Below are 115,343 nucleotides of genomic sequence, written 5' to 3'. Positions count from 1 at the left end.
GTTGTATATATTGAATACGGTGCTAGTCATCTTGTCTATAGTAACATAAGTGCGCCCGCCAAATTGATCAACAGAGATAATATTCGCGGTAGAATGAACATCCGCCATCAAACCCGAGAATATATCCCAACTAGATTTACGCATATCAAGATACTCATTTATCTCATGAATAATTCTGTTGAAATTTTCGGGTAGCTCTACGTCATCTTCAATAACGGTTAGTCTGTCTACTTCATGCGACATTGCATTGCGTGATAAGGCATTGAAACTGCTTCCACAGCCAATCCAGCCCAAACTATGGCGTATGCCATCAAACAACTCACACCCATCTGGTAACGATTGGGCTATAGTCCTGCGCCGCTCTATCGTTTCGGGCAACGAAAGGGCAAAAAAATCACTTTTACGAGCCACGTATATCGGCTGTTCGAGAATAATATTGGCTGGAACGATTCCCATCGCCACCAGAAAGCGGTCCATCATAAAATTGAAACGGTCGGAGCTAACCGAAACAGCTTTTTCGATAGTCTTGCTCATACTTTCCAGATCGTTAAGCATCTCCAAAGCACAGGTCATCATATTATCGATAGACCCCTCATCGAAGAATTTAACAGCACCTTTGAGTTCAGGATATTCATCCTGATCGGCTGTTCCTTCGGAGAGCACAGGGACGCCCAAAGAAATGCACTCACATATCCGCGGCATTTCTAGCAATGCGCCTTCATAGTAGTGGATATTTATAACAGCCTTGGATTCCTTGATAATGTCGTAAAGTTCACTTCCAAATAAATTGCCACATATTTTAACAGTATATTTTTCTTGAAGCTTCCCAAGAAACCTACGTCGTCTTTCGCTGCTTGAATAATCGCCATAAAATACAAAATCATATTTTTTGGGCTTGGCCTTGCATTCAACAGCTTCATCCCGCGAAGCGCCGATAGGCAGATAATGTATGCTAGGATATTTCAGGCCATTCCGCGAGAGAAAATCGATATTGGTCAGAGAATACTCTAAAACACCCAATGAACTTGTGAGCGTCTTTATATATTCTTGCGTAAACCACCGTGAATTCACCGATTGCTCAAGCTGAAATATGACTCGTCTGTTTGCTGGGGGAAGATGTTTGAACATTTGGGCGCAGAGAACTACGTAAAAATCATGATCAAAGCTCTTAACAGAGCCCATTGTGATTTCACTCTCGATTCCGTGGAATGCCAAACGCTTGGATATTGTGCGAGCAATGAAATGCGTATGCGGAGTACAAAGAATTCCCCATACAATACCATTTCCATTTGCGAGCCGTCGACGCAATTTCACATGAGTGTGTTCTCGTCCGTACCATTTCAGGCGGTTCATCAATCCTGAGAAGTCTCCACGAGCCAGATAGCGCAGTGCATTAGTCAACTGTCTGAAGAGGCTAGCGAATTTTGGCATATTTGTACAACATCCTGAAATTGAAACGAAACTCAGACAATGGAGATGCCAGTGTTAACAACTAGCTTCTTAAGCCGCTTTAAATAGGGGCAAAGGATACAGTCTCCAGAGGACAAAACTAATTCTCCGCCTTTAACGGAAATACTCAAAGAGGTAGTGCGTCTTTAACTTACCTACTTTTCGTTTTGATGTTTATAAGCTCAGCCGCGATCTTGTCATTCACCGAAGTAAGTTTGAAGAACATCTTCGGTTGGGCCATCCATTTTAACTCTTCCGTGTTCAAGCCATATTATTCTGTTACAGTTCTTTTTCATCAAGTCTTTTGAATGGCTTGCCAGAATGAGTATTTTTGTCGAATCAACTAGCTCGCGCATACGTGTATTCGCACGCTCCTTAAAATCTTCGTCGCCGGTTGAGAGCCATTCATCCATAATCAGGATTTCAGGCCGAACAGCCGTTGAAGTCGCAAATGCCAACCTTAATTGCATTCCCGAAGAGTAGGTGCGGAACGGAACATCCAAGAATTCGCCAAGACCTGAAAAATCAGCAATTTGTTCAAATTTTTCATCAATTTCCTCAGGTGGCATACCCATCATCGCTGAGCGCAGACGAATATTTTCTTTTCCTGTCGCATCTGGGTCTATGCCAAGATTAATATTGATCAACGAAACGCAATTGCCATTGATGATTGAACTACCATGTGTCGGCGTGTAAATCCCCGACAAAACACGAAGTAGCGTGGTTTTCCCGGATCCATTGTGGCCGATCAATCCCACTCGATCCCCGTCCTTGAAAGTCAGGGAAATATTGTCAAGACCACGAACAATCACCAGACGGTCACTACGTCTTTCAATCTTCCCGCCCGTTGCAATGCTAAGGACTCTATTTTTAAGCGAACGACTTGTCGAGTTATAGATTGGAAACTCGACGCTAACATTCTGAAGGTGAATTAAACTCATTTTCTACAACCAATACGCTACGCGCCAACGATATCGCCCAAAAAACACGATTGCGACAATCCAACCAATTATCGCGCATGCAAAACCAAAGGTCCAGTCAAGCAAAGATGGAGGTGATCCGAAGAGAGGAGCTCTTACAAGCTCGATAAAATGATAAAACGGGTTTAATTCGATAAATGCGCGTGACACGTGATCAGGAAGAATCTTCACCATCCACATAATCGGTGTAGCATAGAACAGTACCTGTAGAATATTTGTTACGACCTGTGTCATATCGCGGAACCGGGCGCAAAGAATAGCCAATATGAGCATCATCCAGGATAAGTTCAGACATAAGAGAAGGAATCCAGGAATTGCCCAAAGTGCATTAAAATTAATCATCTTGCCGAGTATCAGAAGAAGAATAGGAAAAATAACAATATTATGTGCAAATATTATTACGTTCCTCCATATAGCACGCATTATGTGCGTAAATAGGGGCATACGAACTTGCAGAATTATCCCATCCGAAGAAGTGAACGTCGTGCATCCTTCGCTTAAACAGGTTGAGATAAAGCCCCACGTAATAACACCAGCACAAAGATACGGCAGAAACTCGCGCATCTCACTTTGAAAAAGCGTTCCAAATATCAGTCCAAGCGCGCCAATAAATACGGCCATGTTTAACGTTAGCCAGAAAGCCCCTACACGGGATCTGCGATATCGTTGGGCGACATCTTGCCATCCGAATATCAACGCCAATCGATATTTCGATAGAGCTTCTGAGATATCACGAAGAGCAACCCTTGCACCTTTTGTTGGCTCGGCGATTACAACTTCGTGGGTTGCGTTTGCTGCAGAAATGTCGGTACTCATGATCTTATCTGGGCCGATCTTCTATTTGTCACGACTGCCACTTTCTCAAATATTTTTTACCAATGTGTTATAGCGTAATTGAAGAAATAGTGCTCCTAAGTCAACTGCGTGGTTATCATTGAATAAGGCCCTTTTGGGGCCTTGCGCTGCATTCGTGTCTGTCAACAGTAAGAATGCTCGATAAAAGGCATTGAAACATGCTTTCAATTCGGTAATTGGCTACTCATTCGCACGCTCAGTTCAGACCTCGATGACAAGTTTCCACCGACAGCCGTTTCTGTCCTGCTCCCACTTATAACCAAAGGGATTGCAAACAATGCGAGTTCTCCCAATCCGGATGTCAAAAGCGTGGTGAGTGTGACCACAGATCCATAGTTCGGGTGCCATAGCAGAATGCAAAAGATGGCCGAATACGTCGTCACTGCTAGCAAATAGATAGTGTGCTTTCATTCCCGCATAGGCTGGAGGGGTGCACTCCGGATGCGTCATGTGATGTGTTACAACGACCGTGCTGCCATCAAATGGCTCCGAGAGCTTTCGTCGTATATAATCCGCATTGGAGTGATGAAGATTCAACACGTATTCAGGCTTAAAACGCTTGCCATTTTGCATATAGATCGCCCGGAAGTCATGTAGGACACCCCCGCGCTTCATGTGTACGCTGAGGTAAATCTGATCGTGTGGCAAGATTCATTTCAAAATCGACCCACAAGGTAGCCCCGATAATCCGAGTGTAGCCAATTACTATCTGATCTTCATCAAGGCAATAAAAGCGGTTCAGCCAGTCGAGCGATAAGGTTTCAACTGCCTTGATGATCTGCCGGTCCGTTTCCATGGAACGAAGGCGGTCACTCAGCAGCCACCGATCTATGTCCTGATAATACTCATGGTTTCCAGGAACGTATACGATAGGCTTCTCATATCGCCGGATGAGAAACTCTAACGTTTCGGCCAATTCCGGGGTACTGTTGAGATCACCGGCAATTAAAATGAGATCGCAGTCCGGCGCTTGCTCTCGGCTCGGATACGGCACATCCTGCAGTTCATTGTCAGTATCAGACCAGATCCATAACTTCATACGCCTCCACAACCTATTTAAAATTCTTCGACACCTATTGTGGCTGCAGCGCTCGTTACCCGCTGAAACTTAGCATCTGCGCCACAGAAGCTCACAACAGCTACGCAACGCTGAGCCTATCAAAAGGTTCAGCTTAACAGGGCTGGATGCACTTAAAGAGAGCAGATAAGCTATTGAGATATTTTCATTAGAGCTGAATTGCTTACCATCATCGCTGATCACACCGCCCATCCCTACTTTTTAGTAATGTTCATGCTTTTTTACCTAGACGATAAAAGCGACTGAAGGTGCGTGCGTAATTCCTGTCGAGATCAAGAAGCCAGAGCTCGGATGTGAGCCCACTGGGCACGAGATTCCCCAGACGGGGATGTTCAAACAACGCACCCTCAAGACAAGTTGACGGGCGGCCGCTTACCTTCCAATTTGTTATAATCGGCGCGCTGTTCAACTCCAGTTCACTGGGGTAATCACCCTGCAATATGCGCTCCAAATCGCCAACAAGCGACTTCAGCATGGCGATTTCGAGCTCAAGTTCTGTACTGTTCATTTTTCCATTTTTAATCGTGACCGTCATGGACTGCTCCATTGATTTTTTACAAGTGGGGTTAATCGTGCGCAGCAACGCGCCCGAGGATCTGTTCAATTGCTTTATTGCATCTGCTTGCTGCGCTACTCGCAGCGCAGCCTTTTAGGCGTCGAGCGCATACTGGCTCCAATACGATTCGGTAGCGCTCTAAGCACATGCCGCCGCTCTGATCACTACATCAGAGAAGGTTAAAGCGTATCAAAACGGGGTGGTTTTCCGCGATCCATTTCATCGAGCGCAAGGCGTGTGATAATTGACATGATTTGTCTGCACTGTTCTTGTTCGTCAATTGCAAGACTTTTGCCAAACCACAGCCCAAGCATTTGTCTCTGCCGAAGCTGGATTTCCAGTGCTTGTTTTGCACTGCCCGGAATTTCTGTTAGCTGATCCAGATCGTTCAGAGACCAGATCCTCTCTGGAACTTTGGTCTCACCGAGCATCGGGTCGATCATTACAAACTCAATGTTCTCTACTTCAACCCCGAAATATTGCCCAGCTAATGGTGGTAAAGTGCCAGCAAGGACGCCTCTTTCTATCCGCCACTCGTTCATGGCACGGCGATTAAGCCCAAGACCATATGCAAGATAAATATAACGCAATCTCTTGAGTTGATGATCATAAAGCAAAAGATCAAATGCAAAGCCGCCTCCCAGATAATTTGGAGTTAATGAATGTCGTCGCCCATCATCGGGTCTTTGATCTGATAATAAGGCAGCCGCTAGCTGATCAGCTATTGCTCGCGAAATCGGTATGCCAGGGGCAGACGAAAAGAATGCCTTTTGGGGATATGCCGCTGAAGGAGATAAAGTTTCTTCAATCAAACTGATGAGTTTTTCACCTTCACTCCAAATGAGCTGCCGCGCTATCCGATCAAGAAGCTCCGGCTTCTGAAGTTCAATGTCGTCGAGCTTTCCAAGGTCAAAGGAAAATCTCGACAGTTCGGATGTTGCGTCGAGTTCACGGCCGAAATGCCGGCGCGGGATCCGATTTTGCATTAAAACAATATGACCAATCGTATTTTTTAACGGTATAGTTTCTCCACTCGGCGCGTGGTGGTCACGTGCAGATTTGTTTGAGTAAGGATTTTAGACGCGCACCATTTTTCTCGCAGCCTCCCAACAGTACGTCGGAGCGAGGTCATTTAGCGGACGGTAGAAAACCGCAGCGTTATGCGCAAAAGCACACGGCGTTATTTGCAGTCAAAAGAATTAATGTGTTCGCGCTTAGTAAGTCTCAAACGCGTTGGTAGCAGAAATTATTTCCGCGGTTTATGCCAATTGGCACCACGAAATCCGGCGAACGGATCTTTTAATTGCGGATGAATATCGATAAGATCGATCATAGGCTTGGCTCCTAAAACAGTAGGCTAAGTCAGTCTCCATCAGCTGTTAGAGCAGCTGATGGAGACGCCTGATTGATCAGGCAAGGTCACTATTGCAGGATCTTTTTTCTCCGGCAAGAATCCAAGAGCAAAAAAGTCGTCGACATCCCATTTTATCTAAGTCCCGGATCTTACCGGCTTTTTTCCATGCCGTGTGTACTGGGATTTTGCCATTAAATTCATGCTTTTCACGCATATTAGCATTTAGCAGAGATCTGAGCTTAAAGTTATTCACAGGCCTTGGCTCTCAAGCAGTTCAATTGGAATACGCGACAAAAATGCATGATACCAATCATCAACGATGTGCTAATTAAGCAATACACGTTGGGGGACGTTATGATCGGTGATTGGTTTTCAGACAGCGCTTGGCTTTTTTCCGTGGCGTTCGTTTCGTTCGCGCTCGGAAGCTATCTCCTATGGCGGCTGCCGAGGTAGCCTACATTAGATTCAACCGGTTCGGATAAGACATAGACTTTCTATGGCAACTGCAAACAGCGTTTCATGAAGTAATGGAGGGACAACAAAACAAACCCGCAAACTGTGTTTCTAAAATTTGTCATCGAAGCCAAAGGCAATTGTTCCAGAGATCGATAAAAACGAAGCGTCGCTAACTTGCTTCTATTTCCCGTTATCAGTGAGATCATCCCCTTGCAGCATATGTGTCTTGCGGCGAAAACCCCAAGTCGATGCGGCGTACTTGGCAATGAGGTCGTCCAGTACATCAAGAGAAGCATCCTCATCGAAGCCTTGGCCTTTTAAACCCTTGAGTATCAAGCCAGTGAGCTGCTCAAGAAAGTGATGATTTTCATCTTTTGACGCACGAACGATCATAAAATGAAGAACCACGCGGGTAATATCATCACGTGGGGGTCTTCGTTCGGCTTTCAATCTATCGCGATATGCCCTCTGGCGCTCACGCTGTTTGCGCAAACGGTCTGCTTTGCTCCCTGCTCAATGACCTCATTAGTTCTCCAAAGTCAGCGTCCTTAATTAAACTATGAGCTCAGAAACCGTCAGCGAAAAATGATTTTCTCCGCCAAGCTCTCCCTCGCAAACCACGTTTGCTTCGGAATCGGAAAACTCAGATTTGGTAACGTTTGCGTAAAAATCTGTAACGCAAAAACTGAAATCGGAATCCGATTACTGCAAATTGTCATGAATTTAGGTGACTTGTGTGCAACCCAAAGTGAAGTGACTGCACGTCATGTAGATTTTGGGGCAATCTAAAACACGCTTTCGGTAACTCATTGCGAATTAGTTTGCTCGCAAGTTTGATCAGCACTAACGCCGTTTACCGCGAGCCGTCAGGTTTCGAAAGCGGCTGAACCCGAAGCCTATTAAAGTTCTCGAAGGTGAGTACTCACAATGACAAACCGCAGCGGCAAGTGCTTTCTCGCCGCTTTTCAATACGGAGCCCAATCACGGTCGCTTCGAAGCCCTTTGCTTTCTTATCTTAAACCATGGAGCAGGTTCAGAAGCCTCAACGAAAGGCAAAAGGCGAATTGGTTGACGTTCGAGATGATCTGTAATTATCGGGTAAGCATCAATTGCCTTTTGCATAAGACCCAACCTGGCGATTTGCGTATAACGCATTTCGCCTTCCGTGCGTCCAAGATGGCCCGTAATATCCTCGATAGTTGAAATCTCCACGCCTTGTTGTTTCAACGTGTTGCTAAAGCCATGACGGAACGCATGGATGGTGCGCGCCCATAGTTGTGCTGCAACTTCCCTCTCCGCTTTCATCAACGGAACGAAGGTTTTATAGAACCGGTCACCCGGATTGGCTTTCGATGAGGGAGACATCAATTCAGGAAATAAACTTGAGTGATTCAATTCTTTGAGACGATACACATAGTCGATGAAGCCAAGGCGCAAAAGCTCCTCAGGGACAGGTACGGATCGTGCTGACCGCAGATTTTTTACACCCCGAATAGAGTTGGCTCGGATTTTTATAGCCCAGATGCCATCTTCCTTCACGATGTCTGCAACAGCCCAACCCGCTGCTTCAGCTCTGCGTAATCCCAGATATGTGATTAACATCGGAGCGAAGTAGAGTGATGAGTGATAAACTTCGTCACCCTTTATCCGCATCAGATTAGGAAGCGGGCCTGCACATCCAGTAAAAACAGGAAGTTGAAAGATAGGCGCGATCTGTTCCGGCTCCGGTTTATCTGTCAGAGCGCGAACAGTTGCAGAAGATCGCTTCTTCGGTTTGATACCTTTGAATGTGAAAGCGCGTAATGAATAGCCGGATGCGACTATGTGGTTTAGGAACTGCTCAAGGTTGCCCAGATGACGTCGGATAGTTCCGCTCGATAGGCCAACCTTTGGCGCAGGCTGGTGGTTACGTTCCGCGAGTGTGACCGCCCGTTGTGTTGCCTCGCTAATTGCAGCGTTGTCATCGCGACGTAGCGGTTACTGCTTCCCCATCGGGTTAATATGTTGTTGAAATACTGGCGTAAGGCAGCGAGGTGTGTCTGATCGATGCCGCTGCTGGTTAGAACGTGGTGTTCTGTTAGAATACCACTGAAAATACAAACAATCGTCCTGACGTCTTTTGCTGTGTCTTCATTCCAATTCTCCCTATTATTGGCGATAAGCAGCTCACATTGTTTCATGAACTGCCTCACGGGGAGATCGATGCCGGGCAGCGCAGAGATTGCTGGAGCAATCACAGGCACTGGTTCGGTGAGTGGCACCTGCTGTGAGTGTGAGTGTGAGATAGGATGTGGCTTCTCAGGGACGTCAGCAACGGTCACTGATGGCAGCGCCTCGACAACGTTCGGCTCAACTTGTTCAGTAGGAAACTCGATTAGGTATCGCTCTTGCGTATTCAGGAGCACATCAGCGCGGGCTTTGAAAGCCTCGGCTTTAGCCTTTTCCAAGTTCAATATGGAATACGCCAATCCGTGCTCCTCCATGAGAGCCCGGATTTCTGTGCTGAAGCGCGAACTTTCAGCGTCAACGCGTTCCTGATGATAGGTTGTGACAATCCCCTGACGGAGACTGTTAGGCACATTTAATTGTTCGAGATAGCGAGCACCCTTACAACTCTTACTTTCGAACAGAACATGTCGAGTGCCGAATTTTTCAATTAACCTGTATGCCCAGCCCACTTCCAGATCAACGCTCATATTATCAATGTGATGAAAGCCCGCCTCCGTGCGTTGTCCCGCGAACTGAAGGTTTTCCATATGAGCGTTCATCCGTGTAATTTCGGACTGGAACAATTTTTCAAGAGCTTCTTTCGAAATTAATGCACTTCGTGGGCTTTCTGTGATTTCAAATTGCATCAAATCGAGCTTGCGGACCATATAGCTTTCCTGCCGATGAGTTGATTGTTTGAGACTGAAAGCAAGTTGACGCGAACCAATATTGCGTACCAATTGTGTGGGGAGACGCGGACGCTAATAGAAAATATTTCCGTGCCGCCGAAGATATTGAAACTGATGTCTGACTGGCATGTCATATCCATCATCTGGAGCGGACACGGAACCGATTTTTAGAGAATCGGCATGTGTCATAGCTCTGTGCCACAGTTAAGTGCACATCCGGCGAATATAAGAAAACTGAAGAATTCCACCTAAGCGGAAAGATAAGCAGAATCAATAAGCCTTTGATTTTGATCGCTATTCATGGCTGGGGCGCCTGGATTCGAACCAGGGGATGCCGGTACCAAAAACCGGTGCCTTACCGCTTGGCTACGCCCCAACAAGTCAGATCGATATCATCGATTGGGCGGGCTTATAGCCGCTCCCTGCACTAAGTGCAATCGCCTATTGCCGAAATCTGGCAAGCTTTACAAGGGCTGGGGATAAAGAATTTCCACAATGAGCGACGGACAGCTCAAATCAACCAAGCGCAAGGGATTTGCCTTCCCCTGCAAAGCTGGTACTCCGGGGATAGAGTCATTTTTTATTGGTTGTCGCAATGATTTTGCTGCTGGTTTCCTTTCTTGCAAGCGCCATTCTTTGTGGCGTTGGTCTTTACGTTCTCTCTGCGCTCCTGCCAGCAGGTTTTCTTGCTGCAAAGTTCAATGCACGCTCAAACCATAGCGTAGCCGCCCGGCAACTCGGCGGCCTCGCTCTCATACCCGCAATACTCATTTCGCTCTTAATGTTCGGCACAGATCTCGGACTGACCCTTGATCTGGTCCTCAGTCTCTGCATTGCCTGCTTGTTGCTCTGGGTTATTGGCGGACTGGATGATCGTTTTGAACTTTCCGTCACCACACGCTTTGGCTCGCAATTCGTGGCCTCGTGTATTGTGGCCTATGGGTTCGGACCCGATTTCCGCCTATTGCCCGAGCTCCTACCCCACTGGATTGAAATCGCACTGATTGTGATCACGCTTGTGGCCGCCATCAATGTCACAAATTTCATGGACGGTCTCGATTGCATGACTGTTGCAGGCATCGGCGTGCCAATGGCTGGGATTGCGCTGCTTGCAGCGTTTCAGCTTGCAGGCGTTGAAAGTGGCACAATTGCCGCCATCATAGCAGGCGGACTTCTCGGCTTTGCTTTTTACAACCGTCCGCCCGCAAGTGTTTTTCTCGGTGACTCCGGCAGCTTCCCGCTGGGTCTTCTTGCAGGAACCACTCTTCTGCTTCTGGCGCGAGAGACCCATATCGTCGTGGCGCTCATCCTGCCACTCTATTACGTGCTTGATGCCGGAACGACGATCATCCTGCGCGGACTGGCAGGCGAAAATATCCTGAAAGCGCATTCAAAACACGCCTATCAAGTCGCCAAACGGGCCGGCTGGAGCGTGATGAAGGTGGTTAACCACGTCGCACTGCTCAATATCGTTCTGATAGCCTGTGCCGCAGCGATCATGATTTTTGACCATAGAATTTCGCAGATCATCTTTCTGCTTATCGCTGTGGTCGCGGTTTTGTTGCTGCTTCTCGACTTTCGTGGGCGCTTCAGGAAGTTATAACGTCAAAGAGGACCTTACGGACTGCATTGACATCTTCAGTTTCCATTGAAGTCCGAAGGGTATCGAGGCTTTTAGGAACATCCACAGCAACCTTCTGACCCTTTGGTGCACGCATGATTTTTGGGTGGCGTGTGGGCTGCGCCTGAGAAGGATCGTAGAAGAGTTCTTCGAACATCTTCTCACCTTCGCGAATTCCCGTTACCTCGATCGCAATATCACCATCGGGGTGCTCTGCGGTGCGGACTGTCAGCCCCGCAAGCAGAACCATGTTTTCGGCCAAATCCCTAACCTTGACCGGGTCACCCATTTCGAGAAGCACCGTATCGCCAGATTTGGCAATCGCGCCTGACTGGACGATCAGTTCGGCTGCTTCCTTGATCGACATGAAGTAACGCGTCATGTCTTCATGAGTGAGGGTAATCGGCCCACCATTGGCGATCTGCTCGCGGAAAAGCGGAACCACTGAACCGTTAGAGCCCAGAACATTGCCGAAGCGAACGGAATAGAACGACTTATGTTGGCCCGCCTTTTCAGCGAGTGTGCCGTAGTAATAGACGACAAGTTCAGCCCAGCGCTTTGTCGCGCCCATCACATTCGTTGGCCTGACGGCCTTGTCAGATGAAATCAGCACCATCCGTTCGACATCGGTCGCAAGAGCTGCCGCTGCAACGTTCAGAGTTCCAAACACGTTGTTGCTGATACCGACCAGCGGATTTTGCTCAACAAGCGGTACATGCTTATAGGCCGCACAATGATAGACCGTATCAACGGCATGCGCGCGAATAGCTTTTTCGACGCAATGCTGGCTCGCCACACTGCCAAGAACCGGAATGACGACACAAGGCGCAATCTGGCGTAGCTGCCGCTCGATCTGATAAAGTGCAAATTCGCTGGATTCAAAAAGTACGATGCAGCTGGGATTCCACTGCGCAATCGTTCGGCAAAGCTGGCTGCCGATCGACCCACCAGCGCCCGTAACCATGATACGCCGTCCTTCAACGACTTCGCGAAGGAGATTGGCGTCTGGCGGCACAGGCGAACGCCCCAGCAAGTCATCAATTTCGACATTGCGCAAGGCACTGACGAGGTATTTGCCAGCAGTCAAATCCGCGATTGGAGGCAGAATGCGTGTACTGACCGGCAGACGGCCAAGTAAACGTGCCAACTCCTGCCTCTGCTTTTGATCCAGCTCCGGCTCGGAAATAACCACCTGCCGAATTCCGAAATTTTCGATCAGGTGCGGAATCTGAGGCACATCGTAGACGCGGAGTCCGATAATATCCATTCCGCTGAGCTTGCCTGTCGGGTCCACGAAACCGATCACATGCGTATCGCTATGGCTTCTCAGCGCGGTCGCCAGCTGACGGCCCGGTTCACCCACACCAATAATCAATGCAGTACTTGAATAGACCTTGCTGGTTTCCGCACTGCGCAGCAGCCATTTTGCGCCAAAACGGCTCGCAGAAATGAGAACCGTGCTCAAAAGCCAATAAAGAAGGGGAACAGACCGAGGCAAACCAGCCCCGCCATAGGATTCCATCAGAAAGACCAGCGCCACCCAGAAAAGTGCTGCAATGGCCGTTGCCTGAAAAATCGGCCATATGGCCCGCTCGGCGAGATAACGAATAATCGCCCGATAAAGCCCAAAACGAACAAAAACCGGAATCGCAAGAGCAGGCGCAATAGCGATCAGGAAAATCTGCGTCTGCGTCGGGACAAAAACAAACCCAAGACGCATCACAAAGGCGAGATAGGCACTGAGCAATAACAATAGACAATCGCTGAGCAGAAGTATGATCTGCTTACCGATACGTGGCAATAAAGCCAGTCTCTGCCAGGGATATCTGAAACTCATATGAATATATCCTGCCCCCTCATGGCGAGAAAACGAATAATTGCCGATGAGGATTCGGCCAAACTCAACTCTTTTTAGTCAGCGATATCAGTCATCTAAGTTAGATGACCAACAACGAAATCAGTCCAATAGTGGCACCGTTAGCACGAGTCACACCACTGAGCCATATCAATTGAGATTGCAGGCGCTCACAAAGCCATGCTCACTCCCCCTAATTCTATGTTGTTATTAGAGTTTTCTCTTATTTGCCATCTAATCTTCTCATCAACCGCCTCCAACTTTAGGTCAATCAAAATTGGTAGCACGAACTTTAATTCCATAAAGATATAAACATTCCTTTATATGATATTGACAAGGAGCGTAGCTTCCGTCAGATTGAAGCTTGTTATGGTTCTTCCGTCAGCCTTTCCGACGGAAGCTAAGAGGGAAACCGGTGCGCTGGCGTATGCCCCGGAAAAGTCGACAGGCTTTTCAGACGGGATTGTACGCGAGGATATAAAAATCGAGCAAAACCGGTGCTGCCCCCGCAACTGTAAGCGGCGAGCTGAAATCCATCATGCCACTGGAATGAAAGTTCCGGGAAGGCGGATCGAAGTGCTGACCCGTGAGCCAGGAGACCTGCCATGACAAAATAACGTCCACGGGCGGGGTGTCCCGGAGTGTCGCAGGGCTGGCTGTATTGCAACAGCCTTTTCGCGCACGTCTGTAAACCCGCGCCCCAATCTATATCGGGGTATATATAGCCATGTCACAAACCACCATCGCCACCGCCACGCTTGGCGTTCCGCGCATTGGCCGTCATCGCGAACTGAAGTTTGCACTCGAAGCGTTCTGGTCAGGCAAGTCGTCTGAAGCCGAGCTGCTTACCATTGCCAGCGCCCTGCGTGCTGCCAATTGGGCAGAACAGCGCGATCACGGCATTACGAAAATCCCATCCAACGACTTTTCCCTTTACGATCATGTGCTCGACACGGCTGTGATGGTTGGCGCGATCCCTGTCCGCTATAACTGGTCAGGTGGCGACGTATCGCTCCAGACCTATTTTGCCATGGCCCGCGGTAGTGAAGGCAAATCGAACAGTGATTGCGGTTGCGGCAACCGTGAACCTGGGCATGAACCTGGGCATGAACATGCACATGGTGTGACCGCGCTTGAAATGACCAAGTGGTTCGACACCAATTATCACTATATGGTGCCAGAACTCACTGATGATCAGGAGTTCAGGCTTGCCGCCCGCAAACCGGTCGAACATTTCCTTGAAGCCAAAGCTTTGGGTATCCACACACGTCCGGTTATTCTTGGCCCGGTTACATTTCTGAAGCTGGCGAAATCCACCGCTGAAGGCTTCAATCCTGTAGCCCTGTTGCCAAAGCTGCTGCCTGTTTATGAAGAGCTGCTGCGTGAACTGGCAAATGCTGGCGCCGACTGGGTGCAGATTGACGAGCCCGCGCTGGTTCTCGATCTCATCCCCAATGAACAGGCCGCTTTTGAACTCGCTTACCAGCGTCTTGTGGCTGCATCCGACGCGAAAATCCTGCTTGCTAGCTATTTCGGTGAACTGGGCAGCAATCTCGACACCGCATTGGCTTTGCCTGTCGCCGGTCTTCACGTCGATATGGTGCGTGGCGCAAATCAGCTCAGTGAGGTTGCAGCAAAAGCACGCCCCGATCAGCATCTGTCGCTCGGTGTGATTGATGGCCGCAATATCTGGCGCGCCGATCTCAATGCAATCATCGACCGCATTCAGCCTATCGTTGAACAGCGCGGGCTGGAACGCATTGAAATTGCACCATCCTGCTCGCTCCTGCATGTGCCTATCGATCTCGAACTGGAAACCGGTCTTGATGCAGAACTTAAAACCTGGCTTGCTTTTGCCGCGCAGAAGATCAGTGAGATTGCCATCCTTGGCCGTGCGCTTTCATCTGGCAAAAGCACTGTTCTTGCAGAGCTGAAAGCCGCAAGTGAGGCAATCGCAGCCCGTCGCACATCGCCAAAGGTACACAATCCGGCCGTTGAAGAGCGCGTAGCCGCAATCACCGAGGCTCAAAAGAAGCGCAATAGCGTGTTCACCGAACGGCGCACAATTCAAAGCGACAAGCTCGGCCTGCCCGCTTTCCCCACCACGACAATTGGCTCTTTCCCACAGACCCCTGAAGTGCGCAAAGCACGCGCAGCGGTCAACAAGGGTGAGATCAGCAACGCGCAGTACGAAAGCTTCATTCAGCGCGAAACTGAAGCCGCCATTCGCTGGCAGGAAGAAATCGGCCTCGATGTGCTGGTGCATGGCGAGTTTGAGCGCAACGACATGGTGCAGTATTTCGGCGAGCAGCTTTCGGGCTTTGCTTTCACAAAATACGCCTGGGTGCAGAGCTACGGATCGCGCTATGTCCGCCCTCCGATCATTTTCGGTGACGTTTCCCGTCCTGAGCCGATGACGGTTGCCTGGTGGAAATACGCACAATCGCTGACGGAAAAGCCAATGAAAGGCATGTTGACCGGACCGGTCACAATCCTCAACTGGTCGTTCGTTCGCGATGATATTCCACGTGCTGCAACTTGCCGTCAGATCGCACTCGCCATCCGCGACGAAGTGAGCGATCTGGAAGGTGCTGGTGCAACCATGATCCAGATCGACGAGGCCGCCTTGCGTGAGGGCTTGCCGCTCCGTCGCGCTGACTGGTCGACCTATCTCGATTGGGCTGTCGAAAGCTTCCGTCTCTGTTCAAGCGGCGTGGCCGACCAGACGCAGATACACACCCATATGTGCTATTCGGAGTTCAATGACATCATTGATGCCATTGCTCATATGGATGCCGACGTGATTTCGATTGAAACCTCACGCTCACGCATGGAGCTGCTCGATGCGTTCAAGTCGTTCAAATATCCGAACGACATCGGGCCGGGCGTTTATGACATCCACTCACCACGCGTGCCGGAAGTCAGTGAAATGACAGACCTGCTGGAGCTTGCCCGCAAGCAGCTTTCCGATGGACAGCTTTGGGTCAATCCCGATTGCGGCCTGAAAACCCGCAAATGGGACGAAGTCCGCCCTGCTCTTGTCAACATGGTCGCAGCGGCTAAAGCGCTACGCGCCGAACTGGCCTAAGCATGAAAGCCCATGCCGGATTACCGGCATGGGCCAGAGCAGTTCCAATTGGGAACCGCTCTATCTTTTCATAACGCATCATCCGACGCAAAAGGCTCACGCACTTTTGCTGGAAATGCTAGCCTCCATTCACTAGCGCCAGAACAAGCTGCTGGACATTGCCGCCGGAACCCATTTCGACACGGTCGAAATCACGGCCTTGCTGGCGCTGGATATTGACCAGTGCCGTAATGCGGTTGATCAGCTCCCTGCGCATTTTCTGACACTTCGGGTCATTGGGGATCGAAAGGCCGACCGTCGTGCGAACGATTTCGCGCGTCATGTCCTTGGCTGTATCTCCATGCACAAGCTCATGTTTGTAGATACCATCATAAAACCTGTCCCAGTTTTCCTTAACTGGAGAGGGTAGCTTCTGTGACGGCTTTGGCAGCGTATAAGTGATTTTCAGCTTTGGCTTGGCAGAAACAATTGTGCAACCATTGTTGGAAGTATCGAACTTGCGATCCCAGGTCAGCACGTAGGTCGTATGGGCAATGACACGCGCCACGCCAATCCTCGGACCTTTCTGCCCGATCGATTGATAAAGCTCAGGACCCGTCCGGCCTGTAACTGCATAGGGCTTTATTTCCTCAACGGCTTTCCAGTCATCTTCTGCACGAGCCTGACCAGACAACAAAACTCCAAAGACAACCGACAAGACAAGTATGCGCACGACGACTCCAACCCAAAAACAGTATTGTGCGAACGCTACAATATGATTGCGACGGACAGAAGCCTTTTCACCGCACTGCATATTTCGCGTCGCACATCAGAATAAAATTTCCTGATCATCATCTTCATGAGAAAGTTTGACTATATCTTCATATTTTCGTAGATACGAAGACATGAACACGACTAACCCAATCGACCACGGCGTAAAAACCCACCTCGCGGCCGACGAGGCAAGTGAATTCCTCAAGGCAATCGCCAACAATCACCGGCTCATGATCCTCTGCCGGCTGCATGGTGGTGAGAAGTCGGTGGGGCAACTTGCCGAACTGATCGGCTTGCGTGCCTCCACTGTCTCGCAGCATCTGGCATTGTTGCGGCGCGACGGCATCATTGCCGGGCGACGCGACGGGCAGACGATCTGGTATCGTGTTGAAAGCGATATAGCACGGCAGGTGATGGCGGTGATTTGCACACATTTTCAGGTGCCGGTCGACTAAACCGGCATCCGGCACAATTATCACAGCAACTTTGAAGAAGTGCAGACATGACCGACCAGACTATCGCCAGACGCAATATTTTCGTTCTGACTGCGGCACAGGCTCTGGGTGCAGCAAGCCCGCCGATTATCATTTCGCTGGGCGGATTGGTCGGGCAGCAGCTTTCTTCTGATCCAGCGCTGGTCACACTTCCTGTCAGCCTTTTCAACCTCGGCCTGGCGCTTGGAACTCTGCCTGCGGCTTTGATCATGCGATCCTTCGGACGCCGCAACGGCTATCTGCTGGGTGCATGTTTTGGCATGTCAGCCGGTCTGGTGGCGACTTTCGGCATCTTCACCGCCTCCTTTGTCATCTTCTGTATCGGTACGTTCATAGCGGGCTTTTATGCTGCTTACGTGCAAAGCTATCGCTTTGCTGCAACCGACGCTGCAACCGGACCACTCAGAGCACGCGCTATTTCCTGGGTTATGGTCGGTGGCCTGATCGCAGCCATCATCGGACCGCAGCTCGTCATCTGGACACGTGATGCTCTGCCCGATACACCCTATGCGGGCAGCTTCCTGAGCCAGGCGGTTCTCGCCCTGATGGCAATCCCCGTCTTGATGCTCTTGCGCTCGCCCAAAGCCGCAAGATCTGCCAATGCCGGAAGCAATGGACGCCCCCTCAAGGAGATATTGCTAAACCCGCGTTACATGCTGGCGGTAGCTTCTGGTGTTGTCTCCTACGGCCTGATGACATTCGTGATGACCGCAGCACCAATTGCTATGGTTGGCCATGGCCACTCGGTTAATCACGCAGCATTGGGCATTCAGTGGCACGTGTTGGCAATGTTTGGTCCAAGCTTCTTCACCGGCATGCTCATCACCCGTTTCGGGAAAGAGCGTGTGACCGCCGTCGGCCTCCTGATCATTGCGCTTTCAGCGATCGTTGCTCTGTCCGGCCTTGATCTTACCCATTTCTGGATGTCGCTCATCCTGCTTGGTATCGGCTGGAACTTCGGCTTCATTGGCGCAACAGCTATGGTCGCCGAATGCCATACGCCCGAAGAACGCGGCAAGGCGCAGGGTGCCAATGACTTTCTAGTCTTCGGCACGGTTGCCTGTGCATCCTTCTTTGCCGGTTCACTGCTGCATTCATCCGGCTGGGAAACCATCAACTGGCTGATCTTCCCAGCCGTTGCCCTCATCCTTGTACCGCTGGTCTGGCAGTCAGCCCGAAAGCAGAAAGCTCAAAGTGTAGCTTAACAAGAAAGGAAAGCCCGCCCCGATTGCTCGGAGCGGGCTTTTTCTTTTTCAACAAGCATCTTGCACCAAAGTTCATTGCGTAAAGCTCGCTGGACCTTGGTTAAGCCCGCGTAGCACCTGAACTTTATCAAGGCGCGATGCGGTGGCATCTTAGAGCATGTCTCCCAAAAGTGGGACCCGGTTTTGGGATAAAGACATGCTCAAAAACAAATACTTAAAGCGTTTCCTCTGGTTAAGAGAAAATTGAAAACGCTCCAGCGCCTTGGTATTATTGTTCGATCGTACGGTTCCAGCGGTTGTTCAGCTGCTGACGACCTTCATTAACGGCGTCCCAATCAAGCGTCTTTGCGGTTTCCATGTAACCACGGAAAGCATCGAGCTTGGCCTGCGCTTCAGGCGATCCGGCCTTGGCCTTCTGGTTCGAGGGGATCACGTTGCCATGATCAAGCGCCTTGCTCTGAGCATCAGCCGAAAGCAGATAATGCGCCAGCTTCTGGCTCAGTTCTGGTTCGCTGTTGCCAGCCAGCACGCATTCGGTCACAGCGAGAACGACCGAGCCTTCTTTCGGCTGCGCATATTCAACCGGAATGCCCTTATCTTTCAGGTTGTTGACTCCGGTTGGGGTCAGCGGGAAAATCGCTGCTTCACCGGTCTGAACCATTTCTGAAATCTTTGCCGATGACGGGATGAATTCCAGAACATTCTTGCCGATCAGGTCCGGGAACTTCTCGAAGCCCGGCTCGAGGTTCTTGTCGTCGCCACCCTGAATGCGGTTAAACATCAGGAATGCATGAAGACCGAAGGTCGAAGCGGAAGCTGACTGGAACACAACGGCCTTGTTGTATTTCTCGTCGGCGAAATCCATCCATGAGGTTGGGGCGGCCCACCCCTTTTCATCGAACAGCTTCTTGTTATAGGCGATGCCGGTCATGCCCATATCGACGCCGATTGCCATATCATCCTTGAGGCGTGCTGCTGGCTGAATATCGGCCAGAACCGGATCATCAGAGATTTTCTGGCACAGGCCTGCATTGATTGCGCGGACCATCACACCATCATCGAGCAGCATGACGTGCATCTGCGGATTGTCTTTCTGCGCGGTCGCCTTGGCGAGAATATCGGCAGAAGTACCCGGCACGACAACGACCTTCACATCATTGGCTTTCTCAAATTCCGGCAGCACGTTTTCGGTATAAGCGCGCTCCATATTGCCACCATTCATGCCAATATAAAGCGTCTTTGTCTGAGCGGACGCACCTGAAACGAAAGCCGCCGACAGGCCAAGCGCCAGTGCGGACATTGCAGTCATGTGTTGCTTTTTCATGCTAGTTCCCTTTGTGATTTGAGGTTGGATGGTTAAATCGATTGATCGAGAAAGCCTCGATCGGTGTTTCTGTCTCGCCCTTGACGGCCAGATCGCACAGCACAGCGCCGACGGCAGGCCCGGTCTGAAAACCGGCACCGTTAAAGCCGAAGCCATGAAAGAGATTTTTGACGCGGCCACTTGGCCCGATCACCGGATTATCGTCCGGCATCTCCGCTTCCGTCCCGGACCAGAAGCGGATGACCTGCGCATGCTGGAGATGCGGAAAAAGCTCGATGGCACGCAGCATCACGGATGACGCGGCATTGACTGAAGGACGTGAAAAATCCGGGTTTTCAAGTGGCGTTGCACGTCCCCCGCCCATCACATAATTGCCACGCGTGACCTGACGACCATAGAAACCGCCGCCTTCTTCGCCGAGGCTCATCGGCAGGCGTAAAGGCATTGGCTCTGTCACCACCATCGAGGGATAAATCCGCTTCAATGGAACCGGTTCGCCAAAGGAGGCTGCAAAGCGATCAGACCAGGCACCCGCGCAATTGAAGACCATGCTTGCGCGAATTTCGATGCCGTCACCCGCCAGCGCCACGAAACCATTACCTGTTGTCTGCACTTCGTGGACAGGCGTATTTTCCAGTACCGTTGCACCCAGAGCCTTTGCAGCGCGCGCAAAGGCAGGCGAAACAAGACGCGGATTTGCGTGACCATCTTCCGCACAAAGCGACGCGCCAGCCACATCACCCGTCAGCCATGGAAAGCGCTCTTTCACGGCGTTACCGCCGATCAGTTCCAGCTCAAGTCCTAGCGGCCTGACCCGTTGTGCGTAGGCTTCAAGAGACGCAAAGCTCTCTGGTGTGCGTGCAAGTTTCAGATGACCGCTGCGAACATACTCGCCGTCAATGCCAATAAGTTCCGGCAGGCGCGCCCAGAGATCAAACGAACGTTGCGACAAAGCGATTTGCTCAGGTTCGCGACCCTGCCTGCGCACGCCACCATAATTGACGCCGCTTGCCTGCGCACCACAGAAGCCTTTGTCGAGAAGGATGACCGACAACCCGGCCTTGCGCATGAAAAGTGCCGCTGAGCCGCCAACAATTCCACCGCCGATAATCAGTGCATCGGCCTGAAGGCGCTTTGTCATGAACGCACCTCCTGACGTGGTTTTGTACCAAAGCCAAGCGGGATCGGCTTGACCGGCGCCTGCGCACGAATACGGCCAGCTTCTGACGGAGACTTATTCTGCATTGCAGCCAGAAGTTCGGCCGCCGCAGCCGAGCACATACGGCCCTGACAACGGCCCATACCCACACGGCTCAACGCTTTCAGTCGATTGATCTCGCTTGTCTTACCATCGCGGATGATTGCGCACGCTTCGCTGAGCTTTATCTCCTCGCAACGGCAAAGCGTTACATCCTGCCCAACCGTTTCAAACCAGTCGTGCGGAAATGGAAATGCCTTCTCAAGGATCAAACGCTGGCGATAGATTGCATCAAGCTCACCGTGAAGACGGCGTTCGAACGTGGTGTCGGTCACGCCACCAATATCCCGGATCATGGCAATCGCCGCCAGCTGTCCACGAATTTCCGCCGCATCTGCGCCTGCAATACCTGCACCATCGCCCGCAACATAAACACCGGCCTGACTGGTCCGCCCAAGTGTATCCGCGACAGGAAGCCAGGAACGGTCACGATCTTCAAAGCCAAATTCACAACCCGCAAGGTCAGCAAGCTGGGTCTCAGGACGCAATGCAAAGCCATAGGCCAGCGCATCGCATTCAATTTCCCGGCTGCGGCCAGCCTTTTGATAACGAATGCCCTCGACGTGTCCCTCACCCAACACCTGTTCAGGTCGCACATTGTAATGGACCGGCACGCCACCAAGCATCAGGCGCAAGCCATAATAAGCACCAAGCACCACAATGCGCGGCGCGTGTAGGGCGAGATGTGCAAGGTGAAACTTCGAACTAAAGGGTGCTGTATCCAGAACTGCCGCAACCTTCGCACCCGCATGATGGTATTGCCATGCAACGAGATAAAGCAGCGGCCCCGACCCCATGAAAACGACACGTTCGCCGATTGTGCAGCCCTGTGCTTTCAGCGCCGTTTGCGAGGCACCAAGCGTATAGACACCCGGCTTGGTCCAGCCTGAAAACGGCAAGACACGATCTGTAGCCCCCGTCGCAAGCAACAAATGGCTGAAGGGGAGTTGCGTATGCGCCCCGGCCGACATCAGATCAAGGCTGCTGCCATTGTCGCGTGAAATGTTCCAGACCAGCGTTTCCGGACGGTAATCAACTGCGTCGCGCAAATGATCGAACGCCTTATGCAGCGCCTCAGCCTTATGCGCTTCCGAACCATAACGCGCCTTGTAGCTACGACCATCATCGAAAGGCGGACGACGATAAATCTGCCCACCAGCGCGCATGCCCTCATCAAGCACAATCGGACGATGACCAGCTTTCACCAGCATTTCTGCGGCACGAATACCCGCTGGGCCAGCCCCAACAATGACAGGCGCGAGAGCCGCACTCATGTCACCGGCTCCGTCACAAATTCCATGCCTTCTTCAAGCAGCGTTGTGCAGGCGCGCAGGCGTTTGCCTTCCACCGTCATGACATGACAATCCTGACACGCACCAATGAGGCAGAAGCCCGCACGCGGCTCGCCGGTAAATTCTGTATGACGCACTTTTCCCTGCACCGAGAGAATAGCCGTCAGCACCGTGTCTCCCCGGCGGCCCTCAAAGGGGACGCCATCGAGTTGAAAGCCAACCGGCTGTTCATTGAGACGATACCGCCTGCGGAACTGAGCCGTTAAAGGCGAAACTGAAACCGCCATGATATGAGCGCCCCTATCAGCCCTTGCCCACGAGTACGCGGTCGAGACCAAACAGGCGGTCGATAATCACCATGGTTACAGTCGCAACGAGGATCATCAGCGCCGAAACCGCAGCCATCATCGGATCGATGGATTCGCTTGCATACATATACATGCGCACCGGCAGCGTGACGGTTGATGGCGAAGTAACGAAGATCGACATGGTGAGTTCGTCGAACGAGTTGATGAAGGCAAGCAACCAGCCTCCAGACAATCCCGGCAGCAAAAGTGGCAGCGTAACGCGGCGGAACACTGTCCATTCACCAGCACCCAAGGTGCGTGCAGCATTTTCCGCATTGCGGTCCATACCGCTCAGCGATGCCAGGATCAGACGCAGCGCATAAGGTGTGACGACAATCACGTGAGTTGCAACCAGCCAGGCAAACGAGCCGGTCAGGCCCATCAGCGAGAACAGGCGCAGAAACGCGACGCCCAGCACCAGATGCGGGATGATCAGTGGCGAGAGAAACAATGCATTGAGCGCGTCACGACCCCGAAACTTGTACTGAGCGATTGCAAGACCGGAAGGAACAGCAAGCAGCGTTGAAATCGTCGCCGAGAAAATTGCAAGTTTCAGCGAGTTTGAGAACGAGGTCATGAAATCATTATGCGCGAAGACCGCCTTGAACCAGCGCAGCGACAAGCCGTTCCATGGCATGGACAGCGTGTTTTCCGGTGTGAACGCCACGAGGCAGACCACAACCATCGGCGCCAGCATGAAGATGACGACCAGCGTGTGAAAGAAGAGTGCGAAAGGACCGTTCTTTGTCATGGCGGTTACCCCAGCTTCTTTCTCGCTTGCCCTTCAAGCATGCGATTATAAGCAATCATGATGATAAGATTGGCGAGGAGAACGATGATCGCGATGGCAGCACCGAGCGGCCAGTTGAGCTCAATCAGGAACTCATCATAGACAACCGTTGCCGCCATTTTGAGACGGCGACCACCCAACAGGCCAGGGATTGCGAACGAGCTTGCAGACAGTGCAAAGACGATCAGGCTACCCGACAAAATGCCGAGAACGGCTTGCGGGAACACCACACGGCGCAGTGCCGCGAAACGTGATGCGCCCAGCGTAAGGGCTGCAGCCTCAACCGTTGGATCAAGCTTTTGCAGCACCGTCCATACCGGGATCACCATGAAAGGCAGCATGATATGCACAAGACCAATCACGATCGCCGTTTCCGTGTAAAGGATCTGTGCTGCCGGCAGGCCCAGCAATTCTAGCGTGCTGTTGACGAGGCCGTTGCGGCCCAAAAGCATACTCCAGCCGAATGTGCGCACGACGACCGAAACCAGCAGTGGGCCGATGATAACCAGCAGGAAGATCGAGCGCCACGGCGCGCGCATGTTTGAAAGAATATAGGCTTCCGGCACACCAATAATAATGGCAATGACCGTGGTAATCAGCGCAAGCCGCAATGTGCGCCAGAAGATGTTCAGGTAATAAGGGTCCTGAAGCACCTGCGTATAATTGGCGATGGTGTAAATGTCCTGAACGCCCTTGTCGTAGCTATAGCTATTGAAAGACAGCATGACCGTCAGCGCCAGCGGCAAAAGCACCAGCGCAAAGAACAAAAGGGTGGAAGGTCCGGTCAGGAATAACGGCAAATAATTCCGCCGCTCTTTTGTTTCACCGGGCGTTGTCTGCGAAACGGCACTCATGATCAGTTCGCTCCTGCATTCAGGATGCGGCAATCTTCATGGTTCCAGGCAAGGCCAACCGTTGTGCCTTCCGCAGGAGGTGGATTGCCCAGATTTGGCAAAGCCACGGAAAGCTGGCCCGCCCTGGTCGATACACCGAGCAGCCACTGGCTGCCCATGAAGTATCGCGTCGTCACCTCGCCACTGATCTGGCCTTCGCCTTCACCAACGAGATGGACCTTTTCCGGGCGAATAAACACCGAAACTTCGCCCGAAACGCTCTGATCGGCTGACGGAAAGCGAATGTCGGTTTCGGCAACCGAGACAGTTTCACCATTGGCCAGCGCCTTCAGGAAGTTCGACTTGCCAACAAAGTTGGAAATAAAGTGGTTATGCGGATGCTCATAGAGTTTGTACGGCGCATCAACCTGCGTGATCACGCCTTTTTCCATGACAACAATGCGGTCGCTGATCGACAGCGCTTCGGCCTGATCATGTGTCACCATGATGGTTGTAATGCCGACCGTGCGCTGAATGCGGCGCAGTTCAAACTGCATTTCCTCACGCAGCTGCGCATCAAGGTTGGACAGAGGTTCAACGAGCAACAACACCGGCGGGTTGATGACCAGCGCACGGGCAATTGCCACGCGCTGACGCTGACCGCCCGACATTTCGCGTGGATAGCGTTCGGCCAGTGCGCTCAGGCGAACCAGTTCCAGCACATCGCGTACACGTTTTTCGCGTTCCGACTTTGGCACTTTTCGCATTTCCAGACCGAAGCTGACATTCTGTGCAACCGTCATATGTGGAAACAGCGCGTAGCTCTGAAACACCACACCCAGTTCGCGCTTGGCAGGGGCCAGTCGCGTGATGTCGCGCGCGTCGAGTGTAATCGCTCCCGATGACGGCGGTACAAGACCGGCAATCATCTGCAATGTTGTGGTTTTGCCGCAGCCTGACGGGCCGAGAAGTGAAATGAACTCTCCCTTTTCAATCTCCAGATTGAAGTTATCAACGGCTGCGAACTTGCCGTAGTAACGGGAAATATTGGAAAGGGTCAAAAAGCTCATTGCGTCTCCCTCTCGGCAAGACTTCCGCCAGTCAAAGTGGGGGACCGGAAGCGCCGCGATGTTGGTTCACGTCGCCTCTTCATAGGACTGGCTGAGGGGAGCGGCTTGATCGCGCATTTGCGCGCTTATCAGACTTGGTTTCTGAACGCGTGACCTCCGACCGCTTGTGCAGTCGCAGCGTTCCCCAGGTCTGAAGCAAATACCGCCGATCCGCTCGGCATCCATTCAATGCCTTGCCTGACCTTCCCATTGGCGACGATTTCAAATGGCAGAAAATTTTGAGCGATTACAAATTATAATTTTCAATTTCGGAATAAATTATATATTTCTTTCATAATACAGAATTTGGAAGCAATTTTATGGATGATATATCAGAGAATACGAAATCTGGTGCCTCGCTTAACTCAAGTCTGGTGAAGGCAATCCATATTTTGAAAGGTCTGGCAGCAAGCACGGAAGACGGTGTCCGCCTCATTGATCTGGCGCGCGATCTCGAATTGAGCCAGCCTTCGGCCCATCGTTTGTTGAAGACGCTGATTGCCGAGGACCTTGTCGAGCAGCTTCCCGACAAGAAAGCCTATCGCCTGTCGCTGGACTTCTTCGCCATGGCAGCACAGGCCCGTCAGCGTGATGGCATTCTGAGCCTCGCGCGCCCGTCGCTCTTACGGCTTTCAACGACGTTCAACGATACGGTCTTCTTGCTGGTGCGCAGCAATTTCGATGCGGTCTGTCTTGATCGTGTGGAAGGTCCGTTTCCGATCCGCTCCTTTACCGGCGACATTGGCGGTAAAGTTCCGCTCGGCATCGGTCAGGGCAGCCTTGCCATCCTCGCTTTCCTGCCAGAAGAAGAGCGCGAGGCGATCATACGTTTCAACATGCCGCGTATTCTCGACAAGGCTACTGTCGATGAGGTGGACCTGCGCATCATGATCGAGGACGTGCGCCGCACCGGTGCCGCTACCTATAATTTCAACATGATCGACGGTATGTCCGGTCTGGGCGTTCCTGTACTGAATCGCAGCGGTGAAGCTGTCGCAGCACTCAGTATCGGCACACTGGCCTCACGATTAACAGAAAAACGTCAGCACACGATTACCGAACTTCTGCGCAAGGAAGCGGCCATTATTACCGAGAAACTCAACCCTTTTGATCCCACTCTGCGCCATCCGAGCCAGGCACTCGTGAAATAATCGAAAGCTTTAACAGGATTCGACGCAATAGCCTTACCTTGTCCACAGCAGCCCCCGAAATTGGAGATTGACTCCCACATGCCGTCATCGTTTGATCGGGCAAGGTGTGGGGGTCTGTAATAAAGGCAAAAAGCCAAAGACAGAAATTCCATCTCTAGACATGTAAAATAATGGAGTTCTGTTGTGTTTAAATCCACCAGACGGGGAATGTTGCATCTTGCTTTTGCTCTCGCTGCATCGACGGCGATGGGCACTGTTGCCACCACGGCAGCGCAAGCGCAGGACAAGATCCTGCTCATCATCAATGGCGCGCTCGGCGATAAATCCTTCTTCGATTCCGCTGCCAATGGCATGAAGATGATCAAGGACAAATATGGCGACGACGTCGAAACCAAGATTTTGGAAATCGGCGATGATCCAACCAAATGGGAACCGGTTTTCCTTGATGCGTCCGAACAGGACTGGGACCTGATCATTGGCGGCACCTATCAGATGTCGGAAACCGTCGGTTCGGTCGCACAGCAATATCCGGACAAGAAATACGTCCTCTATGATGCAAGCGTGCCTTATGAAGAAGGCGGCTACGACAACGTCTATTCGATCCAGTACAAGCAGAACGAAGGTTCTTATCTGGGCGGAATGCTGGCGGCAGAGCTTCTGAAGCAGGGCAAGCTTGGCGATGTCGGCAAGAATCTCGGCTTCCTCGGCGGCATGGACATTCCGGTTATCAACGACTTCCTCGTCGGCTATGTCGCGGGTGCTCAGGCAATCTCGCCGGACGTGAAAATCGCCATTTCCTATGCAGGCTCCTTCATGGATGCGGCAAAGGGCAAGGAACTTGGCCTTGCACAATATCGCTCCGATGTGGCGCTTGGTTTCGTCGTCGCCTCGCAAACCGGCCTTGGCCAGCTTTCGGCAGCGAAAGAAACCGGCAAATATGTGCTCGGTGTCGATTCCGATCAGGAAGCCATCTTCAAGGATAGCGATCCAGCGATGGCCAAGCAGGTCGTCAGCTCCGTTCTCAAAAACGTCGACGTCAGCCTTTTGCAGGCTTTTGAGCGCTTCAAGGAAGGTAATCTTCCTTTCGGCAAAGCTGAAGCGCTTGGTCTGAAAGAAGGTGCTGTTGGCATCGTGCAGGACGGCAATATGGCTTCCATGGCCACGCAGGAAATGAAGGACGCCATTAAAAAAGCTTCCGATGAGATTTCCGAAGGCAAGATCACGGTTCCAACCGCGTTTGGTATGAGCACCGAGGATCTTAACGCGATCCGCAATAAGGTTCGTCCCTGATCGTGAAAAAACAAGCTGAAAACAATGAAGGCGGCGATGCAATCGTCGCCTTCCGCAATGTGAGCAAGGTCTATCCGAACGGCACGCAGGCATTACGAGACGTATCGTTCTCGATCCGCGCCGGTTCCATCCATGCCATTTGCGGCGAGAACGGCGCTGGCAAATCCACGCTCATGAAAATCCTCTTCGGCATCGAGAATGCCACGGCAGGCGAGATCATCATTGATGGTCAGCGCATTGCCTCATGGTCGCCGGAACATGCCGCCGCGAAAGGCATCGGCATGGTGCACCAGCATTTCTCGCTCGTGCCGACGCTGACAGTCACTGAAAATATCATTCTTGGTAATGAGCCCGTAAAGGGTGGATTTATCGACCGTGTAAGTGCTCGTAAAATGGTCGAAGAGCTGATGCAGCATTATGATCTGCACGCCGACCCGGATGCGGTCACCGGTACACTATCCGTTGCTTCGCAACAGAAAATCGAGATTCTCAAAGCCCTTTCGCGCCGCACCCGTCTCCTGATCCTTGACGAACCGACTGCTGTTCTTTCGCCGCCGGAAATCGAAGAGCTGATGCGCAGGCTGAAAGCGCTGCGCGACGAAGGCATCACTATTCTCTTCATTTCGCACAAACTCAACGAAGTGCGTGAGCTTGCTGAAAACGTCACCGTTTTGCGCGCTGGCATGGTCACCGGCACTGAAAAGCTTTCAGACGTGCCTGATGATGCCATCATGCAGATGGTCATGGGGCACGCGGTCGATATTCCCGAACGTGCTCACAAGCAAGGACCGACGGAAACAGTCCTTGAAATGCAAGGCGTTACCATTGAGGCGCTTGATCCCGCTGACCGCATTCGCGACGTGAGCCTGACAATCGGTGCCGGTGAAATTGTTGGCGTTGCCGGTGTCGATGGCAGCGGCCAGCGCGGACTCGTTTCGGTTCTCTCAGGTCTTATGGAAGCAAGTAACGGGACCATTCGCTTGAATGGTGCAGACATGCTCTCCGCCAAAACCGCAAGCTGGCGTAAGAAGGGTCTGGCCTATCTGCCAGCCGATCGCTTTTCACAAGGCGGCGCCCCCGGTCTTTCTTTGGCAGAAAATGCCATTGCTGGCACGGATGGTAATCGCGAAACTGATTTTGGTCCCTTCTTGCGCTGGAACGCGATCAAAGCGCGTGTCAGCGGCATGATCAGACAATATTCGGTACGCGCAGGTGCGATCACCGAAAGGCTCGATTCGCTATCGGGCGGCAATGCTCAAAAGCTCATCGCCGCACGGGAACTTGCCACAAATCCGAAATTTCTGATCGCCGACCAGCCGACACGCGGCATCGATGTTTCAGCAGCAGCCTTCCTGCATCGTCGTATGGATGAGGTCGCGCAAGGCGGCTGTGCCGTTCTCCTCGTTAGCGCCGATCTCGACGAATTGCTGCGGCTCAGCGACCGTATCGTCGTGTTCTTCAATGGTCGCATCGTCGCCGTTCTCAAGAATGGACCAGACATCACTCCAGCGGTTCTCGGCCCGTATATGCTTGGCACGAGGAATGTTGCCTGATGCGTAGATTTATATCCTATCTGATCCCGTTTTTTCTGACCGTGCTTGTGATCGGCATCATCATGGCAGCTCTGCTGGTGCCGCTGGCACTGATGCAGGATAATCCGGCAGGCGTTCTCAAAACCTTCTTCCTCGGACCGTTTGGCAGTATCCGCCATATGGGCAATATGGTTGAAGCTGCAACGCCGATCATGCTCACTGGTCTTGCCATCACCATTCTGTTCCGCTCGGGCCTGTTCAATCTGGGCGCTGAAAGCGGCTTTTATCTCGGTGGACTGGGTGCTGTTGCGGGGGCAGTTCTGTTGCCTTCGCTCGGCTGGTTCTCGCTACCCGTCGCCATTCTGTGCGGTGCAGTTGCAGGCAGCTTTGCCTGTACCATTCCGGCAGCGCTGCGCCTGCGTTTTGGCGCGTCAGAAATGGTGACATCACTGGTTCTGAACTATGCCTTCCTGTTTTTGGGCCTGTTCGTGCTCAACTATGTCATTCGCGATCCGGCTGCGGGCGGTATGATGTCGATGCGCATTCCGGCGGATGCCAAACTTGAGCGCCTTCTGGCGGGCACCCGCCTTAACAGCGGCTCGATCATTGCGATCCTTGCCTGCATCGCGGGCGGTATCTGGCTATACTGGACCCGCTCGGGCCTCAATATCCGTATTGCAGGTTCCAGCCCCGGCCTTGCCAACCATCTTGGCTTACCGCTCAAAGGCATTGTGATGCGTGCACAGATCATTGGCGGTCTGGTGGCAGGCATGGCGGGCGCGCTCGAAGTTCTGGGCCTGCATAACCGCTTCGCTTGGCTCGATCTTCCGGGCTATGGCTGGACTGGTCTGGTCGTTGCAATTCTCGCTCGCGAAAACCCGTTCCTGATCGTTCCGGCCGCGTTATTCTTAGGCTTTGTTCAGGTGGGGGGCGATCTTCTGGCGCGGAACATGAACATTCCGACCGAAGTCGTAGGCCTTGTCACCGCTGCCATCATGGTGGGGGCGACAGCCAGCGTGATTCACAATCATCCAACTGTGCTGCGTTTGATCCGAAACTTACGCAATCGGGAAGGAGAACAGTCATGAGCGCGGTTCTTGCACAAATTCTCGATCCTTCCTTCATTGCAACAATCCTGCGTGTGGCAACACCGCTTCTGCTGGCTGCCCTCGGCGTGATGATCTCCGACCGTGCAGGTGTGCTGAATATCGGCATGGAAGGCATGATGCTGACCGCAGCACTCATTGCGGTTCTCGCAAGTGCCGCAACCGGAAGCCCGGCTATCGGCCTGCTCGCCGCCCTTATTGTCGGCGCCTTCCTCGGTTGGCTGATGTCCTTGTCCGTCAACCGTCTCGGTACTGATCTTATCATGACCGGTATCGCGCTCAATATTGCAGCAGCTTCCGGTACGACACTGGGGCTTTTCCTTGCCACCGGTGACAAGGGCATGTCGGGCGCGTTAAAGAGCGGTGCACTGCCAAGTCTCGCCATACCTTACGTCGGCAATGTCCACATACTGAGCTTTGCAGCATTGCTGGCCGTTCCGGCTGTCAGCCTCCTGATGATGCGCACCCGCTTCGGTCTTCATGTGCGTGCGACAGGTGTCGATCCTAAATCCGCACGCGCGGCGGGCATTCATGTCAAACGCGTGCAAATGCAGGCACTGGTTCTTTCAGGCATATTTGGCGGTGCGGCTGGTGCCTATCTGTCGCTCGGCTATGTCACATGGTTCGGCCAGAACATGACCGCCGGTCGCGGCTTCATTGCTATTGCAGCGGAGGTTATGGGACAGGGAACTGCCTGGGGAACGCTGGCAGCAAGCCTTGTACTTGCCGCAGCAGAATCGCTCGCCATTACGTTACAAAGCCTTGGACTACCGTTCGAGCTGATGCAGATGATCCCTTATCTCGTCCCGGTCGTGGTGCTGACAGTGCATGCCGCCAGAAGACAGCGGCGTGCCAAACAATTGAAGAAATCCTGAAAATGCATAAGAATGAGAAAACCATGAAAGCCTGGGAGCTTACACGCGATCTGTTGCGCGACACCAAACCTGTCGTGCGCACAGCAGAAGAACAGACATGGGACGCAAGCGCTGTCATGAAGGCGCAGGACGATCTCATGGCAATGTTCTGGAAAAGCAATGTGCCGGGATCAGCAGCACCCGAATGTCTGATGGCTGGCGCGTTGCAATCGCTCGAAAACAAGGGCTACGTGCTGGCGCCATATGCCGAGCTTCTGCGTGATGGGCTTGCAGCTCTTGGAAAAGGCGACTTTGAAACGCTTTATCGCATCGATATGCGCCTGCGGGTGCTGATGCGTGCGGCAAAACCAGACCCGAACCACCCGTCGCAAAAGACCGTGCGTTATGCATCGTGGGAAGCATTTGACGCGACGGTCGATTGGCCGGAAGACGTCGCTTATAATCTTGGCTCCGATGATTTTCATGAGCGCACTGCAGCCGCCTGGATGGCGCAGCTGGTGGGGGCAGCCGCTGGCACGGCCCTCGAAGGCTATACAGCCGAAAACATCGCTGAAGTCTTCGGGCCGATACGCGATTATGTGCGCGAGCCCAACACCTATAATGACGACATAACCTTCGAGATCGCCTTTCTGGAAGCCTTTGGCGACAAGGGCTTTGCCGTCACAAGCGCCGATATTGCCGAACGCTGGACCTCGCTGATCCCGCTTGGCTGGTCGGCAGAAGCGATCGCACTTTCCAACATGCGTCGTGGGCTTACGGCACCTGAAACCGGCACATCCGACAATCCGTTTGATGAATGGATCGGCGCACAGATGCGCGGCACCATTTGCGGCATGGTTGTGCCGGGTCGCGCTCGCGAATCCGCACGGCTTGCATGGATGGATGCGGAAATCTCCCACGCCGGAAATGGTATTTTGGGCGAAGTGTTTAATGCTGTCATGGCAGCGCGTGCCTTTGCAGTCAGCGACACTCTCGAATTGCTCGTCACCACTGCGGCACTTTTCTCGACCGACACCGAATATGGTGCGGTTCTCGCTTTCGCGCTTGATGCCTGCCGTGTGGCTGGCAACTGGCAGGACGCATGGGCAAAATGCGATGCGGAATATGCCGAGTATAACTGGATTCACGTCACGCCAAATGCTGCGGCGCAGGTGGTGGCACTGTGGTTTGGCGAAGGCGATTTCGACCGTACGCTCGAAATCGTCTGTGGCATCGGCCACGATGTTGACTGCAATGCAGCTCAGATTCTGAGCATGATAGCCATCCAGCATGGCCCCGACATTATTGCGGAACGCTGGTCGAAGCCGCTTCTGGCCGACGACATCGTCACCTATATGCGCCGCCCGGCGAAAATCTCATTCAAAGCGCTCGTCGACCAGACGGTTGATGCAGCGCGTAATGCCCTATAAATCCCCTATCAGGAAACCTATCATGGCCCGTAAAATCATTATCGATACCGATCCCGGTCAGGACGATGCAGTCGGAATTCTTCTGGCACTCGCAAGCCCTGAACTCGATATTCTCGGCATCACAGCGGTTGCTGGCAACGGCCCGCTGGCCCGCACTGAGGTCAATACCCGCACCATCTGCGAAGTCGCGAAAAAGCCGGAAACGAAAGTCTTCGCCGGTTCGATCCGCCCGCTGGTACGTCCACTGGTTACGGCTGAAAATGTGCACGGCAAGACCGGCCTTGATGGTTATGACCTGCCGCAGCCAACCATGCCGCTTCAGGCACAGCATGGTGTCGATTTCATCATCGAGACACTGATGAAGGAAGAACCAGGCACTGTTACGCTTTGCCCGCTTGGCCCCCTTACAAACATTGCATCCGCACTGATCCGCGAGCCGAAGATCGCCGAACGCGTCAAGGAAATCGTGTTGATGGGCGGCGGCTATTTCGAAGGTGGCAACATCACACCATCGGCGGAATTCAACATCTATGTCGATCCCCATGCGGCATCGGTTGTCTTCAAGTCTGGTATCCAGATCACCATGATGCCGCTTGATGTGACGCACAAAGTCCTGACCACCGAAAAGCGTATTGCTGCCATTCGCGGCATCGGCACCCATGTCGGCGAAGTGGTGGCGGCATGGCTCGAATTCTTCGAGCGCTATGACGAAGCGAAATACGGCACCGATGGCGGCCCTCTGCATGATCCAAACGTCATTGCCTATTTGCTGAAGCCAGAGCTTTACTCAGGCCGTCATTGCAATGTTGAAATCGAGATCAACTCGGAACTGACTATTGGCGAAACTGTCGTAGATTGGTGGGAAGTGACCGATCGTCCTAAGAATGCACTCTTCATCAAGGATGTCGATGCAGATGGCTTCTTCGCACTTTTGACCGAGCGTTTGGCAACTCTGTAAAGCATGTCTCCCAAAAGTGGGATCCGGTTCTGGGAAAAAGACCTGCGAAATAATAAGCAAAAAGCCGCGCTGGCAGAACCAGCGCGGCTTTTCCAATATTGTTGAGCTTAGCTTTTTCCGAGAAGTTCCGCGACTTCTTTTGCCGTTGGAGCAGCGGAACCGGCACCAGCGCGCGTTACAGCAATCGCTCCTGCAGCGGATGCAAAACGCACGCAATCATGCAGCGACTGCCCTTGCGAATATGCAACGGCGAAACCGCCATTGAAACTGTCACCAGCTGCAACCGTATCGACCACCGTCACCTTGAACGGCTCAAAATGCTTGACCTCATCGGCAGTCACCAGCAATGAGCCGCGCCCACCGAGCTTGACGATCACGATCTTCGGTCCGCGTTCGAGAAGCTTGCGCGCAGCGGCTTCAGCCGATGCGATATCCGTCGGCTCAATACCTGTAATTTCTGCGGCTTCCGTTTCATTGGGTGAAATGATTTCACTCAATGAAATGAGATCCGCCATACGGCCTGCATCGCCCACCGGCGCCGGATCAAGACAAACAACCCCACCGGCGGCTTTCACGGCCTTCGCAACAGCCAAATTGGCTTCATGCGGGACTTCGCGCTGCAACAGTGTAATCTTCGCCCTGGCGATATCTTCGGCATAAGCATCGATATCTGAGAGCGACCAATGCGCATTGGCACCGGCACAAACAGCAATCGTATTCTGTCCGGCTTCTTCAACCTGAATGATCGCCATGCCGGTGTCGGCACCTTCAATCACCCGAACGCTGTCAGTGTTAAGGCCAAACTGCTGCATCTCTTTGACAGCCAGTTCGCCGAAAGCATCATTGCCAACGGCACCAACAAAGCGAACTTCGCCGCCGAGCTTTGCCACGGCCACGGCCTGATTGGCACCTTTGCCACCAAGACCGATGCCATAGCCCGACGCATTGACGGTTTGGCCGGGGCGCGGCAGTGCGGCCATTCTGGCGCTGACATCCACGTTCACACTGCCGAAAATGAAAATTTTCAATGGAGTTCTCCACGATTGCAATTGCCGCCGAACATAGCGTCGGTTTTGGCAAACTTCCATGCCATGTCGCAAGCCATACACAAATACGAAAAGGCGCAAGTCATGCACAAATACCAAAGGCTGCACGCTCTAATCGGGCTTGCCATCAATAGTTCACCCCAGCATAAATGATATGCGGGAGATATGTGAGATTGTGGCTGCCTTTAAAACGCATGCCGAAAGATTTGAAAACACATAGGGAGATGCTGGCATGGTATCAGACAAGCTGCAGAACATGCTTTCACGTGTTCATAAGGCACTTGAACAAGATATCAGGCCACTCGATGGGCAAACACCATCCTTTATTCTCTTCTTTTCTTTCACAGACACCAAATCCCGCGCGCAGACACTGACCGTCACAGCTTCGACTTTTAAAGATTGCTGGAACGCAGGACTGGAAAAGCTGCGGCAGGCAATTGCCAAGTCGAAGGTAGATATCAGGTGGCTACGGATCGATTGGGTGGAAAGCACCGAACAGATCGACAAGCAAGAACTGATCAAACGTCTCCGGCAAGTCAAACGCAATTACTTCCGTTACGGCATTTCACTCGACGCCCGGTTTCAAACCGCTTTCCTTGAAACAGAGCTGAATGGAAATGCCATGCTCTATGGCGGCCCTTCAATCCCGAACGCTGTTCTCAATGAGGCGAACTTCAACCGTTATGCGAAGCGCGCTCGCGGGTTTGAGAAAACCTCGGTGTCGGATGTGGAAGAATTTCATATTTTCTCGACGCAGGCGCTGTTTACAACCAGCGACGACGATACCCTCCATCAGATTGCGGGCGCTGGCCCCAATGCAGGCCGCCGAACCATCGAGATGATGGATTTAGCTGATATCGACGGGTTGATTGAACGGGGCAGTCGCTTCCTTGCGAGCCAGGTGGATGAGGCCGGGCGCTTTATCTATGGCTGGCATCCCTGCTTCGACAATGAGATCAAGACTTACAACACTCTGCGCCATACGAGCACGCTCTATGCGATGCTCGAATCCTGGGAAGTCACTCAAGACACAACGTTGAAAGCCGCCATTGAACGCGGTCTATCTCATCTCACCGAAACGCTCATCAAGACAGCCACCAAAGGCAACGCAGAGCTGGCTTTTCTTACGGAAGAGAACGGAGAAATCAAACTGGGCGGTAATGCCGTCTGTCTGCTGGCTCTGGTCAAATATAGCGAACTGACCGGTTCGGATCGATATCTGCCTTTGCTGGAAAAGCTTGCACTCGGCATTTTGCATATGCAGGATCAGGAGACAGGCAAATTCAGCCACGTCCTCAATTATCCATCGCTAAGCGTCAAAGAACCCTTCCGCATCATCTATTATGATGGCGAGGCTGCTTTTGGACTGATGCGGCTTTATTTACTAACCCACGATTCACGAACCCAAGACGCCCGATGGCTGGAAGCAGTCGAAAAAGCATTCAACCATTTCATCGAAGCAGACCACTGGAAAGCGCATGATCACTGGCTTTCCTATGCCGTGAATGAACTGACCCGCTATCGGCCGGAACAGAAATATTACGAATTCGGTATCAAAAATTTTGCGGACTATCTGGATTTTGTCAGCAACCGCATCACCACCTTCCCGACATTGCTTGAGCTGATGATGGCAGCACAGCAGATGATCAAGCGGATCGAGGCCGATCCAAAGCTCGAACCGCTTATGGCTGATGTCGATCTCAAGAAGTTCTATTTCGCGCTGGAACGGCGCGCGCATCATCTGCTCAATGGCCATTTCTGGCCCGAACTTGCAATGTTTTATGCCAATCCCGCAAAGATCGAAGGCAGTTTCTTCATTCGCCACCATGCTTTTCGTGTGCGCATTGATGATGTCGAGCACTATCTTTCAGGCTTTGTCGCCTATCGCAAATATCGTCTTGGGATGCTGTCTGCGGAAAGCCAAAAAGCTTTCCGCCAAACCGAATTACAAACTGCCAGATCGTGAACAGATTAATCCGCAACGCCGGAACTGGTCGGATCAGCGAGTGGAAAACTCTTGTCCGTCAGGCAGGTCTTAAGCCAGTCATAGTCGCTGCTATCGTTGACTTCACCATCGAGCTTCAGTGCCGGCCTGGAACTGTAAAGAGCTGACTGCGCTTCTGGCTTCACGTTCCAGCTCTGTGCGTCGTCACTTGAAGTCGGGCACATATTATCGTCGCCATTGAATGAACAGCTGGCAATCAGCTTTGGTTTTCCATCGACGATATCGGCAATAAAGCGCTTGGTGTAACCGGTATTGGTCGCCCAATATTCCTCTACGCTGCACACACGATCACCATTCTGATAATGGCGCGTTGGAAAGCAGTTGTAGGTCTGATCAGGCGGCAGCATTTCACATAATGTCTCATAGCCCGCGTAGTCGCCGCCACTGAACTGCTTGAGAAAAGCCTGCTGTTTGCGTGCCACTTCGATGAGGTTGGTTCTGCCCTTTTCCTCAAGTTGCGCTGTGCGTTCGGCAATCATATCATTGGCAACTTGCGCAGCACTTTTATCATCCGGTGCATTATCGGGCTCCCCAATAATGCCTTCGAGCGCCTTGTCGCGCGCTGCAATCCAACGCTTCTGGCTCGTTACCAGCATAGTGCGGATTTCCTCATCGGGAGCAGCCTTCAGCGTTGCCGCATAGGTTTTATTCAGCCTGCTATCGGCTTTCTGAAGCGATTTGCTGGAGCAGATCAGCTTTTCGCTTGGTGTTTGTGCCTTGCTGCAATCAATTGCCAATGCCGGTGCGGACAAAGCACACAGAGCAGCCAGAACGGAAAGGCGCAGAGCGGATAATTTCAAATTCATGTCAAATACCTGAAAGTTACTGATCAACTGACTTCATATCGCAGGTCGTTTCTGCATTGGAACACAGGCCTCGAAACCAGGCACGCCCGGCCAACTGTTCACCGCTGGCAAGTTCGACCAGCTCTTCACCCGCCATTCGCTTGCGTAGCACTGTATAATCCAGCAGCACCCAATTTTCGTGGCAGGCGAGAATGTTATTGATCCGGCCCATTTCGGTCAGCCAGTCGCTGCCAATATCAAGCAGCCGCTCGCTTTCAGCGTCAGGCTTTAAAAAGCCACGCGCCGACTGAATGCCAACTCTGGCTTCGTCTGATTTTATCCAGCCTTCGCCCTTATAGACCTCGCGCGGAACATAGTCGTCGCTCTCTTCATTATAGGCGTCACTTGCATTGGTTATTTTCAACCAACCGTCTTTGGCTTCGAGCACGTCAAAGCTGACGCTGTAGGCATATTCAGCTTCTCCGGCAGCGGAAACTGCCGGTATTTGCCCCACGAGTTGGGCCCCGGCAGACGGCGCTTCACGCACCTCAATCGCGGATTTACTGCTGTTGGTCCACGCATTGAAATTGCAGGCCGTAGCCCCAGACGGAACCTCGGCCTGATTGCTGGCTCCATTGGCAAATGTCGTTGCAAAAAGAGTAAGTGAAAGCGCAGATGCTAAAACTGTCTTCATCATATAATTTACCTCCAGCCTATCAGGAAAACGGGTCCGCATATTCAACCACTTCCTGTCCCATCAGAACGCAGTCGCCGCCGATTTCCGCATAATAAAGGCGAAGGCGATATTCACCCTTATAGACATAGCCCAGCCCTTCGATAACATCGAATTTCCCCTTGCCACGCAAGGCCTTGATAGTGCCAGTCTTCTTGAAAGTAGGAGCATCGATTTCCGTACGGTCGTCATTGTCGCTTTGCAGGAGCAAAAGCTGCTTCGCCTTTTGAACAGCGTCGGCAACGCAGCTGTCGGCGGCTTGCGCCGTTGCGGTCGAGAATACGGGCAACGAAAGGGCAAAGACTATCAGAAGAGGACGAATGCGCATCAATATCTCCAGTTTATCGATAGTCGTGTTTTGAAGTCACTCTGATAAAAGAGGCTCATTCTATGAACACTTTCACACTTGCAGCACGGCCACCTGCGTCAACAACCGTCAATGTCGAATAGCCGGTCCCATCTGGCAGCCAGGTTGCCGTACGGCGACGATTGGGTTCGGATATCGGTTTGCCATTGGCAAGCCAGTGGAAGGGTGCACGCCCACCCTGTAATTTTAACACCAGCGGCGATGCATTATCGGTCAGCGCTTTAAGTTCCACATGCGCGCCATCGGGCGGGAACACTATGCGTGGTGCGGGTTCCGTTGCAGCTTTGAGAACTGGCAAAGGATCGCTCGCCGATGAAAAGCGTATCTGCGTGACAGGAAGATCAGCACGGGTCGTGCGAAACGCACCAGCGGGTGCACGCGGCAGTGGCACCGAGGCAACCCCGGAACGCACAAAGGCTTCAAACAGGATAGGTGCCGCCGAAACATAACCGGCGAGACCCGGCACAGAGCCGCCATCGGCGCGACCGACCCAGACACCGAGCACATAGCGGCCGTCATAACCAACCGACCATGCATCGCGATAACCGTAGGACGTGCCGGTTTTATATGCGAGGCCGAGACGCTTCGCCCCTTGCGGCGGCACGACACCGGCGAGAATATCGCCGATCTGCCACGAAGCCTGCTCACTCAGAATGGGGCCAGACGGCTGTACTGGCTCGGAACCTTCCGTGCCGTCACGCAGTGCTGCACCGCGACCGCCATTGGCAAGCCCGGTATAAAGCTGCACCAGATCGCGCAGGCTGATGCCAGCGCCGCCAAGTCCGATGGCAAGGCCCGGCGCTTCGCCTTTCGGCAATTGCAGATTGACCGCTGCCTGACGGATGCGCGTGGTCAGCCGCGCAGGGCCAACAGCATCCAGCAGGCTGATGGTCGGGACATTCAGCGACATTTGCAGCGCCTGACGGATGCTGACATCGCCCTGATAACTCATGTCGAAATTGCGCGGACGATACCCGGCGAAGTCCTGCGGGCGGTCCTCGATAATGGTTTCCTGTGCAATCAGTCCCTGCTCGAAAGCCAGCCCATAGATAAAGGGTTTAAGCGTCGAGCCGGGCGAGCGCACGGCGCGGGTCATGTCAATCCAGCCCTGACGCTTGCCATCGAAATAATCAGCCGATCCCACCTCGCCCAGAATATTACCGTTGCGGCTGTCGGCCAGCACCATGGCAACAGATACTTTTGTCCCAAGCTTTGCGGCTGCATCGCGTGCAACCGCTTCGAGCCCCGCCTGCACCGACTTTTTAAGCGTTAAGTGGTGACGTGCTTCGGTTGGTGCCTGCTTCAAAGCAAGGTCGGCAAAGTGGGCCGCGAGCGCTGGCAGCGGATGGCGCGTACCGGATATGCGTTCACGCGATGCACGTTCGGCTTCCTCGTCCGTGAACACATCAGATGAAACCATGCGTTTGAGCACACGATCACGCGCCGCAACAGCGTTTTTCATCTCGCGATCAGGACGGCGACGTTCTGGCAATTGCGGCAAAGCCACCAGAAGAGCTGCCTCCGATGTGGTCAGGCGCAGCGGTTCCTTGCCAAAATAAGCAAGGGAGGCCGAACGTACCCCTTCAAGATTGCCGCCATAGGGGGCGAGTGTCAGATAGCGTTCGAGAATTTCCGGCTTGCTCAGTCGCCGTTCGATCTGGATCGCACGCGCCAGCTGCCGGAATTTGGAACCGAAGCTGCGGCTTTCACGCGGTTCGATAAGACGGGCAAGCTGCATGGAAAGCGTCGAGCCGCCGGACACAATGCGCCCACTGCCTGCAAGCTGTGTTGCAGCGCGCAACAGCGCCCGGAAATCGATGCCGCCATGATCGTAGAACCGCTTGTCCTCATAGGCGATCAGCATTTTCACGAATTTCGGATCGACGTCCTCGATCCGCGTATTGAGCCGCCAATAGCCGTCCGGCGTTGCATAGGCGCGCAGCAAAGCACCATCGCGATCCATGACTTCGGTGGAAATCGTCAGCCGTTCAGGCAATGGCGGAGGATAGGCGCGGTCGAGCCAATTAACCGCCACCACACCAAGCCCCACCACACCAAGCAATGCGGTACAGAGACATACGGCACCGCCAATGGCTATTTTCCAGCGCCTTTTCATTTGCTTAGCCACGTTTCTACCTGTCTAGCCATGAACTTGTCCGAAAGCCGGTTCCCAATTTTCGGGATCATGGCTTAGAGCATAATCCGACCGGAGTGAAACGAGGATCGATAAGATTATGCTTAAAATAAAAGGGTTTAGAGCGCCGATCTGATTCAATCAGATCGAAACGCGCTCTAAGGCGCGGCCACCTCCATCATACCCGTTGCCGTGCGCGCTGCGAATTGCGGACGATACATATCCTCGACCGTTGCCGCTGGATGGGTAAAGAGCCCCGGCGTCACCGCACGAACGACATAAGCCAGTGTGATCTGCTTTTTCTCGCCTGCGGAGCGGTCGAAAGCTGCGACAAAGCGATCGTTGCGGAACTCAAGATGAGCTGCCTGGGTGCTTTCGAGCCACGAGAAATTGCCAAGATCAGCGCTGGAGACGAGACCCGGATTGTCGATCTCGAACCCAGCTGGCAGAAGATCGGTCACAAGCAGACGTGACTGCCATTCCTTCAGATCATCAATTTTCAGAACAACCACATAGCGCTCATTCTGACTGACGCCGGTAACATTGGCCGGTTCACCATCAAGCGTATAATAAGTACGTTCGATGTTGAAACCATCGCCACCTGCCGGCAACGACTGCGCAGGGGGAGCAACCGCCGTCACAACCGCATCGACCGAGCCACTTCCCTTATTGGTAACGACAAGAGGCTGAGCTTCAAGCGCTCCACCATTCAAGCGCTCAGAGAAAGCGCCGTCATGCTGTGTTCCGTTGATATCAAGGCTGATCGTGCCATTGTCATCCTGAAGCCCACGCGCTGCAAGCAGCATCCAAGCCTGATCCTGTGTGCTGAGATAACGCGCGTTTTCGCGCTGGAACGCGACCAGCGTCACCAGTGCTGGCAGCACTTTTGGAGTGGGCTTGGTTTCGGCTGCAAGTGCCAGCATGGCTGCACCATCACGCAGCGGCGAACCATAATCGGAGCGATTATAATTATAGCCTGAAGTGCTGGTTGCAAGCTCGAGCGACGCATTGAACACGCGCTCTGAACGTTGCTGATCGCCATAAAGCGCCAGTGCGGCGGCAAGCTGTGCAGTTGCCATCGGGCTTGCGAAGTTCTCAAGCTGGGTATCAGCGAAATAGCGAAGATCGCCGACTGAAGCCTTCTTATTGCGCGCAAGCACGTAGATTGCATAAGCTATATCGTTGCCACGTTCCTTGACGTCGGTGGTGTAACCCAGTGCATTTTGCAGATTGGCCAATGCAGAAAGCATCGCCTGCTGCGGCACGTCATAACCCTTTTCGCGAGCACGCGTGAGGAAGTCGGTCACATAGGCGTCCATCCAGAGATCACCCGATCCCGGCGACCACAGGCCAAAAGAACCGCTCGACGACTGGTTGTTAAGCACGCGGAAGATAGAATCCTGAACGCGTTTTTTCAGCTCTTCCTGATTTTCAAGACCTGCAGTGGCCTCCGTGCCTCCCGCCATTTCGCTCAAGTAAAGCAGCGGAAGCGCGCGACTGGTGGTCTGCTCGGTGCAGCCATAAGGATAGCGATCAAGGGCCATCAGCAGGGCTGGTACGTCGAAAGCCGCGCTGCGCGTGACGCCAACACTGACAAACGCACCGTCGAGCAAGCTCTCCGACAAAAGCCCGCCATCGACTTTCAGGCTTCCGCCATTTGCCGCAAGATTGACCACATGACGGGTGGTAACTGGCAGATCGACCGGACGCACCGGCATTGCCAGTGCCTGTTCAACCGAAAGGCCGGCATCATTGGAAAGCCGGATCGTCACACCACCAGCGCCCGTGGCTAACGCATTGAGTGGCACAGCTATCGACTGCCGCTTGCCTCCGGTGAGTGTGATTGTTTCCGGATAGGAGCCAACCTCGACACCGAGATTGTCTGTGGTCTCCAAGCTCAGACGGTAATCGCCGTCCGGCGCATCGGTGTTAGCGACATCAAAGCGGATATTTGCCTGATCGCCGGGTGCCATGAAGCGCGGCAAACCAGCGGTAATAACGACCGGATCGCGGATGATAACATCGGCGACCGCATGACCAACCGCCTTCCTGGTCCAGGCCACAGCCATGACACGCGCAGTACCGTTGAACTGCGGCACATCAAATTCGATGGTGGCCTTGCCATCGCTATCAAGTTCAACCAGACCGGAGAATAGCGCAACCAGCTTTTCAGTCGGCGGAGTGCCTTCTGCTGCCATATTGCCGCCGTCGCCACCTGTACGCAGCTTGCCGGTGATACCGAGCGAGCCGTCAATCAGGCGACCATACATATCACGCATTTCAAGCCCGAGCTGGCGTTGACCGAAGAACCAGTTTTCCGGGCTCGGTGGCTGATAACGGGTGAGGTTGAGAATGCCAACATCAACGGCTGCAACCATGACATAGGCCTGCTCACCACCTGCATTTTCAACCGAAACGGGGATTGAAAGCGTACTGCGTGGTACAATCTTTTCAGGTGGAGCGAGTTTGACGGAAAGCTGCTTGTCAGCAGGATCGACCTTCAGCCATTTAAGACCAATAGCGCGTGCTGGCATACGGCTTTCGATAGCCTCGCCGGGACGAAACAGCGTCGCGGTGACATAGGCACCGGCACCCCAATCCTCGCCAACCGGAATTTCGATGGTCGTGCCACCTTCCGGCACGCTGGCAGTAATGGTTTTGAGCAGTTTTTCCGCACCGATGGTGATGAGGAGTTCACCGGCAAAACGCGGGCTGATTTTCAGCTCGGCGGTATCGCCGACGGCGTAATGTTCCTTGTCGAGCGCGATTTCGAGCCCGTCAGGTGTTTCAGTCGAGGTTGAGCTTACATACCAGCCAGCATCGAATTCATAGCTGGACGTCGGACCAGATGCATCCGCTGTTTCGATTTCCAGACGGTAGCGACCCCAATCAACCGGCAGCGTAATTTCTGCTTCGGTATCAGTCTTGAGGTCGATCTTGCCACTGGAAACGGCCTTGGTGAACGTTACCGGCTCGTAGTTCCAGCTATTGCCGCTGCGATACCACTGATAATTGCGCTCGATCTTGACCAGCGACCATTGCGCGCCATCAAGCGCTTTGCGATCACCCTTATTGTCGGATGCAATCACGCTGAACTTGGCGGTGCCGCCTTGCGGAACCTCATCGCCCGAGAAATCCGGACGAATGCCGATCAGATCGCTTTCAGGCTGGATGGCGATATCAAGCTTGCGTTCCACGGCTCGACCGCCAGTTTCACGCATACGAACGGTGACCGCAGCATTGATAAGACGCGTAGTCGACGGCAATTCATCAACGGCAACAGGGAATGTCGCTTTGCCGTCATCCCCTGCCTTTGGCAGATTATCAAGCGGAAGTCGTGTGGCTTCCCCCTGATCTTCATCGGCCAAGCCAAAATAATAACCCTTGAAGCGGTCCCACTGGCGCTTTGTTGAAAGCGTCACTTCGCCTTCAAGTGCAAGACCCGCTGCGGGCGCGCCATAAAGGAAACGCCCATCAACGGTAACATCAGCAGTTTCGCCTGCCGCGATTTCGCTTTTGTCGGAAGTCAGATCGAACTCGATCCGGTCCGGCACGAAATCTTCAACCAGGAACATCTGCGTTGCGATAGCTGGCTGCTTGGGATCGGTATAGATCGAGACATTCCACGTGCCGCGCATGGCGTTTGTGGGCAATGTCAGATCGATGGCATGGCCACCGGCCATCTTGCTATCGGAAACAAGACGGCGATCTTCCACGCCGTCAGGACGTGTAAAGATGAATGTCAGTGGCAGATCATCGATTGCAGTCGAGGTATCGTCCCGCGCAAGTGCACCAACATGCACGACTTCACCAGCGCGATAGATGCCGCGCTCGGTCCATGCATAAAGATCAAGCGCCTTGGGAACAGCCCTGCCCGTCACCCCGCGATCGGAAAGATCGAAACCAGCGCGCGCCATATCGAGGAATGTGAAATCATCGTCATTCTGACTGGCCATCAGCACTGCTGGCACCATGCCGTCTGTGCCGCGTGTAAGGCCCGGCGTGAACGTCGCACGGCCGTCACTGTCGGTCGTGGCTTCACCCAGCACTTCATTGTTGCGAGCAAGCAGCGTCAGCTTCACACCCTTGAGCGCTTCAGCACTTTCAAGCGACCGGGCGAACACATTGATCCCGTCCTGTCCGGTATAAGTCGACAGACCGATGTCAGAGACAACAAACCATTGCGTCGCCCTGGTGCCATATTCATCATCGGATTTCTTGACCAGCGGTTCGGCAGTCAGCACATAGACGCCGGGTTTGCGTTCTGGCAGAGCTTCATCGACAGGGAAGCTGGTTGTGGCTTCCTTGTTCAGCTCATTGCCTGCAACTTCAATTTCACCTTCCCAGACCGGCGCCCCCATCTGCTCGGAAACCGTGCTGATGTCGTAACCGTCGAGCTGGCGGAGGAACTGATAGCCCGAAAGAAGCTGAGCGAGAGAGCGGTCGCCAACGCGGTAAAGCTTGACCTTGGCTGCATCCATATTGACGCTGACCAGTGGAATGCCGCGACGCGCCTTGGCAGGCAGCACGAAGCTGTCACCCGTAAAGCGCACAGATGGCGCACGATCCTGCACATAAATCGACAGATTGACTGGCGCGGGCAACGTTTCGCCAATGGCGGCCGGTAGTCCCTGACGGAACGTCACCGTATAGTTGCGGCCATGCTCCAGACCCTCAACACAGATCTGGCGACCCTTGGCTTCAACAGCCTGTGGGGTGGCATTGTCGAGCTTGATGAAACTTGAATAGTCGACACCGCTCTTGACCAGTTCTTCCGAGAACTGCGCACAGATGCGTGGCGATGAATTGTCGTTATCGACCGTATTATCGATGATGCGGAAACCCTTGCGGGCCTTCAGATCTTCATAAGCCGCGCGAACGGACGCGGAATTGACAAGATCAAGGCTTGCTTCATAGGCCTGCAAGGCTGGACGAGACAGCTCACGCTTCTCAAGTGCCTTTGCCATAACTGCGAGAGCAGCACTGCGATCTTCCTTGGTGCGCGATGTCTGATAAGCAAACCATGACGCCGATGTTGCGTCGCGCTGTAATTTCGCGCGCTCCTGACCATTGGACGGCTCGGTGGCTGCTGCTGAAAGCGCATATCCAGTCCAGATTTCGCTATCGTCCGATGACATGCTCGCAGCCAGACGGAATTTCTCCATCGCTGTGCGTGGATCACCGTTCAGCCCTGCCGATGCCGCTTCGCTTTTCAGCGAGCGCAGGCTTTCGGAACTATCGAGTGTGCCGAGTTCCTTGGTGAGACGGCGGGCTTCATCGATCAGATTGGAAGCAAAGAACGAGATTGCAGGCGCCGCACCAAGGTCTTCGCCCCTGGCGGCCTTGGCTTCCGTCACAACCTTGCCAGCAATAGAGCCTGCCGACTGATTGAGCTTGTTGAAATCGGCTTTCAGAAAGCACCATTTGACCTTCGGATTATAGGTGAAGGCCAGGCAGGAATTATCGCCAAGGCAGATGCTTTTGCACTGATCAAGCGAGACATTCTTTTCGGTCCTCAGATCGAAGCCGAAATAATCGCTATCGGGCGTGGTTTCTATCCGCCGGGTTTCGGCGGCATTCGCGCTGAATGATGTCGCAAGGCAGAACGCAGTCGTAAAGGCCAGTAGAAGCCGATTAAACCGATCAGACATGAATGTCACTCTTCTGTAGTTGTCCCTCATTCCGCACGGTGGTCGTCCAACCACAACCGCACGCTCTCCAGAACAGACATTATCAACTTATCCAAAACTGGGTAGTTGGATTCGTGTCTGCACTTCCGAATAGACTCTGATACAGGACGCGCCTGACCAGACAAGGCTTCTTTTAGCTGAAGCTTAATCATCGAGCCAGAAATTCATGCCAATTTTCAAAATTATTAGAATGATATTCTAATTCTGTTTCCAGCAATGGAATTCCGTTCGTCGTAAAGAGGGCTCTCCTTCCTGTAAATTCGCGCCAGCTTAATCGAAGGAATTCCCCATGATCCTCAGCGTCAAAAACCTCACCAAGACACTTATTGCGGGCTCTCTCATGGCCCTGGCCGCGTCGGGTGCGGCCCATGCAGACGCAACACTGGATCGCATCAAAGCCAAGGGCAAATTGACCGTTGGCGTCATCCTTTCAGGCGCGCCGTTCGGCTATATTGATCCCAAGACGCAGGAACAGAAGGGCCTTAACATCGACATCGCCAAAGAATTGGCGAAAGGCCTCGGCGTGGAACTTGCCACGCAAACCGTTACGCCGCCAAACCGCGTGCAATTCCTTCAGCAGGGCAAGGTCGATATTCTGATCGCCAACATGCAGTACACAGAAGAACGCGCCAAGTCGCTCGGCTACGTGAAGACACCTTATGACCGTATGGGTGGCGCAGCGCTTGGACGCAAAGACAGCGGCATCAAGGACTGGAAAGACCTCAAGGGCAAGATCGCCTGTGTTTCGCAGGGTTCCAACTACACCCAGCCGCTGATTGAAGAATATGGTGCCAACGTCAAGGCATTGCCAAGCCAGCCGGAATCGCTGCTGGCGCTTAAAGGCGGCAATTGCGACGTTTCGGTTCATGTCAGCGGCACACTTGGTCTGATGCTTCAGGACCGCGCTGACGAGTGGAAGGATTACGGCATCCTGATCCCGACCGACCTCATCCCTTCGGATTCAGTCATCTGGCTGAAAAAGGACGAGAACGACACGGAAGCAGCACTCGACAAGCTCGTCCGAGATCTGCACGCATCGGGTAAGATGATCGAGATCGCCAAGGCAAACCGCCTGCCGAACCTGAGCTATCTCGAAGAAGAGCACAACAAGCTCAAGAGCCAGTAAACCTCGAAACTCTATCTTGTCAGAATATTTGCGGGCGGTTCATCCGTCCGCAATTTCAGAGCGTTGATCTGATGCAATCAGATCGAAAAGCGCTCTGAAACGCAATCGGATCATTTCAATGAAAGAAGCTCTGATTTCGCGCTTTATCGAGCTCACCAGCGCAATCGGCCTCAATTATGAATTTCTCAATAGTGGCTATGAAGTCGATATGTGGCTCAATGGCATGGTCACGACGCTTGAGCTGGTCGTGATCACCATTCCGCTAAGCCTGTTTTTTGGCGTCTTGTTTGCAGGCGCTCTGACATCCGGCAAGCGCTGGCTATCGGTGCCAGTGCGCGGCTATGTCGAACTCACCCGTAACACACCAACGCTCGTTCAGCTGATGTGCGGCTTTCTGGTCCTCAATATGCTGATTTCCAACGCCATTGGTGGCGCGCAGAACAATCCGCTCACGCCGTTCTTCTGGCTGGTTGCGATCACGGGTCTCCATATTGCAGCTCTTCACGCGGAGGCCCTGCGCGGCGGCATTGAAGCTGTTCCCGGCACAACGATCGAAGCGGCGCGCGCCATCGGCTTCAATTCGTTTCAGGTGCTGATCTATGTTGAATTGCCGCTGGCAATCCGCACAGCGCTGCCCGCAGTCGTCAATAATCTCGTCAATCTGGTGAAGCTCACGACAGTTGGCTCGGCCATTGCAGTGGGTGAAATCACTTACGCGTCGATCCTGATCTGGACACAGCGCGATAATGTCGTCGAGCTGATGTTGGTCATTCTCCTGTTCTTCAGCATCATCAATCTCATCGTCGCACGCGTTGGCTACTGGTTTGAAAAGCGCCTTGCAATTCCGGGATATGGCCAATGAACATCGCTATCGAACAAAAGCCCAATATCTGGCTGTCGCCGACGACAATCACATTCACGACGATCTTTCTGGCCGCAGCATTCTGGTTTTATCTTGATCCGTCGCTTGGCCAGATCTGGCTCGACTGGCTGCCTTATCTTGGCAAAGGCTTTGCCATGAACGTGCTGATCAGCGTTTTTGCAATCACACTCGGCACCTTTGCAGGTGTGTTGCTTGGCATCATGGAGCTGGCACCTTACCGGATCATTCGCGCACCGGCTGTGACTTATGTGCAGATTTTCCGCAACGCACCGCATCTCGTGCTGATCTTTGCTGCGACCTATATTTTCCCGTTCGAGCTGGTGGTCTTCGGCAACTACATCGCTTTCCCGGACTGGATCAAAGCGGTTGTCGGCCTTGCCATTCCAGCAAGCGCGCATATTGCGGAAATCACCCGCGGCTCCATCCAGTCGATCCCAACCGCGCAGTGGGAAGCGGCGCAAGGCCTTGGCTTTTCGCGTCTGCAATCGCTGCGCTGGATCATCCTGCCGCAATGCGTCAAGCGTTCTCTGCCGCCGTGGATGAACCTCTATACGTCTATCACCATGGGGACGGCTCTGGCCTCGCTCGTTGGTGTGCATGAGTTGCTGCACTCGGCAACCGATGCAAGCACCGCCGTCCAACGCAACGACTTCACCGTCATCATCTATCTGACCGTGCTGATGGCGTTTTTCCTCTTCTGCTATCCCGTGTCGCGCTTCACGCAGCGGCTCGAAAAGCGGCTCTCCTCCCGCTGACAAGGATCTGAAATTCACATGAGCGACACCACCAAAACTACACTGGTCGAACTGGAGAACGTTCATCTGTCTTTCGGGCAGAATGAAGTGCTCAAGGGCATAGACCTCAAGATCAACAAAGGCGATGCGGTCTCGATCATCGGACCATCGGGTTCGGGAAAATCAACGATCCTGCGCTGCATCAACGGTTTGCTGATCCCGCAATCGGGCAAGATCACCGTCGGATCAACCCGCGTGGACGAGCTTAAAACCGAAGCCGAGCGCATCACTTTGCGCAAGCGCATTGGCATTGTTTTCCAGCAGTTCAATCTGTTTCCGCACTTAACTGTTCTGGAAAATATCACCATTGCACCGGTCAAAATCCTGCGCACGCCGAAAGCTGACGCAGAGCGCCATGCGAAAGAACTGCTGAAAAAAGTGCGGCTTGAACACAAGACGGATGCCTATCCGGGTGAGCTGTCGGGCGGTCAGCAACAGCGTGTCGCCATTGCCCGTGCCCTTGCCATGCGGCCGGAACTGGTTCTGTTTGATGAAGTCACCTCCGCGCTCGACCCGGAAACGGTCGGCGAAGTGCTGTCGGTCATTCGCGATCTCGTCAATGAAGGCATGACCAGTATTCTCGTAACCCACGAAATGCGCTTCGCCGAAGAAATCAGCGATGCGATTGTCTTTACGGAAAACGGCCGCATCATCGAGCAAGGCACGCCGGAGCAGCTCTTCTATAAGTCAACGAACCCGCGCATCAGTGCTTTCGTCAATGGCCTTGGCGGCAATGCAAGCCGCATCAATGAAGGTGGCGAAGGGATCTGACATGGCCGATCATGTAACAAAGACCCTGAGCCTGGCTATTGTTGGCTCCGCGCCATCGCCCGAAGCAATCGCTATTGCCCGCACGGCAATCGTCGATTTTCTCGCCTGTGCGCTTGGCGGAGCGAATGATCGCAGCACGCTTCTCGTCACGAAGGTTCTGGGGACCAGCGGAAATGTCGCGTTAATTGGTCAGAACGGCACAGCCGATCCTTTCACGGCAGCGCTGATCAACGGTCATGCGGCCCATGTGCTTGATTATGACGATGTGCATGGCAGCGTGCGCGGACACCCGACAATTGCCATCGTCCCGGCCCTTCTGGCCGTTGCAGCTGAAAACAACGTCAGTGCAGACGCATTTGTTGCTGCCTATATCGTCGGGCTTGAAACCATGGCGCGCCTTGGCCTTGCCATGGGCACGAAGCATTATGAAACCGGCTTTCACGCAACCGCAACGCTCGGCACCATCGGGGCTGCAGCAGCCATTGCGCATCTCCTCAAATTCGACGCCCTGACCACTGCCATTGCTCTCGGTCTGGCCGCCACACAATCAGCAGGGCTTCGCCTGCAATTTGGCTTTGATGCGAAGCCGCTTCATGCCGGATTTGCCGCACGTGCAGGTCTCACTGCCGCGCGACTGGCAGAAGCCGGTTTCCTCGGCGCACGGGATTTCATCGACAACGCAAACGGCTTTTTCAAAGCCTTTGCCTTTGGTGCGGAAGATCTATCCCGCGTCACCCAAGGCTGGGGCGCGCCATGGCAGATCATCGTCCCGGGCCTGACGCTTAAGGCTTTCCCTTGCTGCACGGCAGCCCATCCGGTTGGCGTTGGCGCTCTCACATTGCGCAATGACAAGGGGCTGCAACCCGATCAGATTGCAGCGGTTTCCATCACTTTTCCGCCCGGCGGCGATGCTGCACTTGTGACAACCAAACCTGTGACGGGCATCGATGCGCGGTTCAGCCCGGAATATATCTTTGCGGCTGCCTTGCGCGACGGAAAGCTGGCGATTGCTCATTTTGATGACCGTCCGGTCGATACCGATCTGGCACAACTTGCGGCAAAGGTAACACGACGCCACGACGAAAATGCGCCGCGGCTCTCGCCCGATCCTAAAACCCGTTTCGTCATCATCGATGTAACGCTCAAGGACGGCTCGACGCTTTCGCAGCGTGTCGATGGTCTGCCGAGCATCAGCGACCCAACCGACAAATTCAAGGACGCAACGAAGGATGATCCGCGCTTTGCAGGTATCCCCGACCTCGTCCAATCCATGACCAGCGCAGACGACTTGCAAAAGCTCATCTCGTGGCTCAACCAATCCCCGGAGTAAAAGACATGACCAAGAAACAAATGCATCTCGGCCTCTTCCTGCAGGGCGCAGGCCACCATGTTTCGGGCTGGCGGCACCCGGATGCGGAATCGGGCAGCGAGAATTTCGACCTGCTGCGCCGCGTGGCGAAAGAAGCGGAAGACGCGAAATTCGACATGATATTTCTGGCCGATGGCCTGACCAGCGGCGTTGACGCTCACCCATCGATGGTTGCGCGTTTTGAGCCGCTGACGCTGCTTTCTGCGCTCGCCATGGTCACAGACAAAATCGGTCTGGCTGCCACGGCGTCAACCACCTATGGCGAACCCTATCATACGGCGCGCGCCTTTGCGTCCATCGATCATTTGAGCCACGGGCGGGCCGCGTGGAACATCGTCACCACGTCTTATGCCCGCACGGCCAACAACTTTTCCAAGAGCCATCCTGAACATGACGAGCGCTATGCGGTCGCTGGAGAATTCGTCGATGTCGTGCGCGGTCTTTGGGATAGCTGGGACGACGACGCTTTCCCGAAAGACAAGGAAAACGGCATCTACGCCGACCCCGACAAGGTGCATGTTCTCAACCACGCAGGTAAATATTATTCCGTTCAGGGCCCGCTCAACATTCCGCGTTCTCCGCAGGGCCATCCGGTTCTCATTCAGGCCGGTTCATCTGGTCCCGGTCAGGATCTGGCAGCGCGTATCGCCGATATCGTGTTTACGGCACAGCAGAGCCTTGCTGAAGCACAGGCTTTCTATGCCAGCCTGAAGGAACGCGTGGCAAAGGCCGGTCGCGATCCGGACAGCGTGGCCGTGATGCCCGGTTTCATGCCGGTTATCGGCGACAGTTTCGAAGACGCCGCTGAAAAGCTCAAGGAGCTGAACCGCTGGACCGACATCAAGAGCGCCATGCCGCTTCTCGAAGAGCGTATTGGCCACAGCCTTGCCGAATATGATCTCGATGGTCCGCTGCCTGATCTGCCAATTTCCGATCAGCTCCGCAGCCGTGCAGAACTTCTGCGCGATCTGGCGCGTCGCGAGAACCTCACAATCCGTGACCTTGCGCTTCGCGTCGCTGCGGGTCGTGGCCACCACATCGTGCTGGGCACACCTGAGCAAATTGCTGACCGGATGCAGGAATGGTTCGAAGGCAAGGCTGCGGATGGCTTCAACGTCATGCCACCTTATTTCCCGGGCGGTCTCGAAGACTTCAACAGAAAGGTTGTGCCTATCCTTCAGGAGCGCGGGCTGTTCCGCACCGAATATACGGGCTCGACATTACGTGATCACCTCAATATTGCTCGCCCTGAAATAAAGCATACATAAAGACAGTAGCCGCATCGCTTCCTCCCAAGAATGCGCTGCGGCTACAGCACTGAATTCCCCCAAACAAAAGGCCGGAAGCTCTCCCAAGGTTTCCGGTTGGCATGATCGATGGCACACCCGAACAGACTGAACTCCGCGGCGCTTGATTTAACCCCCGATACGGCCACGGCGGATGAATTGAAAGCCGCGATGCGACAGCTTGCTGCCGGCATCAGTGTATTGACCGCAGGAACCGGGGACGCCAGAACCGGCGCAACCGTCACGTCTGCAACCGCTCTTTCAGTCGAGCCACCGACAATCATCGTCAATATTAATCTGACCGCGTCAGTATGGCCGACAATCAATGCTGAACGTCATTTCTGTCTCAATATTCTTTCGGGCGAGCAACAGGCTATTGCTGACCGTTTCGCAGGCCGGAATGGCGAGAAGGGTGCCGCCCGTTACGCGGACGCTGAATGGTATGAACTCGAAAGCGGCGCTATGGCACTAAAAGGTGCGCTCGCTTCCATTGACTGCGAGGTCGAAGAAATCATCGAACGTCATACCCATGCCATCGTCATTGGTCGCGCGCTTAAGATCGTCACTGGCGAAGGTGAGCCGCTCATCTATCACCACGGACGCTATCACGCCCTCAAGCGCTAAGTTCTTCGTCAAATATTCATCTTGTCTGAAACAGCTGTTGCCCTGCTGTCATAAATTGCCTAGCTGTTAGACAAGTTAGTGCTCATCCCGAAAAGCGGGAACTGGTTTTCGGAAAAGATGTGCGTAAAAACAAAAAGATAGAGCATTTCTAATAATTCAGCTTAATCCAAAAATGCTCTGGATTGAAGTGGGAGGGTTCAGCGTCGTGATTGAATGGTTGGCCAATAGCAGCCCGGTAAGTCGGAAAAATGCGGCTGAAATCGTATTCGATGATATCCGTTCCGCGATTACAACCGGACGACTGACCATTGGAACGCGCCTCCCATCCGAAGCTAAACTTGCTGAAAAATATAGCGTCAGTCGCCCCATTGTGCGCGAAGCATTGCGCTCGCTGCAAACGCTTGGCCTTACTCAGACACGCACTGGCAGTGGCACTTATGTGCTCAAAGATGCCCCCGGACCGGAACTAAGCTATGGCGGGTATTCGGCACGCGATCTTATCGAAGCTCGCCCTTTCATCGAAGTGCCAGCAGCAGGCTGGGCAGCACTACGGCACACAGAAGAGCAATTGGCAAAGCTGATTGATCTTTGCGACCGCATGGACAAGCAGACCGATCCGCATAAATGGGTGCTGCTCGATACCGAGTTTCACAGCATGATTGCTTTGGCGTCAGGCAATGCGATGTTTGCAAAAATCGTCGCAGATGCCCGCGTCGCACTTTCACGCCAGTCGGAACTCGTCAATCTGATGGCCGGACGTCGTGAAGCTTCCAATATCGAGCATCGCCAGATCGCAGAAGCGATTAAGGCTGGTTCCGAGGAGCAGGCACGTCTTGCAATGCAGAACCATCTCGGACAGGTGAAGCTGGCCGTCACCACGATCATCGCCAAAGAAAAAGGCTCGCCAGAGTAAATCTGCGGCGAGCCTCTTCGCAATTTTTGCCGGAAATGCTTTTATATCTCGGCTTCAACGGCCAGATTGGCGAGGTGCTCCGGCTTGAGTGCCCGCTGCAATTCATCGGCTGTCATATGCCCCTGTGCAAGCACAACTTCTGGCACAGTCTGCCCGGTCGCAAGCGCTTCCTGCGCAACCTTGGTGGCGGCATAATAGCCGATCAGCGGATTAAGCGCTGTAGCAAGGCCGATGGATTCTTCCACGCGGCGTGCCATGATTTCCGGGTTGGCGGTAATGCCATCCACGCAGCGTTCTGCAAGAATGCGGCAGGCAGCACCCAAGTGGCTGATGCTTTCGGACAGCGAACGCACGATGATCGGCTCGAAAGCATTTAACTGCAACTGACCGCCTTCGGCCGCCATGGTGATCGTTATATCGCTGCCGATAACCGCAAATGCCACCTGATTGACCACTTCCGGGATCACCGGATTGATCTTGCCCGGCATGATGCTTGATCCGGCCTGCACCGCAGGCAGATTGATTTCGCCAATGCCAGCGCGCGGGCCCGAAGACAGGAGCCGCAGATCATTGCAGGTCTTGGAAAGCTTGACTGCGACACGCTTCAATACGCCTGAAAGATGTACAAAAGCGCCCGGGTCCTGGGTTGCTTCAATCAGATCGCTGGCGGTGACCAGCGGACGGCCGGTCAGACGCGAAAGATGCTCACAGGCAAGCGCTGCATAGCCTTTTGGCGCGTTAAGCCCGGTACCGATTGCCGTCGCCCCGAGATTGATCTCATGCAGAAGTTTGGCCGACTCCAGAAGCCGCAAGCGATCCTCACCGAGCATAACCGCAAAGGTACGGAACTCCTGACCCAGCGTCATCGGCACCGCGTCCTGAAGCTGCGTGCGCCCAACCTTCAGCATCTTGTCAAACGCGCGCGCTTTGCGCTCAAACGATGCCTGAAGAATTTCCATGGCATCGGCCAGTTCGTCAATCGCTTCGATCAACCCGACATTGATGGCAGTCGGATAGGCGTCATTGGTAGACTGGCTGAGATTGACATGATCGTTTGGATGCAGATGTGCGTAGTCGCCCTTCTCATGCCCCAGCAATTCCAGCGCACGATTGGCAATAACCTCATTGGCATTCATGTTGGTGGATGTGCCCGCACCGCCCTGAATGACATCAACGACAAACTGATCATGCAGCGCGCCATCGCGGATTTCACGGCAGGCGCTTACAATTGCATCAAGATTCTGGCGGCTCAGCAAACCAAGCTCATGATTGGCGAGTGCTGCTGCTTCTTTCACAAAAGTCAGGCCGCGAACGAGATAGGGATAACGTCCGATGCTCACGCCTGTGATCTGAAAATTATCCACTGCACGGGCTGTATGGACGCCCCAGTAAGCATCTGCGGGAACTTCCTTTGCACCGAGCAGATCATGTTCAACGCGCATCTCGACCACTTTGTCCTCCTGAACCCAAACCAGATTTATCTGTCATGCTGTCAGACAGATTCAACTCGGTTACTCTTCCTTGTGACAAGCGTCAACACACTTGTGAACTTGACTAGAGATTTCTGATATGCGTTAAGACCTTCATTAAATCTGTCATGCAGCTTTACAGAAACTCAACAGGGAACCATTGAGGCATGTTCAGGACCGGCTCGTTTAGCGGGAAAGTGGTCTTGCCAACAGAGCATGCGTCAAAGCACAATTGAAGATGCATTGCCGGGCGGCGTTAGAGCCCCATGTATTTTGACAGCTTCGGGAATGCCAGGGAATGGCGTTCTCCCTTGTGAGCACAGCTTAAAGCGATGGCCTCAACAAAACCGAGCTCTCAGGGAGGAGCGATGTCAACGGAATTTATCAAGGCCACACCGGCCGAACGCGAAGTCTTCAAAGAGGAAGACCACGGCTATCACAAAGCGCTGAAGCCACGTCAGATTCAGATGATTGCCATCGGGGGAGCAATCGGAACGGGTCTGTTTCTGGGCGCAGGCGGACGACTGGCGCAGGCTGGCCCGTCACTTGTGTTCGTTTACGCGGTCTGCGGCTTTTTCGCATTTCTGGTTTTGCGTGCGCTTGGCGAACTGATCATGCATCGCCCAAGCTCCGGCTCCTTTGTCTCCTATGCCCGTGAGTTCTACGGCGAGAAGATGGCTTTTGCGGCAGGCTGGATGTATTGGCTCAACTGGGCAATGACATCGATTGCAGATGTGACCGCTGTTGCGCTCTATATGAATTTCTTCAAGCATTATGTTCCATGGCTCGAAGGCATCGACCAGTGGATGTTTGCAATGACCGCACTGGTGCTCGTGCTGTCGATGAACCTGCTCTCGGTCAAGGTTTTTGGCGAGCTGGAGTTCTGGTTCAGCCTTATCAAAGTGCTGTCGCTCGTGATCTTCCTGCTTGTCGGCATTTATTTCGTTGTTTCCGGCACACCGATTGACGGTCATCAGCCGGGTTTCCATCTCATCCGTGAGAGCGGGGGCTTCTTCCCGAACGGCATATTACCAGCACTTGTTATCATACAGGGCGTGGTCTTCGCCTATGCCTCGATCGAACTGATCGGCACCACGGCAGGAGAAACTGAAGACCCACGCAAGATCATGCCGGGCGCAATCCGCACCGTCGTCTTCCGCCTGCTGGTCTTTTATGTCGGTTCAGTTCTGCTTCTCACCATGCTGTTGCCGCACACGCTTTACTCCGGTGGCGAAAGCCCGTTTGTAACATTCTTCAGCAAGATCGGTATTCAGGGTGCAGATATCATCATGAACCTCGTCGTGCTGACGGCAGTGTTATCATCGCTCAATGCCGGTCTTTATTCGACCGGACGCATTCTGCATTCGATGGCAGTTTCCGGTTCCGCACCAGCAGCACTTGCCAGGATGAACAAGAACGGCGTTCCTTATGGTGGTATTGCTGTCACCGCTGTCGTCACTGCAATCGGCGTTGGACTCAATGCCGTTGTGCCTGCGGCCGCGTTTGAAATCGCGCTCAACCTCGCATCGCTCGGCATCATCACTGCCTGGGGTGTGATCATTCTATGCCAGCTCAAGCTCTGGCATCTTTCGCGCAAGGGTGAAATTGCCCGCCCCGATTTCCGCATGTTCGGCGCACCCTATACCGGCATTCTGACGCTTGCGTTCCTGTTGGGCGTTCTGGTTCTGATGGCTGCAGATTACCCCGTTGGCTCCTATACTATTGGTTCGCTGATTATCATTATACCCGCGCTCGTTATTGGCTGGTATTGTTTGCGTGATCGAATCTATCGTCTGGCGGCACAACGCGCAGCTGATACCGAAAAAAGCGGCTGAGTGAGGGGAAAGAGTGAATAACAGGCAATTCAAACCATTGGTGGCGGTCATCGCCACCGGTGGAACTATTGCAAGCAAGCGCGGCAAGAATGGCGCAAGCACACCGACGCTCAATGGCGACGATCTGCTTGCAACGCTGGGCGATGTCGATGCCCGGTTACGCCCAATCGATCTGATGGCAAAGGATTCATCCAGCCTGACACTGATTGATATGCAGTCCATCAGCGACGCTGTCGAAGCGCAAATCGCAAATGCAGAAATCGATGGCATCGTTGTATTGCATGGCACCGATGCCATGGAAGAAACAGCGCTGCTCGTTCACCTGCAACGCAACCTTTCCAAGCCTGTGATCTTCACCGGCGCGCAGTTCACTGCCGATCATCCCGATGCGGATGGTCCTTCCAATCTGACGACAGCGATCCAAATGGCAGCAGACCCGGCAAATGCGGAAAAGGGTGTGCTGATTGCTTTTGGCGGCAGGACCGTTCCGGCATGGGGTGCCTTCAAATACAGCAGTGACCATGCCGACGCTTTCAGATCAGTGCGTGATCTTGAAGCCCCGGATGCAATCCACCTGCCCACATCCGTCAGCGGAACGCGCGTTGATATCGTTGCAATCCATCCCGGTTGCGATGACGTGCATATTCAGGCGAGCATTCAGGCAGGAGCCAACGGCATTGTCCTCGCAGCTCTCGGCTCCGGCAATGCCAACGCGGCAATCGTTGAAGCCGTGCAGCAATGCACGAAACGCAACATCCCGGTTGTGGTTTCAAGCCGCGTGCCCACTGGCGTGCTGGTGCCGGGTTATGGCGGCGGCGGTGGAGGCCATGATCTGGTTGCAGCCGGTGCTGCGCATTCGCAGACCCTGCGTCCCGGTCAGGCCCGCATTCTTCTGGCAAGCCTTATTGCCAGCAAAAGCCCGAAAGATGCGATCACAAAGGCTTTTGACGATCTGAACCCTTAAAACGCATCCGCAAAGTGCAAGATCTGAAGCGCGCCGTTTTCTGCGGCGCGCTTTTTTGTTGTCATGCACATCTTGTTCCGAAAACCGGTTCCCACTCATCGGGATGTGCTCTGCCCCTAACCCGACGCCAAAACATATATGACTTTTTTATTTTTCAGCCTTTTCCTCTCTCTCGAAACCCTATGCGCAACAGCGGCATAGTGCCCGCTGTGAAACAGGGAGCCCATAGGCGATCAGGCCACGGGCAATTGAAATGACAATGGATATCGCCGTTCTTGGTATCGGCATCGCTTTTTTCGCAATGCTGTTTGGCTATTTGCGACTTTGCGAGAAGCTTTGAGGAACCCGCCATGCTGATTGAATATATCGCTGGCGCTTTGGTCGCGGCTTTTGTTGCCGCCTACCTTCTTTACGCGCTCATTCGTCCAGAACGGTTCTGAATAAGCAGTTGATTTGAGCCTGATCAGGGCTTGGGAAAAACCATGACAATCAATGGATGGATACAGATCCTCATCTTTTGCGGGATCATCATCGCGCTCGTAAAGCCGCTTGGCAGCTATATGACACGCGTTTTCAATGGCGAGCGCACTTTCCTTTCGCCTGTCCTCGTTCCCATAGAACGGGGGCTTTTTCGCTTGGCGGGTACAAGCGAGCGCGAGGAACAGCACTGGACGAGCTATACCGCCGCCATGCTGCTGTTCAATCTTGCAGGCTTCCTGCTGCTTTATTTTTTGCAGCGCTCGCAAGGTTCTTTGCCTTTTAACCCGATGGGTATGAGCAATGTACCGGCAGACCTCGCCTTCAACACCGCAACGAGCTTCGTCACCAATACCAACTGGCAGAACTATGGTGGCGAAAGCACCATGTCTTACCTCACCCAGATGGCTGGTCTTACGGTGCAGAACTTCGTGTCAGCGGCGACAGGCGTGGCTATCGCTATAGCGCTCATTCGCGCCTTCTCGCGCAAATCCATGAAGACGCTTGGCAATTTCTGGGTCGATCTTACGCGTTGCGTACTCTACATCCTGCTGCCGTTTTGCATCATCATGACACTGGCCTTCGTTGCACTTGGGGTGCCGCAAACGCTCGGCTCCTATGTCGAGGCCACCACGCTCGAAGGTGCGCGTCAGGTCATTGCCCTCGGACCCGTCGCCTCGCAGCTTGCCATCAAAATGCTTGGCACCAACGGCGGTGGCTTCTTCAATGCCAATTCCTCGCATCCGTTTGAAAACCCCGATGCCATCTCGAATATGATCCAGATGGTAGCGATCTTTGCCATCGGCGCATCGCTCACCAATGTTTTCGGCCGTATGGTCGGCAATGAAAGGCAGGGCTGGGCAATCTTCACCGCCATGGGCGTGCTGTTCCTGGCTGGTGTCGCCATTTGCTATTGGGCAGAAGCTGCGGGCAATCCGCTGATCCATGCACTTGGCATTGATGGCAGCAATATGGAAGGCAAGGAAACCCGCTTCGGCATCACCATGTCGGCATTGTTTGCAGTGGTGACGACGGCTGCATCCTGCGGTGCGGTTATCGCCATGCATGACAGCATGATGGCACTTGGCGGCATGATCCCGATGATCAACATGATGCTGGGCGAAATCATCATCGGCGGTGTGGGCGCAGGTTTCTACGGCATCATTCTGTTTGTGATTGTCGCAATCTTCGTCGCCGGTCTGATGGTTGGACGCACGCCTGAATATCTGGGCAAGAAGATCGAAGCCAAAGAAGTGAAGATGGCCATGCTTGCCGTCCTCTGCCTGCCGCTCTCGATCCTTGGTTTTACGGCAATCGCCTCTGTTATCCCAGCAGGCGTAAGCTCCATCGCCAATCCCGGACCGCACGGCTTTTCGGAAATCCTCTATGCCTATACGTCTGGCACGGCCAATAACGGCTCGGCCTTTGGTGGCCTCTCGGGCAACACGCCCTGGTATAATATTACCATCGGTCTTGCGATGCTGATGGGCCGCTTTCTGGTCATCGTTCCAGCCATGGCAATTGCAGGCTCACTGGTTGCCAAGAAGGCAGCACCGGAATCTGCCGGGACATTCCCGACGCATGGACCGCTTTTCGTTGGCCTTCTGATCGGCGTCATTCTCGTCGTGGGTGGACTGATCTTCTTCCCTGCGCTGGCACTCGGACCTGTGGCCGAACATCTTTCTATGATCAACGGGCAGACATTCCAATGATCAGCCCCTCAAACCTCATTCTCCTCATCCTCGCAGCAGTCCTGATGATCGTTTTTGCTGCAGAATTTCTGGGTCCGCTTTTCTGGAGTTCCCTATGAGCAAGTCCCAATCCGCGAGTATCGTTGATGCCCGCATCCTCATTCCCGCCATCGGCGACGCTTTTCGCAAGCTCAACCCGAAAAGCCTTGCACGCAATCCGGTCATGTTCGTCGTGGCGGTCGTCTCGCTGCTCACCACTGTTCTTCTGCTGAAGGACGTTGCGACTGGCGGCACCGATATCGGCTTTTCATTCCAGATCGTGCTGTGGCTCTGGTTCACGGTGCTGTTTGCCAATTTTGCCGAAGCCGTTGCCGAAGGTCGCGGCAAGGCACAGGCTGAATCCCTGCGCCGTACTCGCACAGAAACACAAGCCAAGCTGCTCCGCGATGCAGGCCATAGGGATTTTACGACCGTACCCGGCACAAGCCTCAAGGTCGGCGATCTGGTACTCGTTGAAGCAGGCGATATCATTCCGTCCGATGGCGAAGTCGTTGAAGGTGTCGCTTCCGTCAATGAAGCAGCCATCACCGGTGAATCCGCTCCGGTTATCCGTGAATCCGGTGGCGACCGCTCTGCGGTTACAGGCGGCACGCAGGTCCTGTCTGACTGGATCAAGGTGCGTATCACGGCGGCACAGGGTTCGACCTTCATCGATAAGATGATCAGTCTTGTCGAAGGTGCAGAGCGCCAGAAGACACCGAACGAAATCGCCCTCAACATCCTGCTTGCAGGCATGACGCTGATCTTCGTTCTGGCGGTTGTAACAATTCCGAGCTTCGCTTCTTACGCTGGCGGCTATATCCCGGTCATCGTGCTGGTGGCTCTTTTCGTGACGCTGATCCCGACCACTATCGGCGCACTGCTTTCAGCAATCGGCATTGCCGGTATGGACCGGCTTGTCCGCTTCAATGTGCTTGCGATGTCGGGCCGTGCCGTGGAAGCAGCCGGTGACGTCGACACTTTGCTGCTCGACAAAACCGGCACGATCACGCTCGGCAATCGTCAGGCAACAGCTTTCATGCCGGTTAGCGGCGTGAATGAACTCGAGCTTGCCGATGCGGCACAACTGGCCTCGCTTGCCGACGAAACACCGGAAGGCCGTTCAATTGTCGTACTGGCCAAAGAAAAATACGACATGCGTGGCCGCGACATGCAGAGCCTCAATGCGAGCTTCGTGCCTTTCACCGCACAAAGCCGGATGAGTGGTGTCGATGTCGATGGTTCTTCCATCCGCAAGGGCGCAGTGGATGCCGTCCTCAAACAAGCAACGTCTGACGAAAAGACCGTTCACGAACTTCAAGCCATTGCCGACACAATCGCCAAGTCCGGCGGCACACCGCTAGCGGTCAGCAAAGATGGTCGTCTGCTCGGTGTCATTCACCTCAAAGACATCGTCAAAGGCGGCATTCGCGAACGTTTCACCGAACTGCGACGCATGGGTATCCGCACGGTTATGATCACCGGCGATAATCCGATGACAGCAGCTGCCATTGCGGCAGAAGCCGGTGTCGATGATTTTCTGGCGCAGGCAACGCCTGAAAACAAGCTCGAACTCATCCGTCAGGAGCAGGCCAAAGGCAAGCTTGTGGCCATGTGCGGCGACGGCACCAATGACGCGCCAGCTCTTGCACAGGCTGATGTCGGCGTTGCGATGAACACCGGCACGGTTGCCGCGCGAGAGGCCGGCAACATGGTCGATCTCGACAGCGATCCGACCAAGCTTATCGAGATTGTCGAGATCGGCAAGCAGTTGCTGATGACACGCGGGGCACTCACAACCTTCTCGATTGCCAATGATATTGCCAAGTATTTTGCGATTATCCCAGCGATGTTCCTCGCCTTCTATCCGCAGCTTGGCGCGCTCAACATCATGGGGCTTGCAACGCCGCAAAGCGCGATCCTCTCGGCGATCATTTTCAACGCGCTCATTATCGTCGCGCTGATCCCGCTCTCACTGAAGGGCGTTACTTACAAGCCTGTCGGTGCAGGTGCCCTGCTGTCGCGCAATCTGCTTATTTATGGCCTTGGCGGCGTCATCGTTCCGTTCATCGCCATCAAGGCCATCGATATGGCCATAGTCGCCCTCGGCCTGGTTTAAGGAACTAGAAAATGCTGAAACAACTTCGTCCAGCACTCGTCATGATCGTTGCCCTTACCGTCATCACCGGGTTGATCTATCCGCTTGGCATGACAGGTCTTGCGCAGGCAATCTTTCCACAACAGGCCAATGGCAGCCTGATCGAGAAAGACGGCAAGGTGATCGGCTCCGAACTGATCGGCCAGAAATTTGCAGGCGACCGCTATTTCCATGGCCGTCCTTCTGCGGCAGGCAAGGAAGGCTATGATGCAGCCAGTTCCGGTGGCTCCAACCTTGGACCAACCAATCCGGTGCTGATCGAACGCATCAAAGCCGACGCGGATGCACTCAAGCAGGGCAATCCCGGTACTGAGGTGCCAATAAACCTCGTGACGACTTCGGCAAGCGGTCTTGACCCGCATATTTCGCCGGAAGCAGCCCTTTTTCAGGTGGCGCGTGTTGCCAAAGCGCGTGGACTTGATGAAACCAGCCTTCGCGGTATCGTCGAACAGCAGATCGAACAGCGTGAGCTTGGTTTTCTGGGCGAGCCGGTCGTCAATGTGCTGAAACTTAATCTTGTTCTGGACAGAACAGGGCATAACTAGTGGTCTGATTCCGACATTTGCATACCCCGGCTACAGGCATCGGACAAATGTCGGAATCAAAAGGACCACTAGCAAGTTTATGAATCTAGTGGATTTTTTTGAATTTGACGTTTGATACAGTGTGGGCATCAGTCGGGATTCAAACGTCAAATTGAATCCACCAGAGCAGATAAAAGCATTTCCAGCAAAAGTGCGAAGCGGTTTTGCGTGGGATAATGCGTAAAAACGAGAAGATAGAGCGGTTCCATTAATTCTGCTAAAACCGGAGCCGCTCTAACGGCGAGCCTTTCCGCCGCCTTTTTATTTCGAGGAAACAACGCTTGGTATCGGATGAACTTCGCCTTGGCGATATGAGGCCCTCCCCCGATGCGCTGCTTGAACAGGCGGAGCGCGAAACGCGTGGCCGTCTGAAGATATTTCTGGGAGCAGCTCCCGGCGTCGGCAAGACTTATGAAATGCTGATGTCCGGGCGTGCGCGCAAAGCTGACGGCATTGATGTCGTGATCGGTATTGTCGAGACGCATGGGCGCGCCGAAACCGAGGCGCTTGTCGACGGGCTTGAAATCATCGACCGCACCGAAATTTCCTATCATGGCCATCGGCTTGATGAGATGGACATCGACGCGATCCTTGCCAGAAAGCCACAACTGGTTCTGGTGGATGAGCTGGCCCATACCAATGCACCGGGCAGCCGCCATCCCAAGCGTTATCAGGACGTCGAAGAAATCCTCGCGAGCGGGATTGATGTTTATACCACGCTCAATATCCAGCATGTCGAAAGTCTCAATGATGTGGTCGCGCAGATCACCCGCATCCGTGTGCGCGAAACTGTACCCGACAGCATTATCGACCGGGCCGATGATATTGAACTGATTGATCTCACGCCGGATGATCTCATCAAGCGGCTCGATCAGGGCAAGATTTATCTGCCCAAAACCGCAAAGCGGGCCATTCGCAACTATTTCTCTCCCGGCAATCTGACTGCCTTGCGTGAATTGGCACTCCGCCGAACCGCGCAGCGTGTGGACGAACAGTTGCTGACCCACATGCGTGCCAATGCCATTCTGGGGCCATGGGCTGCCGGTGACAGAGTGCTTGTTGCGGTCGACCAGCGCACAAACAGCGCTTCACTGGTCCGCTATGCCCGGCGGCTTGCCGACCGGATGCGCGCGCCCTGGGCTGCAATTCATATTGAGACGCCGCGTTCTGCCAGTCTTTCCGATGAAGCAAAGGATCGGCTTGCAGCAACCATGCGACTTGCCGAACAGCTTGGCGGCGAAACCATCATCATTCCCGGCCAAAGCATTGCCGAAGACCTCGTGCGCTATGCTTCAACACATAATTTCACACATATCGTTGCCGGAAAATCAGCAAAGCCGCGCTGGCGCGAGGCAATCGAAGGCTCGGTCAGCCATGCACTGATCCGCCATTCCGGTGCGATTGACGTTCATATCACCGCTGCCGCTGACCGCGACAATGCCGGCTCCGCCCGCAGCATTAAAACTGTCAGCTATTCAACCGGATACAACCTCAAGCCCTATCTCGCTGCAACACTCGTGACGGCCTGCGCGCTTGGTGTCGGCCTTCTGCTTGATCAGTTTCTCGACGTGCGAAGCATCGCACTGGTTTTCGTTGTCGGTGTTCTCGGTGTTGCGGTCACGCTTGGCCTGTGGCCAGCGCTGTTCGTTTCGGTTTTAAGCGCATTTGCCTATAATTTCTTCTTCCTCTCACCGCTCTACACGCTGTCCATTGCCGATCCCGAAAGCGTGGTGGCGCTGTCATTCTTCCTGCTTGTAAGCTTCGTCGCCAGCAATCTGGCAAGCCGTGTGCAGCGACAAGCGACCGCCGCGCGCCAGCGTGCACATATGACGGAAGACCTTTATCTGTTCAGCAAAAAGCTCGCAGGAACCGGTTCGCTCGACGATGTGCTCTGGGCGACCGCCTTTCAGATCGCCTCCATGCTCAAAGTACGCGTTGTCATCCTGTTGCCGGAAGGCGAAAGCATCGCCGTGCGCGCTGGCTATCCGCCTGATGACAGTCTTGTCGACGCCGATATTGCTGCGGCCCATTGGGCATGGGAGCATGAACTGCCGGCGGGACGCGGCGCGGATACTCTGCCCGGTGCCAAACGGCTTTATCTTCCGCTCAAAACCGCGCGCACATCAGTCGGTGTGATCGGCCTCGATAATGATCGGCAGGGGCCGATCCTCACGCCAGAACAGCAACGGCTTTTTGAGGCGCTCAGCGATCAGGCGGCCATCGCTATCGAGCGCGTGCAGCTTGTTGGTGATGTCGAGCGGGCAAAGCTTGCAGCAGAAGCCGACAAGCTTCGCTCTGCCCTTCTCACCTCGATATCGCACGATCTTAAAACCCCGCTTGCGGGCATCATGGGTGCGGCAACCACATTGCGCGACTATTCCGGTTCACTGCCGGACAATGATCGCACGGAATTGCTCTCGACCATTGTTGAGCAATCCGAGCGGCTCAATCGCTTCATTGCCAATCTGCTCGACATGACGCGGATTGAATCAGGTGCCATGGAGCCCAATCTGTCGCTCTATTATCTCGGTGATATCGTGGGTTCGGCTCTTCATCGCGCCACCAGGATTTTGGCCCAGCACAAAGTTCAGGTGGCGGTGCCAGCCGACCTGCCTATGGTGCGGCTTGATGCGGTTTTATTCGAGCAAGTGCTGTTCAATCTCCTGGATAATGCTGCAAAATATGCGCCGCAAGGTTCAGAAATCGCTCTTGACGCGCATGTCGAACGTGGCCGTGTAACGCTTGAAATCAGCGACCATGGTCCCGGCATTCCAGATGTGGATCTTGAACGGATTTTCGATACGTTCTATCGCGTTCGCAAAGGCGACCATGTGCAGGCAGGAACGGGCCTTGGTCTTTCCATTGCGCGTGGTTTCACCGAAGCAATGGGCGGAACCATTCGGGCTGGAAACAGGGCTGACGGTTCTGGCGCATGTTTCAGAATAACCATACCGCTCCCAACTCAAGAAATGGACCGGAACATATGAACGACCCCAAGCCCAAAATTCTGGTGGTCGATGACGAGCCACCCATTCGCAAATTGCTGCGGGTTGGGCTTACCACCGAAGGTTACGCCGTGGTCGAAGCGACCAATGCGCGCGAGGCATCAGCACTTCTGGACGGCGAAAAGCCTGATCTTGTGCTGCTTGACCTTGGCCTGCCGGATACCGACGGCCATGAGCTTCTTCGTCTTTGGCGCGAACAGGGGCAGACGCTGCCGATCCTCATTCTTTCAAGCCGCACCGATGAAGCAGGCATCGTGCGAGCGCTGGAAACAGGGGCCGACGATTATGTCACCAAGCCTTTCGGCATGAAGGAGCTGGCCGCACGAACGCGCGTTGCCTTGCGCCACAAGCTGCATCAGCAGGGTGAAAAGCCAGTGTTTCAGAGCGACGGTCTGTCGGTCGATCTGGTCAGACGCATCGTCAAGCTCGAAGAGACCGAGATAAAGCTCTCACCAAAGGAGTATGAAATTCTGCGTCTGCTCGTGCAGCACGCGGGCAAGGTGCTGACACACCACTATATTCTGAGCCATGTCTGGGGACCAGCGGCCGATGTGCAGTATCTGCGCATCTATGTTCGCCAGTTGCGCCAGAAGATCGAAAAATCTCCCGATCAGCCGCATTATATTTTAACGGAAACAGGCGTCGGCTATCGCCTGCGCGAAGCCGACGCAATCGCTGTCTGATTACGACTGAACTTTGGATTTCTTGAGCGTCTTGCCGTGATTGGCAATCCAGTCCATCGTCGCCAGAAGTACACCCGAAATCACGAAAACCAGATGAATGATGACCATCCACTTAATGTGATCGGCAGAGTATTTGGCGACGTCCATGAACACCTTGAGAAGATGGATACCGGAAATTGCCACGATGGAGGCGACGAGCTTCAGCTTCAGCGCTGAGAAATCGACTTCACCCTGCCAATCGGGGCGATCCTTGTGATCGGCGAGATCCATGCGACTGACGAAATTCTCATAGCCCGCAAAGATCACGATCATCAGAAGATTGGCAGCAAGGCTGAGATCAATCAGTGCCAGCACGCCAAGAACAGCATCATTCACTGTCATTGACGGAATGATCAGCGCCAAATGCCATAGCTCGACCATGAAAACCCAGACCAGAATGACCAGCGCCAAAGCGAGGCCAATATACATGGGTGCCATCAGCCAGCGACTGGCGAAAAGGCTGCGTTCGATCAGTCGTTCCATGGCGTGCTCCTAAAGCGTGTCGCATTTTATCATATCCACATGACACGCTTTAAGTCTTTGTTTTCAAGCATGTCTTTATCCCAAAACCGGTTCCCACTTTTGGGCGACATGCTTTAGAATTGGCAGGAGACGCAACTATCACGCGGATGTGACCGCAGCAAGTCGGTTAACGAAGCTACGGCCGCATCAGGTTACGGGGTGGCGACTCAGCTTCTCACCACTTCACGTTCAAACCGATATTGCCTTCCCATATGCGGTTGCGTTCGCCACCAAGATTGGTGGTGTAATCGGCGGTCGCGTATATGCTTGCCTTCTCGGTGATGTCGAGTGTGAGACCACCACCAACTTCCAGCGACGTACCTTTCAGGTCCGCCACAATCGGATCAGTGGCAAAGCGCACAGTCTGATCGGACGAGAAATTCTGCCATAGATTGGCTTTCAGATAAGGCCGCAGCTTGCCGATCGATGTATCCTCGGTTCCCTGCAAGCGCATTCCGATACGTCCCGTCCAGGCATTGTCTGTATCAAAAGACACAGATGAATAGCGGTCCGCCTGATCATCAAGCGAAAGGCTCTGCCAGATAAGCTGTGCCTGTGGTTCCAGCGTCCAGCTCTCGCTAAGCGCAATCGGGTAGCCGCCTTCCAGTGAAGCCGTGACGCCGTGGCCATCAACATCAATGCTTTGCCCCTCGTTTGAGCTCGCATCGCCGCCATACCATGTGCCCATCAGAACGGCATCGAGATACCAGCCCTGCGGACCGATATGCGTCCAGTAACCACCAAAGCTCGTGCCCGTCATTTCCAGATCGCCGACGGCAAGATCATTCCAGCCAAGCGCCTGACCTGTGATGTCGCCGGTGACGCGAGCATAGCCGAAGAACAGCCCGAAGCGGTCGGAATGGCCGCTATCTGTTTCACGGCCCCAGAGGTCCTGCCCGGCCTGAATGCCGAAGAGCTTGCCATCAAGGCCGGGTGCAACAGTGCCTTTCCACTTCGTATCGATATCCTGCCCGAACAGACGCGCCCAAGTGGACGGCAGATAACCGCCGCTTCTGAGAAGGTCCTGCTCGCCACGACGCTCGTGGAATGTTCCAAGTGTTGTCAGTGCCAGATGATGCGCGACCGGAGGCAAAGCTGAATAAACGGGCACCTCCATGCGATAAAGCGGAACGACATCGCCCTCCACACGTGTAGCTCCCGGCGAAGGAGGGACGGCACCTTCAAAGCCAATCTCCGGCGTGACTGAATGTCCATTTGAGGTGGCTGGCGGATTTGCAGCTTCAGCAGGAGGCGGTGCTGGCGGTGCCTCCGGTTGCGGTGAGGTTTCCGTTACCGGAGCAGACGTATCCTCGGGATCGGGATCGTTGGGGTCGACCGGCAATGGAGCGGGCGGTTGCTCCAGTGCTGGTGGAGGTGGAGACGTTTCTGGCGCTTCAGGCGTCAGGTTTTCTTCTGGAACAACAGAAGCCGGATGACTGCCGCTTTCCAGCGTAGAGCGCAGATACCAGTTTTCGTTGGTGTTGGCTGAGACGCCACCTTTGAACAAGAAGTACTCATAGGCACCGGCGGCAACACGACCATTGAGCGAAAATGCTCCACCGGCAGACGTTGCACCGTTGAGCGCTTCGACAACCATGATACCATCGGAAACGGTAGAGGCACCTGCACCACCGACATTATTGACGACAATACCGGTCGAGCCTGATGCATTCCCGCTATCAATGACCAGCTTGTCAGATGGCGATGCATCGGTGCCAAGCACTGTATCAACAAACAGAAGACCATTCTGGCCGGTATAATTGCCCTTGATGGTGAATGTATCGCTTGTACTTGCGCCACCATTGGTCAGATCAATACGACCAGCATTGAAGACCGAAGCAAGCTGATTAACCGAGAATGCTGTGATCCCACTTTGCGCAGAACCACCATAGATCGTGCTGGCAGCATCGACATTGAGTGTTCCTGTTCCGGTACCGGCATCACCTAAAATCAGGTTCGTATCGAAAGTCAGACGGGTGTCGTTGGTAAGATTGATCGTCTCCCAACTGTCAAAGCGACCAACCTTGCCGGTCTTGACGTTATCAAACGTCAGCGCATCAGCGCCCTCACCACCGGTCAGGCGCTTGGTTGCACCAATATTGGCATCAGTCAGATTGGTAAGCACCGCCGTATCATTGTCAGCGCCCAGGTCGATATTGCCATAGATGATGCCGCCGCCGTTCCAGTTGAACTGGTCATTGCCGAAGCTCATAAGAACGTCGCCGGCCACCGTACCGCCGGTGACTGTAACACTATCCGTTCCGCCACTGACGCTGATATTGCCACCGATCATGCCAGAGGAAACGATAATGGTGTCATTGCCAAAGCCTGCAACCAGATTGCGATCGATAGTGCCGCCGGACATGTTGAAATAGTTGTTGTCGAGTTTCATGTTGACGCGACCGATGCGACCGCCCGTCATCACAGCGTAATCGCCGTCATCAAAAGCATCGACAATTCTGCCGCCCGACATGAAGAATGTATCGAGCGCATTGCCCTGATTAAGCGAGCCGATTTCACCGCCGGTCATTTGAAAGTCGTCAATGCCGCCGCCTTGCTGGATATTACCAGTGACATTGCCACCGGTAATGACGAATGCATCCGCACCGTCGCCCTGATCAACGCTCCCGGCTATCGTGCCAGAATGAACCTCTATCCGGTCTGTTCCTGCACCGAATGTGACATTGCCGTTGACTGTTCCGCTACCCCCTGATGGCAACAATAATGTGTTATTGCCATTGGTATCCGTCAAACCACCAACCGATGTGCCGCTATCGCAGATATATGTGTCATTCCCAAGTGTAGGGGAAAACGAACAGGCAGCCGCAGCCGGATCTGCCTTCAGTATAAAACTACTGATTGTAATAATTGCTGTACTGGAAAGAAACTTTACAAAGGCATGACTAATTACGCGATGCTTCATTGTCCCTCTCCATTTTGCGGCTATAGGCGGCAAAATAATATTGAGGTATTTTTTATTTTAGGCAAGGCAGTTATTCGAACATAATTAAGAAAATATACACGCTATAATTTGTTGTTATTTCAATATTTTAAGAGAAACAGACACCATAGAAATCGCTAAATCTGACCTGTTTGATGGTATATAGAATAAAACCAGCAAGACTGGGGACTTAACTATTCTGACGTGACGAAACTTGCATATCCATCACCAAGCGTTTTGTTGATGAAACTGGAATATTGTCCAAAATGCAGGTCTGCCGGGGTTATGCGACCGAACGCCGGCGTTTCGAACACTTTCATCGGAATGAGCGCCAAAGGCACCGATACAGGCGTCAGTTGTGCACCCTGCCCCGCCCGCAAGGTCGTGAGTATCCCATACATTTCGCCCGCTATGCTTGGTCGCGAAAGAACCGCCATCCGATATTGCCCGGATGTATTGGTCACAAGATACACATGGCCCGAAAGATGCGGCACCGAAACACGCCCATGCTGCGAGAAGGATGTATCCGTTCGTTCACGCTCCTCAAATTTGAGATGTGTGTTCTCGGCATCCCAGCTGATATCCGTGCAATAAGCAAAAATATCGGATCGATTGCCGAAAGACGGACGCAAAGTAAGGAACGTTCCTTCAAGCCACGAAACGGCTGCGCGCGAATAAGCACCAAGATCATCGGCCGCATGTCCATGAGGAGGCACCTGTTTGGGTATCTCCGTGACTGCCTGATCACGCAATTCAAATCCCATGGCCTGCTCAAGCCGGATAATGGTCGCAAGCGTGAAAGGCCGATGCCCGGATAACGCCTTTTCAAGCGTCGAAAGGCTGATGCGTGCCTCATCTGCCAGATGCTGGCGGGAAATCCTGCGGCGAGCAATTTCCTCGCGCACACGTTCAGCAACACGAACATTCACTTGGTCGGACAAAACCGCATCTTGCTGAGACATGAGAACTTCCTGAATCCGTACTTTTCTTCACAATTCCACACAAAGGCGGAACCGGCAAGGTGGCTTGCGGCAAACTACGGACAAAACTTGGCAAAGCTTACGCTGGCGGGGAAACAGCACTCAGGCGAAATTATCTCCAGTTATCCGATAGATACAGGAGCGCACAATGTCGCCTGCAATCAGACACTCTCATCGCCCTCACGGCCGTACCAGAGCAATCAGCCTGTCCCGGTTCTGCAAGCTCGTTTGGCTTGTAAACATGATGATACTGCCCATACTGGCCGTTGTTCTTTCGCTTCTCAACGTGGCTTCGGCCCGTGCTGAAAAGCCAACTTATGTGACGCCGAATGCCGTGCAAAGCGGAAGCCTTCTGCTTCAGAGCAGTGAAGCCGGCCAATATGTTGAGGCGCCGCGACTTGCCACCGATTTCAATATCGATGTCAGTGGCCCCACTGCCCGCGCCCGTCTTAGCCAGGTTTTTGAGAACCCAACCAATGGCTGGGTTGAAGGCATTTATGTTTTCCCTCTGCCTGAAGACAGCGCAGTCTATTCCCTGAAGATGATTGTGGGCGACAAGGTTATCGTCGCCGACATCAAGGAAAAGCAGGAAGCACGCGCAATCTATGAGAAGGCCAAAAGCGAAGGCAAGAAGGCAGCGCTCATCGAACAACAGCGCCCGAACATCTTTACCAATGCGGTCGCGAATCTTGGTCCGAATGAAAAAGTCGTCATTCAGATTGAGTACCAGCAGGCTGTTCGCCTGACCGACAACCGCTTCTCACTCCGCGTGCCTCTTGTTGTAGCACCGCGCTATAATCCCGAGAACAGCGACCCGATCAATGAGACAGCAGATATTCAGGGTGGCTGGGGAAAGCAGAAAGCGGAACCGGCAGCTGGTCCTGACAACGGTGCGATTGAAACGCCCCTCGTCATGCCGGGCGAAGATCGCACCAATCCAGTGACGATTACCATCAATCTCAAGCCCGGTTTCCCGGCGACCGATATCAAAAGCCTCTATCACCCTATTCAGATCGATCGACAGGATGAGCTGGCCTCAAAGATTGTTCTCGACGGCAAGGCTGCGGCTGATCGTGACTTCGTTCTCGAATGGCAAGCGACGGAAACCGATATGCCAAATGTCGGCCTGTTTCGCGAACGCGTTGGAAACGACGACTATGTGCTGGCCTATGTCACGCCTCCCCGTGCCAGCGCTCCTGCAAATGAATCACGCGAGATCGTGTTCGTCATCGACAATTCAGGCTCGATGGGCGGAACGTCGATCAAGCAGGCCAAAGCCAGTCTCGACTATGCACTTGCCCGCCTGAAGCCCACCGACCGTTTCAACGTCATTCGTTTCGATGACACTCTGACCAGGGTTTTTGATGACTCAGTCCCTGCTACGCCACTCAATATTACCGATGCCCGCGAATATGTCGCCACGCTTGACGCGGTCGGCGGAACAGAAATGCTGCCCGCATTGCACGCGGCTCTTAATGACAGCCACCAAAAGGACGGTTTGCGCCAGATCGTGTTTCTGACGGATGGCGAGATCAGCAACGAACAGCAAATGCTGGATGTCATTGCATCGCGCCGTGACCGTTCCCGTCTGTTCATGGTCGGTATCGGCTCTGCTCCCAATACCTATCTGATGAACAAGGCGTCTGAGCTTGGCCGTGGCAGCTTCACGCATATTGGTTCGGTGGAAGAAGTCGACGAGCACATGCGCGAGCTGTTCGACAAGCTCGAAAACCCGGTCGTAACCAACGTAAAGGTCAGCTTTTCACAGGAAGGTGTCAATCTGACACCAGGACTTCTTCCAGATCTTTATCAGGGCGAACCTTTGGTGATTGCGGCACGCACAAAACACGCAACTGGTACCATTACAGTTGAAGGTACAGTTGGACGTCGTCCGTGGACAGTCACCCTGCCACTTGATTCAGCAAGCCCGGCAGAAGGCATTTCGAAGATCTGGGCCCGCCGTAAGATCGACGATGCAGAAGTGGATATGAAACTCGGCAAGATTACCGGACAGGCCGCCGACACACGCATCCTTAATCTCGCGCTGGAGCATCATCTGGTGACACGTCTTACAAGCCTTGTTGCAGTCGATCAGACACCATCCCGTCCAGCGAACACGCCGCTTACCCGCGCAGACATTCCTTTGCTACTTCCTGCCGGATGGGACTTTGATGCGCTGTTTGGTATCCGTGCAGATCGTAATGTGCTTGATCACGCCGATGCAGGTCAGGAGCAGATACTGGCTCGAAGCAATGATCGTCCTGTATCGCCTGATGTTCCAGCGCCCGCAATGTCTCTGCCACAAACAGCCACCCCTGCAACGCTTAACATGCTGCAAGGATTGGGCGTTCTGTTCATCGGGTTCCTCATCTTCTGGTTTTCACGCCGTAAGGAGAATGCACGATGAGTGTTGTTGTTGTGAAAAACGTAAAACCAAAGGAGCGCGCTCGCTTGCGCTCCCCCCTCTCCCTGCTGGCGATTGCCGTCATGGCGTGCGGGTTTGTTCTCTTCGGTCAGGGCCTCTGGATCCATGCCAAAGCCTATACTGCACAAATCCTTCTTGAGCGCGCCTTCTCGCAGAGCATAGCAACAGGTGAAAAAGTTAAACCCTGGAGCTGGGCGGATACATGGCCGGTAGCACGGATAGAAGCACCGCGTCTGATGGCATCAGCTATTGCTCTTAATGGCGCAAGTGGACAAGCCCTGGCTTTTGGTCCCGGTCATTTGCAGAATACTCCGCAAGCTGGCGAGAGAGGAACAGCAGTCTATGCCGCGCATCGTGACACACATTTTGCTTTTCTAAAGGATATAGAGAAAGGCGATCTCATTGTCATAACACGCGATGACGGCAAGACTTTTACCTACCGCGCCACTCGGATGACTGTCGCCCGCTGGGACGAAGCCCAGATCGATGTGAACGCGACAGGCTCTCATCTGGTTCTTGCGACCTGCTATCCCTTTAATGCGGTTACACAAGGCCCGTTGCGTTATCTTGTCTATGCTGAGCTGGCAGAACAAACTCAGCTGTAAGATCGAAATCTCCAGAGCGCATGGAACACAGGTTCCAGCGCTTAAACCAATCAATCTGCACCCATACTATCAGCGCGATTACGCTCGCCGGGAGGTTTCAGGACATCGTTAGCCACCCGGTTGGCAGTTCATCTCGGTAAAGGCAGCGAGCTCACTTTTATTCTCGCTAAAGCCGAAAGCCTTGATGGTGAGCTTGCCGATCATCGTATCGTTACACAGCATTATGGAAGTGGGCTTTTTACCTGAAATATTCATATCGCAAATCGCACCGAAGCTTTCGTGGCCAGATTCACCCCGACTTCCAATGAGCAGATTGCAGTTCAGCTTCGCTGCAATACCAAGCTGATTGAGATCGTTCTCAAAATCAGCGGCACGTTCTGATATCAATTGCTTATCGGTGATATCACGGACCTTCAAAGTTTCGGCAGCCACTGGCGCAGTTGCAAAAATCAGCCCTGCGGCCATCAGGCTACCCAATCGAAAATACATATTTTCTTCTCCTCGGCTGTAACGCGATCAGAAATTGCAGACCGGCTTATCAATAGATTGCACATTTCTAGCCCTTATATGGATTAAGGCAATCCCGTGATGGGCGATCTTACCGGCTTTTATTCACTTGCCCGCGACCTGTTTACGAAAGTTAACTCTTTGTTAAGTTTCAACAGAGCGATTACATCCAATTCCTTCTCAAGCCCTGTTTTGCGCCGTGATCATGAGGAATCAGTAAGTTTCAGCTCATTGCAATTGTCTTTGCTGGATATGCAGAGCGCTGATCATAAGAGCTTTAACTGAAAACGCGTCTTCAGCAGCTTTTTCCGTGAGAATACGAAGATAGCCGCTTACAGAGCGAATATCGTTATAGCGCTGCAGCAGATAGGCAATTGTGATAGCCGTATTCTGCCTTCCAAGCATTTTCAGAGCCGTTTCGTAGAGTTTTGTGTCGATGCCGATAAAGCCTCGTACTTTCTCTGCTGTAGCGATTAATTGTTCCCAGTGGTTGATTGGACTTGATGCGTAAGTGCTGATTTCAGGACATGCTCGCAGAACCATCTCGAGAGAAATGCTGGTTTCGTATGTGCATTCCGTTACTGTCGTAACCCCGACTGTGTTCAGATTTGCGACGTTTCTATCAAAATAGGAATCTGGTTTTGATTCATTAAGCTGCCGCTCATTTTGGGATTCATTGTCGCTCAGATTTTGAACTTTTTGATTATTATTCAAAGCGTTATCAACAGAACCATGAATATCCTGCAGCTTTGCGACCAATGTGGCCAGTTCCTGCATCTCTGCACGACGCGGAATGCTGTCAACAACTGCACGAAACTCAATCTTAAGCTCGTCCCAAGGACCTGCGAGAGATGCTTCGATCGCATAATCAAGCAGTTTCGATATGTCACGACGCAGCAAAGTCAGCTGTTCACGGATCTCACGCAGAGCGATTTTTTCCGATTTGACCTGTTCAGCGGCTGCTTCAAACTCGTTTGCACGCGCCAGGAGCGGTGCGAGTGAAAAGCCAAAAGCAATTTTAAGCTCGCCGGATTTGCTGCGACGCGCATAACGTTTGCCGTTTGGACTGTCCTGACGAGTGATGATACCGGCTTCGACCAGCGCTGCGAGATGACGACGCAATGTTGCATCGGCCATACCATGTGCACGCAAGGCTAGCTGTTTGTTGGATGGAAACACCACCAGAGCACCGGCTTCGACCAGTGTGTTCTCTGGATAAAACGAGAGCAAGGCAGATAGAACCGCCAAAGAACGATCACTGATGCCAATGATATTCTTGCCTTCACATAGCCAACGATGAAGCTGCCACTTATCTGCGGTTGCTCCCTGAGGTATTTCCCGAGTTTTTTGATGCACTGCCAACAAGGCGTGCGTCATCCGCTGACTGCCAAAAGGCGTCAGTCCGAACTGAGACTCCATTTTCTTTCACCTTCCACAAGGCAAAAGAAATCCACCCGCCGAAATGACGCTAATTACACTTGACAGTGATTCGTAGATTTGCGATTCTCTAGCTGCTAAACCAATGAGAAGGGCTTCCACGCGGCGACGTTTGGGGGCCTTTTTCTTTTGCTGCTGTTTCCTCTTCGTCAAATTATGCAGATGACCACCACCTGCACTCTTCCACTTTTATACGCTACGCCGATTAGGCGGGGATAAGTCCCCCTCACCTGATACGCTTACTCACTTCTCGTCGTCACTGAATGACGCATAAAGCGCATCCAGATTACGTGAAATCCATTCAGCAAAACGTGGTCCATTGGCTGCACTGAGCGCCAGGGTTGCTGTTTTGCCGTTTTGTTTGATGGTGGCACTGACGCTTTTGTCAGCAGCACTCCATGTCGAACCAGCGCGTGAAAGCGCTTTCGTAACAGGCTTCTTCTGGTCAGAGCCCTTGAGATAGCCATAGAGCTGCTCAAAGCGTGTGCCGGACTGTGCTGCCTTGAAAGCATCGGTTCCGATCAATTCACGCGCCGCATCAGCTTTACCAGGGATCTCGATCAGCTTGCGCAGTTCAAGCCAGCGATCACGGCCAATACCTTTCGCTGGTCCGATAGCAACGAGCATGTCTTCGGAGATTGCGCGCGGAATGGTCAGCATCTTCGACAGGGTCTGGTAATCAATGGAAAGAGCGGCCTGAATAGCTTCACGGCTATATTTCAGTTCCTCGAGGCGCGCTGCAAACAGAACGCGCTCAATAAAGCTGAGATTGGCTCGTGCCGAGTTTTCCTGACCCTGACTGAGAATATGTTCGAGATCGGCGAGGGGCTTGATAACAGCCCTGACCTTGATCCCCAGTTCACGCGCGACCCTGGCCCGGCGATGGCCGAATACGATCATGAAACGACCGCTGGTCTCCGGGTGAGGGCGCACCAGAATAGGGCTGTCCTGACCACGTTCACGAACAGCTTCAAGAAGTTCTGCATATTCCTGATCATCAGCCTCTGGCAAACGATCTGCAATGAAAGACGCATCGAGAACAGAAGGGTCGAGTTCGACGATGGTTTCACCATCAAGCTTCTGAGAAGCCTGCTTGGCAAGCTCATCGATCGATGCCGACAGAGACTTTGCAGCACCAAAACGACGCGAAACATTTTCGACAGGAGAAACGGATTTTTCTTCCGCTTCTTCGGTCTGCATTACGCTCTGAAAAATGTTCTTCCGTGCCATTCTCTTATCCTCAAACCAGTCATAAGACTGATTTTATTTCATATTTTCCGAATTAGACTGCGGTCTAACGACCCCAGGCTTCATGAATAAGCCCGCGAATTTCCGAATTAACGCCCTCTAGAGCCTCCATAGCTCGATCATAGGTGCCGCGGTTCATCGATGAACGTTCAACTTCGTAAAGTGTCTGCTTTGTGAGGCCTGCGTCTGATACGGCAGTTGATTTGAGCATTTGATGCTTGAGCATATGCGATGCCAGCATGCTTTGCATGAAACCAACCATCTGCGCCTGTGGCACATCGGTTGGCTCATAACGCGTAATCAGATAGCGGAACCAGTCGAGCTGCACTGCGCCGCCCGCCTGACGAACAGTCTTGAGAATATCGCCAAGCATAAGCAGGAATTGCGACATCGACATAAGATCGAGCATTTGCGGATGAACCGTAATCAGAACAGACGTTGCCGCGGAAAGAGCGGTCAGCGTGAGATAGCCGAGCTGTGGCGGGCAATCGATGACGACCACATCATATTCCGCATCCACTTCAGCAAGTGCAGACGCAATACGATTCCAGAAGGTTTTGCCTTCGCCACCATTCTGCATCGCGAGAGGCGTGTCGTATTCATACTCCTGCAGCTCCAGCATAGCAGGGATAATGTCGAGGCCCGGGAAATTGGTTTTGCGAATGACTTCGCGGATCGACTTGCGCTGCTCGTCATAGCGAACGGCTTCATAGAGCGAAGGGAACTCATCAAGCTCCGGCTGAATGCCATGGAGTGCTGAAAGGGACGCTTGTGGATCGAGATCAATTGCAAGTACGCGATGGCCGGTCAGCGCCAGATGCTGGGCAAGATGGGCCGCAGTTGTCGTCTTGCCGGAGCCACCCTTGAAGTTCACGACACCGATGACCTGCAATTTATCATTGCCACGACGATGCGGAACATAGCGCTTCACTTCCGCACGGCCATTCTGATCAAGCCAATGACGGAGTTCCTGAACCTGCTGGATTGTGTAGGCACGGCGTCCACCCGAAAGAATGATGGGATCAACACCCTTACCTTCAAGATGCAGCTTCTTCAGATTGCTCGGAGAGACACCAAGGAAGTAAGCCGCTTCAGCCATGGAGAATTGGCGCAAGTTTTTGCGCGCATCAGGCGGGAAGTTTTCATGCCGCAGCAGATTGAGCTTGCGCGAGATCTCTCGCCCTTGCGTCAAGATCATGTCGTCAAACGACACTTGCTCTGCTTTATTTGCGATATTCATAGGCTTGGGATCCCTAGTGACGGCACTGGAACTAATACCGTCTAAATACCGTCATTATGTCCGATTCTTATTTTGCCGCAAGGGGCGTATATTAACAAACAGTTAGCATCTCTGGCCCGGCTGTCTGAAATCAATACCAATACGAATCGAAATCACCCTATCTAACTGAATTTAAAGAGAATTAAGGATAATAGACCGCAGTCTAATTGAGACTATGATCTGAAAGTAAGAGATTCCGCCCTTCATTCAAGCAGGATCGATGATGCGGGACACAATACTTGTGGGAGAATCGGTCTTCTACTTCGCAAACAGTAAATGAACTCAAATATGCAATGTGATGCGCTGGTCGTGGAGATGTGAGGAATATGCGGTCCTCGCCGTGGCAATGGACAAATAGGCCCGTCGCCGGTTGGTTGATGACATCTGAAAGGCGGCGCCACGACGAGGGATCTTTGTGAAGGGCAGGGGTGAGAGCTTCTTATTCAGATAGCACTCAATAAGCTGGCGCAGTCTCTGGGCAATCAGCACTCGTTCCGAATGGTATTGCTTTCGGATGTGGCTGCTGTTGAAGCAGAGCAGTTCTCGCATCAGTCTGTTGAAGAAGCGTCTCGATCTTGTTGAACCCCACATCAGCACGTCTCAACCTTCTTGGGGTGCGGCTGATGAGCAGGAGGGCAAAGTGGAGCGTTCGGTGATACGCATTATTAATGGGGTGCTATGTCTTTAGCATTCAGCGCAAGTTACACAAAAGGAGGGATGATCATTGTGGAGGAATGTTGGGAGAGTTTCGCTGAGGCGAAGACCAAGAGAGACGATATTCATGTTAGACGTAGACATTCTTAACCAAATCATCCTATAGTGCTCTCAGTGAAGAAGAGCATTTCCAGAATCTCTCTCACCCTGATTCTGAGAGAGATTAAGCCACTCCGCCTCCTGTCACAGTGGCGAAACTAAAATCCCAATTAGATTGTTCAAAGCCTGTTACCTTGTTCTTTTTCAAAGACATAGGTTTATGGGAAGTTGTTCCGTTGCGCAGGCGTAACGATCAACAAAAGTCTCGCTCAGGTGCTCATTACGTCGTTCTCGAGCGTTTATTTCTGTAGCTTCTGATAGCGCTTGATAAGCCTGTCGCGTTTGAGCTTCGATAGCCGCTGAATCCAGAAGATTCCATCGAGCTGGTCGATTTCGTGCTGATGACATACAGCAAGCAATCCGTCGGATTCTTCCGTGTGCTCATTGCCATCGAGATCGTGATAGCGAAGATGAATACGGGCATGTCTTTCGACATCCTCCACAACGCCCGGCATGGATACGCTGCCTTCCTGATGACGGATTTTCTCATCGGAAGCCCAGACAATCTCAGGATTGATGTAGGTCCTGGCGCTGCCCGGGCCTGAAAGCTCCAGCACAACCACGCACATCATAACGCCAATATGAGGAGCGGTGATGCCGATACCGGGTGCTGCGCGCACGGTATCGAGCAGGTCCTTTGCGAGAATGCGCAGATCATCATCAAACACCATGACGGGCGTGGCAGTCGCGCGCAGACATGCATCCGGATATTTGACGATTTCTCTCACGGTCATTCTGCTTCTCTGCTCTTTGCGGTCAGTCGACCATTCGAGTGAGCAATGTCGCTATTTTGCAGAATGCGCAAGCGGGCACTGCAAGATGCAGTGCCCGCCAGTGGTTTTAAAGTTGGATCAATCAGGCACGATTACCTGGCGTTCAGAAAATCTGCGACTTCAAGCAGGATGAACTCGTTATGCGCGGCTTCACCGATCTGACGCCCGCCAGAGAATGGCAGGTTGTTGTCGTTGGCGATCAGAATATGTGTATCGTCAACGCGCATCACGTCTTCGATTGTGAAGAACGGGAAGGTGAATTTACCCTTGAGGTCACGCGCAGAGGCAGTTTTCAGGATTGCCTTATTGTCGGGGTCCTGAATGTCCATCAGATTGATATGGCCGATGCGATGAATATAACCATCGGCATCAATCCTGGACGTATCGACCAGAACGATGTTCTTGACCTTGGCCGGAAGCGGATAACAAGCCGTCAGATCGTCGGTCTTGCACTCAAGGCTTGGATCGCCTTCGCCATTGTCTCGCTCGATGACCAGCGCGCGGGTGTCGTCGATAAAGTTAAAGTCACCAATGGCAGTTGCACCTTCTGCAAGGCGGAAGCGATAGCTGTCGCCGGTCCATTCGCCCTTGGCGGTATCAAAGGTGATAACGCGCAGGAAGTCGCCTTCCGGTTTGCCACTGTCATCATAAAGTGGCTTTTCGAGCATGGCCCAGAGCTGGTTGGTCTTTGGATGCAGTGCCATGCCTTCATAACCGCCCGAACGCTGGACGCGATAATCCTTGCCGGCTACGGCAGGCACGACAACGCCCGGCGTATCCGGACCCATCAGTTGCTTACCATCAAGCATAGTGGGGTAAACGGCTTTCACACGGCCATCGAGACCAGCGCGAATGATATAGGGGCCGAACTCGTCGCCGATCCAGATTTCATCATTGAGGTACTGAATGCTTTCGGGATCAAAATCAGCACCGGTCAGGTAGCGACCATCTGTGCCTTCATAGGCGATGCGGAATGGCACTTTCTTATCCGGATCGCGCAGGAAGACCGATTCCACGCGCTCAACTTTGCCTGTTTCGAAATCAGGCTTCATGCGATGGAAAAACAGCAATGCATCGGGGCTGTTGGCTTTTGTGCCGAAGCCGTTGTCGGTCAGCGTGAAGATGCTGCCATCGGCTGCGCGGTTCATCGCAAAGCCTGACATGCCCTGTACAGGCTGACCAATGAAGGGGAGGGAGATGCCGGTTGGGTGGTTGCCATAGGCTTTGCCGACATCACCCATCACGCTCATAGGCTTGTCGTTGCGGGTCTTGCCGGTGAACTTGCCGGAAACCCAGGCATCGCGGGGAGCATCGGCAGGCGGTGTGATCAGCGTCATTGCAGGCAGATAGGCGTGGCCTGCCAGTTTGGCTGTAAATGTTTCTTCAGCCATTGCCGACGATGTCATGGCAATCGTTGCAATGGAAGCGAGAAGATGACCAAGGCGCATAAGGAACCCCCTAAATTGCGAAAACAAACGCAATGGTCCTTAAAGACGCCCTGTGACGTGTGATTATCATCCCGATAAAGGTTTGATGACAGAGCTTAAAACATGCCGCGGTGAACCCTATCCATTAAATTATTTGTAAGTACTTGTTTACAAATAGCTTATTTGAAATGTGAGTTCTTTTTCACCGTGCCGTGCCCTATGGGAGTTTAATCACCACGAACTGAGTAAACTGGCCTGGATTGAAGTTATTATCGGAAGCAATCACGAGGGTCCTGGCACCATCGACCTCCGGCCCCCAGGTAAGGGATTCGATATTGTCGATGTCGAGACCGAACGTTCCTTCATCAAGTCGAAGAAGCAGATCCTTCTTAAGCGGCGTCGCAACGATGCCTTGCAAGGATGCCTCGCCGTTGATCTCACTCGCACCGTCAAATGAGGCGCGGTAGATGCTGATGCGGTTTCCCACACCGTGGGCGTAAGATCTTTCGACCGTGAGAATGTCCGGACCGACAGTCAGAAATTCGCTTAGCCCATTGTCGTTCCAGAAAGGGGGCAACGTTGCTTTCGCAAAGATGGGATCGGTTTCATAAACGTGTTGCGCAGTCACATCGCCTGATGAAATGTCGAAGGAGATGATGCGCGACCTGCTGCCATGCTCCAGCGTTGCAATATCGCCATCCTGCATAAGCGCGTTTTCCGTGCCTGCCAGAAGCGTCTTGCCGTCCTCTGTGATCGTCAGACTTTCAAAAGCCAGATTGTTGCGCGTGCCGCGTGTTTTATTCTCATCCGGCAGATAGGCCTCCGGCAGTTTGAACTCGCGAACAAAAGTGCCGTCGAGTCTCATCTCGCGGATCGAAGGCTTGCCGTTGCGGTCACCTTCACTCGACCAGTAAAGCGTCTGGCTTGCAGGGTTGAACCGAATGCTTTCAGCATCCACATCCTTGATGGCAAAGGGCTGGCCCTGTGCATCAAGCAAGGTGGTTGTTTCCAGAATATCCAGCCCATGAATGCCCGATGCGTCGATATCGAGCCTGAGCTTATAGAACCGGGCGGGGGCTTTTTCCGACCGATCATCGGAGATGGCATAATAGACGTTCTGCGCCGGATCGTAGTCGAGGCCGGAAATGCCGCCGAATTCCACACCGTTGAATTTTAATCCGGTCGGCAGAACAAACTCGCCAATCAGCGCAGGTGCCTTGTCTTGTGCAAAGCCCGGTACTTGTGCAAAGCCCGGTACTTGTGCAAAGCTCGGTGTGCCGGTGCTGAGCAGAAATGCAGCCAATGGGATGATCGAGAGCGTTTTGCGTATCATGAAGCACCTGTTTGATTGATTTGCAGACAATTATCTCAGGTTTTTTACATTCACATGAAAGATCGGCGCCAAACGCCCGTAAAATTGTCTGCAATCAGAATAGCCGGCAAACTAAGTTTAATGAATAAATTGGCTGGCTGTTATACCAGTGTCATCTAGCTTTCTTATTTGAGCCTCACACGCATTACACAGTGGGGATTTCTGATATGCGCAAAATGCTTCTTGCTCTCACCTCAGCAACTATGTTGACGACAGTGATTGGTTTGACGACCGCAGCCGGTGCTGCAACCGTCTATCCGATTGACCGGGCGACAATCCTTGTCAATTCGCCATTCGATTTCAAGGTTGAGTTTGATAAGGTCGTCAAGCCAGAAGACGTGAAGGTTACCGTCAATGGTCAGGACTACGAAGCTGTTTTTGGCAGCAAGGCCGAATTCACCGCTGAAGAAAAAGGCGCTGAAGATAAGGTTCTGGGCTCGGCGCTCATTCTGCGCGGCCTGAAAATCGGCAAGGCTGGCGATTACAAGGTTGAAGTCTCCGCTGGTGATGAAACCAAATCCGTCAACTGGGATGTTTATTCGACCGGTAACGAAGCCAAGGCCAAGAACATAATCTTTCTGATTGCCGATGGTCTTTCGGTTGCCCACCGCACTGGTGCGCGCATCATGTCCAAGGGCATGAGCGAAGGGAAGGCCAATGGTCGTCTCGCTATGGATGACATCCCGCCAGTTGCTTTCATCGGCACGTCTTCGACCCATTCGATTGCTACCGACAGCGCGAACACCATGTCGGCTTATATGACCGGCCATAAGTCGCGCGTGAACGCGCTCGGCGTTTATGCTGACCGTACGCCAGACAGCCAGGACGATCCAAAGGTTGAAACCATTGCTGAAGCAATGCGTCGCGAAACCGGCAAGTCGATCGGTATCGTCTCAACCTCGGAACTTCAGGATGCAACGCCAGCAGCCCTTGTTGCACACACACGCAAGCGTTCCGACAAGGCCGATATCGTCAGCATGATGTATGACGTGAAGCCAGATGTGCTTTTGGGCGGTGGCTCGGCTTATTTCCTTGCCAAGGATATTCCGGGTTCAAAGCGTAAGGACGACAAGGATTATATCCAGTTGTTCAAGGATGCCGGTTATGCGCTGGTCACCAGCAAGGATGAACTTGCTGCTTCAGGAGCGTCCAATCAGGACAAGCTGCTCGGCCTTTTCCACACCGGCAATATGGACGTGACGCTTGACCGTGAATTCCTCAAGAAGGGCACTGTCGACAAGTTCCCGAACCAGCCGGGTCTGGTTGAAATGACCAAGACGGCACTCGAAAAGCTCTCCAAGAATCCGGAAGGCTTCTTCCTGATGGTTGAAGGCGCATCGGTCGATAAGATGAGCCATCCCCTTGATTGGGATCGTGCGCTGGTCGAAACCATCGAGTTCGACAAAGCCGTTGGCGTTGCACGCGAATTTGCCGAGAAGAACCCTGATACGCTGATCATCGTTACCGGCGATCACACCCATGGTGTTGCGATCATCGGTACGGTTGATGATGAAAAGCCGGGCGACGAAATGCGCGAAAAGGTTGGCACTTACGATGCCGCCGGTTTCCCGAACTACGAAGACACCAATGGCGACGGCTATCCGGATCGTGTTGATGTTTCGCGTCGTCTGTTCCTCTCTGCCAATAACGGCCCGGATCATTATGAAACCTTCCGTCCAAAGCTGGATGGCGCATTCGTACCAGCCGTTAAGAACGAAAAGGGCGAATATGTAGCCAACGAGGCCTACAAGGACGTTCCGGGTGCGGTCTTCGTTCAGGGCAATATCCCGAAGGAAGACGATACCGGTGTTCACGCTGTCGACGATGTTGTGCTTCAGGCAACAGGCCCAGGTTCCGAAGGCCTTCGTGGCTACATGGAACAGAGCGATGTTTACCGTGTGCTCGCTGACGCTTTTGCGCTCGGCAAGGCAAAGTCCGAGTAATCAATCGTTTGATGGGGGCAGGCGGGATTTCCCGCTTGCCCGTTCTTTTATCTGATGGAGTGCAAAATGCGTGCGCGACAGCATTTCAACCGCAGGCAACTTATGCTTGGTGCATTGGCAACAGCGCCTCTGATGTGCATGGCCAACAAAGCGCTTGCGGCACAGCAGCTTGGTTTCGACAATCTCTACAAGAGCTTTGGCGTGCTGGGGCTTGAGTTTTCCGATCAGGTGAAAACCTCTGCGGGCAGCGAAGTGGCTATCAGCGGATTTATGGCACCGCCTCTTAAGGCTGAGGCGAATTTCTTCGTTCTTACGGAAATTCCGATGTCTATCTGCCCGTTTTGTTCGTCAGATTCCGACTGGCCGGACAATATCGTGGTGGTTTATCTGGCCTCAAAGCAGACATTCGTGCAGTTCAATGCGCCGATCCTGACGCGCGGTACACTGGAATATGGCTCATGGACCGACCCTGAAACGGGCTTTGTCAGCCAGCTTCGGCTGCGTGATGCTTCTTTCAAAACGGTCTGATGATGATGCTCGCCAAGCCAACCGGGTTGTCACTCGATATCGCAAATCTTGAAATGCGTTTTTCAGGGCTTACGCTGCCTGTTCTTTTCATCGATAAATTTCATTTGCCCGGCGGTAGTCATCTGGCGATCACAGGAGCATCCGGCTCAGGCAAAACAACGCTGGTCAATGCCATAACGGGGCTCGAACCCGTCAAAGCAGGACAAGTGGTCTGGGGCGAAACGGAAATTAACAGGCTTCCGGCTTTCAGGCGCGATGCATTCCGTGCGCGCAATATCGGGCTGGTGATGCAGGATTTTCATCTGTTCCCGGGTCTGTCAGCGCTTGCCAATGTGCTTTTGCCGCTCAAACTGAGCCGAGGCGTGAAGCCAGCAGATCGTGTGCGGGCGCTTGAACTGCTTGAGACGGTTGGCATTGCCCGCCCCGCCCAGCATATCGAAACTCTGTCGCGTGGCGAAATGCAGCGCGTGGCAATCGCCCGTGCCCTCCTTTCCAAACCCGGCGTGATCGTTGCTGATGAACCGACCGCCAGTCTTGATCAGAAAACCGGCGCCGATGTTGCCGAGCTTCTGGTGCGACTTGCAACAGAGGAGAAGGCGACGCTGGTTGTTGTCACGCATGATCCGCAACTGATGCAATATCTGCAGCGTCGCATCCGCCTTGAAGGTGGAAAGATTGCCAGCGACAGCGCGGAGATGGAATTGTCATGATTGCATTCATTTTAGCGGACCTGCGCCGTTTCTGGAGCGGTGCTGTTGCTGTCATTGTGCTTCTGGCGCTGTCTGTGGCTTTAAGCTCTGTTGTGACCTTGCAGGAACGCGCTGTACGGCTTGGCACGGCGCGTGCGTCGGATAAATTTGATCTGGTAATCGGTGCGGCAGGAAGCGATACGCAGCTCACTTTGTCTTCTGTCTTTTTGCAACCATCGCCTTTGCCGCTGATGTCTGGCGCGATACTGGGCAAACTTGCCAATGACACCCGCGTAGCTTTCGCAGCACCTATTGGATTTGGCGACAGTGCGATGGGCTTTCCGATCGTCGGTACAACAACCGCGCTCATTTCGGCTTTGTCGCCCAAGCTTGCGGAAGGCACATTGTTTTCGCGTTTAGGTGAAGCGGTCATCGGTTCGGCCGTCGATCTGCCTGTTGGTGCCAGGGTCAATCCGATGCACGGCACTGTCGAAACCGGTGGTCATGCACATAATGAAGTCAGTTATCAGGTCTCTGGAAAAATGGCGCCTACCGGCACCGCCTGGGACCGATCCATTCTTGTACCCATTCGCACTGTCTGGCAGCTGCATGGCATGGAGGCTCATGAAGAGCACGACCATGCCGAACATGAAAATGCCAACCACGACAATGACGAACGGGCGGCAAAATCGGGCAACGGCTTCGGCATTCTGGTCAATGAAACGCCGCATGATCATGATCATGAAATTGATGTCGATGCGCCGCTCAATGAGGCGTTTGATGCCGATAGCCCCGGTGTTCCGGCTATTCTGGTGAAGCCCAAGACCATCGCCGATGCTTATCGGTTGCGTCAGGAGTATCGTTCGGACCGCACATTGGCGATCTTTCCGGCAGAGGTGCTCACACGGCTTTATTCGACACTGGGTGACGCCCGCAGTCTGCTGCTCGGTATAGCGGTTGGCACACAGGTGATCGTGGTCTTTGCTTTGCTGCTGGTTGCTGTCATGCATATTGGTGCGCGCAAACGGCAGATCGGCGCATTGCGGGCACTTGGTGCGCCGGTTCGTTCCATCATGGCAATCGTTTGGGGCGAGTTGTTCTTTCTGTTGCTGCTGGGGATATTTCTGGGTCTGGGCATCGGATATGCCGTTGCGCGTGCCATCACATCATGGCTCACTGCAACCACGGCGGTTAGAATGCCAGTGGAATTCGCGATGAGCGATGTGTGGCTCGCAATTGGTTTTATTGCAGTCGCAGCCGTCGTTGCTCTGGTTCCGGCCCTCATGACCCTGCGTATGAGTGCGGCATCGGCACTGCGTTCGTGAATTAGAAAAGCGGCTGACGATCAGGTGAGGTGCGCTCCGGTGCAATTAGTTATTGTGCACCCGGTAACCCATTTGAATAGGCTTCCATTTCAGTTGCAAAAACCCATCCCTGCGGACAGCCGCGATAGTTATTCTGGCTGTCCATCTGGCAGTTACCCATCGTCTTTTGATAGTTTTCAGGAAGTGACCGGGGCTTCTTGCACAGCTCTTCGCCTTTACACTCCGGACCATGGTCCATTGGGAGTGCCATGACGTAATACTCTTTATCTGTGGCGTTCACCTGTGCCGCCGCCTTGATGCAAACCAATTGTTCGGGTGCCAACGCCCCTTCTGTTTTACCTTCCGTACCTGTTGTCGCGACATCTTTCCGCAGAGACACAGGCTTCTCGTTTATCCGACCAAAGTAAGCTGCAATTGCGCAATCGCTGTAAATCCGCACGCTGTAATAATCGCCGCTTTTAATATTGCCGGCAGTGCAATCATCATTATTTTTTGCATCGCAATTGATACCGGCTGACTGCTGCAGTTCAGTACGCTCCTTGGCAGACAGATCTCCCGAGTTCGATGACGCGGCCAGAGCTTGAGAAAAAAGCAGGGATACCAAGCTTAGACCAAACGCAATTCCACAAGACCATTTCTTACTGTTGATCACTCTCGAACTCCAGGGATGTTAGTGGGCGTTAGCGATACATAAATGAATTGCTCCCACAGCGCCACACCGTGGCTCCTGAAAAAATCCCGCTGGAGCACATCCCGAAAAGTGGGGACAGTTTTCGGAACAAGATGTGCGTAAAAACAAAAAAGATAGCGCATCTCACCTCAGACAAGTGACAGGTTTGATGCGTTTTGCTGAGTTGCCTGCTGCGTACTCGTAATCAGTCGCTTGCCGGTGTTGGTGCAGAAGAAGTGCAACTTGTCGGCAGCGACAGTCAACTGCATGTTTTCGCTGATCGGCACATGCGGCGCAAAGGCTGCGGTGACACGCTGCTCACCAACTGTTCCATGGATAAGGCGCTGGGCGCCCAGTTCTTCCACGTGGTCGAGAACGAAGTCGAATGCATTCGTGCCATTCTGTGCCGGAAAAATATCTTCCGGCCGCATGCCGACTGTCACCGGACCCGCGGGCGGAACAGCGCCAGTGAGTTTCAACACTGCATTGCTTAACGTGAGCTGGTCGCCTTCCAGATGACCCGGAAGCAGGTTCATTGCGGGCGAGCCGATAAAGCTCGCAACAAAGGTCGAAGCCGGGTTGTGATAAACTTCCAGCGGCGTGCCGATCTGTTCAATGCTGCCCTTGTTCAGAACAACCAGACGATGGGCCAGTGTCATGGCTTCAAGCTGATCATGCGTCACATAAAGAGAAGTTGTGCCAAGCCGTCGTTGCAGGCGCTTGATTTCTCCGCGCATCGTCACACGCAGTTTTGCATCCAGATTGGAAAGCGGCTCATCAAAGAGGAAAACGGAAGGCTTGCGCACGATGGCGCGACCCATGGCAACGCGTTGACGCTGACCACCGGACAAGGCTTTCGGCTTGCGGTCCAGATAGGGTTCGATTTCGAGCATTCGGGCTGCTTCCGCCACCCGCGTCACGATTTCCGCTTTTGGCGTTTTACGGTTTCGCAAACCGTAAGCCATGTTGTCATAGACCGACATATGCGGATAAAGCGCGTAATTCTGGAACACCATGGCAATGTCGCGATCGGCGGGTTCAACATCGTTGACCACGCGCCCGCCAATGCTGACCTCGCCGCCGGAAATGCTTTCAAGGCCGGCGACCATGCGCAGAAGGGTCGATTTTCCGCAGCCTGAAGGGCCGACAAGCACGATGAATTCGCCCGCACGAATGTCTATGGAAACGCCCTTTACGGCTTCCACTCCACCCGCATAGATCTTCTTGATGTCTTTGAGGATAATCCCGGCCATTTTTCTCCATTCCTGCCAAGCAGCGAGATATTCCTCGCGCTTGCCATATCTGCTTTGATCAGATGGTTTCCAGCGGTTGGCGATCGCGCTGTTCAAGCCATTCTGTGGTTGCTTTGCTCGCCGCACTGGCCGCGTCTTCGATAGCCACTCCGCTCAACATCGCGGAGATAAGACTTGCAGAAAAATGATCACCTGCGCCGATGGTGTTGCTGACCGTTGCGCGCCTCATGGGCTGAACCGGTCGCGTCTCTCTGCCATCATAAATGGTGATTGTGCGGGCACCGTCGGTCATGACGAGATGTTTCAGTCTTCCGCTGCACAAGGCGAAAGCTTTTTGCCAGAGTGCAGTGTCATCAAGGCCGGGAAAGTCCCCGCGCGAACCGATCATGAGATCGGCGGGGCGCGACACGGATGTTTCGGACAGGGGAAACTGCGAGGCGACAAAAGCAGTCGAATTCAAAGCATCGACGATCTTCGCATCAGGATTGAAGCAATTAATATATGCGGCGTCTGCGCTGGTTTCGCTGCTGAGCGTGAACCGCCGCATGGGACCATCATGCGCTGTCAAAATCGTGCGTTCACCCGATGGTTCCAGAAAAATCTCTGTGAGGTGGGTACCGGTGTCGCGCGTGATGACATGCTGCATGTCGAAGCCGCTTGATGCAAGATAGTCGCGGGCTTCACTTCCAAGTGTGTCATTGCCGAGCGAGCTGACCAATGCAACCTCATGCCCCGATATAAGAAAAGGTAAGCCGGTGAAGTAACCGCCGCCACCAAGTGTTATCTCGCGGTTGCGCCATGAAATGCGTGCACCGGATTGAAGAGGGCCAGTGAGTTCCCAGATGCGATCGTGATTGAGATGGGCGACAACAAGAATACGCGCCATTTATTTCTCTCCTGTGCCAGCAGAAAAGGCTTCAACGATGTAACGTTGCGCCAGAAGAAACATGCCGAGAACTGGCAGGACGGATAGAAGGCTTGTTGCCATCAGTGGTCCCCAGGGCGTTTCGGCACCATCAACATCTGCAAACATGGCAATGCCTGTGGTGAGAGTCTTGCGGCCGGTATCTTCCAGAACGAGCTGTCCCCAGAGATAGATATTCCACGCGCCCATAAAGGATATGACAGAAAGGGCAGCTATCGCAGGCAGTACGTTTGGAATGGCAATATCCCTGAATTGCTTCCAGATACCACAGCCGTCAATCCGGGCTGCTTCAAACATTTCGTCGGGGAGCGAACGGAACGATTGTCTGAAATAGAAGACATAGAAGCCGATATACGGGATCGAGGGGATAATCATTGCTGAATAGGTGTCGAAGGCCTGTATCTTCACCACTGCAATATAAGTCGGAATGATCGCAAGGACCGTTGGAAACGACATGGTGGCAATGACCAACCAGAACAGGAAATGCTTGCCGCGAAAGTCCATTCGGGCAAAGGCATAGCCCGCAGGCAAGCTGATGATGAGCTTGCCCAGCGTGATCGCTCCGGAGGTGATGACAGAGTTGAACAGCCACCACCAGATTGGATAGCGATCCGCCGCAATCTGGAAATTCGACAAGGTTATCTGTTCGGGCCAGAACCGCAAAGCTTTCTGGGCAATGAGCGCATTGGGCGTAAATGCAGATGTCACCATCCATAGCAATGGAAACAGTGTGATAAGCGACAACACAATGAGAAGAATGTGGAGTGTGCCACGTGAAAGCGTGGCGCTGAAAGAAGTGGCGGTCATTGATAATGCACCCGCTTTTCGCCGAAGCGGAACTGCGCCCATGTGATGAGAAGAACCGCAACAATGATGACCATGGCGACCGCACTTGCTCTGCCGAACTGGAAGAATTGCAGGCCTTGTTGCCAGAGGAAATAAAGAAGATTGGAGCTTCGACCCGCTGGTCCGCCACTTGTCAGCACATCAACGACACCGACAATATCGTCCAGCACGGAGAATACCGTCGTGACGGAAATGAAGAAAGCAGTCGGTGTGATCAGCGGCAGCTCGATGGTGAAGAAGCGCCGCCATGGACCCGCACCATCCAGCCGCGATGCTTCGCGCATGGATTGGGGCACGTTGGCAAGAGCGGCGATCCACAACAGCATGTTGAGACCGAAGCTTTTCCAGAAAGTGACAACGGATACAGACAGAAGCGCGAGATTGGGGTCCATGTGCCACATCGATGTCGGCAGGCCGAACCACACGAGCACTTCATTGAAGAGACCATTGACCGGATTAAGCAGCCACGACCATGTCACACCAGCGACCGAGTAGGCCAGAATGGTGGGCAGGAAAAATGCACCGCGATAAACGCGCTCCAGTTTTGAACCCTGCACCGCATGAATCATCACCGCAATGATCAGAGGCAGGATGATCTGGGCCGGAACCAGAATGGCGCAGTAAAGCACCGTGTTCCACGCAGCCAGACGGAAGTCGGCATCGGCAAAAATGCTTTTATAATTGTCCAGCCCGACGAAGCTGACATCGGTTGAGAGCAGGTTCCAGTCGACTACCGACAGAACTGCGGAGGCCAGAATAGGGCCGTAAAGGAAAATGATGACGGAAAGGACGGCTGGCCCCGCGAATATCCACGGGGCCAGTTTTGTAAACAGAGGTTTCGGCATTTCGCGTCAGGCATCCACCAGCACTGTTGCAAGCTCGTCATGAGCCGACTTGAGGCCTGCTTTGATATCGGTCTCTTTGGTCAACATGCGTGAAACCCACTTGCGCCAGATATTCTGGCCTTCAAGTCCACGTTTGCCGGGCCAGATGGTTTCTGCAGTCAAACCATCCTGCAATTGGCCTGCGGCGGGCTTCATGAAGTCGTTGATCAACGGAATATCGTGAACGGATGTATTTAGGTAGCCGACTTCCGACCAGATTTTCTGGCCTTCCGGCGAGGCGCAGAATTCCAGGAAAGCAAGCGAAGCCTTGGCCTGTTCGTCATTCTTTGCATAAACGGCAAGAAAGTTGCCGCCACTGTTCATGTTGCGGTCATGGCCCGGAATGCCTGGGAAACGCGCGGTGATTGCCTTGGCATTGCCAAACGGGAAGCTGGCGGCGCGGGTCGAGCTTGTGGTGCAGATCGCAAGCGCACCGGCTTCAAAGGCTGCATCCTGCTCCTTGCCGCTGACGGGTGTCCACAGACCCTGATGGGCTGGCTGGCAGAAAAGCTCCATGCCTTTAGCGGCCTCATCGCTGTTCAGCGCAAGCTTGCCTGATGGATCGATTATATACCCGCCTGCATTCTGGATGAAGGACTGGCTTGTCCATTCATTATTGGACAGGGCCAGAGCCGAACGGTAGGTCGCATGTTTACCCTTGAGCTTTTCATCAAGCGTGCGTGCAGCATTATAAAGCCAGTCGGTATCTGGATTATCCGGGAGGTTCGGATCAAGACCGGCTTCGGCCCACAAAGCGCTGTTGATGAAAGTGATCGGTGTGGACATTGCCCATGGCAGACCAATTACGGCATCGTCAATGGTCACAAGCGGCATCAGCGAAGGAACGAAGTTCGCGATGATAGCCTTTGCTCTGGTCGCATCGATTTCGTTGAGATCGCGCGCGCCAAGGGTACGGCGTGCGAAATATCCGAATTTCCAGCCGGTTACCATGATTGCCGGTGGCTTGCCTGCGGCTATACCGGCGAGGGCTTTGGCGGTCGCGGTTTCGTAGTCGCCGTCAAAGCGATTGGTGACGGTGACGCCGGTCTTCAACGCGTTGAAAGCATCGACCACTTTCTGGAATGGCTTGTCTGGTCCCCAGATGCTGGATATTTCGATCTTGGCGTCGGCGGAGAAAGCCGAAGAGATGCCAAAGGTGCTCGTCGCTGCGATTGCGGCTGAGGCGGTCAGAAAACTGCGCCTTGAAAGTTCGACCATGTCCGTCACTCCTGTGTCCAATGTGGGCACAAACTAACGGTCATGAATGACATGCGAATTGTGCGCTTTGACCGGGCTTTGCGATAACTGCCCGTTTAATGAACGTTTAAGTGAAACTTTGTCGTATTCCTGTGAGATAAGCCCTGTAAGCCGCTGGCAGTGTAACTATGACGAGACCACAAAATGGCACCCAGACCTCTCCGCCCCTCAGACCGGCAGGACCGCATTCGCGATCGTCTCATCAGACTTGGCGATGCAACATGTGCAGAACTGGCGACAGTTTTTTCCGTTTCAGAGGAAACGATCAGGCGTGATCTTGCTTCGCTGGAAGAGAAAGGACAAGCAATGCGTGTCCATGGCGGTGCACGAGCGGTTACGGCAAAGGGGTTGCCGCATATCGATCTGCGCATCGGCGCGGATCGCGAGGCCAAAGAGCGGATTGCGCGTCTTGCTCACGGTTTGCTTAAACCTGGCATGTCTGTGTTTTTCAGCGGGGGCTCGACTGCATTGGCGACTGCGTGGGAAGCACGCCATGAACCGCCGATCATTGCGACATCCCTGATGGTTGATATCATGATCGTTCTTGCCATGGGCGGTCAGACGGACCTCACGCTGTGCGGCGGTCAGTTTGACAAGCATTCCCGCGCTTCGTTCGGCTTTGAGGCAATGGAGATTATTTCACGTCGGGTTTTTGATATCGCGTTCATGGGCGCAAGTGGCTTTGATGTGGAGCGCGGATTGCTGGGGCCGTCAGATCGACATTTGCAATTGGTGCAGGTGGTACGGCGTCAAACAAGGAAATTTGTTGTGCTTGCCAGTCATACAGCTCTGCAACGCTCGGACAAGTTTTCGATCCTGCCCACTTCAAGCATTGATCTTGTTATTACGGACCAGCCACCACCGAGCGCAGTTTACGCAGCGTTAGAGCGAGCAGGGGTGGAGATAATCTACTGATTTTCTGAAGCCTGCCCGAACTTTGAAAGTCCGGGCAGATAATTTGCAGTCGTTACGACCAGAGCAGTTCCAGTTTTTCCCGGAATTGCTCTAATGATGGCTCACTGGTTTTTCCGCATCTTTGGTTTTCACAAGCGAGACGATAACGCCTGTACCAAGGATTGCGAAAGTAATACCCAGCGACCAGGCCGGAGGAAATTTCTCCCAGCCCATCAGATCGGCAATGAACATTTTCGAGCCGATGAAGATCAGCAGGATCGACAGCGCATATTTAAGATAGGCGAAGCGATGCAGGATGGCTGACAGCGCAAAGAACAGTGCTCTGAGACCAAGAATTGCGAAGATGTTCGACGTGTACACGATGAAAGGATCTGTGGTGATCGTGAACACGGCCGGGACAGAGTCTACGGCAAAAATCAGATCCGCAACTTCGATCATGATCAGCGCCAGAAACAATGGCGTCGCAAAGCGCACCATCTTGCCGGTCTGGCTGTCTTTCAATCGCACAAAGAAGGCGTTGCCATGCAGTTCATCCGTGATGCGCATGTGTTTGCGGGCAAAGCGCAGCAGCGGATTGCGGCTCATATCCGGCTCGTCGTCTTCACCTGAAAACAGCATCTTGATGCCGGTGATGATGAGGAAAACCGCAAAGAGATAAAGCACCCAGTGATAGTTTGCGACGATTGTGGCACCAAGGCCGATCATGATGCCACGCAGCACGATGACGCCGAGAATGCCCCAGAAAAGGACACGGTGCTGATATTTGCGCGGGATCGCGAAGAAGCTGAAAATCAGCGCGATGACAAAGATATTGTCGAGCGCCAGCGTCTTTTCAACCACGAAAGCGGTAAGATACTGCGCCGTTGCCTCACTGCTTAACTGCCACCAGACAAACCCGGAAAAAGCCAGTCCGAGTGTGATGTAGAAAGCCGACATTTTAAGGCTTTCAGCGATTTCGATCTCATGGTCTTCTTTGTTGAAGACGCCCAGATCGAGCACCAGCAATGCCAAAACAATGCCGATGAACACCAGCCACATCCAGACCGGTGTTCCCATAAAAAGTGATGTAAAAAGTTCCATATCCGACCTCTGTTCAAAATATCACAAGGTCGGCTGGGAGTTTCCGGGCTGACCTCGAGCGCGCTCGAAGTGGTCCGACATCACGGTTTGAAAAAACCGCCAGAGGGGCCCGGTCCACTCCCCAACAGTTAGGAACCGAGATTTGAGTTTCAAGCCGGGCTTTGCATTTTATTTCTGTTGCTTGCGGATGAAAGGGCCGAGGTTTGTATCAGTTGCTGAATAGCCTGTAGTAATTCGCCCGGATCGATGGGCTTGTGAAGCAGCATATATCCGCTTGCTGAGGCCTCGCGTAGCCGTTCGGGTGACGTGTCGCCGGTGAGGATAATTACAGGCATCTGGCGCCCCAGATGCTTGAACAATCTGCTGGCAGCTTCCGTTCCGATCATCCCGCCTTCAAGTCGATAATCAACGATAATGAGATCTGCGGGCGAGTGCGCAGCGGCTTTATCAGCCTGCCATGCGACAAATGTTTCATCCGCATCGCGTCCCGCATAGGCCCGATATCCCCAAACATCCACAAGGCCGGACAGGGCATCCAGTACGGTGCTTTCATCATCAACGATGAATATGTTTCCGCCGGTTTGAGGAAGGCTCTGGACCGGCTTTTCGGATTGGCGCTGGTTGGCAACCAGCGGGACGACGATAGAGAACATCGATCCTTTGCCCGGCTGCGACACCAGTCGAACCGGATGACCGAGCAGTTCCGCAGTTCGTTTCACGATGGATAAGCCAAGACCCAAGCCCTTGTCGCGATCCCGTTCAGGATTGTGAAGCTGCACGAATTCTTCAAAAACAGTGACCTGCTGGCTGGCTGGAATTCCCAGGCCAGTATCATGTACCTGTATCTCGAGATTATCGCCCCTGCGACGGCACCCGAAAACGACCCGCCCGCTTTCTGTGTAGCGAATGGCGTTCGCGATCAGATTTGCCAGTATCTGCCGGAGCATCATCGGATCGCTGTCGGTATGACAGGAACAATTGACCATTCGCCATTCCAGACCCTTGCTTTCAGCAAGGCCCGCAAACTCGTTCCGAAGGTTATCGAGCAGGCCGTTGATGGAAATGACTTCCCTGTTGGGCGTGACGATATGGGCGTCGAGACGCGAAACATCGAGCAGCGCATTCAGAAGGTAGCTCAGATTAGCAACAACATTTCGGATCTTTCCGGCGATGTTGGTTGCGTCAATCGCGGTGACGCTTCCTCTGTTCGCGAGTGCCGCCAGTGTCGAATTGAAAAGGCCGAGCGCGTGGACAGGCTGGCGTAAATCATGGCTTGCAGCAGCCAGAAAGCGTGTTTTGGCGCGGTCCGCTGCGGCTACTCTGTCTCGTTCGCTCTTGAGCTGATCGACAAGCGTCTCGTTTTCAAACCGTAACCGGATTGTTTCGGCCAGATCCCGGTGGGTGACCCGACCGTGATGCAGGTTGATGATGACCAAGCAGGCAACCAGAAAGAGGTAAGCATTATAGACTTCGCCCTCTGCCAGAATGCAATAAATGGTGCTCGGTAATACCGTGGTGAACAGTGAACCGGCAAGGACAGGCAGGAAGGCGGAAGAGGTGGGTACCGACCCGCATGTGAGCCCCGTCATGACGATCATCGCAAAGGTCAGCAGATGCGGCTCGTTTGATATGAAGCCGATCAATCCCAGCAAACCCCAATTCAAGCCTGATAACCACGAAAATCCGGCAGCAGTCCACGCCCATTTTGTATAGGAGTCCGGCGTCTTGGATCGGCGAAAAAAGGTGCGCGTGACAATGACACGGGTGATTGTCAGCAGATAAACCGAAAGGCACCACGCAATGAGCCATGCATTAGGGACTTTACCCCAGAAGATCAGAAGCGATGGGATCGGCACGAAGATATTTGTCAGCAGAACCCCGGTCGAATGATTGTAAAGGATATTGACCAGCGCTTGTCTGATACGCGCGTTGTCAGCCAGAGTAACGCGCGCGGATTTTTCGTCTTTTTCAGAGAGCGCTAATGCGGCCATAATGCTATCCTGTATTCGCTTGCGGTTTTTAGGGGCAGCTTTTCGATGAGTGTAAATTACCGGATTATCTTGGCCGACGATCACAGTATCGTCCGCGAAGGACTTAAACTGCTTCTTTCGACTATAAGCGAAACAGTTGTGGTTGGAGAAGTCGGAGATTGTTCTTCATTGTTGGCTCTTCTGGCGCAAACACCTTGTGATATGGTCTTGCTTGATCTTGGAATGCCGGGGTTTCACAGTTTTCAGTTTATCGGGCAATTACGGACCACATATCCAAAACTGAAAATCCTCATTCTGTCGGCCAATAGTGAGTCCCGATCGATCAGAGCAGCGCTCAGCTCTGGTGCCGATGCCTATCTGACCAAGGATGGCGACCCCAGTGAGTTGCTGACAGCCATTATCAATCTTCAAAATGGTAATGGTGTTGCAAGCCAAACCAGCGCGATCAATCGACTGAACAGCCATGAGCCGGAACCCAATATCGGTATCCCGTCTCCAGTTCCCCTCACGAGACGGGAACTGCAATTTCTGGCCTTGATACCGCAAGGCGCTAAAACCAGAGAAATTGCAGAGCGGCTCGGGATAAGTATTTTCACTGCCCGCAAGCACCGCGAAAACCTTATGCGCAAACTCAATCTGCATAGCAGCGCTGAGCTGACAGCCTATGCAGTGCGCCTTGGATTGCCCTCCGCATGATCATTGATAGTTGCGGCTCTGGCAGTAGCCACCCAAACTGCCAGAGCCGCTATTCAAGCTATCGTTAGCTCGAATAGAAAACCTTGTTGCTCTTGATCGAAAGCTATCAAGCAGCAGGAGGCGATGAAATACGGCACATGTCGTATTTTAGCAGTCTCATCATGGGATTATGGTCCCGCTCAATTCGTCGACGGCCCGCTCACAGGGCGTTGACCACAGTGAGTGGGGTGGCAACCATGTTTCGCAAACACGCAAATTTTGGCGATTATAGTCGGTCAGTTCTGATCTCAGTTGCCGCAATGCTGCTTGGATCGTTGTCGTTTGGGAGCGGAAGGGCCGTGGCCGATGGGCCGCTGCGCTCGGATCGCGTCGATACGGCAATTGTCTTTGCCGTCGATCGATCATCGTTGTCACATTCTGAGACTTTGCAAATGGTGCGCGATGGGCACATTGCTGCGTTGCGTTCTTTAAACAGTGTCATGACCAGTGGTCCGAACCAGTGTGTAGCAGTCACCTATCGTGAATGGTCGGGGGAGCAACGGGCAGAGGTCGTTCTGCCCTGGTCGCAAATTTGCAGCAAAACAGATGCCGATGCCGCCGCCAGAACCATTGCGCTTTATGATTATGGTGCGTCTGAAAATACTGCTGCGCGTAAAACGAGTTCCTTCTCGCTTTCGATAGAAGCAGCTTTGGCTGACTTGGATGCCGTTTCGTGGGGCTCAAACAGAAAAATAGTCAATCTGTCGGTCGGGGGGGAGGGCGCCGTTGCGTTAGTCCGACCGGGCGGCGCCATGACCAATGTCATTGCTGTGCAAAATGACCGCTCCGCAGGTCCTCCGCCTCACCAAGCCTTGATGGGTGGGGAGGTGATCGCAACGACTGCATCGTCGTCCGATTATATCGCGGCGATTGAAAGGACATTGATGCTGGAGGTTGGTGGGGATAGGGCGTTCTTCATGCGTTCAGAAGAACGATACATCAAGACCGCAAGAACAGAAGGCCGTCCATAAGCGCGCGTCCTTGTTGTGGACGGCTCTCCCGACTTGGTTGCGGGAGAGCGCAGTAAGCGTATCAGTTCAGTTTCGGATGGCGATCCACGAGAGTTTGCCTGCGTTTTTGCAGCTCTTCGATCTGCTGTTCAAGCGAGAGGATTTCATCGTCGAGCTTATCAACCCGCTCCTCGATATGGGAATATGCTTCCTTCAAAAGCAGCTTGGCTTCCGTTTTGTTCGAAGCGCTTGGAGTATCGCCGCGCAACGGCTTGTTGGCCGTTTCGGGCAGGAAGAATGCAGTAATGAGGCCCACGACAGCCGCGCACATCAGATAATAAGCGGGTAGATAGAGGTTGTCTGTCGCTTCAACCAGCCATGCAGCAACAGTCGGGGTCAGACCCGCGACGATGATCGAAATATTGAACGCAGCAGCCAGAGCGCTGTAGCGAATGCGGGCCGGGAAAAGTGCAGGCAGCGTGGATGCCATCACACCGGTCAGACAGTTGAGCAATATTGCCAGTATCAGTAAGCCGGCAAAAATAGTCGCAATGTGGCCGCTTGCGACAAGATGAAAGGCTGGCAGAGAAAACACAAGAAGGCCGACGCTGCCAATGATGAGAAATGGCCTGCGCCCGAATCTGTCACTGAGGAAGCCAACGACAGGCTGTACGAACAGCATACCGATCATCACCACGATGATGATGAGTACTCCGTGATCTTCGGAATAGCCGAGGCTCTGTGAGAGATAGGTCGGCATATAAGTCAGCAGCATGTAATAGGTGACATTCGTTACCAGAACCATGCCAATGCAGACGCTCAATGCACGCCAATATTTGTTGATGATCTCTTTGAAGGACACCATCGGACGATCCTCGATGGCATCGCGGTCTTCTTTTTCCAACGCCTCAAGCTGCTGCGTGAAAGCAGGCGTTTCCTCGGCAGCATGGCGAAGATACAGGCCGATCAAACCGAGTGGTGCGGCAAGATAGAACGGAATGCGCCAGCCCCAATCCAGAAATGCCTGTTCTCCGACCATTGTACTGAGGAACACGACGAGGCCAGCGCCCAGCACAAAGCCGGCAATGGAGCCGAAGTCCAGCCAGCTGCCAAGAAAGCCACGACGGCGGTCGGGAGCATATTCAGCCACAAAGATTGCAGCCCCCGTATATTCGCCGCCCACGGAAAAGCCCTGCGCCAGCTTGCAAAGCAGAAGAAGGATCGGTGCCCAGATGCCGATTGTAGCGTAGGACGGGATGAGGCCGATACAGAACGTGCTGGCAGCCATGATGATGATGGTAATTGACAGAACTTTCTGTCGCCCGAAGCGGTCGCCCATCACACCGAAGAACAACCCGCCCAGAGGCCGCACCAGAAAAGGCACCGAGAATGTAGCGAGTGCTGCGATTGTCTGAATGCCGGGCGCCGCGTTGGGGAAGAAAACCTGCCCCAGCGCATAGGCTACGAAGCCATAGACGCCAAAATCGAACCATTCCATCGCGTTGCCAAGGGCAGCTGCGGTAATGGCCTTTTTGAGTTTAGTGTTGTCGATGACTTTAATGTCGTGAATTTGTAATGGTGTAGCCTGAGATGAGCTGCCTGCAGCATCGCTTTGCGCCATTCGCCACCGCCTTCTTGCGTCTGGTTATAATGTTCAACGCAACACAATAGCGGCCCTGCATTATGGAACATGCATCGGCCACTCTTCTGTTAAGTCGATTTGAGCGGGTAACGAGTTGGTGTCGGCTTTGGTTCCGATAAGGCGTATAAATAGTCGGCAAAGAAGGCGGATAGATTGCGTTATGCCGGGCCAAGCATGATGAAGGTTTCGCTTTTGCTAACCCCCTGAAGAGAGCGGATTGTCGAAATCACCTCATTGAGCTCGGAAATCGTCGAAACCTCCAGCTCCGCGATCACATCCCAGAGGCCATTGGTGTTGAATACGCCGGTCAGGCCCGGAACACGCTTGATTGCGCTGATCGTGGCCTTCAGCGATGAGCCAGACATTTCGATAAGCATGAAGGCGCGTATCTGATCCTTGCCGATGTCGTCGCGAACACGGACCGTAAAGCCTTTGATGTCGCCATTGGCAATCAGCCGGTCGAGACGTTTTTGCGCTGTAGCACGTGCAACGCCGAGCAGTTCGGCTAGCTGTGGAACAGACGCGCGACCATTGATGCGGAGTTCGGTAACCAGTCTCTTGTCCAGCTCATCCATGGTGGTGTCTTTCTTTAAAGTAAATTTTACTGACGATATCGTCACTATTTTATAAAAATAATCACTTTATATTCTTTTTTGTCAATCTGATTGCAGATAATGATTTTGCCAAGGGAATTTCAAAAGCGGCTTCTAATGCAAAAGAAGCGATAGGAGCGCTGCGCAAATCCCTGTTCAGGCCGGTTACAAGGTCGCGAAGACAGCGTAAAAGCGCGTCCCGAAAAGTGTGAAACAGTTTTCGGAAGAGATGTGCGTAAAGACAAATGATTGAGACGCGCCGGTTAGATTCAATCAGATCGAAACGCGTTATAATGTGGCTCCAAAACGGGGCTCTCATAGGGGAACCTTTAACATGAAATTTGCAAAACTATTTTCCACGGCCCTTGTGGCGCTTGGCATCTGTGCTTCCTTGAACACTGCCAAAGCTGATGATCTGGAAAAGATTCAGAGCAAGGGCAAGATGACGGTTGCCCTCTCGGGTGTTTTCCCTCCGTTCAGCTTTGTCGATGAGACCAATCAGGTCGTCGGTTTTGACGTCGATATTGGTTCGGAAATTGCGCGCCGCCTGAAGGCAGAGCCTGAAATCGTCACCACCGCCTGGGACGGCATCATTGCAGGTCTCGTTACCGGTCGTTACGACACGATCGTTGGCTCGATGGGCATCACGGAAGAACGCAAGAAGGCAATCGACTTCGTCGGTCCTTACTATCGTTCGGGCCTGGCACTTTTCATTCGCAAGGGTGATACGGTTAAGTCGCTCAACGAACTGGAAGGCAAGACAATCGGTGTGACGCTGGGCGAAACCTCCGAAAAATGGGTTCGTGAGCAGGGCAAATACGAAGTCCGCACCTATAAGGGCCTGCCTGAAATGCTTCTCGATCTTGGTTCGGGTCGTATCGATGCAGTTGTCGCTGATGACGTTCCTGTGCTTGTCGCAATAGGCAAGAGCAATGCACCGATTGAACAGGTCAAGGACGATCAGCTGCCGCGCTACGATATCGGTATTGCGGTTCGCAAGAACAATCCTGAACTTCGCGATGCGATGCAGAAGGCGCTCGACGATATGATGGCTGATGGCACCTATAAGACCATTTCCGAAAAATGGATTGGTGCGGATATCCGCTAATTCACGCTGTTTCGGGCGAGGGCAGCAAACTGTGCTGCCCTTATCTGATCAATAGTCCCTAAACTCTGCTTTACAGCTTCTCGCCAGACCTTTGGCTGAGAGACATATGCGCCATAGGAGATTTTCCTGATGGAGCAGAAAGGTTGAAGGATGGATATCGCACTTATCGGGCGGATTTTTCCCTTCATTGTTGAATCGGCCTGGGTCACTGTCCAACTGACTATCGCATCATTGGTGATCGGCCTGATCGTTGCCAGCCTGCTCGTTATGGCGCGGTTTTCGCGCTATGCACCCATTCGCTGGATCGCCACAGGCTATATCAGCATCATGCGCGGCACGCCGCTGCTGGTGCAGCTGTTCCTTGTTTTCTTTGGTGGCCCGCAGTTTGGGTTTGAATTTACCCCGTTTGTGGCGGGCGTCATCACAATGGGCTTCAACATCGGTGCCTATATGTCTGAAGGGATGCGCGGGGCAATTCTGGCGGTCGATAAAGGTCAGGGTGAAGCAGCGCGTTCGCTTGGCTTTGGCCGGGCCGGAACCATGCGGCTCTTCATTCTGCCGCAGGCAGCACCCCTGATGATCCGCTCGCTCGGCGTCAATACGGTCATTCTGACCAAGAGCACAGCACTTGTCTCGACAATCGGCGTGGTCGAACTGACCTATACCGCTCAGCGCTTTGTCACGTCGACATACAAACCATTTGAGGTTTTTGCGATTGCCGGTGCGGCTTACATCGTCATCATCGCTATCATTTCACTGATCATCCGCGGCTTTGAGATCTTTTTCAATGCTGACAGGAGGGCGGAAGCATGAGCCTGGATTTCACAGTTGTTCCGTCTTATCTGGAACTGATGCTGATCGGTCTGCTCTGGACCGTTCTGATCACCGTGCTTGCGGGTGTGATCAGTATTGTGCTCGGTATTCTGATCGCAATCATCACGCTTCACGCACCCAAAATAATCAGCCTGCCTGTGCGCGGTGTTGTTTTCCTTTTCATGGGAACGCCCCTGCTGTTGCAGCTCTATCTGCTCTATTATGGCCTTTCGCAGATCGGTATCATGGTGCCGGCATTCTGGACCGGCGTGTTTGGCCTTGGCATGCATTATGCGGCCTATAATGCCGATATTTTCCGCGCATCGCTTGAGACTGTCGACGAGGGACAGATGGAAGCCGCCCGTTCGCTTGGCTTTAGCCACGGATCGTCGCTTCGCTATTTCATCATTCCTCAGGCGATCCTCACTGCCCTGCCGCAAGTTGGCAATAACAGCATCATTCTGCTCAAGGACACGGCCGTTCTTTCCGTACTCGGCATCACAGAACTGGTGTTGAATGCGCAGCGTGCCATCAGCGAAACCTATCGCCCCTTTGAGTTCTACTTCGTTGCAGCCGTGCTCTATTACCTCGTCAATCTGTTGATGGAATGGGGTTTGAGCAAAGCGGCCAAGAAAGCGGAAGCTATCCGATGAACACACAGACCCCCATGATCGAACTACGTCAGATCAGAAAATCCTATGGCGAGCATGAGGTGCTGAAAGGCATCGACCTGACGGTCGCACGAGGCAAGATCGTTTCCATTATCGGTCCCAGCGGATCGGGAAAAAGCACACTTCTGCGCTCAATCAACATGCTGGAAGAAACATCAAGCGGCGAAATCTGGCTGGATGGCAATCAGGTCAATCGCCCGCTTACAGGCCGGGCTTTTGAAAAGCACATCAACCATATCCGTCAGGAAATGGGAATGGTTTTCCAGCAGTTTAACCTGTTTCCGCATTTGACCGTGCTGCAGAACATCATGATTGGCCCAATGCGCCTCAAAGGGCTTTCGCGCAGCGATGCACTGGAGCGTGCTAACAATCTGCTCGCCAAGGTTGGTCTTGTCGACAAGGGCGATGCCTATCCGGCACGTCTTTCGGGTGGTCAGAAACAGCGCGTTGCGATTGCCCGCGCTCTGGCGATGCAGCCCAAGGTCATGCTGTTCGATGAAGCAACCTCTGCGCTCGATCCGGAGCTGGTTGAGGAAGTCAATCAGGTCATGAAGCAGCTCGCAAACGAGCACATGACAATGTTGATCGTGACCCATGAAATGCGCTTTGCGGCGGAAGTTTCCGACCATGTGATGTTCATGGACGGCGGTGTAGTGGTTGAACAGGGTCTGCCGCAGCAAGTCCTGTCTGATCCCAGGGAAGAGCGGACGCGGGCATTCCTGCGAAAGCATCTTTCTCACTAGAGCATTAGCGATCAACGCCTTAAAACTTATATTCTGCAGCGTATTTCTATCGTCTCGGAATGCGCTCTAATCGACGGAGACCAGAGTCCATGACTGCGAATGTTTCAAACGGCGCGCAAAACGCCGTAACGACGGCGCACAACCATATTAATGCGCAGCACGTCGAAGAGCTGGCCCTGCGCATGGTCGGTTGGAGCAGCGAAACCGGCACCCCCGGAGAAGCCGAATTCTCTGAGCGTCTTGTTGGTTTGTTGAAGGAAATTCCTTATTTCCAGCAAAACCCGGACAATATTCGCACCGTTGCCAGCCATGGCGATCCGCTGACGCATAATGTGGTCGCGCTGGTCCGTGGTAACGGCAAACGCACGCTCGCTCTGGCAGGCCATTTCGATACGGTGGCGACTGACAATTATCACGAGCTGAAGTCGCTCGCCTGCGACAGTCGCAATCTCAAAGATGCGCTTATCAAGGATTTGTCGAAGCGTGCCCGTTCCGCTCAGGAAGAACGCGCTCTGGAAGATCTGCTGAGCGGTGATTTCCTTACCGGACGTGGCCTGCTTGATATGAAAAGCGGGCTTGCAGTTGGTATTGCATGCGCTGAGAAGTTTGCAGCCGATCCTGATCGCGGTGGCAATCTGCTGCTGGTTTTCACGCCTGATGAAGAGCGCGAAAGCCGCGGCATGCGCTCAATGCGCAACGCACTGCCGACGATTGCCCGTGATTTCGACATTGAAATCTCGGCAGCGATCAATCTCGACGTGACGTCCGATCAGGGCGATGGCAGCGAAGGCCGCGCCGTCTATGCGGGCACCATCGGTAAATTGCTGCCCTTTGCGCTGGTCATCGGATTAAGTTCCCATGCAAGCTACCCTTATGAAGGTGTTAGCGCGCAGGCGATGGCGGCCAGCATTCTGGCGCGCTTTGAAGGCAATGCAGCACTTGCTGATCGCGATGAAAATGACATCTCGCCGCCGCCGATCTGCCTTGAGGCGAAAGACCTGCGCGACGGCTATGAAGTGACGACGCCGGAACGCTTCTGGATCGCGCTCAACTGGCTTTATCATGCCATGACTGCTGATGAGCTATTCAGTCGTTTTAAGAGTGAAGTGCAGGCAGGCGCGACGGAGGCTGTCGAACGTTTTGCCGCACAATCCGAAGCTTTCGGCCAGTTGATTGGCAAACGTGCTGGCGCAATTCCGGCTGCTCCTAAGCTCATCACCTTCACGCAGCTGCGTGCAATGGCTGCGGATATTGCTGGTGAACAGTTTGAAACGCTTTACAGCGCGCAGGAAAAGCGTCTTGCCAGTATCGACAATCCGCTGTCGGTCAGCCGTCAGCTGACAGAATGGCTTGTGGGCGTTGCACATCTGTCAGGTCCGGCAGTTGTTGTTGGTTTCGCAGGTCTGCATTATCCACCAAGCCATCTTGATGACGCTCAGGTCAATGATCGTGCTTTCAAGCAGGCCATCGACACAACGATGCAGACATTTGCGGCCTTCCCGGATCAGTCGCTTGTCTGGAAACCGCATTTCCAGGGTATCTCGGACATGAGTTTCCTGGGGCAGGCAACGCTTGGTCAGGACATCGTTTCAAACAATACGCCGGTTGCGCGCCTTGTTGATCATCCCGCAGGCGACGCGTTGCGTTTTCCGGTGGTCAATATCGGCCCATGGGGTCGTGAGTTCCATCAGAAGCTGGAGCGCGTACACGCGCCTTATGCTTTTGAAGTGTTGCCGCAGATCATTGCGATGATTGCGGAAGAGTTTTTGTCGAAGCGTGCCTGAAGTTCAGCGCGAGTCCATCCGATAAAGGATTAGAATCATGACCAATGAAAAGCTGAACATTGTTCCCTTCGTCAGCGTCGATCACATGATGAAGCTTGTGCTTACGGTGGGTGTCGAAACCTTCCTCAAGGAACTTGCTGAGGTGATCGAGGAAGATTTCCGCAGGTGGGAGCAGTTTGACAAGACGCCACGCGTTGCCTCGCATTCTGACGAAGGCGTCATTGAGCTGATGCCAACAAGCGACGGTACGCTTTATGGCTTCAAATATGTGAACGGCCATCCGAAGAACACCAAGGAAGGTCGTCAGACCGTAACCGCCTTTGGTGTGCTGGCCGATGTCGGCAATGGCTATCCGATGCTGCTGACCGAAATGACGATCCTTACGGCTTTGCGCACGGCTGCAATGTCGGCCGTGGCCGCGAAGCATCTTGCGCGGCCTGATTCAAAGACCATGACGATCATCGGCAATGGTGCGCAAAGCGAGTTTCAGGCTTTGGCGTTCAAAGCCATTCTGGGCGTCGAAAATTTGCGTCTGTTCGACATTGATCGCTCAGCCAGCGAACGCTGCGCACGTAATCTGAGCGATAACGGGCTTTCGATCACGATCCACAGCACTTCGCAGGAAGCAGTTGAAGGCGCCGATATCATCACGACGGTTACGGCTGATAAGCAATACGCGACCATTCTGAGCGACAACATGGTTGGCCCCGGCGTGCATATCAACGCAGTGGGTGGCGATTGTCCCGGCAAGACGGAGCTGAACAAGGAGATCCTGCTGCGCTCCGACATTTTTGTCGAATATCCGCCGCAGACCCGCATCGAAGGCGAAATCCAGCAGCTTGATGCCGATTACCCGGTCAAGGAACTCTGGGAAGTCATCACTGGAGCAATTGCTGGTCGTTCGTCAGATCGTGCCATCACGCTGTTCGACAGTGTCGGTTTCGCAATCGAAGACTTTTCTGCGCTACGTTATGTTCGCAGCAAGCTGCAGGAAACAGGTCTCTATGTCGAGCTTGATATGCTTGCTGACCCGGATGAGCCGCGCGATCTTTATGGCATGCTGCTCCGGTGCGAAAAGGCGCTGAAAAAAGCGGCCTGATCTATGAGTAAGGTCGGTGGTGAGAGCCACCGGCTTTTTTTATACGCTGCTGAGCAGGATGCTGGTTTCACTGTTCAGCACGCCTTCAATCGTTCGCACTTCGCGCAAGACGCGGTCGAACTCGTGAAGGCTTTCCGCATGAATTTCTGCCACCAGATCCCACGACCCGTTTGTCGTATGCAGCGTGCGTATCTGCGGCAGCCCGCGCAACAGCTTGATGACTTTGGTCGTTGATCGGCCTTGCACTTCAATCAGCATGATCGCGTGCACCACCCCATCATCGTAATCCTGACGAACCCGGATCGTGAAGCCAAGCGCTGCACCCGTTTCGAGCAGGCGATCGAGGCGTACCTGAACGGTACCGCGCGAAACGCCAAGGATTGTTGCCAGTTTCGAAAGCGGCGCGCGTCCGTCCTCCCGCAAAATGGCAATCAGCTTATGATCCAGTTCGTCAAAAATATGCATAGCAGTTTTTACAATTTGACTGTGCAAATTGCTAGAATTTTTATACATCACCCGACACTTTTACAATTTTAACTGACTTTATGCTCTCTTACTCTGCTTCCGGGAGTGCTGATGGAGGAGCGTATGAAAATGTTTGAGAGCTTGCAAAGCGGACTGATCCGGCAATCTAAGCTCGTGCCGCAGCTCAGGCCGAATTCGTTTTACTTGGTGAAGCGATAAGCACCTTAAATCTTTGTTTTTAAGCATGTCTTTCGCGACATGTATCAGCAGTGAGAATAGTCTGAGAATGAGCAGGCCATCTGTACAGAGTCCAAAATCGGTCGTTATGATCCGACCGCACCATTTTACCCCCAATGCGCAGACCGCAAAGGACAATGCGTTTCAGTCTGTCGATGAGCGCCGTTCTGCCGAGATGTTGGCGAAAGCAGCCTTCGACGAAGTGACGGGCATGGCCGAGGGATTGGCCGATGCGGGCGTGACGGTCCATCTCTTCGAAGATGAAACCCACGCGCTGCCGGATTCAGTTTTTCCCAATAACTGGTTCTCAACCCATTCGGGTGGGCATGTTGCCATTTATCCGATGTTCTCGGAAAGCCGTCAGAAAGAACGTCGCCCTGATGTCATCGAAATGCTGAAGCGCGATTACCGCGTTCAGGATGTCATTGATTATTCGGGCCTCGAGCGCGATCACTTCTATCTTGAAGGCACTGGTGCCATGGTGCTCGATCATATTGGACATGTCGCCTATGCCGCGCGGTCCAACCGCACCAATGAAGTGGCGCTTGAACGCTTCTGCACGCATTTCAATTTCGAACCAATGGTGTTCGATGCGCTCGATTCGTCGGGTAAGCCGATTTATCACACCAATGTTCTGATGTGCATTGGCGCCGATTACGCGCTGGTCGGCACCGATATGATTACCGATCCTGCACGTCGTGAGGAGATCGTCGATCGCCTGCAGGAAACCGGTCGCACGGTCATACATCTATCTGCTGCGCAGATTGGTGAGTTCGCCGGCAATGCTATCGAGCTTGAAGGCCGGGATGGTCGCGTTCTGGCCCTTTCAGCCCGCGCTTTTGCTGCTTTAAGCAAAGCTCAGATCGAGACAATTGAACAGACTGCAAAGCTTTTGCCTTTCGCTGTGCCGACGATTGAGCTGGCAGGTGGATCGGTGCGCTGCATGCTTGCAGGCATTCATCTCTCGCGCCGCACAACAAACGGCACACATTTGCTTTACGCAACAACAAGAGCCGGGTAGATAGGCTCCAGCTAAATTGAGGGTAACCTTCCATGTCTTCTAACAGACCCGTTTATGAGTTTAATTCGATCATCGTCCGTGAGCCTTCGCGCTCGGTGGTAAATGGCCTTCGCGCGCTGGATACCGGCAACCCGACCTATGAAGGGGTGAAGGCTGAGCACGATGCTTACATCGTTGCCATGCGCGCCGCAGGCGTAGAGGTTACGATCCTTCCTGCACTTGAAGACTTCCCAGATTCCATCTTCGTTGAAGATCCGGCACTCGTCTTCACTGAAGGAGCAATTCTGCTCCGCCCGGGTGCGCTTTCGCGTGTTGGCGAAACAGCTGTTATCGAACCGACGCTGCGTCAGATGTTCGATACGGTTGTAGAACTGCCGGAACCAGGTTTTGCAGATGGCGGCGATGTGCTGACGACGCAGAAGAGCGTCATGATCGGCCTTTCAGCGCGTACTGATAAGGCAGGTGCAGCAGCACTTATCGCCAGCCTCGAAAAGATCGGTCGCAAGGGTGAGGTTGTCTCGACGCCTGAAGGCGTCCTTCATTTTAAAACCGACTGCTCGCTGGTCGATGAAGAAACCGTTCTTTCCACGAGCCGTCTTGCAAAGTCGGGCGTATTCTCTGGCCTTCGCCAGCTGATCGTTCCGGAAGGCGAAGAAGCTGCTGCCAATGCGCTGCGCGTCAATGACGTTGTGATGGTTGGCTCCGATTTCCCGCGCACTATCGAATTGCTGGAGAAGAGCGGCTATAACGTGGTTCCGCTCAAGACAACGCAGATTGGCAAGATCGACGCTGGCCTTTCCTGCATGTCGCTTCGCTGGTATCGCAAGTAATTCTGACGGCTCAGGGGCATCTGCTCCTGAGCCGTTTTTCTACGCGCATTCCCCGTGCTTGCTATCATTAAAGGGCAGGCCAACAAAAATATAAGGAGAACGGGAACATGGTGGGTTTTAAAGGGAAAATTGCTGGCGCGATCGCGTTTGCTGTCTTGGCCAGCGGCGCTGCACAGGCTGAAGGAAAACTTCGTCTGGGCATGACGCCTGAGCCTTATATGCCTTTCACGCAGGTCAATGCGGCGGGCGAGTGGGAAGGTCTGGAAGCAGACCTTTCACGCGCTTTGTGCGAAAAGCTTGCCGACAAGTGCGAATTCAAGTCGATGGCATGGGATGGTCTCATTCCGTCGCTTACCGAAAACAAGGTCGATTTCATCATCGGCGCTTTCTCGGTCACCGATGAGCGCCGCAAGGTCGTCGATTTCAGCACGCCTTACTATACTGAAGGCACGGTCGTCGCGGGCGCCAAGTCGGATGAAGACAAAATCGGTACGGTTGCAGCAAGCGACGGTTCCGGCGAAGTTGTTGATCAGGCGGCTCTCTCAGGCAAGATCGTCGGTGTTCAGACATCGAGCGTCCAGTCTGCCTATATGACGAAATATCTTCCAGACGTATCGATCAAAAGCTACGACACTGCGGACAACTCGGTTGCCGATCTGGTTGCTGGTCGCGTCGATTATGTTCTCGCACCAGATCTTTTCGTTCAGAACTTCCTCAAGACGTCTCAGGGCGAAGAGTATGAAGTTAAGGTCGTGACACCTAAGAACGTGGTGTTGGGTGAAGGCGTCGCCTATGCAGTCCGTAAGGGCGACACGGCAACGCTTGAAAAGGTCGATGCGGCACTTGCTGAACTCGACAAGGAAGGCGCTCTCAAGACGCTGGTCGACAAGTGGATTTTTGAGAAGAAGTAACCCGATCCAATGCGAACGCCGTTAAAGGCGTTCGCTCATCGGGTGATGTGACTTCCACATTTCACAAAATGCTTTGCGCTTTTCAAAACGTGGAACAGCAGCGGCCTGCGGCTCATCGGAGTTGTGCTGCGCAGTTGCTCCGTAAAGCGTACGGCTTTTCTGATTGGATTAATCTGCATGGATTCTTATTGGCAACTGTTAGCCTGGGGAAGTGAGGGCTGGGGAGACGAGTTTGCGCATGGGCTTATGATGACTTTGCAGGTCTCAGCCGTGGCATTTGCAGTCTCGTTTCTTTTCGGTCTTGCCGGGGCCACTGGAAAGCTCTCGCGTAACCGCTACACAAAAGCGATCGCAGATTTTTATACGACTGTGGTTCGTGCTCTGCCAGAACTGCTCGTCATTCTGCTGTTGTATTTCTCCGTTGCGACGGGTGTCGAGCGTCTTCTGAAAGCGACTGGCCTTGTCGGAAACGATTTCCAGTTCAGCGCCTTCTGGGCTGCGATCATAGCGCTTGCTTTCGTCAATGGCGCATTCATGACGGAAGTGCTGCGCGCTTCCTATCTTGCCATTCCGCGCGGGCAGATTGAAGCAGCCCTTTCCATCGGAATGCGCAGACGCCAGATATTCACCCGCGTCACCTTCCCGCAAATGATGCGTCATGCAGTGCCCGGTATCGGCAATCTCTGGCTGTCGATCACCAAGGAAAGTGCGATTATCTCGGTGCTGGGTTCGTTCCATGAACTGCTTTACACCGGCTATCGTGCAGCCGCCTCCACCAAGCAGTACATATTCTTTTATGGCCTCACGGCATTCTTGTTTCTGGCTATCACGCTGGTCTCGGTCATCGTGATTGCGCAGCTTGAAAAGCGCCTGAGCCGGGGGCACGGATAATGGAATCGATTACAAAAATCGTTGAGTTCCTACCGCCTCTCATCAAGGCAATGCCGCTGACACTGCTTCTGACGGCTACAGCAGGTGTTATTGGTCTCATTTTCGGTACGCTTAGTGCGCTGGCACGTCTTTCAAACAGCCGCATTCTGAAATGGCCGGCTTTTGTCTACACGTTCATTTTCCGTGGCACGCCGCTTCTGGTGCAGCTGTATCTGATCTATTACGGGCTTGGGCAGATCCTGCCAGGCACATGGGTGAGACATAGCTTCCTCTGGCCATATATGCGTGATGGGTTGTGGTATGCGGTGTTTGCACTGAGCCTCAATCAGGGTGCTTATAACGCCGAGGTTATTCGCGGCGCTATCAAGTCGATCCCGCGCGGGCAGATAGAAGCCGCACTTTCCATCGGCATGAGCCGGTTCAAGATTTTGCGCCGTATCACGCTGCCGCTGGCCTTCCGTCATTGTATGCCGGTTCTGACCAGTGATCTGATCATCCTGCTCAAATCCACCTCGCTTGCTTCAACGATCACGATCATGGAAGTGATGGGCACGGCCCGCGCGCTTCAGCGCAGTTCCTTGTCGATCTTTGAGCCGTTGATCGCGGCAGGCATCCTCTATTTCACAGTTGTGTTCATCCTCACCCGGATCATGAATGTGGTCGAACGGCGCATGAGTGGCTCACGCGCCTCGATGGTCTGATCTGTTTCAGGAGCAATTCAAAATGACTTCCATTGCACTGGCCGTCAAAAATATTCACAAGAGCTTCGCAGGTGTCGAAGTTCTCAAAGGCATCTCGTTTGAAGCGAAGAAAGGCGATGTTATATCGCTGATCGGCAGCAGCGGTTCCGGCAAAAGTACGCTGTTGCGCTGCATCAACTATCTGGAAACGCCCGACGAGGGAGAGATTTCCGTTGCAGGCGAGGTGATCCGCACGAAGGTGGGACGCGATGGCAAATCGCATGCCGCCGACCCGCGTCAGCTTGAACATGTTCGCTCTCGTCTTGGTATGGTCTTTCAGAGCTTCAATCTCTGGTCCCATCGCACGATCGTTGAGAACATCATTGAAGGCCCGATCCATGTTCTGGGCATGTCGAAGGCAGAAGCACTGGCCGAGGCTGAGGTTCTGATGGAAAAAGTGGGCATCACGCCCAAACGCGATCAGTATCCGAGCCAGCTTTCCGGTGGTCAGCAGCAGCGTGCCGCAATTGCGCGTGCGCTGGCTATGAAGCCCGAAGTTATGCTGTTCGATGAGCCGACTTCAGCGCTTGATCCTGAACTCGTGACGGAAGTGCTGCAAGTTATCAAAAAGCTCGCCGAAGAAGGCCGGACAATGGTGATGGTGACGCATGAAATGGCGCTGGCACGCGAAATTTCCAGCGAAGTCATCTTCCTGCACAAAGGCCTGGTTGAAGAGCGTGGGTCACCTGATATCGTGATGCGCGATCCGCAGTCGCAGCGCTTGCGCCAATTTCTGCATATGAGTTGAGGGGGAGATTATGACAGACAATAAACTGGGTGCATTTGGTGATGAGCTGAAAGCCATCCGCAGGCATCTGCACAGCATTCCGGAGTTGGGATTAGAGGAAGTTGAGACTTCCGACTATATCGCTTCGACGCTGGAAAAATGGGGTTATGAGTTAAGCCGTGGGCTTGCAAAGACCGGCATCGTTGCCTCTTTGCGCCGTGGCAATTCAAACCGCTCCATCGGCTTCCGCGCTGATTTCGATGCGTTGCCAATTCTGGAAGAAACCGGGCTGCCTTATGCCAGCAAGAACGCAGGCAAGATGCATGCGTGTGGTCATGATGGGCATACTTCAATGCTGCTGGGTGCCGCGTGGTCGCTCGCGCAGGATGAGGATTTTTCGGGAACCGTTCATTTCATCTTTCAGCCTGCCGAAGAAAATTTTGGTGGTGCGCAGATCATGATTGAAGAAGGGCTGTTCGAGCGCTTTCCTTGTGATCAGGTTTTCGCGCTACACAATTGGCCGGGCCTGGAAGCGGGTAAGTTTGCTTCAAAGCCCGGTCCTATTGCGGCCTCTATCGACGCGTTGACGCTGACGGTAAGGGGCAGCGGCGGACATGGGGCAGAGCCTGAAAAAACGGTCGATCCGATCGTTGTAGCGTCCAGCATCGTCATGGCGTTACAAACGATCGTCGCGCGCAATGTTTCCCCGCATCAGGCAAGTGTCATCACGGTCGGCGCTTTTAATTCCGGTGCGGTGTGCAACGTTATTCCCGATACGGCCAAGCTTGAAATTTCGATGCGTGCAACCGATCCGGCTATCCGCAAGACATTGCGGGACAAGGTCGAGCAGGTGGCAAAGATGCAGGCAGCAAGTTATGGCGCCGATGTCAGCTTTGACTGGATGACCGGATATCCCGCAACGATCAACGATGCTGCAGCATTCGAGCAGGCGAAAGCCACCGTTTCCCAGCATTATGGCGAAGAGGCTTTTGAAGAGCTGGATAAGCCGTTCATGGGCAGCGAGGACTTTTCCTTCATGCTGGAAAAGACTGCTGGTGCCTATCTTCTGATCGGAAATGGTGAAAGCTCTGGCCTGCATACGTCGAAGTATAATTTCAACGATGAAATTCTGGAGCGCGGCGTGTCCTTCTTCCATAATCTGGCTAAGGACAGCCTCAAGGTTTAGCTTTCCAACGTCTGGCTTTCCAACGACTGGCTTTCAAAGAGAGGCGCGGTGTTTCCCGCGCCTCTTGCAGTGCATTTAGTGGGTCCCAACAGCCTTGCCATAGATGCGGATGACATTGCGGACGGCTTCGACCATCAGCGCATGTGGGGTTGCTTCAACCTTGCCTGAGGCAACAGC

96 protein-coding genes, 1 tRNA gene and 1 riboswitch (1 of these 98 running past the window's edge) are annotated in these 115,343 nt (G+C 53.4%); of the genes, 50 read left to right on the top strand and 47 right to left on the bottom strand.

Annotation, left to right across the window (positions count from 1 at the left end; all coding sequences use genetic code 11):
* The 10 genes from CEV32_RS22245 to CEV32_RS22200 all read right to left on the bottom strand — a co-directional run.
* Window positions 1–1,431 carry the 5' portion of a methyltransferase type 11 gene (locus CEV32_RS22245; protein WP_094579307.1) on the bottom strand. 258 nt of this gene lie to the left of the window's left edge, so the window shows 1,431 of its 1,689 coding nt (coding positions 1–1,431); it begins with the start codon at window positions 1,429–1,431; its stop codon lies off the left edge, out of view.
* A gap of 215 nt (window positions 1,432–1,646) precedes the next feature.
* Window positions 1,647–2,390, bottom strand: a complete 744-nt coding sequence (locus CEV32_RS22240) for an ABC transporter ATP-binding protein (RefSeq protein ID WP_094579306.1) — start codon at window positions 2,388–2,390, stop codon at window positions 1,647–1,649.
* A gap of 3 nt (window positions 2,391–2,393) precedes the next feature.
* Window positions 2,394–3,245 carry an ABC transporter permease gene (locus tag CEV32_RS22235; protein WP_094579305.1) on the bottom strand — a complete coding sequence of 284 codons (852 nt, stop codon included), beginning with the start codon at window positions 3,243–3,245 and terminating at the stop codon, window positions 2,394–2,396.
* Between the two features lie 628 nt (window positions 3,246–3,873).
* Window positions 3,874–4,323, bottom strand: a complete 450-nt coding sequence (locus CEV32_RS23955) for a metallophosphoesterase (protein ID WP_235818865.1) — start codon at window positions 4,321–4,323, stop codon at window positions 3,874–3,876.
* A gap of 250 nt (window positions 4,324–4,573) precedes the next feature.
* Entirely contained in the window at window positions 4,574–4,897 is a 324-nt protein-coding gene (locus CEV32_RS22225; protein ID WP_235818864.1) for a DUF6634 family protein, read from the bottom strand.
* Between the two features lie 200 nt (window positions 4,898–5,097).
* Window positions 5,098–5,904, bottom strand: a complete 807-nt coding sequence (locus CEV32_RS22220; RefSeq protein WP_094579303.1) for a hypothetical protein — start codon at window positions 5,902–5,904, stop codon at window positions 5,098–5,100.
* A 1,004-nt stretch (window positions 5,905–6,908) separates the two neighbouring features.
* Window positions 6,909–7,220: a hypothetical protein gene (locus CEV32_RS22215; RefSeq protein ID WP_094579302.1), complete on the bottom strand. Its 312-nt coding sequence runs from the start codon at window positions 7,218–7,220 to the stop codon at window positions 6,909–6,911.
* A gap of 489 nt (window positions 7,221–7,709) precedes the next feature.
* Window positions 7,710–8,330: a tyrosine-type recombinase/integrase gene (locus tag CEV32_RS22210; RefSeq protein ID WP_235818873.1), complete on the bottom strand. Its 621-nt coding sequence runs from the start codon at window positions 8,328–8,330 to the stop codon at window positions 7,710–7,712.
* 227 nt (window positions 8,331–8,557) lie between these two features.
* Complete coding sequence (locus CEV32_RS22205) at window positions 8,558–9,604, bottom strand: hypothetical protein (RefSeq protein ID WP_094579300.1); 1,047 nt, start codon at window positions 9,602–9,604, stop codon at window positions 8,558–8,560.
* A gap of 322 nt (window positions 9,605–9,926) precedes the next feature.
* A tRNA-Gln gene (locus CEV32_RS22200) sits at window positions 9,927–10,001 on the bottom strand.
* Between the two features lie 219 nt (window positions 10,002–10,220).
* Here CEV32_RS22200 and CEV32_RS22195 point away from each other — a divergent pair.
* Entirely contained in the window at window positions 10,221–11,228 is a 1,008-nt protein-coding gene (locus CEV32_RS22195) for an MraY family glycosyltransferase (RefSeq protein ID WP_094579500.1), read from the top strand.
* Here CEV32_RS22195 and CEV32_RS22190 read toward each other — a convergent pair.
* On the bottom strand, window positions 11,215–13,083 hold the full coding sequence (locus CEV32_RS22190; RefSeq protein ID WP_094579299.1) for a polysaccharide biosynthesis protein: 1,869 nt from the start codon (window positions 13,081–13,083) through the stop codon (window positions 11,215–11,217). The two genes, CEV32_RS22195 and CEV32_RS22190, sit on opposite strands and share 14 nt — an antisense overlap.
* 371 nt (window positions 13,084–13,454) lie before the next feature.
* A riboswitch (cobalamin riboswitch) is annotated at window positions 13,455–13,723 on the top strand.
* Between the two features lie 105 nt (window positions 13,724–13,828).
* On the opposite strand from CEV32_RS22190, the gene metE reads away from it, so the two are divergent.
* Entirely contained in the window at window positions 13,829–16,189 is a 2,361-nt protein-coding gene (metE, locus tag CEV32_RS22185) for a 5-methyltetrahydropteroyltriglutamate--homocysteine S-methyltransferase (RefSeq protein WP_094579298.1), read from the top strand.
* 118 nt (window positions 16,190–16,307) lie between these two features.
* Here the strand turns inward: metE and CEV32_RS22180 are convergent, their stop codons facing one another.
* On the bottom strand, window positions 16,308–16,901 hold the full coding sequence (locus CEV32_RS22180; RefSeq protein ID WP_374883045.1) for a DUF922 domain-containing Zn-dependent protease: 594 nt from the start codon (window positions 16,899–16,901) through the stop codon (window positions 16,308–16,310).
* A gap of 172 nt (window positions 16,902–17,073) precedes the next feature.
* Here CEV32_RS22180 and CEV32_RS22175 point away from each other — a divergent pair, with 172 nt between their 5' ends.
* Window positions 17,074–17,397: an ArsR/SmtB family transcription factor gene (locus tag CEV32_RS22175; RefSeq protein ID WP_094579296.1), complete on the top strand. Its 324-nt coding sequence runs from the start codon at window positions 17,074–17,076 to the stop codon at window positions 17,395–17,397.
* A 47-nt stretch (window positions 17,398–17,444) separates the two neighbouring features.
* Complete coding sequence (locus CEV32_RS22170; RefSeq protein ID WP_094579295.1) at window positions 17,445–18,641, top strand: MFS transporter; 1,197 nt, start codon at window positions 17,445–17,447, stop codon at window positions 18,639–18,641.
* Window positions 18,642–18,909: 268 nt separating this feature from the next.
* Here the strand turns inward: CEV32_RS22170 and CEV32_RS22165 are convergent, their stop codons facing one another.
* Genes CEV32_RS22165 through CEV32_RS22135 form a run of 7 tightly spaced genes read right to left on the bottom strand, consistent with a single transcriptional unit; the run spans window position 18,910 to window position 25,555 of the window.
* Window positions 18,910–19,965 (bottom strand): ABC transporter substrate-binding protein, encoded by a 1,056-nt coding sequence (locus CEV32_RS22165; protein ID WP_235818863.1) that lies wholly within the window; start codon window positions 19,963–19,965, stop codon window positions 18,910–18,912.
* A gap of 1 nt (window position 19,966) precedes the next feature.
* Window positions 19,967–21,106 (bottom strand): NAD(P)/FAD-dependent oxidoreductase, encoded by a 1,140-nt coding sequence (locus CEV32_RS22160; RefSeq protein ID WP_094579294.1) that lies wholly within the window; start codon window positions 21,104–21,106, stop codon window positions 19,967–19,969.
* Window positions 21,103–22,497 (bottom strand): FAD/NAD(P)-dependent oxidoreductase, encoded by a 1,395-nt coding sequence (locus tag CEV32_RS22155; protein WP_094579293.1) that lies wholly within the window; start codon window positions 22,495–22,497, stop codon window positions 21,103–21,105. The genes CEV32_RS22160 and CEV32_RS22155 overlap by 4 nt, the downstream gene beginning before the upstream one ends.
* Window positions 22,494–22,802, bottom strand: coding sequence for a (2Fe-2S)-binding protein (locus CEV32_RS22150; protein ID WP_094579292.1), 309 nt, complete (start codon window positions 22,800–22,802; stop codon window positions 22,494–22,496). Before CEV32_RS22150 ends, CEV32_RS22155 begins: the two co-directional genes overlap by 4 nt.
* A gap of 16 nt (window positions 22,803–22,818) precedes the next feature.
* On the bottom strand, window positions 22,819–23,613 hold the full coding sequence (locus tag CEV32_RS22145) for an ABC transporter permease (protein ID WP_094579291.1): 795 nt from the start codon (window positions 23,611–23,613) through the stop codon (window positions 22,819–22,821).
* A 5-nt stretch (window positions 23,614–23,618) separates the two neighbouring features.
* Window positions 23,619–24,506, bottom strand: a complete 888-nt coding sequence (locus tag CEV32_RS22140) for an ABC transporter permease (protein ID WP_094579290.1) — start codon at window positions 24,504–24,506, stop codon at window positions 23,619–23,621.
* A gap of 2 nt (window positions 24,507–24,508) precedes the next feature.
* Window positions 24,509–25,555 carry an ABC transporter ATP-binding protein gene (locus CEV32_RS22135; protein WP_094579289.1) on the bottom strand — a complete coding sequence of 349 codons (1,047 nt, stop codon included), beginning with the start codon at window positions 25,553–25,555 and terminating at the stop codon, window positions 24,509–24,511.
* A gap of 359 nt (window positions 25,556–25,914) precedes the next feature.
* On the opposite strand from CEV32_RS22135, the gene CEV32_RS22130 reads away from it, so the two are divergent.
* The 7 genes from CEV32_RS22130 (at window position 25,915) to CEV32_RS22100 (ending at window position 33,915) form a co-directional block, all read left to right on the top strand.
* Window positions 25,915–26,745 carry an IclR family transcriptional regulator gene (locus tag CEV32_RS22130; RefSeq protein ID WP_094579288.1) on the top strand — a complete coding sequence of 277 codons (831 nt, stop codon included), beginning with the start codon at window positions 25,915–25,917 and terminating at the stop codon, window positions 26,743–26,745.
* Window positions 26,746–26,928: 183 nt separating this feature from the next.
* Window positions 26,929–28,035: a BMP family ABC transporter substrate-binding protein gene (locus CEV32_RS22125; protein WP_094579287.1), complete on the top strand. Its 1,107-nt coding sequence runs from the start codon at window positions 26,929–26,931 to the stop codon at window positions 28,033–28,035.
* 2 nt (window positions 28,036–28,037) lie between these two features.
* Window positions 28,038–29,588: an ABC transporter ATP-binding protein gene (locus tag CEV32_RS22120; protein WP_094579286.1), complete on the top strand. Its 1,551-nt coding sequence runs from the start codon at window positions 28,038–28,040 to the stop codon at window positions 29,586–29,588.
* The gene (locus CEV32_RS22115) at window positions 29,588–30,655 is read left to right on the top strand and encodes an ABC transporter permease (protein ID WP_094579285.1); all 1,068 of its coding nucleotides are present in this window, start codon (window positions 29,588–29,590) and stop codon (window positions 30,653–30,655) included. The genes CEV32_RS22120 and CEV32_RS22115 overlap by 1 nt, the downstream gene beginning before the upstream one ends.
* Complete coding sequence (locus tag CEV32_RS22110; RefSeq protein ID WP_094579284.1) at window positions 30,652–31,548, top strand: ABC transporter permease; 897 nt, start codon at window positions 30,652–30,654, stop codon at window positions 31,546–31,548. Before CEV32_RS22115 ends, CEV32_RS22110 begins: the two co-directional genes overlap by 4 nt.
* A gap of 23 nt (window positions 31,549–31,571) precedes the next feature.
* Window positions 31,572–32,957: an ADP-ribosylglycohydrolase family protein gene (locus tag CEV32_RS22105; protein WP_235818862.1), complete on the top strand. Its 1,386-nt coding sequence runs from the start codon at window positions 31,572–31,574 to the stop codon at window positions 32,955–32,957.
* Window positions 32,958–32,979: 22 nt separating this feature from the next.
* On the top strand, window positions 32,980–33,915 hold the full coding sequence (locus CEV32_RS22100; protein ID WP_094579282.1) for a nucleoside hydrolase: 936 nt from the start codon (window positions 32,980–32,982) through the stop codon (window positions 33,913–33,915).
* Between the two features lie 107 nt (window positions 33,916–34,022).
* On the opposite strand, the gene rbsK is transcribed toward CEV32_RS22100, so the two are convergent.
* The gene (gene rbsK / locus CEV32_RS22095; protein WP_094579498.1) at window positions 34,023–35,003 is read right to left on the bottom strand and encodes a ribokinase; all 981 of its coding nucleotides are present in this window, start codon (window positions 35,001–35,003) and stop codon (window positions 34,023–34,025) included.
* Window positions 35,004–35,193: 190 nt separating this feature from the next.
* Between rbsK and CEV32_RS22090 the strand changes: the two genes are divergently transcribed.
* Complete coding sequence (locus CEV32_RS22090) at window positions 35,194–36,927, top strand: hypothetical protein (protein ID WP_094579281.1); 1,734 nt, start codon at window positions 35,194–35,196, stop codon at window positions 36,925–36,927.
* Window positions 36,928–36,932: 5 nt separating this feature from the next.
* Here the strand turns inward: CEV32_RS22090 and CEV32_RS22085 are convergent, their stop codons facing one another.
* From CEV32_RS22085 to CEV32_RS22065, 5 genes are all read right to left on the bottom strand, one after another.
* Complete coding sequence (locus CEV32_RS22085; protein WP_094579280.1) at window positions 36,933–37,772, bottom strand: lysozyme inhibitor LprI family protein; 840 nt, start codon at window positions 37,770–37,772, stop codon at window positions 36,933–36,935.
* Window positions 37,773–37,788: 16 nt separating this feature from the next.
* Window positions 37,789–38,448, bottom strand: coding sequence for a hypothetical protein (locus CEV32_RS22080; RefSeq protein WP_235818861.1), 660 nt, complete (start codon window positions 38,446–38,448; stop codon window positions 37,789–37,791).
* Window positions 38,449–38,467: 19 nt separating this feature from the next.
* Entirely contained in the window at window positions 38,468–38,812 is a 345-nt protein-coding gene (locus CEV32_RS22075) for a hypothetical protein (protein ID WP_094579279.1), read from the bottom strand.
* A 55-nt stretch (window positions 38,813–38,867) separates the two neighbouring features.
* On the bottom strand, window positions 38,868–40,967 hold the full coding sequence (gene pbpC, locus CEV32_RS22070) for a penicillin-binding protein 1C (protein WP_208620887.1): 2,100 nt from the start codon (window positions 40,965–40,967) through the stop codon (window positions 38,868–38,870).
* Between the two features lie 176 nt (window positions 40,968–41,143).
* Window positions 41,144–46,636: an alpha-2-macroglobulin family protein gene (locus CEV32_RS22065; protein WP_094579277.1), complete on the bottom strand. Its 5,493-nt coding sequence runs from the start codon at window positions 46,634–46,636 to the stop codon at window positions 41,144–41,146.
* A gap of 328 nt (window positions 46,637–46,964) precedes the next feature.
* On the opposite strand from CEV32_RS22065, the gene CEV32_RS22060 reads away from it, so the two are divergent.
* From CEV32_RS22060 to CEV32_RS22025, 8 genes are all read left to right on the top strand, one after another.
* A complete protein-coding gene (locus CEV32_RS22060; protein ID WP_094579276.1) occupies window positions 46,965–47,801 on the top strand; it encodes a transporter substrate-binding domain-containing protein in 837 nt (278 codons plus the stop codon).
* 118 nt (window positions 47,802–47,919) lie between these two features.
* Window positions 47,920–48,663, top strand: a complete 744-nt coding sequence (locus tag CEV32_RS22055; RefSeq protein ID WP_094579275.1) for an amino acid ABC transporter permease — start codon at window positions 47,920–47,922, stop codon at window positions 48,661–48,663.
* Complete coding sequence (locus tag CEV32_RS22050) at window positions 48,660–49,439, top strand: amino acid ABC transporter permease (protein ID WP_094579274.1); 780 nt, start codon at window positions 48,660–48,662, stop codon at window positions 49,437–49,439. Before CEV32_RS22055 ends, CEV32_RS22050 begins: the two co-directional genes overlap by 4 nt.
* A gap of 18 nt (window positions 49,440–49,457) precedes the next feature.
* Window positions 49,458–50,249, top strand: coding sequence for an amino acid ABC transporter ATP-binding protein (locus tag CEV32_RS22045; protein WP_094579273.1), 792 nt, complete (start codon window positions 49,458–49,460; stop codon window positions 50,247–50,249).
* Between the two features lies 1 nt (window position 50,250).
* Window positions 50,251–51,579 carry an MmgE/PrpD family protein gene (locus CEV32_RS22040; RefSeq protein WP_167382840.1) on the top strand — a complete coding sequence of 443 codons (1,329 nt, stop codon included), beginning with the start codon at window positions 50,251–50,253 and terminating at the stop codon, window positions 51,577–51,579.
* Window positions 51,580–51,584: 5 nt separating this feature from the next.
* Window positions 51,585–52,886, top strand: coding sequence for an LLM class flavin-dependent oxidoreductase (locus CEV32_RS22035; RefSeq protein ID WP_094579271.1), 1,302 nt, complete (start codon window positions 51,585–51,587; stop codon window positions 52,884–52,886).
* Window positions 52,887–52,994: 108 nt separating this feature from the next.
* The gene (locus CEV32_RS22030) at window positions 52,995–53,528 is read left to right on the top strand and encodes a flavin reductase family protein (RefSeq protein WP_094579270.1); all 534 of its coding nucleotides are present in this window, start codon (window positions 52,995–52,997) and stop codon (window positions 53,526–53,528) included.
* A gap of 187 nt (window positions 53,529–53,715) precedes the next feature.
* Window positions 53,716–54,441 (top strand): FadR/GntR family transcriptional regulator, encoded by a 726-nt coding sequence (locus CEV32_RS22025; RefSeq protein ID WP_094579496.1) that lies wholly within the window; start codon window positions 53,716–53,718, stop codon window positions 54,439–54,441.
* A 41-nt stretch (window positions 54,442–54,482) separates the two neighbouring features.
* Here the strand turns inward: CEV32_RS22025 and CEV32_RS22020 are convergent, their stop codons facing one another.
* Window positions 54,483–55,883, bottom strand: coding sequence for an aspartate ammonia-lyase (locus CEV32_RS22020; RefSeq protein WP_094579269.1), 1,401 nt, complete (start codon window positions 55,881–55,883; stop codon window positions 54,483–54,485).
* 395 nt (window positions 55,884–56,278) lie between these two features.
* Here CEV32_RS22020 and CEV32_RS22015 point away from each other — a divergent pair, with 395 nt between their 5' ends.
* The 8 genes from CEV32_RS22015 to CEV32_RS21980 all read left to right on the top strand — a co-directional run bounded on the left by CEV32_RS22015 (window position 56,279) and on the right by CEV32_RS21980 (window position 67,346).
* Window positions 56,279–57,745: an amino acid permease gene (locus CEV32_RS22015; protein ID WP_094579268.1), complete on the top strand. Its 1,467-nt coding sequence runs from the start codon at window positions 56,279–56,281 to the stop codon at window positions 57,743–57,745.
* A gap of 13 nt (window positions 57,746–57,758) precedes the next feature.
* Window positions 57,759–58,709, top strand: a complete 951-nt coding sequence (locus CEV32_RS22010) for an asparaginase (protein WP_094579267.1) — start codon at window positions 57,759–57,761, stop codon at window positions 58,707–58,709.
* A gap of 350 nt (window positions 58,710–59,059) precedes the next feature.
* Window positions 59,060–59,149, top strand: coding sequence for a K(+)-transporting ATPase subunit F (gene kdpF / locus CEV32_RS22005; RefSeq protein WP_036567035.1), 90 nt, complete (start codon window positions 59,060–59,062; stop codon window positions 59,147–59,149).
* A gap of 42 nt (window positions 59,150–59,191) precedes the next feature.
* Window positions 59,192–60,898: a potassium-transporting ATPase subunit KdpA gene (gene kdpA, locus CEV32_RS22000; protein WP_094579266.1), complete on the top strand. Its 1,707-nt coding sequence runs from the start codon at window positions 59,192–59,194 to the stop codon at window positions 60,896–60,898.
* Between the two features lie 94 nt (window positions 60,899–60,992).
* A complete protein-coding gene (gene kdpB, locus CEV32_RS21995) occupies window positions 60,993–63,035 on the top strand; it encodes a potassium-transporting ATPase subunit KdpB (RefSeq protein ID WP_094579265.1) in 2,043 nt (680 codons plus the stop codon).
* An 11-nt stretch (window positions 63,036–63,046) separates the two neighbouring features.
* Window positions 63,047–63,619, top strand: a complete 573-nt coding sequence (gene kdpC / locus CEV32_RS21990) for a potassium-transporting ATPase subunit KdpC (RefSeq protein ID WP_094579264.1) — start codon at window positions 63,047–63,049, stop codon at window positions 63,617–63,619.
* Window positions 63,620–63,969: 350 nt separating this feature from the next.
* Window positions 63,970–66,645 (top strand): sensor histidine kinase, encoded by a 2,676-nt coding sequence (locus tag CEV32_RS21985; RefSeq protein ID WP_235818871.1) that lies wholly within the window; start codon window positions 63,970–63,972, stop codon window positions 66,643–66,645.
* Entirely contained in the window at window positions 66,642–67,346 is a 705-nt protein-coding gene (locus tag CEV32_RS21980; protein WP_094579262.1) for a response regulator transcription factor, read from the top strand. The genes CEV32_RS21985 and CEV32_RS21980 overlap by 4 nt, the downstream gene beginning before the upstream one ends.
* Here the strand turns inward: CEV32_RS21980 and CEV32_RS21975 are convergent, their stop codons facing one another.
* From CEV32_RS21975 to CEV32_RS21965, 3 genes are all read right to left on the bottom strand, one after another.
* Window positions 67,347–67,868 (bottom strand): TIGR00645 family protein, encoded by a 522-nt coding sequence (locus CEV32_RS21975; RefSeq protein ID WP_094579261.1) that lies wholly within the window; start codon window positions 67,866–67,868, stop codon window positions 67,347–67,349.
* A 214-nt stretch (window positions 67,869–68,082) separates the two neighbouring features.
* The gene (locus CEV32_RS21970; RefSeq protein WP_094579260.1) at window positions 68,083–70,830 is read right to left on the bottom strand and encodes an autotransporter family protein; all 2,748 of its coding nucleotides are present in this window, start codon (window positions 70,828–70,830) and stop codon (window positions 68,083–68,085) included.
* Window positions 70,831–71,042: 212 nt separating this feature from the next.
* The gene (locus tag CEV32_RS21965) at window positions 71,043–71,810 is read right to left on the bottom strand and encodes a helix-turn-helix domain-containing protein (RefSeq protein WP_094579259.1); all 768 of its coding nucleotides are present in this window, start codon (window positions 71,808–71,810) and stop codon (window positions 71,043–71,045) included.
* Between the two features lie 166 nt (window positions 71,811–71,976).
* Here CEV32_RS21965 and CEV32_RS21960 point away from each other — a divergent pair, with 166 nt between their 5' ends.
* Both CEV32_RS21960 and CEV32_RS21955 read left to right on the top strand, forming a co-directional pair.
* Complete coding sequence (locus CEV32_RS21960) at window positions 71,977–74,235, top strand: marine proteobacterial sortase target protein (RefSeq protein ID WP_094579258.1); 2,259 nt, start codon at window positions 71,977–71,979, stop codon at window positions 74,233–74,235.
* Window positions 74,232–74,858: a class GN sortase gene (locus tag CEV32_RS21955; protein ID WP_094579257.1), complete on the top strand. Its 627-nt coding sequence runs from the start codon at window positions 74,232–74,234 to the stop codon at window positions 74,856–74,858. Before CEV32_RS21960 ends, CEV32_RS21955 begins: the two co-directional genes overlap by 4 nt.
* Window positions 74,859–74,966: 108 nt before the next feature.
* Here the strand turns inward: CEV32_RS21955 and CEV32_RS21950 are convergent, their stop codons facing one another.
* From CEV32_RS21950 to CEV32_RS21920, 7 genes are all read right to left on the bottom strand, one after another.
* Entirely contained in the window at window positions 74,967–75,347 is a 381-nt protein-coding gene (locus tag CEV32_RS21950; RefSeq protein WP_094579256.1) for a hypothetical protein, read from the bottom strand.
* A gap of 246 nt (window positions 75,348–75,593) precedes the next feature.
* Window positions 75,594–76,784: a plasmid replication protein RepC gene (gene repC, locus CEV32_RS21945; RefSeq protein ID WP_094579255.1), complete on the bottom strand. Its 1,191-nt coding sequence runs from the start codon at window positions 76,782–76,784 to the stop codon at window positions 75,594–75,596.
* 261 nt (window positions 76,785–77,045) lie between these two features.
* The gene (gene repB / locus CEV32_RS21940) at window positions 77,046–78,032 is read right to left on the bottom strand and encodes a plasmid partitioning protein RepB (RefSeq protein WP_094579254.1); all 987 of its coding nucleotides are present in this window, start codon (window positions 78,030–78,032) and stop codon (window positions 77,046–77,048) included.
* A 64-nt stretch (window positions 78,033–78,096) separates the two neighbouring features.
* Window positions 78,097–79,290 (bottom strand): plasmid partitioning protein RepA, encoded by a 1,194-nt coding sequence (gene repA, locus CEV32_RS21935; protein ID WP_024896991.1) that lies wholly within the window; start codon window positions 79,288–79,290, stop codon window positions 78,097–78,099.
* Window positions 79,291–80,381: 1,091 nt separating this feature from the next.
* A complete protein-coding gene (locus tag CEV32_RS21930; protein WP_094579253.1) occupies window positions 80,382–80,876 on the bottom strand; it encodes a peptide deformylase in 495 nt (164 codons plus the stop codon).
* A 131-nt stretch (window positions 80,877–81,007) separates the two neighbouring features.
* Entirely contained in the window at window positions 81,008–82,363 is a 1,356-nt protein-coding gene (locus tag CEV32_RS21925; protein ID WP_094579252.1) for an esterase-like activity of phytase family protein, read from the bottom strand.
* 196 nt (window positions 82,364–82,559) lie between these two features.
* Entirely contained in the window at window positions 82,560–83,675 is a 1,116-nt protein-coding gene (locus tag CEV32_RS21920) for an esterase-like activity of phytase family protein (protein WP_094579251.1), read from the bottom strand.
* Window positions 83,676–83,881: 206 nt separating this feature from the next.
* On the opposite strand from CEV32_RS21920, the gene CEV32_RS21915 reads away from it, so the two are divergent.
* The 4 genes from CEV32_RS21915 to CEV32_RS21900 all read left to right on the top strand — a co-directional run bounded on the left by CEV32_RS21915 (window position 83,882) and on the right by CEV32_RS21900 (window position 88,199).
* Window positions 83,882–85,657, top strand: a complete 1,776-nt coding sequence (locus CEV32_RS21915) for an alkaline phosphatase (RefSeq protein ID WP_094579250.1) — start codon at window positions 83,882–83,884, stop codon at window positions 85,655–85,657.
* 66 nt (window positions 85,658–85,723) lie between these two features.
* Window positions 85,724–86,185, top strand: coding sequence for a hypothetical protein (locus CEV32_RS21910; protein ID WP_094579249.1), 462 nt, complete (start codon window positions 85,724–85,726; stop codon window positions 86,183–86,185).
* Window positions 86,185–86,895, top strand: coding sequence for an ABC transporter ATP-binding protein (locus CEV32_RS21905; RefSeq protein WP_094579248.1), 711 nt, complete (start codon window positions 86,185–86,187; stop codon window positions 86,893–86,895). The genes CEV32_RS21910 and CEV32_RS21905 overlap by 1 nt, the downstream gene beginning before the upstream one ends.
* A complete protein-coding gene (locus CEV32_RS21900) occupies window positions 86,892–88,199 on the top strand; it encodes an FtsX-like permease family protein (RefSeq protein WP_094579247.1) in 1,308 nt (435 codons plus the stop codon). Before CEV32_RS21905 ends, CEV32_RS21900 begins: the two co-directional genes overlap by 4 nt.
* A gap of 49 nt (window positions 88,200–88,248) precedes the next feature.
* On the opposite strand, the gene CEV32_RS21895 is transcribed toward CEV32_RS21900, so the two are convergent.
* The 6 genes from CEV32_RS21895 to CEV32_RS21870 form a co-directional block, all read right to left on the bottom strand.
* Window positions 88,249–88,851, bottom strand: a complete 603-nt coding sequence (locus CEV32_RS21895; RefSeq protein ID WP_094579246.1) for a hypothetical protein — start codon at window positions 88,849–88,851, stop codon at window positions 88,249–88,251.
* Window positions 88,852–89,018: 167 nt separating this feature from the next.
* The gene (locus CEV32_RS21890; protein WP_094579245.1) at window positions 89,019–90,122 is read right to left on the bottom strand and encodes a sn-glycerol-3-phosphate import ATP-binding protein UgpC; all 1,104 of its coding nucleotides are present in this window, start codon (window positions 90,120–90,122) and stop codon (window positions 89,019–89,021) included.
* 58 nt (window positions 90,123–90,180) lie between these two features.
* The gene (locus CEV32_RS21885) at window positions 90,181–91,008 is read right to left on the bottom strand and encodes a PfkB family carbohydrate kinase (protein ID WP_094579244.1); all 828 of its coding nucleotides are present in this window, start codon (window positions 91,006–91,008) and stop codon (window positions 90,181–90,183) included.
* On the bottom strand, window positions 91,009–91,854 hold the full coding sequence (locus CEV32_RS21880; RefSeq protein ID WP_094579243.1) for a carbohydrate ABC transporter permease: 846 nt from the start codon (window positions 91,852–91,854) through the stop codon (window positions 91,009–91,011).
* Window positions 91,851–92,738: a carbohydrate ABC transporter permease gene (locus CEV32_RS21875; protein WP_094579242.1), complete on the bottom strand. Its 888-nt coding sequence runs from the start codon at window positions 92,736–92,738 to the stop codon at window positions 91,851–91,853. The genes CEV32_RS21880 and CEV32_RS21875 overlap by 4 nt, the downstream gene beginning before the upstream one ends.
* Before the next feature lie 6 nt (window positions 92,739–92,744).
* Complete coding sequence (locus tag CEV32_RS21870; RefSeq protein WP_094579241.1) at window positions 92,745–93,995, bottom strand: extracellular solute-binding protein; 1,251 nt, start codon at window positions 93,993–93,995, stop codon at window positions 92,745–92,747.
* Window positions 93,996–94,178: 183 nt separating this feature from the next.
* On the opposite strand from CEV32_RS21870, the gene CEV32_RS21865 reads away from it, so the two are divergent.
* Window positions 94,179–94,949, top strand: coding sequence for a DeoR/GlpR family DNA-binding transcription regulator (locus tag CEV32_RS21865; protein ID WP_094579240.1), 771 nt, complete (start codon window positions 94,179–94,181; stop codon window positions 94,947–94,949).
* 90 nt (window positions 94,950–95,039) lie between these two features.
* Here CEV32_RS21865 and CEV32_RS21860 read toward each other — a convergent pair whose 3' ends face one another.
* Both CEV32_RS21860 and CEV32_RS21855 read right to left on the bottom strand, forming a co-directional pair.
* Entirely contained in the window at window positions 95,040–96,029 is a 990-nt protein-coding gene (locus CEV32_RS21860; RefSeq protein ID WP_094579239.1) for a TerC family protein, read from the bottom strand.
* Between the two features lie 149 nt (window positions 96,030–96,178).
* A complete protein-coding gene (locus CEV32_RS21855) occupies window positions 96,179–98,020 on the bottom strand; it encodes an ATP-binding response regulator (RefSeq protein WP_094579238.1) in 1,842 nt (613 codons plus the stop codon).
* 45 nt (window positions 98,021–98,065) lie between these two features.
* Here CEV32_RS21855 and CEV32_RS21850 point away from each other — a divergent pair, with 45 nt between their 5' ends.
* Together CEV32_RS21850 and CEV32_RS21845 are read left to right on the top strand one after the other, a co-directional pair.
* The gene (locus CEV32_RS21850; protein WP_094579237.1) at window positions 98,066–98,716 is read left to right on the top strand and encodes a response regulator; all 651 of its coding nucleotides are present in this window, start codon (window positions 98,066–98,068) and stop codon (window positions 98,714–98,716) included.
* Between the two features lie 236 nt (window positions 98,717–98,952).
* Complete coding sequence (locus tag CEV32_RS21845; protein WP_167382839.1) at window positions 98,953–99,726, top strand: DUF1194 domain-containing protein; 774 nt, start codon at window positions 98,953–98,955, stop codon at window positions 99,724–99,726.
* 61 nt (window positions 99,727–99,787) lie between these two features.
* Here CEV32_RS21845 and proP read toward each other — a convergent pair whose 3' ends face one another.
* Together proP and CEV32_RS21835 are read right to left on the bottom strand one after the other, a co-directional pair.
* Window positions 99,788–101,326: a glycine betaine/L-proline transporter ProP gene (gene proP, locus CEV32_RS21840; protein ID WP_094579235.1), complete on the bottom strand. Its 1,539-nt coding sequence runs from the start codon at window positions 101,324–101,326 to the stop codon at window positions 99,788–99,790.
* Between the two features lie 179 nt (window positions 101,327–101,505).
* Window positions 101,506–101,922, bottom strand: coding sequence for an Lrp/AsnC family transcriptional regulator (locus tag CEV32_RS21835; RefSeq protein ID WP_094579234.1), 417 nt, complete (start codon window positions 101,920–101,922; stop codon window positions 101,506–101,508).
* Between the two features lie 352 nt (window positions 101,923–102,274).
* Here CEV32_RS21835 and CEV32_RS21830 point away from each other — a divergent pair, with 352 nt between their 5' ends.
* From CEV32_RS21830 to CEV32_RS21805, 6 genes are all read left to right on the top strand, one after another.
* Complete coding sequence (locus CEV32_RS21830) at window positions 102,275–103,048, top strand: ABC transporter substrate-binding protein (protein WP_094579233.1); 774 nt, start codon at window positions 102,275–102,277, stop codon at window positions 103,046–103,048.
* A 150-nt stretch (window positions 103,049–103,198) separates the two neighbouring features.
* Window positions 103,199–103,861 carry an amino acid ABC transporter permease gene (locus tag CEV32_RS21825; RefSeq protein WP_094579232.1) on the top strand — a complete coding sequence of 221 codons (663 nt, stop codon included), beginning with the start codon at window positions 103,199–103,201 and terminating at the stop codon, window positions 103,859–103,861.
* Window positions 103,858–104,514, top strand: coding sequence for an amino acid ABC transporter permease (locus CEV32_RS21820; protein WP_094579231.1), 657 nt, complete (start codon window positions 103,858–103,860; stop codon window positions 104,512–104,514). The genes CEV32_RS21825 and CEV32_RS21820 overlap by 4 nt, the downstream gene beginning before the upstream one ends.
* Window positions 104,511–105,275 carry an amino acid ABC transporter ATP-binding protein gene (locus CEV32_RS21815; protein WP_094579230.1) on the top strand — a complete coding sequence of 255 codons (765 nt, stop codon included), beginning with the start codon at window positions 104,511–104,513 and terminating at the stop codon, window positions 105,273–105,275. Before CEV32_RS21820 ends, CEV32_RS21815 begins: the two co-directional genes overlap by 4 nt.
* An 89-nt stretch (window positions 105,276–105,364) precedes the next feature.
* Window positions 105,365–107,059, top strand: a complete 1,695-nt coding sequence (locus tag CEV32_RS21810; RefSeq protein ID WP_094579229.1) for a M20/M25/M40 family metallo-hydrolase — start codon at window positions 105,365–105,367, stop codon at window positions 107,057–107,059.
* Window positions 107,060–107,096: 37 nt separating this feature from the next.
* Window positions 107,097–108,158, top strand: a complete 1,062-nt coding sequence (locus tag CEV32_RS21805) for an ornithine cyclodeaminase (protein WP_094579228.1) — start codon at window positions 107,097–107,099, stop codon at window positions 108,156–108,158.
* 39 nt (window positions 108,159–108,197) lie between these two features.
* Here CEV32_RS21805 and CEV32_RS21800 read toward each other — a convergent pair whose 3' ends face one another.
* Complete coding sequence (locus CEV32_RS21800; protein ID WP_024895598.1) at window positions 108,198–108,623, bottom strand: Lrp/AsnC family transcriptional regulator; 426 nt, start codon at window positions 108,621–108,623, stop codon at window positions 108,198–108,200.
* Between the two features lie 286 nt (window positions 108,624–108,909).
* On the opposite strand from CEV32_RS21800, the gene ctlX reads away from it, so the two are divergent.
* From ctlX to CEV32_RS21765, 7 genes are all read left to right on the top strand, one after another.
* Window positions 108,910–109,881 (top strand): citrulline utilization hydrolase CtlX, encoded by a 972-nt coding sequence (gene ctlX / locus CEV32_RS21795; protein WP_094579227.1) that lies wholly within the window; start codon window positions 108,910–108,912, stop codon window positions 109,879–109,881.
* A 32-nt stretch (window positions 109,882–109,913) separates the two neighbouring features.
* On the top strand, window positions 109,914–110,711 hold the full coding sequence (locus CEV32_RS21790; protein ID WP_094579226.1) for a dimethylarginine dimethylaminohydrolase family protein: 798 nt from the start codon (window positions 109,914–109,916) through the stop codon (window positions 110,709–110,711).
* Between the two features lie 107 nt (window positions 110,712–110,818).
* Window positions 110,819–111,622 (top strand): transporter substrate-binding domain-containing protein, encoded by an 804-nt coding sequence (locus CEV32_RS21785; RefSeq protein WP_094579225.1) that lies wholly within the window; start codon window positions 110,819–110,821, stop codon window positions 111,620–111,622.
* A gap of 177 nt (window positions 111,623–111,799) precedes the next feature.
* The gene (locus CEV32_RS21780) at window positions 111,800–112,513 is read left to right on the top strand and encodes an ABC transporter permease (protein ID WP_094579224.1); all 714 of its coding nucleotides are present in this window, start codon (window positions 111,800–111,802) and stop codon (window positions 112,511–112,513) included.
* Window positions 112,513–113,214, top strand: coding sequence for an ABC transporter permease (locus CEV32_RS21775; protein WP_094579223.1), 702 nt, complete (start codon window positions 112,513–112,515; stop codon window positions 113,212–113,214). Before CEV32_RS21780 ends, CEV32_RS21775 begins: the two co-directional genes overlap by 1 nt.
* Before the next feature lie 22 nt (window positions 113,215–113,236).
* Window positions 113,237–114,001 carry an ABC transporter ATP-binding protein gene (locus tag CEV32_RS21770; protein ID WP_094579222.1) on the top strand — a complete coding sequence of 255 codons (765 nt, stop codon included), beginning with the start codon at window positions 113,237–113,239 and terminating at the stop codon, window positions 113,999–114,001.
* A 10-nt stretch (window positions 114,002–114,011) separates the two neighbouring features.
* Window positions 114,012–115,166, top strand: a complete 1,155-nt coding sequence (locus CEV32_RS21765) for a M20 aminoacylase family protein (RefSeq protein ID WP_094579221.1) — start codon at window positions 114,012–114,014, stop codon at window positions 115,164–115,166.
* Window positions 115,167–115,343: the final 177 nt, after the last annotated feature.

This window comes from Brucella rhizosphaerae (assembly GCF_002252475.1).
Lineage (GTDB): Bacteria > Pseudomonadota > Alphaproteobacteria > Rhizobiales > Rhizobiaceae > Brucella > Brucella rhizosphaerae.
This window is presented reverse-complemented; position numbering and strand designations above follow the sequence as displayed.

Bases quoted from the DNA above. Each gene is read 5' to 3' on its own strand.
- CEV32_RS22080 (WP_235818861.1), bottom strand. From the start codon at position 38,448: ATGATGAAGACAGTTTTAGCATCTGCGCTTTCACTTACTCTTTTTGCA.
- repB (WP_094579254.1), bottom strand. From the start codon at position 78,032: ATGGCACGGAAGAACATTTTTCAGAGCGTAATGCAGACCGAAGAAGCG.
- CEV32_RS22195 (WP_094579500.1), top strand. From the start codon at position 10,221: ATGATTTTGCTGCTGGTTTCCTTTCTTGCAAGCGCCATTCTTTGTGGC.
- CEV32_RS22115 (WP_094579285.1), top strand. From the start codon at position 29,588: ATGCGTAGATTTATATCCTATCTGATCCCGTTTTTTCTGACCGTGCTT.
- CEV32_RS21915 (WP_094579250.1), top strand. From the start codon at position 83,882: ATGCGCAAAATGCTTCTTGCTCTCACCTCAGCAACTATGTTGACGACA.
- CEV32_RS21855 (WP_094579238.1), bottom strand. From the start codon at position 98,020: ATGGCCGCATTAGCGCTCTCTGAAAAAGACGAAAAATCCGCGCGCGTT.
- CEV32_RS21800 (WP_024895598.1), bottom strand. From the start codon at position 108,623: ATGCATATTTTTGACGAACTGGATCATAAGCTGATTGCCATTTTGCGG.
- CEV32_RS22085 (WP_094579280.1), bottom strand. From the start codon at position 37,772: ATGAATTTGAAATTATCCGCTCTGCGCCTTTCCGTTCTGGCTGCTCTG.
- CEV32_RS21900 (WP_094579247.1), top strand. From the start codon at position 86,892: ATGATTGCATTCATTTTAGCGGACCTGCGCCGTTTCTGGAGCGGTGCT.
- CEV32_RS22165 (WP_235818863.1), bottom strand. From the start codon at position 19,965: ATGAAAAAGCAACACATGACTGCAATGTCCGCACTGGCGCTTGGCCTG.
- CEV32_RS21920 (WP_094579251.1), bottom strand. From the start codon at position 83,675: ATGATACGCAAAACGCTCTCGATCATCCCATTGGCTGCATTTCTGCTC.
- repA (WP_024896991.1), bottom strand. From the start codon at position 79,290: ATGAATATCGCAAATAAAGCAGAGCAAGTGTCGTTTGACGACATGATC.
- CEV32_RS21785 (WP_094579225.1), top strand. From the start codon at position 110,819: ATGGTGGGTTTTAAAGGGAAAATTGCTGGCGCGATCGCGTTTGCTGTC.
- CEV32_RS22155 (WP_094579293.1), bottom strand. From the start codon at position 22,497: ATGAGTGCGGCTCTCGCGCCTGTCATTGTTGGGGCTGGCCCAGCGGGT.
- CEV32_RS21880 (WP_094579243.1), bottom strand. From the start codon at position 91,854: ATGACCGCCACTTCTTTCAGCGCCACGCTTTCACGTGGCACACTCCAC.
- CEV32_RS21980 (WP_094579262.1), top strand. From the start codon at position 66,642: ATGAACGACCCCAAGCCCAAAATTCTGGTGGTCGATGACGAGCCACCC.
- CEV32_RS21805 (WP_094579228.1), top strand. From the start codon at position 107,097: ATGACCAATGAAAAGCTGAACATTGTTCCCTTCGTCAGCGTCGATCAC.
- CEV32_RS22060 (WP_094579276.1), top strand. From the start codon at position 46,965: ATGATCCTCAGCGTCAAAAACCTCACCAAGACACTTATTGCGGGCTCT.
- CEV32_RS23955 (WP_235818865.1), bottom strand. From the start codon at position 4,323: ATGAAGTTATGGATCTGGTCTGATACTGACAATGAACTGCAGGATGTG.
- CEV32_RS21865 (WP_094579240.1), top strand. From the start codon at position 94,179: ATGGCACCCAGACCTCTCCGCCCCTCAGACCGGCAGGACCGCATTCGC.
- CEV32_RS22190 (WP_094579299.1), bottom strand. From the start codon at position 13,083: ATGAGTTTCAGATATCCCTGGCAGAGACTGGCTTTATTGCCACGTATC.
- CEV32_RS21975 (WP_094579261.1), bottom strand. From the start codon at position 67,868: ATGGAACGACTGATCGAACGCAGCCTTTTCGCCAGTCGCTGGCTGATG.
- CEV32_RS21850 (WP_094579237.1), top strand. From the start codon at position 98,066: ATGAGTGTAAATTACCGGATTATCTTGGCCGACGATCACAGTATCGTC.
- CEV32_RS21870 (WP_094579241.1), bottom strand. From the start codon at position 93,995: ATGGTCGAACTTTCAAGGCGCAGTTTTCTGACCGCCTCAGCCGCAATC.
- CEV32_RS22135 (WP_094579289.1), bottom strand. From the start codon at position 25,555: ATGAGCTTTTTGACCCTTTCCAATATTTCCCGTTACTACGGCAAGTTC.
- CEV32_RS21835 (WP_094579234.1), bottom strand. From the start codon at position 101,922: ATGGATGAGCTGGACAAGAGACTGGTTACCGAACTCCGCATCAATGGT.
- CEV32_RS21775 (WP_094579223.1), top strand. From the start codon at position 112,513: ATGGAATCGATTACAAAAATCGTTGAGTTCCTACCGCCTCTCATCAAG.
- CEV32_RS21820 (WP_094579231.1), top strand. From the start codon at position 103,858: ATGAGCCTGGATTTCACAGTTGTTCCGTCTTATCTGGAACTGATGCTG.
- CEV32_RS22110 (WP_094579284.1), top strand. From the start codon at position 30,652: ATGAGCGCGGTTCTTGCACAAATTCTCGATCCTTCCTTCATTGCAACA.
- CEV32_RS22105 (WP_235818862.1), top strand. From the start codon at position 31,572: ATGAAAGCCTGGGAGCTTACACGCGATCTGTTGCGCGACACCAAACCT.
- CEV32_RS22205 (WP_094579300.1), bottom strand. From the start codon at position 9,604: ATGGTCCGCAAGCTCGATTTGATGCAATTTGAAATCACAGAAAGCCCA.
- CEV32_RS21960 (WP_094579258.1), top strand. From the start codon at position 71,977: ATGTCGCCTGCAATCAGACACTCTCATCGCCCTCACGGCCGTACCAGA.
- CEV32_RS21825 (WP_094579232.1), top strand. From the start codon at position 103,199: ATGGATATCGCACTTATCGGGCGGATTTTTCCCTTCATTGTTGAATCG.
- CEV32_RS21830 (WP_094579233.1), top strand. From the start codon at position 102,275: ATGAAATTTGCAAAACTATTTTCCACGGCCCTTGTGGCGCTTGGCATC.
- CEV32_RS22100 (WP_094579282.1), top strand. From the start codon at position 32,980: ATGGCCCGTAAAATCATTATCGATACCGATCCCGGTCAGGACGATGCA.
- CEV32_RS22175 (WP_094579296.1), top strand. From the start codon at position 17,074: ATGAACACGACTAACCCAATCGACCACGGCGTAAAAACCCACCTCGCG.
- CEV32_RS22130 (WP_094579288.1), top strand. From the start codon at position 25,915: ATGGATGATATATCAGAGAATACGAAATCTGGTGCCTCGCTTAACTCA.
- CEV32_RS22050 (WP_094579274.1), top strand. From the start codon at position 48,660: ATGAACATCGCTATCGAACAAAAGCCCAATATCTGGCTGTCGCCGACG.
- CEV32_RS22150 (WP_094579292.1), bottom strand. From the start codon at position 22,802: ATGGCGGTTTCAGTTTCGCCTTTAACGGCTCAGTTCCGCAGGCGGTAT.
- CEV32_RS22170 (WP_094579295.1), top strand. From the start codon at position 17,445: ATGACCGACCAGACTATCGCCAGACGCAATATTTTCGTTCTGACTGCG.
- CEV32_RS21965 (WP_094579259.1), bottom strand. From the start codon at position 71,810: ATGTCTCAGCAAGATGCGGTTTTGTCCGACCAAGTGAATGTTCGTGTT.
- CEV32_RS21810 (WP_094579229.1), top strand. From the start codon at position 105,365: ATGACTGCGAATGTTTCAAACGGCGCGCAAAACGCCGTAACGACGGCG.
- CEV32_RS22240 (WP_094579306.1), bottom strand. From the start codon at position 2,390: ATGAGTTTAATTCACCTTCAGAATGTTAGCGTCGAGTTTCCAATCTAT.
- kdpB (WP_094579265.1), top strand. From the start codon at position 60,993: ATGAGCAAGTCCCAATCCGCGAGTATCGTTGATGCCCGCATCCTCATT.
- CEV32_RS21910 (WP_094579249.1), top strand. From the start codon at position 85,724: ATGCGTGCGCGACAGCATTTCAACCGCAGGCAACTTATGCTTGGTGCA.
- CEV32_RS22015 (WP_094579268.1), top strand. From the start codon at position 56,279: ATGTCAACGGAATTTATCAAGGCCACACCGGCCGAACGCGAAGTCTTC.
- CEV32_RS21925 (WP_094579252.1), bottom strand. From the start codon at position 82,363: ATGCGCCTTGGTCATCTTCTCGCTTCCATTGCAACGATTGCCATGACA.
- CEV32_RS22210 (WP_235818873.1), bottom strand. From the start codon at position 8,330: ATGTTAATCACATATCTGGGATTACGCAGAGCTGAAGCAGCGGGTTGG.
- ctlX (WP_094579227.1), top strand. From the start codon at position 108,910: ATGAGCAGGCCATCTGTACAGAGTCCAAAATCGGTCGTTATGATCCGA.
- CEV32_RS21890 (WP_094579245.1), bottom strand. From the start codon at position 90,122: ATGGCCGGGATTATCCTCAAAGACATCAAGAAGATCTATGCGGGTGGA.
- CEV32_RS21765 (WP_094579221.1), top strand. From the start codon at position 114,012: ATGACAGACAATAAACTGGGTGCATTTGGTGATGAGCTGAAAGCCATC.
- CEV32_RS22045 (WP_094579273.1), top strand. From the start codon at position 49,458: ATGAGCGACACCACCAAAACTACACTGGTCGAACTGGAGAACGTTCAT.
- CEV32_RS21985 (WP_235818871.1), top strand. From the start codon at position 63,970: ATGAGGCCCTCCCCCGATGCGCTGCTTGAACAGGCGGAGCGCGAAACG.
- metE (WP_094579298.1), top strand. From the start codon at position 13,829: ATGTCACAAACCACCATCGCCACCGCCACGCTTGGCGTTCCGCGCATT.
- CEV32_RS21875 (WP_094579242.1), bottom strand. From the start codon at position 92,738: ATGCCGAAACCTCTGTTTACAAAACTGGCCCCGTGGATATTCGCGGGG.
- CEV32_RS22145 (WP_094579291.1), bottom strand. From the start codon at position 23,613: ATGACAAAGAACGGTCCTTTCGCACTCTTCTTTCACACGCTGGTCGTC.
- rbsK (WP_094579498.1), bottom strand. From the start codon at position 35,003: ATGGAAGTTTGCCAAAACCGACGCTATGTTCGGCGGCAATTGCAATCG.
- CEV32_RS22160 (WP_094579294.1), bottom strand. From the start codon at position 21,106: ATGACAAAGCGCCTTCAGGCCGATGCACTGATTATCGGCGGTGGAATT.
- CEV32_RS21780 (WP_094579224.1), top strand. From the start codon at position 111,800: ATGGATTCTTATTGGCAACTGTTAGCCTGGGGAAGTGAGGGCTGGGGA.
- CEV32_RS22035 (WP_094579271.1), top strand. From the start codon at position 51,585: ATGACCAAGAAACAAATGCATCTCGGCCTCTTCCTGCAGGGCGCAGGC.
- CEV32_RS21790 (WP_094579226.1), top strand. From the start codon at position 109,914: ATGTCTTCTAACAGACCCGTTTATGAGTTTAATTCGATCATCGTCCGT.
- CEV32_RS22235 (WP_094579305.1), bottom strand. From the start codon at position 3,245: ATGAGTACCGACATTTCTGCAGCAAACGCAACCCACGAAGTTGTAATC.
- kdpC (WP_094579264.1), top strand. From the start codon at position 63,047: ATGCTGAAACAACTTCGTCCAGCACTCGTCATGATCGTTGCCCTTACC.
- CEV32_RS22220 (WP_094579303.1), bottom strand. From the start codon at position 5,904: ATGCAAAATCGGATCCCGCGCCGGCATTTCGGCCGTGAACTCGACGCA.
- proP (WP_094579235.1), bottom strand. From the start codon at position 101,326: ATGGCGCAAAGCGATGCTGCAGGCAGCTCATCTCAGGCTACACCATTA.
- CEV32_RS21905 (WP_094579248.1), top strand. From the start codon at position 86,185: ATGATGATGCTCGCCAAGCCAACCGGGTTGTCACTCGATATCGCAAAT.
- kdpA (WP_094579266.1), top strand. From the start codon at position 59,192: ATGACAATCAATGGATGGATACAGATCCTCATCTTTTGCGGGATCATC.
- CEV32_RS22140 (WP_094579290.1), bottom strand. From the start codon at position 24,506: ATGAGTGCCGTTTCGCAGACAACGCCCGGTGAAACAAAAGAGCGGCGG.
- CEV32_RS21860 (WP_094579239.1), bottom strand. From the start codon at position 96,029: ATGGAACTTTTTACATCACTTTTTATGGGAACACCGGTCTGGATGTGG.
- CEV32_RS22020 (WP_094579269.1), bottom strand. From the start codon at position 55,883: ATGCGCGTTGAACATGATCTGCTCGGTGCAAAGGAAGTTCCCGCAGAT.
- CEV32_RS22065 (WP_094579277.1), bottom strand. From the start codon at position 46,636: ATGTCTGATCGGTTTAATCGGCTTCTACTGGCCTTTACGACTGCGTTC.
- CEV32_RS22030 (WP_094579270.1), top strand. From the start codon at position 52,995: ATGGCACACCCGAACAGACTGAACTCCGCGGCGCTTGATTTAACCCCC.
- repC (WP_094579255.1), bottom strand. From the start codon at position 76,784: ATGGAGTCTCAGTTCGGACTGACGCCTTTTGGCAGTCAGCGGATGACG.
- CEV32_RS21815 (WP_094579230.1), top strand. From the start codon at position 104,511: ATGAACACACAGACCCCCATGATCGAACTACGTCAGATCAGAAAATCC.
- CEV32_RS22075 (WP_094579279.1), bottom strand. From the start codon at position 38,812: ATGCGCATTCGTCCTCTTCTGATAGTCTTTGCCCTTTCGTTGCCCGTA.
- CEV32_RS22040 (WP_167382840.1), top strand. From the start codon at position 50,251: ATGGCCGATCATGTAACAAAGACCCTGAGCCTGGCTATTGTTGGCTCC.
- CEV32_RS22090 (WP_094579281.1), top strand. From the start codon at position 35,194: ATGGTATCAGACAAGCTGCAGAACATGCTTTCACGTGTTCATAAGGCA.
- CEV32_RS21885 (WP_094579244.1), bottom strand. From the start codon at position 91,008: ATGGCGCGTATTCTTGTTGTCGCCCATCTCAATCACGATCGCATCTGG.
- CEV32_RS21950 (WP_094579256.1), bottom strand. From the start codon at position 75,347: ATGTATTTTCGATTGGGTAGCCTGATGGCCGCAGGGCTGATTTTTGCA.
- CEV32_RS21930 (WP_094579253.1), bottom strand. From the start codon at position 80,876: ATGACCGTGAGAGAAATCGTCAAATATCCGGATGCATGTCTGCGCGCG.
- pbpC (WP_208620887.1), bottom strand. From the start codon at position 40,967: ATGAAAAGGCGCTGGAAAATAGCCATTGGCGGTGCCGTATGTCTCTGT.
- CEV32_RS21955 (WP_094579257.1), top strand. From the start codon at position 74,232: ATGAGTGTTGTTGTTGTGAAAAACGTAAAACCAAAGGAGCGCGCTCGC.
- CEV32_RS21845 (WP_167382839.1), top strand. From the start codon at position 98,953: ATGTTTCGCAAACACGCAAATTTTGGCGATTATAGTCGGTCAGTTCTG.
- CEV32_RS22055 (WP_094579275.1), top strand. From the start codon at position 47,920: ATGAAAGAAGCTCTGATTTCGCGCTTTATCGAGCTCACCAGCGCAATC.
- CEV32_RS21970 (WP_094579260.1), bottom strand. From the start codon at position 70,830: ATGAAGCATCGCGTAATTAGTCATGCCTTTGTAAAGTTTCTTTCCAGT.
- CEV32_RS21770 (WP_094579222.1), top strand. From the start codon at position 113,237: ATGACTTCCATTGCACTGGCCGTCAAAAATATTCACAAGAGCTTCGCA.
- kdpF (WP_036567035.1), top strand. From the start codon at position 59,060: ATGCTGATTGAATATATCGCTGGCGCTTTGGTCGCGGCTTTTGTTGCC.
- CEV32_RS22225 (WP_235818864.1), bottom strand. From the start codon at position 4,897: ATGACGGTCACGATTAAAAATGGAAAAATGAACAGTACAGAACTTGAG.